This is a genomic window from Pseudomonas sp. 22526 (assembly GCF_052044735.1).
Classification (GTDB): Bacteria; Pseudomonadota; Gammaproteobacteria; order Pseudomonadales; family Pseudomonadaceae; genus Aquipseudomonas; species Aquipseudomonas piscium.
This window is the reverse complement of record NZ_JBQENK010000007.1, coordinates 112,599-209,559: the sequence shown is the minus strand read 5'-3', so window position 1 is coordinate 209,559 and position 96,961 is coordinate 112,599. Positions and strand designations below refer to the sequence as shown.

Sequence of the window (96,961 nt, the reverse complement as noted above, 5' to 3'; positions counted from 1 at the left end):
CGCTATCGCGGGCAAGCCTCGCTCCTACGGGGGTAGTGTCGGAACGGTCAACGCCGCTTAGAAGCTGTACTCCAGGGTCGTTGCCAACGACGTCTGCATCCGCCGCTCGACAATCGGGCTGTCCGCCGCCTCCCGTCCCAAGTACTGCACCGCCAGCACCGTCGATACGTTCATCTGTTCACTGACCGGCACAGTCCAGGTCAGGTCGCCGCCACGGCTGAGAAAACCGCCCTTGGGGCGATAGGCGCCGAAGCGGGTCCTGCCGGCCTGGGCCGCGCTGACGCCATACCAGGTGCGCAGGTAATCGCCGTCGCCGAACTGGCTGTTGAGGCTGCCCTCGAAGCGCCCGTAGCGGCCTTCATACAGCGTGCTGCCGATGCTCAGTTGCAAGTGGTTGTAGGCCGAGCCGGTGTCCGGGTCGTCGTTCTTCTTCAGCGCATGCTGCAACGTGGCTCCGAGCTCCACGGCGCCCAGGGTGTAGCCCAGGTAGGCGCCGAACTGCGCGCGGGACTTGATCGAGCCCATGCCGGCCAGATGGTCCGACCCCTTGTAGCCGCTCTTGCGGTCCTTGCGTGCCTCGCTGGGGCCGACCCAGGCGCTGAACGCCAGGTCGCCCCATTCATTGCCCCAGCCAAGGCCCTGTTCGGTGTTGAGAAACACCCCGTAGGGGCTGACGATTGCGCCGCCCAGGATCGGGGCGACGGTGCGTTCGTCGCTGCCGCTGTAGCGCGGCAGGCTGGCGGCGCCGGCTTGCAGCTGGTACTGCCAGTCCGCGGCGTAGAGCGGGCCGCAGGGCGTCAGCAGGCACAGCGAAGCCAGAGGCAGGGCAGCAAGGGACAGGCACAGGGTTTTCGGTCGGATCGAGGTCTTCATCGGCGGCTAGAAACTCAGCAGGGTGTGGGAGTGGTCGTTGGCTGTGGAATAGGAACTGCCCAGGCCATCGCGCGGCCGCCGGGCGACCTTGCGCGCAGGAGCGGCGGTAGCCGGTTCGGCGCGAATGATGGTTTCAGGTGGCGTGGCGATTTCAGGCAGCGCTTCGCTGCTGGGCGTCGGGGCCGCGGGCGGCGTGCCCTGGCAGCTGAGGCCACCGAGCAGCACACCAATGAAGAGCGTGGAGAACCGACCGTACATGACGCACCCGTGGGGAAATGGATGCGCTCATGCTAGGGACGCGGGCGCGGGCAATCTTTGACAGCTTTGTCGCAAAACTGTCAAAGATTGTGAATGCCCGGCGCTTAGCGTTGCAGGTCCAGGCGCTCATGCCATTGAGCGATGGATTCCTCGGGGTAGTGGGCGAATTGCAGGTCGTGGGGATGCCAGTCGATCTCCACCCAGGGCGCCCTGGAGTCGAGCATCAGGTGGGTGTGTTCCGGCGGTATCGGCAACGGCGTGTCGATGGCCGAGGCGAAGGGATGGATCAGCTCCGGCCACTCCGGGCTGAACAGCCACAACCCGGAGCCGCAGCGGCTGCAGAAATGCCGCTCGGCGCTGCTGCGCCGGGCGCGTTTGCCGGGTTCCCTGAGCAACGCGTGGTAGATCGAGATGTTTTGGCGGCCGCGGACTTTCAGGCTGGCGGCATCGCCGCCGAGGTTGATCGCATACCCGCCACCGCCCTGGGTCTTGCGGCAGATCGAGCAGTAGCAGCGTTGATAAGGGTAGGGGTGGGCGCTGTTCAGGCTGAAGTGCACGGCGCCGCAATGGCAGGAACCTTCGAGTTGCATGATGGCCTCCGACGATTCATGGACTATGACCGTCAGCCTAGCCGTTGTCGGCTGGAGCGTTCTCCATGGGCGCTGGTCGGTACTGAGTTGACCCTGTAGCTACTTCAGGCTTTTTACTGTCGATTCCCTTTATCAGGAGTCATCGACATGAGCTTTTTCGAACGTTTGCTGGGTGGTCATCGTGGCCGTGGGCATGGCGGTTATCAGGGCGGGCGCCATGGTGACGGGCATGGTAGCGGGCATGGCCAGCGCTCGGGCGCCGGAGCGCCGCCAGCGGGCGGTCCGCTGTGCCCGGACTGCGGGGCAAGCAACGCAGCCAAGGCGCGGTTTTGCCAGCAGTGCGGGACCTCGCTGCAACCCGCCGCGTGCCGCCAGTGCGGCAGCACGCTGGCCGCCGGCGCGCGGTTTTGCGCCCAGTGTGGCGGGGCGGCGGGCTGAGGCTGGCTTACAGCGCCAGGTGGTAGCGGACCTGGGTCGCATCGTCTGGATCGATGGCGCGATTGAAACCCAGGGTCGCGGCCAGTTCACGCATGCGGTGATTGGCCGGGCAATCCAGCGAGTACATCTGTTTGAAGCCCTGGTCTTTGGCCCGGGCGACCAGATGGCGCATCAGCAAGGCGTCCAGGCCCTTGTACTGCCACTCGTCGGCCACGGTGACGGCGAACTCGCAGGTGTCCGTGTCCGCGCCGAGGGTGGCGTAGCGGCTGATGCCGATTTCCCGCAGCGAGCCGTTGTCGTGGACCAGGGCCACATAAGCCACGCGCTCGCAGCCATCGACGTCCATCAGCTGGCTGAGCAGGGCCTCGCCGACTTCCTTCACTTCACCGAGGAACCGGTGGTGCCGGGTGGTCGGCGAGAGGTTCTCGATAAAGGCCTTTTCCCGCTCGCGGTCTTCGGCGCGCAACGGGCGGATCAGCACCGGGCTGCCGTCGTTGAGGGCGTCTATCCAGTGTTCGCCCTTGTGCTGGGCGAAGGCGGCCAGGGCAGGCGTGTGGATGGCGGTACTGGTCATGGGCAAGTCTCCGTGAAGGTGCAGAGGATTGCCTGAACATTCACACCTGTCAGGCGCCAGGCCCTTGATTCAGGTCAACGCGCCGCAGTGTCGGCGAAGGTTTTGCGCCAGGGGGTAGATGACCCCTGATCAATCAGGCCTCGGGCATCAGGGTGGCGATCAGCGCCCGTACGCTGCCGGGCAGGGCCTCCAGTTCGCGGACGATGATGCTGCGTTCGCGCATGGCCCAGGCTTCGTCGAGTTTCACCGTCACCAGCTGCATGGTGCGGCTGTGCCGGATGGCGGCCGACTCGGGAATGATGCCGATCCCGACGCCAGCCTCGACCATGCGGCACACCGCTTCGAAGCTCGACACCTGGATCCGCAGCGACAACTGCTTGCCGGTGCGCTCCACGTGTTCGCGCAGGAAGGTCAGCAAGGTACTGCCTTCGTGCAGGCCGATGTGTTGGTAGGCCAGGGTCTGCTCCAGGGTCACCGCCTGCTGCGTCGCCAGCGGGTGGTCGACCGGCAGGATCAGCACCAGGTGGTCGGTGCTGAAATGCAGGACCTGCAGGCCGCTGGCTTCCACCGGGCCGGCGATGATGCCCATGTCGGCGGTGCCGTCGAGCACGCCGCGGACGATGTCCCGGGACAGGCGCTCCTGCAGGTCCACCGTGACCCCCGGGCGTTTCGACAGAAAGCCGGCGAGGATTTCCGGGAGGAATTCGGTCACCGCCGTGGTGTTGGCGAAGATGCGCATATGCCCGGTGGAGTCGCCGCCGTATTGGGTGAACTCGCTTTTCAGGTAATCCACCTGGCGCATGATCAGCCGCGCATGCTGCAACAGGCGCTCGCCCGCCGGGGTGACTTCGACGCCGCGGCTGTCGCGGTACAGCAGGCGGGTTTCCAGCTGGCTTTCCAGGGCCTTGATCCGCGCGCTGGCCGCCGCCGGCGAGAGAAAGGCGCGCTTGGCGCCCTGGGTCAGGCTCGGCGATTCGGCGATATGGATAAACAGGCGCAGGTCGGCCAGATCGAAATGCATGGGCGGGCTCCTGGGAGGAAGAGGGGCAAAGCGGCGTTCAGCATAACCGAACGCCGGTTTATAGAAATGCAAATTCTCAGAACGCATAGCGGCTTGCATGATCGGGCTCACCACCACTGCAACACAGGACCCGACCTGATGAGCCTGACCGACCCCAGTGCCTGGATAGGCCGTAGCCAGCAAGCCCACGACCAGCTCAGCCGTAACCTGCTCAAGCGCATTGCCGCGACCTTCGGTGAACCCGCGCCAGCCTATGGCGAGGCTTTGCCGCCGCTGTGGCAATGGTGCTTTTTCCAGGAGCCCTTGGCCGAAAGCGCCCTGGGCGGCGACGGCCATCCGGCCCGTGGCGGCTTCCTGCCGCCGGCGGCCAATCGCAATCGCATGTGGGCCGGTGGCCGGCTGGAGTTCTTCGAGCCGTTGCGCGCCGGTTTCGACGCGGACTGCCTGTCGACCATCAGCCATGTCGAGGAAAAGACCGGGCGCAGCGGCGCGCTGCTGTTCGTCACGCTTTGCCATGAGTATTCCCAGGACGGTCGCCTGGCGATTCGCGAGGAACAGGACATCGTCTACCGCGAGCCGAGCCCGCCCAAGCAGGGCAGCGGCGAGGCGCTGATCCGGGGTGACTGGCGTGAAGCCGTCGAACCCAGCCCGACCCTGCTGTTCCGCTACAGCGCCGTGACTTTCAACGGCCATCGCATCCATTACGACTTTCCCTACGTCACCGAGGCCGAAGGGTATCCGGGGCTGGTGGTGCACGGTCCGCTGATCGCCACCCTCAGCCTGCGGGCGTTCTGCCGCGCCCATCCCGGGGCCCGGTTGCGGCGCTTCTCTTATCGCGGCCTGCGGCCGTTGATCGCGCCGCAGCCGTTCGAGGTCGGCGGGCGCATCGTCCGCCCTGGCGTTGCCGAGCTCTGGGCTGGCAACGACGCCGGCCTGGCCCAGCGCGGCGAAGTGCTGTTCGACCCGATCCCACAACAATAACCACAGGCGGAGCGCCGTTCGATGAACCCCAACAGCAACGAAGAGTTGAATGCCATCCGTGAAGGCGTGCGGGCCCTGTGCGCTGAATTCGATGCCGCCTACTGGCGCCGGATCGATGAAGAAAAAGGTTTCCCGGAAAGCTTCGTCAAGGCCCTGACCGACGCCGGCTGGCTGGCGGCGATGATCCCGGCCGAATACGGCGGCTCGGGCCTGGGTCTGGCCGAAGCTTCCGTAATTCTTGAAGAGGTGAACCGCTGCGGCGGCAACTCCGGCACCGTGCACGGGCAGATGTACAACATGTTCACCCTGCTGCGGCACGGCAGCGAAGCGCAGAAGCGTTTCTACCTGCCGAAACTCGCCAGCGGCGAACTGCGCCTGCAATCGATGGGCGTCACCGAGCCCACCACCGGCACCGACACCACCAAGATCAAGACCACCGCCATCAAGCGCGGCGACAAGTATGTGATCAACGGGCAGAAGGTGTGGATCTCGCGCATCCAGCATTCCGACCTGATGATCCTGCTGGCGCGCACCACGGCGCTGGCCGAGGTCAAGAAGAAGTCCGAAGGCATGTCGATCTTCCTGGTCGACCTGCGCGAGGCCATTGGCAACGGCCTGACCGTGCAGCCGATCGCCAACATGGTCAACCACGAGACCAACGAGCTGTTCTTCGACAACCTGGAAATCCCCGCCGACAGCCTGATCGGCGAGGAGGGCAAGGGCTTCAAGTACATCCTCGACGGCCTTAACGCCGAGCGCACCCTGATTGCCGCCGAGTGCATCGGCGACGGCCGCTGGTTTATCGAAAAGGCCAGCCAGTATGCCCGCGACCGCGTGGTGTTCGGCCGGCCCATCGGGCAGAACCAGGGCGTGCAGTTCCCCATCGCCGAAGCCCATGTCGAGATCGAGGCCGCCGACCTGATGCGCTGGCGCGCCTGCGAGGAATACGACAGCGGCGGCAACGCCGGGGCCAGCGCCAATATGGCCAAGTACCTGGCGGCCAAGGCCTCCTGGGAGGCGGCCAACGCCTGCCTGCAGACCCACGGTGGCTTCGGTTTCGCCTGCGAATACGACGTCGAGCGCAAGTTCCGCGAGACCCGCCTGTACCAGGTGGCGCCGATCTCCACCAACCTGATCCTGTCCTACGTCGCCGAGCACCTGCTCGAACTGCCGCGCAGCTTCTGAGGAACCGAGCATGAGCCATACCCAAGCCTTGGCCGGGTTCCTTGCCGGCCTGAGTTACCAGCAGCTGCCCGACAGCCTGCTGGCGCGCACCGAAGAGCTGTTCCTCGACTGGCTCGGTTCCGCCCTGGCCAGCCAGGGCGCGCATCCGATTCCGTTGTTCGAACGTTACGCACAACATATGGGCCCGGCCGATGGCCCGGCGCGGATCCTGGTCAACGGCCGCGGCAGCTCGGCCTATTTCGCCGCCCTGGTGAACGCCGCGTCCTCCCATCTGGTGGAGCAGGACGACCTGCACAACAGTGCAGTATTGCACCCGGCCACCGTGGTGTTCCCGGCGGCCCTGGCGGCGGCCCAGGACCTGGGCAAGTCCGGCCGCGAGCTGCTGCTGGCGGCGGTGGCCGGCTATGAAGCGGGGATTCGCATCGGCGAGTTCATGGGCCGTTCCCATTACCGGATCTTCCACACCACGGCCACCGTCGGCACCCTCGCCGCGGCGGTGGCGGTGGGCAAGCTGATGGACTTCGACCAGGCGCAGTTCATCGACCTGCTGGGCAGCGCCGGGACCCAGGCCGCCGGGCTCTGGGAGTTCCTGCGCGACGCCGCGGACTCCAAGCAGCTACACACGGCCAAGGCCGCCGCCGATGGCTTGCTCGCCGCTTACCTGACTCGGGATGGGCTGACTGGCGCGCGCAATATTCTCGAAGGCGAGCAGGGCATGGCCGCGGGCATGTCCTGGGATGCCGAGCCGGCACGCCTGTCCGATCGCCTGGGCAGTCGCTGGGCACTGCTGGAAACCTCGTTCAAGTTCCACGCCTCCTGCCGCCACACCCATCCGGCCGCCGATGCCTTGCTGGCGCTGATGCAGCGCGAAGGCCTCAGCCATGAGCAGATCGCCCAGGTGGAAACCCGTGTGCACCAGGGCGCCATCGATGTGCTGGGGCGGGTGAGCGTGCCGCAGACCGTGCACCAGGCCAAGTTCTCCATGGGCACCGTGCTCGGCCTGATCGCCGTGCATGGCAAGGCCGGGCTGCCGGAGTTCCATGAGCTGGCGCTGAAGGATCCGGCGGTGGCAGCGTTTCGCGACAAGGTGTCGATGCTCCTCGACCCCGAGGTGGACCGCGCCTACCCGCAGCGCTGGCTCGGGCGGGTGCGGGTCACCACTGTCGATGGCCGCATCTTGCATGGGGCCATCGATGAGCCCAAGGGCGATCCGGGCAATGGCCTGTCGCGGGCGGAGCTGGAAGACAAGTTCCAGCGCCTGCTGCGCTTCTCCGGCGCGCGCACGCCGGAGCAGGGCGCGGCGCTGATCCGCCAGGTGTGGCACCTGCGCGATACCGCGCAACTGAACGAATTGCTCTGAGCCAGCCCCGAGGACGCCTTATGACAAGCACTACCGCACAACCCCGGCCGCTGGACGGCATCACCGTGGTCAGCCTGGAACACGCCATCGCCGCGCCGTTCTGTACCCGCCAACTGGCCGACCTGGGCGCCCGGGTGATCAAGGTCGAGCGCCCCGGCAGCGGCGATTTTGCTCGGGGCTACGACGAGCGCGTGCGCGGCCTGGCCTCGCATTTCGTCTGGACCAACCGTTCCAAGGAAAGCCTGACCCTGGACCTCAAGCAGGACGCCGCCGGCGACATTCTGCAAAGCCTGCTGGCCCAGGCCGACGTGCTGGTGCAGAACCTCGCGCCGGGCGCGGCAGCGCGCATGGGCCTGTCGTTCGAGGCGCTGCATGAGCGTTTTCCGCGGCTGATCGTCTGCGACATTTCCGGTTATGGCGAGGGTGGCCCCTATGAGAAGAAAAAGGCCTACGACCTGCTGATCCAGAGCGAGGGCGGGTTCCTGTCGGTGACCGGCGGCCCAGGCGAGGAACAACTGGCCAAGGCCGGCTGCTCGATCGCCGACATCGCCGCCGGTATGTACGCCTACAGCGGCATCCTCTCGGCGCTGTTGCTGCGCGGCAGGACCGGGCAGGGCAGCCGCATCGACGTGAGCATGCTGGAGAGCCTGGTGGAGTGGATGGGCTACCCGATGTACTACGCCTTCGACGGCGCGCCGCCACCGCCCCGGGCCGGCGCGGCGCACTCGACCATCTACCCCTATGGGCCGTTTCCGGCGGGAGACGGCGGCACGGTGATGCTTGGCTTGCAGAACGAGCGCGAATGGGCGGCGTTCTGTGACAAGGTGCTGTTACTGCCGGAGCTGGCCGGCGACGAGCGCTTCTCGGCCAACTTCAAGCGCTCGGCCAATCGCCAGGCGCTGCGCCAGATCATTGTCGACAGCTTCGCCCGGCTGACGCTGGAGGAGGTGATCGCCCGGCTGGAACAGGCGCAGATCGCCAGCGCCCGGGTCAACGACATGCAGGGCGTGTGGCAGCACCCGCAGCTCAAGGCCCGCGATAGCTGGCGCGAGGTGGACAGCCCGGCCGGCAAGCTGCCGTCGCTGCTGCCGCCAGCGCGCAATGCCGCGTTCGCACCACGCATGGACAGCGTCCCGGGGCTGGGCCAGCACAGCAATGCGATCCTCGCTGGACTGGGCTTGTCTGCCGAGGTCATCGAACAGTTGCGGGCCAATGGTGTGATCTGAGGTCTGCTGGCTTACACAGCCTCTGTAGGAGCCAAGCTTGCTGGCGATGGGGCCCTTGAGGTTTGCATCGGATTCGCGGGCTTATCGCGGGCAAGCCTCGCTCCTACGGAAGCGGGTACGCATAGGCCCGCGGGCTTGCGTGGCTTCTGTAGGAGCAGCCGGTCGACGCTCGATTGCTGGCGATGAGGCCCTTGAGGTTTGCATCGATCTTGCGGGCCTTATCGCGGGCAAGCCTCTGCCAACGCACAGATATCACGGTCCATGGACCTTGCATCACATACAAGGAATTCAACATGTCCAACCCTATTGTCCGCTCTGCCTTGTTCGTGCCGGGCAGCCGGCCCGAGCGTTTCGCCAAGGCCCTGGCCTGTGGCGCCGATGCGGTGATCGTCGATTTCGAGGACGCCGTGGAAGAGCCGCTCAAGCGCCAGGCCCGGGACAACCTCGGCCAGTTCCTCAACAGCCAACCTCAGGTGCGGCTGTGGGTGCGGATCAATGCCCCGGAGCATGCCGAACATGCCGCCGACCTGGCGTTCTGCAAAGGTCAGGTCGGGGTCGTCGGCATCCTGCTGCCCAAGGTCGAAAGCGCCGCCCAGGTGGCGACCGTGGCGGCCACTGGCAAGCAGATCTGGCCGATCATCGAAAGCGCCCGCGGGCTCTTGGCCCTGGCGGAGATCGCCCGGGCTCCTGCGGTGCAGCGCCTGTCTTTCGGCGGCCTGGACCTGGCGCTGGACCTCAACCTCAGCAGCGGTTCGGCGGCGGCGCAGTTCGCCCTGGACCAGGCGCGGCTGGCGCTGATCCTGCATTCGCGCGCCGCCGGGTTGGTAGCGCCGCTGGATGGCGTGCACCCGGCCATCGACGATCCCGAAGGTTTGCGCGGTTCCATTCGTCACGCCTACGAAATGGGCTTCGGCGGCGCCCTGTGCATCCACCCGAAACAGGTGCCGGTGATCCACCAGGCCCTGGCCCCCAGCGCCGAAGACCTGGCCTGGGCGCAACGGGTGGTGGACGCCGGCAGTCACGGCGCCGGCGCCTACCAGATCGATGGCCAGATGGTCGACGCCCCGGTGCTGCTGCGGGCCCAGCGCTTGCTGGCCCTTAACCCTGCGCAACCTCTGTAGGAGCCAGGCTTGCCGGCGATGAGGTCCTTGAGGTTTGCATCGGTCTTGAGGGCTGATCGCGGGCAAGCCTCGCTCCTACAGATGAAGCTGTGGCGTTCGGTAGGGGTGAACGCAGGTATCAAAAATTCGAAATTCTCAATACGCGTGCCCTTAGGCACTCTGCGATCAACCACAACAATAAGAAGGTGAAGTCCATGTTCAAGCTCTCCCGGGCGTTGTTCTGTGCCGCCGCATTGCTGGGCGCCGGTCTCGCGCAGGCCGCCGACCCCATCGTGATCAAGTTCGCCCACGTGGTGGCGGAAAACACCCCCAAGGGCCAGGGCGCCCTGCTGTTCAAGAAGCTCGCCGAGGAGCGCCTGCCGGGCCGGGTCAAGGTCGAGGTGTACCCGAACTCCTCGCTGTTCGGCGACGGCAAGGAAATGGAGGCGCTGCTGCTGGGCGACGTGCAGTTGCTCGCGCCGTCCCTGGCCAAGTTCGAGCAGTACACCAAGAAGATCCAGATCTACGACCTGCCATTCCTCTTCGACAACCTCGCCGCCGTCGACCGCTTCCAGCAGGCCGAGGGCAAGCAGCTGCTGACCGCCATGCAGGACAAGGGCATCCTCGGCCTGGCCTATTGGCACAACGGCCTCAAGCAGCTGTCGGCCAACAAGAAACTGGTGGAACCCAAGGACGCCCGCGGCCTGAAGTTCCGCGTGCAGGCCTCCAGCGTGCTGGAGGAACAGTTCAAGGCGGTGCGCGCCAACCCGCGCAAGATGAGCTTCGCCGAGGTCTACCAGGGCCTGCAGACCGGCGTGGTCAATGGCACCGAGAACACCTGGTCGAACTATGAAAGCCAGAAGGTCCACGAGGTGCAGAAGTACTTCACCGAGACCGACCACGGCCTGATCGACTACATGGTGATCACCAACGCCAAGTTCTGGACCGGGCTGCCGCCGGATGTGCGCGGCGAGTTGGAAAAAATCATGGCCGAGGTCTCGGTGGAAGTGAACAAGCAGGCCGAAGCCCTGAACCAGACGTCCCGGCAGAAGATCATCGATGCCAAGACCAGCGAAATCCTCGCCCTGACTCCCGAGCAGCGCAGCGAGTGGCGCGAAGCCATGCGCCCGGTGTGGAAGAAGTTCGAGGGCGATATCGGCGTCGACCTGATCCAGGCCGCCGAAGCCGCCAACCAGGCGCAGTAAGCACGCCCTGGCCGCTGCGCTCGCAGCGGCCCATCGGCAGCCGTTATCGGGCTGTACTCCACTGGCACTTTCGCGGAGAACCTCAATGCACAGGCTGAGGCGGTTCTGGGAACATTTTGAAGAGGCGTTCATCGCCTTCCTGCTGGCGGCCATGACGCTGGTGACTTTCGTCTACGTGGTGCTCAACAACCTGTACCCGCTGTTCTATTCCATCGGCGATGCCTGGGAAGGGGGCAGCGCGCTGTTCCTGGGGATCGGCGACTTCCTCATGGAGCTGGCCCAGGACATGGTCTGGAGCGTGGCGCTGACCAAGATGCTGTTTGGCTGGCTGATCTTCTTCGGCATTTCCTACGGCGTGCGCACCGCCGGGCACCTGGGGGTGGACGCGCTGGTCAAGCTGGCCTCGCGCCCGGCCCAGCGCCTGCTGGCGGTGCTCGCCTGCCTGTGTTGCATGGTCTACGCCGGGCTGTTCATGGTCGCCAGCTTCAAGTGGCTGATGGCGCTGATCCAGGCCGGCATCGAAGCCGAGGACCTGGACCGGTTCGGCATTCACCTGTCGCATATCGCGATGATCGTGCCCTTCGGTTTTGCCCTGGTGCTGATCCGCTACCTGGAAATCATGTGGCGCATCCTCATGCGCGGGCAGATCAACCTGGGCCTGGCCGATGAGGCGGCCGAGGCCAGCAAGCTTGCCAGTCACCAGGAGGATCAGCACTGATGGCCATTCTCTGCCTGTTTCTGATGCTGTTCGTCTTCATGTTCCTCGGCGTGCCGATCGCCATTTCCCTGGGGCTGGCCGGCGCCACTTCGATCCTGCTGTTCAGCCCGGATTCCCTGAGTTCCCTGGCGATCAAGCTGTTCGAAACCTCCGAGGCCTATACCTTGCTGGCGATCCCGTTCTTCCTGCTGTCCGGGGCCTTCATGACCACCGGCGGCGTGGCGCAGCGCCTGATCGATTTCGCCAACGCCTGCGTCGGGCACATCCGCGGCGGCCTGGCGATTGCCGCGGTGCTGGCGTGCATGTTGTTCGCCGCGTTGTCCGGTTCGTCGCCGGCAACGGTGGCGGCGGTGGGTTCGATTGCGGTGGCCGGCATGGTGCGTTCCGGTTACCCGCGGGAGTTCGGCGCCGGGATCATTTGCAACGCCGGGACCCTGGGCATCCTGATCCCGCCGTCGATCGTGATGGTGGTGTACTCGGCGGCCACCGAAACCTCGGTGGGCAAGCTGTTCATGGCCGGGGTCGTCCCGGGGCTGCTGCTGGGCGTGATCCTGATGGTGGTGATCTACATCGTCGCGCGGATCAAGAAGCTGCCGGCGCAACCGCGGGTGTCCTTCCGCGAATGGCTGAGCACCGCGCGTCGGGCCTTCTGGGGCCTGCTGTTGCTGGTGATCATCCTCGGCGGCATCTACAGCGGCCTGTTCACCCCCACCGAAGCGGCGGCGGTGGCGGCGGTGTATTCGGCCTTTGTCGCGCTGTTCGTGTACAAGGACATGCGCCTGCGCGACTGCCCGAAAGTGCTGGTGGAGTCGGGGCGGCTGTCGATTATGCTGATGTTCATCATCGCCAACGCCATGCTCTTCGCCCATGTGCTGACCACCGAGCAGATCCCGCAGCAGATCACCACCTTCGTCATGGACGCCGGGCTGTCGCCCATCGGCTTCCTGCTGATGGTCAACGTGGTGCTGCTGGTGGCGGGCAGCTTCATGGAGCCCTCGGCCATCGTGCTGATCCTGGCGCCGATCTTCTTCCCGATCGCCATGAAACTGGGCATCGACCCGATCCACCTGGGGATCGTCATGGTGGTCAACATGGAGATCGGCCTAGTGCATCCGCCGGTGGGCCTGAACCTGTTCGTCACCTCGGCGGTGACCGGCCTGAGCCTGGGCCAGACCATCCGCGCGGCCTTGCCGTGGCTGATGATCCTGCTGGCGTTCCTGATCCTGGTGACCTACGTGCCGTTCATTTCCCTGGCGCTGCCGAACTGGCTGGGGATGAACTGAAACGCTGGTGCGCTGACTGGGTTTGAATGGTCTCTGTAGGAGCCAAGCTTGCTGGCGATGAGGGCCTTGAGGGCGATGCCGTTCTCGAGGTTGTCATCGCGGGCAAGCCTCGCTCCTACGGAAGCGGGTGCATGGCACAAAATCCGCCGGATTTTATGGTTTCTGTAGGAGCCAAGCTTGCTGGCGATGGGGCCTTGAGGGCGATGCTGTGCTTGAGATTGTCATTGCGGGCAAGCCTCGCTCCTACGGAGGCGGGTACATGGCACAAAATCCGTTGGATTTTATGGCTTTTGTAGGAGCCAAGCTTGCTGGCGATAGGGCCCTTGAGAGCGATGCTGTGCTTGAGATTGTCATCGCGGGCAAGCCTCGCTCCTACAGAGGCGGGTGCATGGCACAAAATCCGTTGGATTTTATGGCTTCTGTAGGAGCCAAGCTTGCTGGCGATGAGGTTGGGGAGGGCGCTATTACTTGTTGGCCAGGGTGATCTGCGCCTTGTCGAAGGAGAACCAGCATTCTTCGCCGTCGGCCCATTTCGAGGCCGAGGTGCCCAGCACGCCGGTGACGTTGATGCGGTCGCCTTTCTTCAGGTTGCTGATTTTCTTCTCGTTGACCATCAGGTCGTCACGGGTGAGGCCCTGGCCCTTGCATTTGGGGTTGGTGGGGTCGCTGAAGATCACCGCGATCTGATTCTGATAGATGACATCGTCGGTCTTGGTGATGCGGGTAACGATGCCGGGGATGACCAGGGTCTGTCGGTCCCATTTGTCCTTGGCGGTCACTTCGTTCTGTTGCCAGTCATTCCAGATCTGCGTGAGGGTTGCATGCTTGCTTTCGCCCAGGCCACGCAGGTCGCCGCTGAGGATATCGCCGGTCTGATCCAGCACGCTGCTGGTGGTCGACATCGCCGAGTCCAGATGTTCGCAGCCCGCCAGCAAGAAGGTTGCGGCGCATGCAATTAGAGCTTTTTTCATGACGGTGTACTCCTTGACTTGTTTTTTGGTATTCCATTTTGGCCGACTGCGTTTGTTGCGGTGTTGATACACGGCCGAGCCAGAATATCCGAGGGTTTTATAGCTGCCAAGATGGGCTCCGAGGGCGCGCGCCAGGCGGCGTAGGCCCGGGGCAGGCAGCGGGCGCAGGGCCGATAACCGGCGCTGCGGGCGCTGGCTTCGTCGGCAAAGAACACCCGCTGGCGCACATAACCGCCGCGGGCGATGGCGCGCAGGGCGGCCGGGCAATCCAGCCGACCGTAGATCCGGCTGCCACGGTGCCCGCCGAGGGTTCCCGGCTGTTCGCTGAGAAAGGTGTTGCCCTGGGCATCGAGCAATACCCAGCGCTTTTCAGCGTTCATCCGCACCTCCTGCCTGATTTCTGTAGCCGCTGCCGAGCCAGGGCGAGGCTGCGATCGACCGCGTAGCGGTCGTCGGACGCTACGGCGTTGACCGTCAGGCACACCGCAGTGTTGGGTTTGCGGGGCTGCGCCCCGATCGCAGCCTCGCGGGCTCGGCAGCGGCTACAGGGGCCGAGCGGCGATCCATCAACGCGCCGGCACTCGCCACAGATACCAGGCCGCCACCGTGCGATAGGGGCGCAAGGACAGGCCGATTTCGATCATCTGCTTGCGCGTCGGCTGCTGCTCCAGGCCCTTCAGGCGCCGGTAGCCTTCGCGCACGCCGAAGTCGTCGGCGGGCAGGATGTCCAGGCGTTCCAGGCTGTAGATCAGCAGCATCTCCACGGTCCAGCGACCGATGCCGCGCAGGCTGGTCAGACGCTCGATCAGCGCCTCATCGTCCATGCCCCGGGCTGCCTCGTAGTCCGGCACCACACCGCTCAGGGTCGCCTCGGCAATGCCACGGATCGTGGCGATTTTGCCGGCGGAAAAACCGCAGGCGCGCAATGGCTCGAAATCAGTGGCGAGAATCTGTTCGGGGGAGGGGAAGGCCGCCGGGTCATACAAGCCAAGAAAACGCCCGAGAATCGCATCGCCAGCGCGGGCGTGCAGCTGCTGATAGGCAATCGCCCGCACCAGCGCCTCACAGGGCTCGCGGGCCGGCTTGGCCTGGTGCAGGCACGGGCCGACCGCCTCGACGTGACGAGCCCAGTCAGGGTCGAGCCCGGCCAGAAAGGCACGGGCCTCAAGAAACGGATCGGGCATGGAGAGTCCTGGGCGAAGGGCGTCGCCAGAGATTAGCCAGCAATGCCCGACGCTGCACTCGGTCTCTTGCGCTGGAATTCCCTGAGCTAGATTGAACGCTGATTGACCCGGTTGGACAGCGCCGCGGCGCTTTCCTTGCGTTCCGAATAACGGTCCACCAGCAGGTCGGCGCGGCCGCGCAGGAGCAGGGTGAACTTCATCAGTTCCTCCATCACATCCACCACCCGGTCGTAGTAGGGCGAGGCCTTCATGCGATCGTCGTCATCGAACTCGAGAAAGGCCTTGGGCACCGAGGACTGGTTGGGGATGGTGAACATGCGCATCCAACGGCCCAGCACGCGCAGTTGATTGACTGTGTTGAACGACTGCGAGCCGCCGCAGACCTGCATCACCGCCAGGGTCTTGCCCTGGGTCGGGCGTAGCGCGCCGAGGGTCAGGGGGATCCAGTCGATCTGCGCCTTGAACACCGCTGACATCGAGCCGTGGCGTTCCGGCGAGCACCAGACCTGGCCCTCGGACCACAGCACCCGTTCGCGCAGTTCCCGGACCTTGGGGTGATCCACCGGCGCATCGTCCGGCAGGGGCAGGCCGCTGGGGTCGAAGATATAGGTTTCGGCGCCGAGGAATTCGAGAATGCGCGCCGCTTCCCGGGTCAGCAGGCGGCTGAACGAGCGCTCGCGGGTGGAGCCGTAGAGCAGCAGGATGCGCGGTTTGTGCGCGGCTGTTGCCGGGGCCTCCAGATGCTCCGGCGCCAAGGTTTGCAGCAGTTCGAGATCGAGGGCGGACAGCTGTTCTTCGCTGTGTTTCAGGTCGTCGTTCATCACAGCGCTCCGATGCGGTCGAGGGCGTTTTTCAGCTCGGTGGGCGAGAGCTGGTCGAGGTCCAGGGCGAAGAAGGCGGCGAAGCGCTGGCGGATCTTCTGCACGGTTTGCTCGAAGGCGGCCTGGATCGCCTGCTCATCGCCCTGGACCTCCGAAGGATCTTCCAGCCCCCAGTGGCTTTTCAGCGCCGGGCCGAAATACACCGGGCAGGGCTCGCCACCGGCCTTGTCGCAGACGGTGATGACGATATCGGGCGGGCTGTCGGCGAAGACCTCCAAGCCTTTGCTGTACAGGCCTGCGGTGCTGACGCCGGCCTGCTCCAGGGTGGCCAGGGCGCGGGCGTTGAGCGTGCCGCTGGGGAAGCTGCCCGAACTCACCGCCTGATGAGCGGCCGGTGCCAGGTGGTTGAACAGGGCTTCGGAAAGAACGCTACGGCAGCTGTTGGCGGTGCACATGAAGAGGATTTTCATCGGGGCTTCCGGGCAGAGAGGCTGGGTCAGGTCGTGAAACGAGTGTCGTCGATCATGATATATGGATATCCGAATATACGTATGAGGTGGGAAATTGCCAAGCCTCCGGCACGCTGAGCAGCCGAATGGATGCCCGGTGAGAGAGGTGCTACGGCTGGAAGATGTTGCAAGTCAGTGGCGCGCGCAGGCTCGAAACCGACTCAACCGGTGAGCGCCGCGGCCTGGCTCTGCGGTGATGGCGGCCTTCGCCTTGCAAGCGACGCTCTCCCGCGGGAGTCGGGAAAGCGGATTCTTACTGCCGCACGCCTGCCTCGGTGGAGCACCGATAGCGGGCGGTGCGGGCGCCTCTACAGCAGTTGGTCGATCAACACCGCATTGCTATAGATCAGGCTGCCATCGCTGGCTCGATGCCCCACCAGGTGGAACTGGCCGCGGCCGTGTTGCAGGTAGACGCGCATCTGGCAGTCGGACAGGGGGCTGTACCCTTCGGGCATGATCAGCTCCATGGTGTCCATGTCGACGTCGACCATGGCTTCCGATTCATGGGTTTTCTGCAGGCGTTCCTCGGCTTCTTCCAGGCGCAGGTGCAGGGGGCCATCGACGTTGAAATGGATCTCTCCCAGCGGCATGGATTTTTGCGCATTGCCGGCCTTGCACCAGCCTTCGATCGTCAGGGCGCTCATGATGAGACCTCCATTGTGAATGGCGGGACGTTGTGGCGTTGTCCCATTCTCAATGCCATCACTGTTCAGACCGCTGCGGGGGGCGGTTCGTTTCCTTGGCGGGGGCCTGGCGGGCTACCGCGGGTCGCGTCAGGTCTTCGCGGGCCGACAGCTCCAGACGCCAGGCTTTTGCCAGCTTGCGCGCCACCTTGCCCGGCAGCACCGTGGAGCCGCTGTGCCGCACGGCCTTGGCGTGCTCGGCAAGCCCTTCGACCAGTGCGGCCCATTCCGGCCGCGGGTCGTTGACATAGTCCCAGCCCAGCCCCAGCCAGGGGCAACGCCCACCGATCCAGGCCTGCGCCGCGGGTGTCGCACGCCGGATGTAGTCAGGGGCCTTGGCCGCCTTGGGTCGGAGCGCGCGCGCCTTGACGGCCGGTATTTGTAGCTGTGGGGTGCCGTCTGGCTCCAGAGTCACCCGCATGGCCCCGAGCAAGGCAATGTCGAAAGGCACCGGCTGACCCTGGGCGGCATAAAAATACGCCAGGCGCCGGATGCTGTCGTAGTCGGCAACGGCGCGGTACAGGTAGGCGCAGATCACCCCCAGCATGGGGTCGGCATGCTTTTTATGGCACACGCCGGCGGCGAACTGGTCGATGTCTTCGGCCTGTAGCCGGCCAGCGGCGAAATCGTCGATCGCGCCGAGCATCGCCAGGTATCTGTCGGGGGCCTTGGGCATTCCATAGGCCTGGAAAATATCGCCGAGGGGGCTGGGCATCACCACGGCGTACTGACCGGCATAAGGCACCACCGGCGTGAAGGTGCCATCGGTCAGCGCCACCAGGACCGGCATCCCCTGGGGATCGCTGGGGGCGCGGAACGTCTCGAACAGCGAGGTGCTGTCCAGTCGCTCGATCGGGGCCCGGGACAGGAGCTTCGCGCCCTCGCCGTAGACGATCAGGTTGGCCTCGCCGGGGTCGCCGATCTGTTTCATCCGGCGGCGAACCTCGGTGGCCGCGGACTTGCGCATATCGGCGGCGGCATCCGCTTCCAACTGCTGGACCAGTGCCTTGACCTTCTGCTTCTTCTCGGGAAAACGCGGGCTCTGCTGGCGGAGCACCACCAGGTCCTGCAGCAGCTCCTTGCTGGAGTCGGGAATGGTGATCATCTGGTCGGCGGGAACCGCCAGGTCATGCTGCTTGAGCCCGAAATCGGCGCCGAGCATGCGCTCGCGAAAGGCCGCGTCGCTGTGGACCCGCTCAAGGTTGTGCTCGGCGGAATCCACCGGGCCGGCCGCCGGGGACGGGCCCATGGTGGCGGCATTGCCCGCGGCTGGCCAGGGCTGCAACCCGGCGGGGCCAGGCAACGGCTGGGCGGTGTTGTAGAGCACGGCCGGTTCCGGATCGACCAGGCACTGCGGATTGAGCTTGAGGCGATACTCTTTCGCCCGCTCGGTGGTGCGCGAGCGCACGCACATGCCGAGGGTCGCGGTGGTGATCAGGCCATTGCTGATGGCGGTCGGCTCGATGCCCCACAGCGCATCGGCGATCACCCCGGAGAACACGCATTTGCCCGGAGCGCCAGACATCGGCTCGGAGACCATGTAACCCAGCTGCCCGTCCTGGCAGGCGGCCAGGCGATCGAACTTGGGGTTTTCCACTTGGGTGCCTTGCACCACTATCCCGCGCACCGGATCCAGTCGCGTGAGGTCGAGACTCTTCGGCGCTTCGCGGCAGGCATCGGTAATCAGGGTGATGCGCTGCACGCCGTGCAGTAGCAACTCGGTGTAGAACGAGTCGGCCAGGACGCGGTATTTCTGGCGCAGCGAATCGCTGAACAGCCAGGAGATCGAGCCGATATTCGCGTCGGTCAGGCCGTGGCCGCAGAACGCCAGGATCAATTGCTCGACCACTTCGGCGCCCGAGGGGAACAGCTCGTCCACCGCTTGTTGCACCCGCTCGCGGGTGACCGGATTACCCTGGCCGTCTATGGGGCCGTCGTCGACGATCCTGACGTTGTCGGCGCCGAAGCCCGAGCGCAACGCCCAGTCGCCGATCGAACGGGCGGCGAGCACGGCGCCGTCCAGGTAGGCGAAACGCAGGGTCTGGTTGGGTAGCGGCGTCAGTGTGCTCACGCCGATCGTCAGGCAGGTCCGTCTAGTCATGGGAGTGCGCCACCTTGCGCGTAATAAGGAGCCAGAGATCGAATCGAGGGAGAATCGCTGGCCAGTGCCAGCGTGGCCGATCGCCCGGTGCCAGGCGTTCGACCAGCATGATGGCCCCGGCCACCAGCATCAGCGGAATGTGCCAGGCCCCGCCCAGCAGCGGCACCAGCATCCAGGCCCAGCACGAAGCGATGCACCAGGCCCCATGGGTTGCGCCGAACACCAGGCAATCGCGGTCGGCGGCCCAGCCGAACAGACCGATCCGGCGCATGCGGTGGCCACGGTTGAGCGCCGCGCGTTGCCACGGGCTGGCACTCCACAGCAGGGCAGCCAGCAGGGCCGTGGCCAGCGCCGCGCCGACGACGCTCAGTTGCAGCAGCAAGGCGAGCACCATCAGCAGCGGTCCGGCGGCCAGCCATAAGGCGGTGTAACCGAGCAGGAAACCGAGCGCCGCACGGACGCGCCGACGAGGCAGGCTGGAGTGCCAGACATGCAGGAGCGGCATCGCCAGCAGCGGCGGCATCATCGCCAGCAGCATCAGGGCCCAGTCTGCGAGCATGTGCTGCGCCGGGTTCAGGGCCAGCTCCGCTTTAAGCGCAGTGGACCAACTGGTGACAATGGACAGTCCGCCCACGGAACTGCAGAAGGCGGGAAGGCTGCTGTGCCCGCTGGTGTAGAGGCACAGGGCCAGGCCCAGCCCGGCCGTCGCGAACAGCAACGGCCAGGGCGCCCGGGTGAAGCTGAACAAGAGCGGTCCGGGTTGCATGAGGCGTTACTCAGCTGACGACACCACTGCGCTTGAGCACGCTGATCCGCTCCACGGTCACCGGTTTATCCGCCGATACCTGCTCGCCCGGGACCAGGGTCACCCGCAGATAGTCCGGATCGAAGTCGCCGGCATCGGTCAGGCGCTGGGCCAGGTCGGTGATGTCGATGGTATAGCCGAGCCCGTGGCCGCCGTGGCCACCGTCCGGGCGCGAGGCAACGTTCAGCCCGAACAGCGTCAGGCTGCCGGCATGGCACTCGGGATGCTGCTGCGGATCGCTGTCTTTCGGCAGGTTGATGTAGACCGCAAGCTGCGGCGAGGGCGCGGAGCCGCGCACCGATTCCAGCGCCAGGTACAGCCGGGTCACCGGCTGGCCCAGGTCGGTGGCGCCCATCGCGGCGATGCCGGTGCTGGTGGCCTGGCGGTCGAGGTCGACCTGGGTGCGCACCGGCGCGCCGCCGACCGTGACCACCGAACGGTTGGCACCGATAGGTTCGATGTTCTGTTGTTCCGGCGCACCCATCTTGACCCGTGTCACGGCCTCTACTCCTGGTTTCACGCCTGTGCCGATGCTCAAGTCGGCATAACTCGGGTGCAATTTTCCACCCTTCAAGGTGTCACGGCCGGTGAATTTCATGCCAGGGTCACTGCCACCGACCGTCGGCATGATGAAACGGCGGTCGGCCGGACCGTCGAGCCAGCGCGGATCGCGGACCATGGTCTTGCCCGCGGTGTTCATCCAGGCCTCCCAGAGCCGGTCGACGTTGCAATGGTGCAACCAGAAGATCGGGTCCAGGGCGGCGAGGTACGGGTCGGCCATGAAGCCTTCGCCACCGCCGATCAGACGATGCACGGTGTTGTGCGGGTTGTTCTCCAGGTCGCCGGTCCAGCGGGCGAACTGGGCGAAATTGCCGGTGACCCCGCCACCGAAGCCGATGCTGCCGTCATTGCCGACCTGGAAATCGTTCTCCTGCATCGCCGCCAGGCTGAAGGCATCGAGGGAGTTCGGCCGCAGTGTGGTAAAGCCCTGCCGGCGAGGGTATTTCTTCAGCGGGTTGGGGCTGCCGTCGGGCAGGGTGTTTGCCAGGAACGCCTCCGGGGCTCGCCGCGCTTCCGGGTTTTTGTCATTGAGGTAGTTCCAGTACGGCAGCGCCCAGTCGTCGCCCGTCAGTTCCTTCACCTTGGCCGCGACAATCGCCTCGAAGGCCGCCAGATAACCGCGGTGCCAGGACAGGAAGTACCAGCTGCCGTGCTGGCACTGGCTGCCGTAGGTGAAGTTGGTCAGGTCCTTGGGAACCTGATCGGAATCGCCCAGGACATTCACCTCGACCCATAACTGCCGATCGAAGCCGTGCATGGCGCCGAGGAACTTCCAGCTGTTGCGGTTGGTGATCGGTAGTTTGTCCAGTTCGCGCATGGCCAGCGCGTAGTTGAGCAAGACCTTGTTGTTCCATCCGGAGCCGAGTGTTGCCACATCCTGTCGAATCGCGTTCATGAATGCACCTCCCTTGCAGCATCAGGCTGGGTGGCGCGTGTGGCGCCACACCCCTCGCAATCCTTTGCCGCTGGCGACTTCATGTTCACGGCGGAACTGCGCTCATGAGGCGCGCAGTGCTGGTGCGCGCCTCTTCGGAACTGAGTATAGAAGCCCGGCAAAAACGCCATGGCCGATTCCGATTATCCCGATGAACGACATGGGTTTTGCTTGCTTGTGCGGACGGGCGGGGGATTGGCCTGGGTGTAATGGAGGGCCTTGGCTTCACAACGCCTGCAGCAGGCGCTGCAACTGCTGGTGTTCCCAGATGCTCAGGAGTTTGACCGGGTCGGTGCCGTAGCGTTGCCAGGCGTCGAGTGTCTCGACCCGGCCATCCGGCGAACGGCATTGCTCGCAGTGGCTCAGGGTCTGGCCATGGCTGAGCAGGGTCAGGGTCCAGCCTTCGATGTCGAGTCGCACCTGCCAGCTGTCGTCCGCCAGCAAAACACGCTGGCTCGATGGGCCCAGGGTGCGGGTGCCGAGGGCCAGCTCTCTGAGTACCTGGCAGATTTCCCGGGCGGTGAGGGCGGGGGTGGTTGGCATGGGGACGATCTCGGGCATGGACGGCGGCCATTTTGCCATTGTTGCCGGCCAGTATCAGGCGGGATGACTGATTCCTTGAGCTGAAAAAAAATGCCCGTATCGCGAGAGACGGGCATTTTTTATGGGCTTCCACCAGGCCCAGGCGGGGCTGACCGGAAGGTCACCAGCGCTATTCAGGGGCGGGGGCAAGGCTTACTTGGCGGACTTTCGCGCGCTGGACGAGCGCCAGGCCTTTTCTTCCCCGGGATGCTGCACGGTCAGGTAGGCCCTCACGCCCAGTCCTGCCAGACAAAAGACCATGCCTGCGATGAATTGAAATGTAGTCATGACATGCCTCCAAAACAATCAACAGGGGACCATCTCATTTAAGCCGGGCTGGGGCCAGCCGGAGTTGTTACAGGTTGTCTAAGGAGGAGGTCATCCCGCTGAGGCCGGGGGGCGTAATGGCAACGGTGCTGGTTGGTGGTTCAGCTGGTCGGCACGCGGGCTGGCATTGCTGCGGCGACCTTGGCCGGCCGGGCGTGCAGCAGGGTATTCAGGGCCTGGCGATAGCGCTCGCCGGCCAGGCACATGCTGTTGTTGTGGGTGGCTCCGGGGACCAGCAGCAGTTGCTTGGGCTGCTGCGCGGCGTCGAACAGTTGCTGGCTGAAGCGCGCGGGCACGTAACGGTCGTCCAGGCCGTGGACGATCAGCAGCGGCATGCCGATGTGGGCGATCTTGTCGAGGGAGTCGAATTTCTGCGACAGCAGCCAGCGCACTGGCAGCGAGGTGTTGCCCAGCTCGGCGGCGATAGCGGCCAGGGAGGTGAACGAGGATTCGACGATCAACCCACGGGCCGGAATCGGCGTGCCGTCGCTGGCCGCCTGCTGCCCCAGTTGCGCGGCCAGTTCCACCGCCACCGCGCCGCCCAGGGAATGGCCGTAGATCAGGCGTTTGCCGGCGTCGGGTTGCAGCCTTTGCAACTGCTCCCAGGCAATCCGCGCATCCTCGTAGACGCTGGTTTCCGACGGCGGCTCGCCAAGGCTCTGGCCGAAGCCGCGATAGTCGATGGCCAGGACCGAGTACCCCAGGGCGTGCAGTTGCTCGATGCGGAACAGCTGCCCGGTGAGGTTCCAGCGCACCCCATGCAGATAGAGGATGGCCGGTGCATCGGCGCGCTGGGCCGGCCACCACCAGGCATGAATGTTCTGTTCGGGCTTGAGGCTGTCGCCCTTGAACTCCAGTTCGCGCACCCCGGCCGGCAAGCCGCGATACCAACTGGCATTGCCCGGTTCGACGCGAAACACCAGTTCGCGCTCCTTGTGCTCCAGCACCTGGCAGCCCACCGGCAGCCCGACCAGCAGGGCGGCCATGCCGAGCAGCGACCGCCAGCGAGGTCGCCAGCGCGAAAGGATCGAGGAGGACATGGGCTGTGGCACCGCGCAGGGATAAAAAAACGCGTTTTAACAGATGCACCCACCAGCCCAATAATCATTTCGCCAATCCGCGGCCGGGGAAGCTTTACAAAATGTGGCGGCTGACCCGGGGCCAGGGCGCTGAAAGATGAGGTCACAGCCCTTGAGGCGGACTGTCGGTCCATGGATGAAAAGCCGGGCGTTTGCCTTGAGAGTTTTGATTTATTGGATCCATTAAGGTTGGGTTCTGTAGCCATTCACAGCCATAGAATCCTCAATAGCCTGTGTCTTCCAAGTCTGGTCGATAATCGCCCGAAAATATCAGCCAACCACTGCTTGATTAAGTCATTGATTTTTATATTTTAAATAAAAATGCCTCAGCATTTCTCCAGAGAATTAAGCGATTTTTCCAGGACTTCACCCGATCTCGCCTCTTGTTAATGGATCCACTGAATGATTGATTAGCCACCTGGTGATGGCGGGTCCCTCCCGACCGTCCCCCGATAAAAACTACAAGAAGGGTCTCGTCATGAATGGCTTATCAAGGGCGCGGAACTGCCTGGGTTCCGTCCGCCGTCTGTCTGTGTGCACGCTGCTGTTTTCCTTCTCGCTGTCGCCGCTATGCGCTGGGGAGGTGCGGTCATGACGTTCGACCTGAAGAGCCGCGTGGACAGCGGCCCGATGAGTTCCTTCCAGTGCCTGGCCATTGGCATCTGCATTGTCTTGAACATGATCGACGGCTTCGACGTGCTGGTGATGGCCTTCACCGCGGCCTCGGTATCGGCCGAGTGGGGCTTGAACGGGGCGCAGGTCGGCCTGTTGCTCAGCGCCGGATTGTTCGGCATGGCGGCAGGCTCGTTGTTTATCGCGCCCTGGGCCGATCGGTTCGGCAGGCGCCCGCTGATCCTGTTCTGCCTGGCGCTGTCCGGGCTGGGCATGCTGCTCTCGGCCTTGAGCCAGACCCCTGTGCAACTGGCGCTGCTGCGCGGCCTGACCGGTCTTGGCATCGGCGGCATCCTGGCCAGCAGCAACGTGATCGCCAGCGAGTATTCCAGCAAGCGCTGGCGCGGTCTCGCGGTCAGCCTGCAATCCACCGGTTATGCCCTGGGCGCGACTCTGGGCGGGTTGCTGGCGGTGTGGTTGCTGGGCCATTGGGGCTGGCGCTCGGTGTTCCTGTTTGGCGGTGCGGTGACCTGGCTGGTGATTCCCCTGGTGCTGCTGTGGCTGCCCGAGTCCCTGGACTTCCTGCTTGCCCGCCGCCCGGCCAATGCCCTGGTGCGGGTCAATCGCCTGGCCCGGCGCCTGGAGCAGCCTGAGCTTGAACAGTTGCCGCCAGAGCTGCCCAGGCAACCCGGTGCGCCCAGCGGTTTCGGCCAGTTGCTGGCGCCGGCCATGCGCCGCACCACCTTGCTGATCTGGCTGCTGTTTTTCCTGGTGATGTTCGGCTTCTACTTCGTCATGAGCTGGACCCCGAAACTGCTGGTGGCCGCCGGGCTGTCGGCGCAGCAGGGGATCACCGGCGGGGTGCTGCTGAGTGTCGGCGGGATCTTCGGCGCGGCGCTGATCGGCGGCCTGGCCTCGCGCTGGCCGCTGGGCCGGGTGCTGGCGCTGTTCATGCTGATCACCGCCGGCCTGCTGGTGCTGTTTGTCGGCTCGGCCTCGTCGATTGCCGCGGCGCTCGGCCTGGGTCTGCTGATCGGGCTGTTTTCCAATGGCTGCGTGGCCGGCCTCTATGCGCTGTCGCCAGTGGTCTACGACGCCTCGGTGCGTGCCACGGGCGTTGGCTGGGGCATCGGCATTGGCCGCATCGGCGCGATCCTTTCGCCGACCGTGGCCGGCTTCCTGCTGGATGGCGGCTGGCAGCCGCTGCACCTGTACGGGGTGTTTGCCAGCGTGTTCGTGATTGCCGCCGGCTGCCTGTTGCTGCTCAAGCCGACTCGGGCCCGGGCACAGCCAGCGATGGCCGGCGTCTAGTTCTGGCCCTGGCCGCTGATGATGGCGTCGGCGATGGTGTCGCAGAACCAGCGTAGGGCGGCGGAACTGTCGCTGTTGGGGTGCCAGTTCAGGGACACGGCGAACTCGGCCACCGGGAACGGCAGTTCGAGCATCTTCAGCTCGCCTTCGTGGATGAACAACCGGGCGATCTGCGCCGGCAGCACCGCCAGCAGGTCGGTGCCGGGAATGATTTTCGGCAGCACCGAAAAATGCGGCACATGCAGGCTGATACGCCGTTCCACGTTCATGTTTTTCAGCACGTCTTCGACATTGCCGTGGCCGGTGGTGCGGGTCACGGCGACGTGCCGTTCGGCGAGGAACTGTTCGAGGCTCAGTTGCTGGTCGATGCGCGGGTGGCCGGTGCTGAGCAGGCACACATAACGCTCGTGCATCAGCACCCGGCTGCGGACGCCGGGGACCGGCTGGCGGCAGATCGCGGCATCGACCTTGCCGCTGGCCAGCCACTCGCCGACCTGGTCCACCTGCAGCGGCAGGACCTCGACTTCGGCCAGCGGCGCGTCCTGATTCAGGCGCGCCAGGATCAGCGGCAAAAAGCCGATTTCGCCGAGGTCGGAGAGGGCGATGCGAAAGCGCCGCTCGGTGCTCGCCGGGTCGAACTGGCGGCAGCCTTGCACGGCGCTTTCGATGCGGGTCAGGGATTCGCGCAAGGGGCCGTACAGCTGCTCGGCGACAAAGGTTGGCTGGATGCCGTCGCGGGTGCGGCTGAACAGGGCGTCGTCGAACAGCTCGCGCAGGCGCGCCAGGCCATAGCTGACCGAGGGCTGGGTGACGAACAGGCGCTCGGCGGCCAGGGTCACGCTGCGGGCTTCGTAGAGGGTGACGAAGGTGCGGATCAGGTTCAGATCGATGTGGCTCATGTCGCCCCTTGCTGCCGTTATGAATATAGATGGGTCTTATTTTTGATAGAGATAGTATCGATTTGATCAATTTTGTAGCGGCTGCAAGAGTAACCCGAAATCCAATAACAAGGGTCCTTATGAAAACCGTTCACTCTGCGTCCTACGAGATTCTTCGCGAGCAAGGCCTGACCACCATCTTCGGCAACCCTGGCTCCAACGAGCTGCCGTTCCTCAAGGGTTTTCCCGAGGACTTCCGCTACATCCTCGGCCTGCACGAAGGCGCGGTGGTGAGCATGGCCGACGGTTACGCCCTGGCCACCGGCAAGCCGACCTTCGTCAACCTGCATGCCGCCGCCGGTACCGGCAACGGCATGGGCGCGCTGACCAATGCCTGGTACTCCCACAGTCCGCTGGTGATCACCGCCGGCCAGCAGGTGCGCTCGATGGTCGGCGTGGAAGCGATGCTGGCCAATGTCGATGCGGCGCAACTGCCCAAGCCCCTGGTCAAGTGGAGCCACGAACCGGCCTCGGCCCAGGACGTGCCGCGCACCCTGAGCCAGGCGATCCATATGGCCAACCTGGCGCCACGCGGGCCGGTGTATGTGTCGATTCCTTATGACGACTGGGCCTGCGCGGCGCCGGCCGGAGTCGAGCACTTGGCGCGGCGCCAGGTGGCCAGCGCCGGCCTGCCTTCGGCGGCGCAGCTGCAAGTGCTGGCCGAGCGCCTGGCGGCGGCGCGCAGCCCGGTGCTGGTGCTTGGTCCGGATGTCGACGGCAGTGGCAGCAACGGCCTGGCGGTGCAGCTGGCGGAAAAACTGCGCATGCCGGCCTGGGTCGCGCCTTCCGCTTCGCGCTGCCCGTTCCCCACTCGTCATCCGTGTTTCCGTGGCGTGCTGCCGGCGGCCATCGCCGGGATCAGCCGCTGCCTGGCCGAGCACGATCTGATCCTGGTGGTGGGCGCGCCGGTGTTCCGCTACCACCAATACGCCCCGGGCGATTACCTGCCGGCGGACTGTGAGCTGGTGCACCTGACCTGCGACCCGGGCGAGGCAGCGCGGGCGCCCATGGGCGATGCGCTGGTGGGCGATATCGCCCTGACCCTCGAAGCCCTGGTCGAGGTGCTGCCACAGAGCGAGCGGCCGCTGCCGAGCGCCTTGCCGCTGCCGGCGCCGGTGCGCGAGGAGGGCGGTTTGCTGCGCCCGGAAACGGTGTTCGACCTGATCAACCAGCTGGCGCCGCGGGACGCGATCTACGTCAAGGAGTCCACCTCCACCGTCGGCGCGTTCTGGCAGCGGGTGGCGATGAGCGAGCCCGGCAGCTACTTCTTTCCCGCCGCCGGCGGTCTCGGCTTTGGCTTGCCGGCCGCGGTCGGCGTGCAACTGGCGACGCCCGGGCGGCGGGTGGTGGCGATCATCGGCGACGGCTCAGCCAACTACGGCATCACCGCGCTGTGGACCGCTGCTCAGTACGGCATCCCGGTGGTGTTCATCATCCTCAAGAACGGCACCTACGGCGCGCTGCGCTGGTTCGCCGATGTGCTGCAGGTCAGCGATGCGCCGGGGCTGGACGTGCCGGGGCTGGACTTCTGCGCCATCGCCCAGGGCTACGGCGTGCAGGCTGTGCATGCCGCCACCGGCGCCGAGTTCGCCGCCGCCTTCAGCGCGGCCCTGGCCGGCAATCGCCCGGTATTGATCGAGGTGCCGACCCTGACTATCGAGCCCTGATTATCAAGGACTGAGTTCCTATTGCCGGGCGAAGACCCGGCAATGCCAACCGCGCCTTGCGCACACTCACCACAACAATAAAAAGAGGTGGCTATGAACACGACTTCGGTCAGTGAAGTGATGGAGGCTAGGCCCCAGCGGTCGAGCCCGGTTTCCGGCAGCGCCGACATCGGCACCCTGCTCGATGACGGGCCCTACACCAGGATGCAGAAGATCGTGGTGTTGCTGGCCGCGCTGTCCATCGTGATGGACGGTTTCGACGGTCAGCTCATCGGTTTCGCCATACCGCTGATGATCAAGGAGTGGGGGATCACCCGCGAGGCCTTTGCCCCCGCGGTGGCCGCCGGGCTGATCGGCATGGGCATCGGCAGCGCCTGCGCCGGTCTGTTCGCCGATCGTTTCGGCCGGCGCATGGCGGTCATCGCCAGCGTGATCCTGTTCGGCACCGCGACCTGCGCCATCGGCTTCTCGCCGGATGCACTGACCGTGGCGGCGCTGCGCTTTATCGCCGGGCTGGGCATCGGCGGTGCCTTGCCCAGCGCCACCACCATGACCGCCGAATTCACCCCGGCGCGCCGCCGCACCCTGGCGGTCACGGCGACCATCGTCTGTGTGCCCCTGGGCGGGATGCTGGCGGGGTTGTTCGCCTCCCACGTACTGCCGCTGTATGGCTGGCGCACCTTGTTCTTTATCGGCGGCAGCCTGCCCATCGTCCTGGGCCTGTTGCTGTTGGCGACCCTGCCGGAGTCGCCGCGCTTCCTGGCGCGCCGGCCGCAACGCTGGGGCGAGCTGACCGCGCTACTGGGGCGCATGGGCCGGCCCATGCCCGAGGGCGTGCGCTACACCGATGCGCTGGAGCAGAAGAGCGAGCAGCAGGGCGGCTTCCGTGCCTTGTTCGCCCCCGGCTACGGGCGCGATACCCTGGCGGTCTGGGTGGCGTTCTTCATGTGCCTGACCGCCGTCTACAGCGCCTTCAGCTGGCTGCCGACCATGCTCCTGGCCGAAGGCTTGCCGCTGGCGCTGGCCAGCTCCGGCCTGACCGCCTACAACCTGGGCGGGGTGATAGGCGCACTGGCCTGCGCGGTGGCCATGACCCGCTGGGGCTCGTTCTGGCCGCTGCTGATCTGTTGCGCCGGCGGCGCGGCCAGCGCCTTCGCCATGCAAACCCTGGATGTCGACCAGAACAGCCGCCTGCTGATCTTCGGCTTTGGCGTGCATGGCTTGTTCGTCAACGCGGTGCAGTCCACCCTCTATGCGCTGTGCGCCTTTATCTATCCCACCGCCGTGCGCGCCACCGGCACCGCATCGGCCCTGGCCTTCGGCCGCATGGGCGCGATCCTCAGCGCCTTCGTTGGCGCCACGGTGATCACCCAGGGCGGCGCCCATGGCTATCTGACGCTGCTGGGAACTGTGATGGTGCTGGCGCTGATCGCCCTGGTGCTGGTGCGCCGACATATTCCCCGGCGGGTGCCTGGATCAACCCGGGTCCACAAGGAGCTCCTTGCCGATGAACCCTCACAGCCATAAGGAGGTTCGATGAACATCAGCATTCTCGGAGCGGGCGCCATGGGCTCGCTGTTTGGCGGCCTGCTGGCGGAAAGCGGGCAGCAGGTCACATTGCTGGACATCAACGACACGCACCTGGAGGCGATCCGCCGCCAGGGTTTGCGCCTGGAGACCGACAGCGGCGACCGGCGCATCGGCGGCCTGACCGCCTGCCGGCCGGAGCAGGTGACGGGGCAGCCTGACCTGTTGCTGGTGTTCACCAAGGCCCAGCACACCGACAATGCGCTGCGCGGTATTGCTGGCCATATCGGCGAGCACAGTCTGGTGCTGACCTTGCAGAACGGCCTGGGCAACGCCGAAGCGCTGTGCCGCCACGTCGCCCCGGAGCGGGTGATGATCGGCATGACCACCTGGCCCGCGGACATGGCCGGGCCTGGCCATGTCCGCTCCCATGGCCAGGGCGTGGTTCGGGTACTGTCGCTGGATGGCGTCGAACGCCAGGGCAGCAACCAGGTTGCCGCGGTGCTGGAGGCGGCGGGGCTGCAATGCGCGGTGGACCCGCGGGTCTGGACCTCGATCTGGGAGAAGGTGGCGTTCAACGCGGCCTTGAACAGCCTGTGCGCCGTCACCGGCTGTACGGTGGGGCAACTGGATGCCGCGCCGCAAGGCGTGGCGCTGGCCCGGGCCATCGTGCTGGAGGTGCTCAGCGTCGCGCAGTCGGTGGGGGTGGCAACGGATGCGCAGCACTGCCTGGAGACTGTGGCTTATGCCATCGCCCACCACCGGACGCACAAGCCGTCCATGTTGCAAGACGTGCTGGCCGGCCGACCCACGGAAATCGGCGCGATCAACGGCGAGGTCCTGGCCAGGGCGCGCCAGGCCGGCATCGCCGTGCCGCACACCGAAACCCTGCTGGGGCTGCTGCGCCTGATCGAGGCGCGGGCGGCCACCGGAGGTGGTCATGAATAGCCATGTAAACCTGGTTCGATGCCCTGAGTCGCGAGCCCATTTTTCCTGTGAGTCCTGCCTTCGAGGAGTTTTGTCATGAGTGAGTCCCCAGCTGTCTACAGCGATCTGCACCTGCAACCCATCGCCGGGGAGTGGCGCGCCGGCGCTGCCGGTAAAACCCTGGCGGTGAGCAACCCGTTCGACGGCGCGCTGTTGCTGGAAGTGGCCCAGGCCAACCGCGCGGACCTGGATGCCGCCTATGCCAAGGCCGCCGCGGTGCAGCCGCAATGGGCGGCGCTCGGGCCGTCGGCGCGGGCGGCGGTGCTGCATCAGGTGGTGGCGGTGTTCGACCGGCGCCGCGAGGAAATCGTCGACTGGATCATTCGCGAGTCCGGCAGCACCCGGCTCAAGGCGCAGCTGGAGTGGGGCGCGGCGCGGGCCATCGCCCTGGAGTCGGCGTCGTTCCCGGCGCGGGTCCACGGGCGCATTCTCGAGTCCGATGTGCCGGGCAAGGAAAGCCGGGTCTATCGCAGCGCCCTGGGGGTAGTCGGGGTCATCAGCCCGTGGAACTTCCCGCTGCACCTGACCCAGCGCTCCATCGCTCCGGCGCTGGCCCTGGGCAACGCGGTGGTGGTCAAGCCGGCCAGCGATACGCCGGTGTGCGGCGGCCTGCTGTTGGCGAAGATTTTCGAAGAGGCCGGCCTGCCGGCGGGCGTGCTCAGCGTGGTGGTGGGGGCGGGCAGCGAGATCGGCGATGCCTTTGTCGAGCACCCGGTGCCTTCGCTGATCACCTTCACCGGTTCGACCCCGGTGGGGCGCGGCATCGGCCGTATCGCCAGCGGCGGCGCGCACCTCAAGCACGTGGCCCTGGAGCTGGGCGGCAACAGCCCGTTCGTGGTCCTGGCCGACGCTGACCTTGAACAGGCGGTGAGCGCGGCGGTGTTCGGCAAGTTCCTGCACCAGGGGCAGATCTGCATGGCGGTCAACCGGATCATTGTCGACGACAGCCTCTACGACGCCTTCGCCCAGCGCTTCGTCGAACGGGTCAAGGGCCTCAAGGTCGGCGATCCGCAATCGATCGAGACGGTCATCGGCCCGGTGATCAATGCGCGGCAGTTGCAAGGCCTGCGGGAGAAGATCGAACTGGCCCGCCGCGAAGGCGTCGAGCCGCTCTACGAGGGCGGGGCCCAGGGCAATCTGCTGGCGCCCCATGTCTACGGCGAGGTCACAGTCGACATGGACCTGGCGCGCAATGAAATCTTCGGCCCGCTGGTGGGGCTGCTGCGCGCGCGGGACGAGGCCCATGCTCTGGAACTGGCCAACGCCAGCGAATTCGGCCTGTCCAGCGCGGTGTTCAGCCGCAACCTGGAGCGCGGGGTGAACTTCGCCCGGCAGATTCGCGCGGGCATGACCCATATCAACGACATCCCGGTGAACGACGAGGCCAACGCGCCCTTCGGTGGGGAAAAGAACTCGGGGCTCGGACGCTTCAATGGCGACTGGGCGATCGACGAATTCACCCGTGATCACTGGATCAGCGTGCAGCACTCGGCGCGTCGTTATCCCTTCTGATGCGTTGAGCTGACGATATCGCCCGGTCTTTGCCAAAAGAACGACCGGGCATTTTTGCAGCCGATAGGAGGCGGGCCTGGAGCGGCCTGTCGGGGAACGGCTGCGCCTATGCAAAGCGGAGAACAATAATAATGAACACCCCTCACTGCATCCTCGCGCGCTCGCTGGCCGCGGCTTCATTGGCACTGGGCACGGGCCTGCCGGCCTGGGCCGAAGACGGCGGTTTCTTTGCAGACGCCAAGACCGATTTGGTGCTGCGTAACTACTACTTCAATCGGGATTTTCGCGATCCGGGGGCGGCCAAGAGCAAGGTCGAGGAATGGGCCCAGGGTTTTATCCTCAAGTTCAATTCCGGCTACACCCCGGGCGTTGTCGGGTTCGGCCTGGACGGCATCGCCATGTTCGGCGTCAAGCTCGACAGCGGGCGTGGCACCAGTGGTTCCGAACTGCTGCCGGTGCATGGCGACGGGCGCGCGGCGGACAACTACGGCCGCGCCGGCGTGGCGGCAAAAATGCGCATTTCCGCCACTGAGCTGAAGGTCGGCGAGTTGCTGCCGGACATCCCGCTGCTGCGCTACGACGACGGCCGGCTGCTGCCGCAGACCTTCCGTGGGGCGATGCTCGACTCGCGGGAAATCGCCGGGCTGGGGTTGCAGGCCGGGCAGTACCGCTCGGTGAGCCTGCGCAACTCCTCGGACATGCAGGACCTCTCGGCCTGGGCCGCGCCCGGGGTGACCTCCGATGGCTTCACCTACGCCGGCGCCGAGTACCGCTTCAACCAGCAGCGCACCTTGATCGGTGCCTGGCATGCGCAGCTGGAAGACATCTATCAGCAGAGCTACTTCAACCTGTTGCACAAGCAGCCGGTCGGCGACTGGATGCTGGGGGCGAACCTCGGCTACTTCATCGACAAGGATGACGGCCAGGCGCGCATCGGCGAGATCCAGAGCCGCACCGCCTATGCCTTGCTCTCGGCCTCAACCGCTGGCCATACCCTGTACCTGGGTTTGCAGAAGGTCAGTGGCGACAGCCCGTGGATGTCGGTGTATGGCAGCAGCGGCCGGACCCTGGGCAACGATATGTTCAACGGCAACTTCAGCAACACCGACGAGCGTTCCTGGCAGGTGCGTTATGACTACAACTTTGCCGCCATGGGCGTGCCGGGGTTGTTGGCCATGGTGCGTTATGGGCATGGCGAGAATGCCACGACCAAGGTTGGGAGCAATGGCAAGGAGTGGGAGCGGGATACGGAGCTGGGGTATACCTTTCAGAGTGGGAGTCTGAAGAACCTCAGTGTGCGGGTGAATAACGCTACCAATCGGCGCAGCTTCAACAGCGACTTTGACCAAACCCGGCTGATCGTCAGCTATCCGCTGTCGTTCTGAACCTTCTAGCGTCGTCGCGGGCAAACCCGCTTGCCCGCGATGGCGTCTATTCGGACTGGGTGGTGTACATATCCGTATTTGTGGTGACGGCGGAGCACGTTTGCAGGCTTCTGTAGGAGCGAAGCTTGCTCGCGATGGCGTCTGTTCTGACGCTGCATTTTTTGGATGGTGTACATATCCATTTCTGCGGTTACGGCCACTTATGGTTCCGCTCTTACAGCGGGTCACTTTGGAAAGCCCGGAAGCCGGCCCAGTCCAAAGTAACCAAAGCGCTTTGCCCCACCACTCGGTGCCTCGCTAAGGCTCGGCATGCCCTCACTCCGGCATTGAGCCGTGGGCCGCCGCCACAGGCCATCCCTGGCCTGGGGCGGCTAACCCGGCATCCCTGCCGGGTTACCCACGGCTCAATACCTGCGTTCGGCCATCGTGGTTAACGGGGCCTTCAGATCAAAAGCCAAAGCCAAAGCAAGACGGCGGCCTACCGGCCGGCCTGGGGGGCGTGCGCTTCTCTGTAGCCGCTGCCGCAGGCTGCGATCGACTGCGCAGCAGGCGCATGGTTTTGAGATCGCTGAAGGCCTTCGGCCTTATCGCAGCCTTCGGCAGCGGCTACAGGGGAGGTGTGCTGGGAAGGATGGTGGTGTTGCAGGCACTAGGTTACGCATTCTCTGTAGGAGCGAGGCTTGCCCGCGATGAGGTCCGTGAGGTCGCCATCTTCCGCGCGCCGGTATCCGCATGCCGTCAACGCAAGGCTTGCGGTACTATGGCCGCCCACGTTTTCTGGAAGTTGCCTGGATGAGTAAGCCCGGTCAATTGGTGCTGGTCGCGCTGCGCAAGATGATCGCCTCGGGCGAGCTGGCGGCGGGGGAGCGGTTGATGGAGATTCCGACGGCGGAGCTGTTCGGGGTGTCGCGGATGCCGGTGCGCATGGCGTTTCGCACTCTGGAGCAGGAAGGTCTGCTGGTGCGTTTTGGCGGGCGTGGGTTCCAGGTGCGTTCGGTGAGTGCCGAGGACATCGCCGGCGCGGTCGAGGTGCGGGGTGTGCTCGAGGGGTTGGCGGCGCGCCAGACCGCCGAGCGCGGTTTGTCGGAGGAGGCGCGGGCGGCCCTTGAGTTGTGCCTGGCCCAGGGCGACCAGTTGTTCGCCAAGGGTTATGTGACCGAGGACGACCTGGAGGTCTATCACGACCTCAACATGCGTTTTCACCAGGTGATTGTCGAAGGCAGCCACAACCCGGCGATCGCCGATGCCCTGGCGCGCAACGATCATCTGCCGTTCGCCTCGGTGACCGCGCTGGCGGTGGATCGCCAGGACATGGCCCGCGAATACCGGCGTTTCAACTACGCCCATATGCAGCACCATTCGGTGTTCGATGCCCTGGTCAATCGCCAGGGCGCGCGGGCCGAGGCGATCATGCGCGAGCACGCCAACGCCACCCTGCGTTATGCCGAGATCTTCAGCAGCGCGGCGGCGGACGAGCGGATGAAGGTCATTCTCCGCCCCGTGTGACTCCCCTCAGATATCCAGCACCAGCAGCGGCGTTTTCGAGCGCGAGCAGCAGGGGGTGAACTGGTCGTTGCGCGCCTGTTCGTCCTCGGTGAGGAACAGGTCGCGGTGCTCCGGCACCCCCTCCAGCACCCGGGTCAGGCAGGTGCCGCAAATCCCTTGCTCGCAGGACATGGCAATCTCGATGCCATGGCTCTCCAGGACCTGCACCACGCTCTTGTCCACGGGCACCTCGAAGACCTGGCCGCTGCTGGCGACCTTGACCGAGAAGCTGCCATCGGCGCGGGTGTCGACGGGGGGGGCGGCGAAGTACTCGCGATGCAGGCAGGGCTCCTGCCAGCCCGCGGCCTTGGCCGTGTCCAGCACGTGCTGCATAAAGCCGCCGGGGCCACACACATAGACATGAATGTCGTTGCGCGGCGTGGCCAGGACCTTGGCCGCGTCCAGCGCCGTCTCGGGTTCCTGGTCGAAATGCAGGAACACCCGGTCGGCAAAAGACGAGCTGCATAGACGCTGGACAAAGGCCGCGCGCTCCCGCGAACGGGCGCAGTAGTGCAGCTCGAAATCCGCGCCGCTGTGGGCCAGGCGTTCGGCCATGCACAGGATCGGGGTGATGCCGATGCCGCCGGCGAACAGCAGGCTGCGCCGGGCTTCATGGGCCAACGGAAACAGATTGCGCGGCTCGCTGATAGGCAGTCGCGTGCCGGGGTGGATCTGCTCGTGCATGGCCAGCGAGCCGCCCCGTGAGGTCGGGTCCTTGAGCACGCCGATCAGGTAGCGATGGCGTTCTTCGGGGTGGTTGCACAGGGAGTATTGGCGGATCAAGCCGCCGGGCAGGTGCACATCGATATGCGCGCCGGCGCTGAAGGCCGGCAGCGGACTGTCGTCGGCGCTGGCCAGTTCGTAGCTGCAGATGTCCTGGGCTTCGTCGTTACGGGATACCACCACCACATCGATCATCGTCGGTCCTCCGAGTGCTGCCGCCGATGGCGGTCACTTCTGTTTCTTTTGTTGGGTAAAGGCTGGGTAAAGGGCAGGGCGCGGCACCGGTGCACTGCCGGCGTAGCGCCGCGCAGGGTTCAGGCCGTGGCCGTGGCAATCAGTTGCGCTTCACCGGCGCGCTCCTGGGCGATCAGGCGTTCCAGCACCCGTCGCGACTGCACGCCGCCGGCGTCGATATTCAGCTTGAGCAGGTTGCGCGTGGGGTGGGCCAGCAGGTTCTGTTGCTGGCGTTCGAGCATCTCCAGGTCTTCGCTGAAAATCTTGCCCTGGCCTTCGCGAATGCTCGCGGTCAGCGCCTCGTCCTTTGGGTTGAAGTTGCGCGCCATGCCCCAGAAGTACCAGATCGAGGTGTCGCTCTCCGGGGTGATGAAATCCACCACTATGCTCGACGCCTTGAACTGCGCCGGCGCGGCATAACCGCCTTGGCCAGCATGGGCCACACCGACTTCGATCAGCACATGGCTGGGCGGGGTGAAGCGGCAGATCTGCCAGCGGTCCACCGGCACGTCGTCGGCCAGGCCGTTGCCGCGCAGGGCCATGCGCCAGAACGGCGGGGCCATGATGTTTTCCATGTGCCGCGCGGTGACCACTTCATCGCCTTCGACCCTGGTGGTCGGCGGCGCCTCGTCGATTTCCTTCTGGCCGATGCTGGAGGCGTGGACGTAGGTTTCGTGGGTCAGGTCCATCAGGTTGTCGATCATCAAGCGGTAGTCGCACTGGATGTGGAACAGCCCGCCACCGTAGTCCCACTCATCGCTGACCGCCCACTCCAGATGATGGATCAGCGCCGGATCGGCCAACGCCTGATCGCCAGGCCAGACCCAGATAAAGCCATAGCGCTCGACCACGGCGAAGGTCTTGTTGCAGGGAAAGCCGCGCACCCGTTGCCCGGGCATTTCCACGGTCTTGCCATCGCAACCCATCACCAGCCCGTGATAACCGCACACCAGGTTGCCGTTTTCCACATAACCCAACGACAGCGGTGCGCCGCGATGGGGACAGAAGTCCTCGACCGCTGCGACCTTGCCTTCATGTCCACGGTAAAAAACCATCTTTTCACCACAGATCTGCCGCCCCAGGGGCTTGTCGGCGATTTCATCGGGGGTGCAGGCAACGTACCAAGTGTTCTTGGGGTACATGGAGGCTCTCCAGGCGGGTGATTGTTTTTATTTAATGGATCCATTAGATGAGCGGCGGCGTTTGAGTGTCAACGATTTAGGTAGGTTTTTCGGTTGTTTATGGGCGATTATCGGACTGTCAGCTACTGTTAAGGTTTTAATGGATCCATTTTCTGGTTTGAAAAAGGACTCCAACTGCCGATAGAGGAGCAGAAGGCCTTGCCGAAGGAGAGGTTCGTCGACGCTGATTGGGGAGCCCCTCGCGTACTGGCGAGTCATGAATAGGTCATGGGGCCTTACGTCGATCAGTCCAGCAGGTACTGGAGATCGCGCCACGGCTTGCATCAAATCTGCCTGGCTATGGAGATATTTCGTGTGGTGGGGAGGCTTGCAAACGGGGTATTGGCATCAGTGGACACAGGACCAGCAGCGTCAATTATTGATCTTCTTGGACTGATCCGAGAGCAAGAGAAACCGTAGTAACCAGCGGTACGGTTGTCTTTTGCGCGATGCAGAGTCTGCTTTATGGAAAGGTTAGCTATCAGCTTCAGTGTGTGCGGAATGTGTTCCAGACATCTGTGTCTAGCTTCATGGCCGCAAGTACTTCGAAGGCGTACAACTCAAGATCATTGTTGACTTCGATAAAGGCCACCGTCGTTTGGCGGAGGCGCCCCTGAGCTGAAAGAAAGACTTCCTTGAATTGTTCGTCTTTCATCGCCTGATCACGCTTCATTTCGTGCGGATAGTCTTCTGCAGCCATTTTGTAGACGAGGCTTGCGGTGTTGTGCGACTCGAAATTTAAATGCTGGACGAGCCTCTTTACTACCCCTCTCGAGATACCTACATAGACCGGCTTACCTTGATCGCTGAAGACGTAGCACCCTGGGAAGTCTGTGGTTCTACCCACCTTGGACAGAGCTTCTTTTGATGCGCTCTTGAAGCCAACAAAGGTTGCAGCAGGCATTGGAGTCTCTAGAGCAACCTTTAGCCTTGCAAAATGGCTAGGCAACACCGTTGAGGCAAGCTCTTCAAATGTATGAAGACAATTGTCGATGGGCATAAGTTTTCCTTTGTGATCCCTCATGAGGCATGGGTTCTAACCTCTATTGTTCGTTTCGGCCAGCACCAGGAGGTCAGCCAATGTGATGCGTGTTGAGTTGCCCCCATTGCACCGCAAAACCCTGCTTCTGGCCGGGAGCTACCTTCGGCTAGGGGCGACTCCCGACCCAAAACGATCATTCCCAGCCAGTCGATACGACAGATTACGCGGATGCGCAAACGGCTCCGACGGGGTTCTTGCCAAACCCCGGCAACCCTAATACTGATGGTCTACAAAATGTCCTCTCTGTCGCCAGATGACTGCGCCAGAAACTCGGTGATCAGCGATGTAATCTGCTGTTGGATCAACTCACGTGAGCGGCCGTTGTCGCCATCTCGGCAGATGATGCCATCGCCTGGTACTGCTTCTTCGAGCAATGCCACCGCGCCAGGTTTGCACACTGACATGAAGCTGAAGTGGCTTGCGTCGCTGATTTCGACGTAACGGCTTGACGCTTGGGGCAGGCGTTTGGCCAAGTCGGCTGACTCCAACTGGGCGGGAAGCTCTTGCGAGGGTACGCCGGCAGCGATCACTAGCGCTGGTATCGGCAGCGCCGCAAGGCTTTCATCGGTCAGCCCGCGTGAAAGGGCCAGGTCCAGTGTAACCACCGCGGTGATGCGTTTATCGCGCAAATCGGCGGCTAACCCGGCCTTCAATGCCGAGGTGCTTGCGGGGTTCATCTGTTGATAAACGGTGCAACTGGCCAACTTCGGGTGGGCTTTGCAGTCACGGGCGAACTGGTCTGGATCGAAACGAGCACCGGCCATCTCCATGACGGTCCAGCCGCCCAGTGAATGGCCCACTACAGCAATTCGGCGTTTCGCGACCAGGCCAAATTTTTCAGGTTGAGTCGTGACCGCTTCAATGGCTCGGCTCAGATCGACGGGCCGTTGCCACAACTGCGCCGCTGCCTGAGGGCTACGGTCACGGCTAGTGGTGCCGGGGTGGTTGACCGCGGCGACGATGTAACCCTTATGGGCCAGAGCACTGGCAAGCCAAGTCTGGTTGCTCCAGTTGCCCCCGAAACCGTGGGAAAGCACCACCAATGGGTGTTCGCCGGCAGCCGGTGGCGTGTTACGAACGGCAGAAGCACCGACAAACGCCACATTATCGGCGATCAACTGCGTGGTGGCGGTAGTTGCACTGGGGTACCAGACGACCATCTCCAGCGTGCGGTCATTGTGCGTGTCCTGCAGTGTGGAGGACTGGAAGCCGACAGGGTTATCGTCAGCGAGTGCGCTGGCAGTCAGGCAGATCAGAAGCAGGGCGCCGAAAGCTGTTTTCAATGTCGTTATCTTCCTTGATCAGACAAGCCCATAGCGATCTGCAGCAGGTTGTTGGGCCCATCTCGTATGCGGTCGAAACCCAATGTTGGGTACAGGTGAGTTGCCTGGACATTAAAGCCCACATTCGTGCCGACGCGCATGACTTTCATCGCTGGCTCAAGCGTTCGCTGAGCGGCGCTCTGGTGCCAAGGCGAAACGCCCGCTTCTGGTCGTTCTCTGCCGGTCATGACTACGAAGCATGCTGGTCGGATTCGATGCAATCAGTCGTCAGAACGAATGCAAATGACTGGTCAGGTCGCACGCAAACGGAGGGGCAAGTGGCGTGCAATTGCGCAGCTTGTGGCGAGAGTCCCTATCAGCCTGGTCAGGCTATATGGCCCCGAGGGCAAAGTCCGAGGGATCGAAGCGCTCGCTTGTGTCCATCCGGATATTTCGCAGGCCCACTGTTTCCAGGTGCGAGGCGTAGAGCGACTCGGAAAAATAGCTGATCAGCAGCGAGCGGCGGCGCGCGCCGATCGAGTTCAGGCTACCGGCATGCACCAGGTCGACATCGAACACCAGGATGTCGCCGGCGGCGCCTGAAAGCTGCACGGACCGGGACTCGTCGGTGAAGTCGAATGGCGCCTCTCCCGGCCCGGGACGATGGCTGCCAGGGACGATGCGGGTGGCGCCGTTCTCGGGGCCATAGTCGTCGAAAAAAGCCAGGGCGTTGGCGATGTCGCCTGGCCGTTGGGCCGACAGGTCGCGGTGCAGCTGTTGATGACCGCCACCGGCAAGGGGCTCGCGACCCTCCACCTGGGAGAGGAAGAAGCGTTCGCCGATCAACTCGCCCACCACCGCCAGCACCTGCGGCAGGCGACACACCGCCTGAACCTTCGAATCGGCGTCCAGCAGCGAATGGCGCCAGTCCATGCCACGGGGCACGGGCCATTGGCTCGACGGCATCACGCCCGCGTCGAACGCGGCACGCAGGTCATCCAGCCACTTGGCCGGGATCGCTTGGCGCAGCAGCACATAACCCTCTCGGTGGAGTTGCTCGCGGTCAGTCATGGTTTTCTCGATTTCCTTATCGGCAACACGTCTTGCGGAACGGCCCGGGGCAATAGCCGGCCAATGATCAAGCGTAGCTTTTGCGAGTTCAGCGAGCGGGGTCGAGTGCCGTGCCCAACCAGGTTTTGTTGGAGAGGTTGTCATCTTGCTCGCCCCAGACACCTGTTCCCTACGCCTGGAAGAAGCGCCTGGGGCGGCAGGGGGCAAGGGCAGGGGATGTCGTGTCGTCGATGATCTCCTCGCTGGCCAGGCGGCCGACTATCGCCGCCAGCGTGACGCCAGGGTGCATCGTACACACGTACACACCGCCGATATCGGGCAGATAGCCGATGATGGGCATGCCATCGGCCGGCATGGGCCTGAGCCCGACACAGGCCGATTCCGGCTCTATGGAGGCAACCCCGTGGAGTTCGTTCTGGATGGCCTGGGCGGTTCTTAGCGCTATCGCGGCTGGCTGGTTTTCCAGCGCGTCGTCCAGGTAATCTTCCGCCGCCAGTAGCCTGCCGTCCGTGCCTTGCCGCACTTCCATTTCCGGGCTGGAAATTATGCTGCGCACGAGATCGGGTTGTGAGGCGTAGCGGATGAATATGGCTGGAGAGGCCACTATTGGAAGGGGCAGGTTCAGCAGCTCGGTCAGCTGGGTGATGCCCGTCCCGGCGGCCAGCACCACAATGTCGGCCTCGAGGCTGCCCCTTGCGGTTTCGACGCCCGTCACCTGTGCACCCTGGGTGGTAAAGCCGAGCACCCGAGTCTGGGTGAGCACCTGCGCGCCATGAGCCTGGGCACCGGCAAGCAACGCATGGGTTGCTTGCACGGCGTCCAGCGCGCCTTCTTCGGCGGCATACCAGGCCTGCTGCGGGGGATGCTTGAGGTTGGGCTCGAGGTCGAGAATCTGCGAGCGCGACACCAGGTTTGGCGAAGGCGGGTTGCCTGAGGCTTGCTCCACTTCACACGGATCTGCGCTGTAGGACAGGGCGCCGGTCCAGCGCACCTTCAGGCCAGGCAGCTCGGTCTCGAGCCGCCGGTACTCCTGGATCGCCGCGCCGCGCAATGGCGCGATGGGATCGGGCCCGCTGTGGGAGGTGTTGATCCAGGCGAATGAGCGTCCCGTCACTCCAGACGCTATGTCTTCAGCCTCCACCAGAGTGACCTGCGCGCCTTTGCCCGCCAGGTGATACGCCAGGGACGCGCCCACTATGCCCGCGCCAATGACCACGACTCGCTTGTTTACCGCGTTGCCCATATCAACCTCCATGTTGTCGACCTGATGAGGGTAGGGCATGACCCTTTTGTGCACCCGCTCCGTACCTGGACCTCAGAAAACTAGCAGCTGTGAAGCCCGGTTCGATCCCTCCAGTACATCAGGGATTCGTACTGGAATGACACCAGGAAATGAGCGTCGGACTCGGCGGCAATGGCCTCGACGAATACCTTCAGATCGTCGAGTGGAGAGCTGTCTTCGGGGGCCGGGCCCTTGATCCTGAAATCGCAACGAACCACGACCGGGAATGACAACCCTTGGGTGTCTTCCGCATAAATGGCCTGCTCGTCGAATGAGCGTTTGGCGCTGACTGACAGGCCAGATGGGAAATAGGTAAACACCGAGCTGTCATCGCAGACCAGATCCTGTCCATCCAGGCTACGCGCGACGCTGGTGAGTACTGTCAGTGAGAGGCGCTCGTCCGCTTCGAGATGAATATCGAGTCCCATTTTTTAAGGTGAACCTCTGATTGTGAGTGTTTCGAGAAGCGCAGTGAGGTGCTGGTCAGTGGGGCTGGCCAACAGCAGTTATCGAGTCGAGTGACGCCAGTAGATCACGAGGCGCGACGGTGATCGGCGCAACTTCTATTTCTTGCACTCCGCCAACACCACTTTGCAGGTGCTGGGCGTGCCGCCGGAGCGGCCGGCATAACGGATGCAGTTATTCAGGGATTTCTGGCGCGCCACGCCCAGGGTGGAGCCCCAGGCCAGGCCGCCCTCGCCGGAAGTGGGTAGCGCTTTGGCGTAACAGTTTGAGCCGACGCTGGCGGTCGAATAACGGTACTTGGCGGCTTTGCTTGAACATCCCGCTAGCAGCGCCAGGTTGATGGCGAGCAGGGAAAACAGGATCCATGACGAGTAGTGGCGTGCGGCTGTTCTGGTCATTCCGGTTCCCCTGTATCAAGGCGGTAGAAGCCTGTTTGCAGTGCTGCTCTATTCAGCTTAGAGGGGATCGCGCCTGGCCTTGGAGCCGTCTGGCGGAGTGGAGGCGCTTGGGTATGCCTTGCATCGGTTGCCATCGGTTTTTACCTGGTTGCAGTCATGGTTCTTGCGGCCAATGATCCTGGATTTCGTACCAGGTTGCCTTGAACGCCACCTGAATGTGTTTCTGTTTATTCGAGGTGAAGGGCGTATCCAGGGTGCCCAGGGCGATCGAGATCCAGTCGGCATGTTCGCCCAGGTCTCTGGACCAGAACAGCGACGAACCGCACTGCCCGCAAAACTGGCGCTGCACCGACTCGGAGGATCGATAGGACTGGAGGCTCTCGGCACCCTGGACGATGTGCAGATCACTGCGCAACACACTGCCATAACTGGCGAACGCCGCCCCATGGCTTTTACGGCACTGGCTGCAATGGCAGTGGGAAAGCGCTTTGGGGCGCGACGAGAGCTGGTATTTGACGGCGCCGCACAGGCAGCTGCCCTGGAAGGTGTCAGGCATTTAAGGGCGCCCCTTGAAACGAAAGGGCGCCCATTTAAGCAGTCGCTGTTGAGGATGTCGAACGGCTGATAAAGCTCAAGGCGCTCGGGCAAGCAGGGTTAACCACAGTGCAATACCGAAGTCGCCCCTGATCGTATTGCGACTGCCCGCGGCACTGGCATAACCGTAATCCTTGGCCAGGGCATAAAGTGCTTCCGGACTTACCTTGCCGCCAAACACAGAAATTGCATTTGAAAATGCTTGCGCAGGGAAGAAGATTCTTCCAAACCAGGATGCTCTCACTCCTGCAACTTCTAGAATTACATCCTCGTTTACTGCGACAAGTTCGTTGATACTGCGATCAGAGACCGACTCCAGGCCTGTATCGAGGCTTTTCCCTCTTAGTGCGAGTACGGATGCACCGTATATATGATTTGTGAGCTGACCAAACTTTCTGCCAGGAACCTTGAAGGTGGAAAAGTTCTTGCTTTTCTTATAGATCAGCTGCGCAACTTTGTAATCCAGTTCGAATGCTTCTGAAACCGCTGAAAGATCGGCGCGATTTATCGGGAAGATGAATCCGAAATAAGCATCTCTGGTCGCATCAATCTTCTCATGAAGATGCCTCTCCTTTTCCTTGTATAGCAATTCAACGTCTTCGCACGTCACGCTATTCAAGTGAACAACATCCGATGATCCGTTCATGGCAATTCCCTTCGACTATCCCGAGAGATGATAAGCGTTGAGTTGCGGGGAATCTCAACACCCTACCTGACGATTAAGCTCAGGGGCGGGCTTTGGCTCGTCCCTGCAAACGAAGCGAGCGATTCAAGCGCATTGTTATGTTTTTTATTAAAGATAAAGTTCCTCCGTGAAAGTGGCCGTGAATGTATTACATATAGTTCGAAAATCGCGCTTCATAATATCGATGTGCGTTTATTTATATAGCCAATCCCTCCAAGGGTTCAGCCAGGGATATTCCCTCCTTTGGCAAGTAAGGAAGGCTAAATCAAACTTTGAATCGCCCCTGACTTCCTGGGCGCCCTCGAACGACCGCAAAGGGTCTAAGCAGTCAGGCGTGACGGGTCGCTATCGGCCCAAAGCGGTTGTGCCGGATGGCGACCCTGCATTCATTCAAGGCAGGCTTCAGGCGTCGCCGGCAAGCTATCGAGGAACGCGGCAATCTGCCGGGGGCCGCGCAAGTGCAGCGTGGGAATCTGCGGGCCTATGGCCAGGCGCACCGCCTCGATACCCGGGCGGTAGCCAGGGTCGAAATTCCACACGAAGTTCAGGAAGGTCAGGAATGCCCGGTCGAGCTTTTCCGTGCAGCCTGCGGCAAGGTCAGGCCGGGGACGGTTCATCAGGCTGCGGATGATCACCCGGGTGAAACAGGTGAGCCGCGGCGTGTCGAGCCAGATGATCAGGTCGGCACGGGGCAGGCGAAGGTCGAAGGTCCGCCGGGCATAGTTGCCTTCGCACACCCAGGCAGCCGGTGCGATCGCTGCGCGGACCCGTTCGCGGAACTGCTCGGCGTCGGGTTCGACCCAGCCCGGCTCCCAGAACAGCCTGTCCAGGTGGACCACAGGCAGGTTCCGGCGCTTGCCGAGGGCGCGGGCGAGGGTGGATTTGCCGCTCCCGGCATTACCCAGAATTACAATCCGTTGCATGGGAACTTCCTGTCGCAAAAAAGCCGGCGATTGTGCAGGTTCCGGATCGCCAGTTAAAGGTTGATAGCGGGGGCGACCGCACCGGGAATGAAATTTGAGTGGCGAGTGTGGTTCCCGAAGCCGGGAGCAGGATATCGATCCATCCTTGTCCGCATCGAACGCGCGTTCCGGCCGATTCCTTCCTGTCCTGAAAAGCTGATTCCGACCCTTTGTCGCCTGTCGGCAGCTCTCGCCTTTCAGGGGTGTCTACTGCTAGTGAGGCTCTGTAGGTACAGAGAGGAGAGCGCCATGAGCAATGAACAGGTGGCACCTGAAACCAAAGGCGTTGCAGTGCAGGTACTGGCAACCATTGACCTGGGGCCCGAGATCGAGGGCATGACCGGGCACCAACTCAGAATGCGTCTGGTGACCATCGAGCCTGGAGGCGTATTCGGGCCGATTCATAACCATAAAGACCGGCCAGGCGTCGTCTACATACTGGAAGGAACCATCACTGACCATCGTAATGGCGGCGACACCGACTATGGCCCCGGAGTGGGGTGGCCCGAGGACAGGGACACCACGCACTGGCTTGAGAACAGAGGAACGGTTCCGGCGCGGGAGATCTCGGTCGACATCGTCATGCCAGAGTAAGCCCAGGCCGAACATCGATAGGGGCGAATCCGAGGCGCGCTTCACTCAATACTCGTCATTCCCCCGCGCCATTTGTAGGGTCGCCCTCGGCCAGCATGCGGGCCAGGATTTCCCGTTCCTTCACCCCTGGCACCAGGCCGCTGGTCTGGCCTTCCAGCACGGTGAGGCCGTCTTCGTTGGTCATGCTGATGGCCGCCGTGGCCCGGCCTTGTGCGTCCAGCGCCTGGATGACCCAGTGGCAGGTGATGGTGTCGCCGGCATACACGGGTTTCTTGAACTGGAAGGTCATGGCCGAGGCCAGCCAGCCGATCTGCCCGCCGATTTCGGTGAGCAGGCTGGCGGTCAGCAGGCCGTGGGAAACCGGGGCCCTGAAGCGCCGGGCGGTGGCGAACTCGGCATCGAAATGCACCGGGTTGTAGTCGCGGGAAAGCCTGGCGAAGCCCTGGATGTCCGCTTGCGAAAAGCAGCGGGAGAGGGTGAAGCGATCGCCTGCCTGAAGCCCTTCGGCGGCGCGCTGTCTGAAGCTTTTCATTGGGGTTCCTCGTCCTTGTGTTTATTCGGCGGGGGCACTGTATTCGAGCCCTTTGGATACTCGTGGAACATACAGGCTCAGCGCAGGACCTGCTCGATCAACAGCAGCACGGCGATGACGATCATCAGTGCTCCCGAGAGGCGGCTGACGGCTTGCGCGGCCACCGGGCGGGTGCGCAATACGGCGCGCGAACCAAAACCCACCAGCAGGTAGATCACCCCGCAACTGAAGGCGTGCAGCAGCCCCAGCGCGAGGATCTGCAGCGGCACCGGCCAGGCGGCCAGCGGGTCGGTGAATTGCGGCAGCAAGGCCAGGAACAGCAGGAACACCTTGGGGTTGAGGCCGCTGACGCAGGCGCCCTTGAGTGTCCAGCGGGCCCAGGACGCAGAAGCCTGGGCGTCCCCGGCGCGTGGCACGGACGGGTGCCGGAGCATATTGATACCCAGCCAGAGCAGATAGCCGGCGCCGCCCAGGGTCAGCAGCGAAAGGGCCAGTGGATTGCTGGCGATCAACCCGCCGACACCGGCGGCCACTATCAGCGTCGCCAACAGATGCCCGATCAACAGGCCGGCCACCGCGGGTATCACCACCCGCCCGAACATCCCCGCCGATATCGCGTAGGCCCAATCCGCCCCGGGGGTAATCACGAACAGCAACGACACCGCCCAGAACGCCGCGAAAATACTCAGGCTCATGGTCGTCCTGCCTTGTGCGGCTGGGGGAATGCTGTTTCTGGCCGGTCGAGGGTGGTTTTAATCGGGGAGGGCATGGTTCTTTCTCGCGAATATCAGGTTCGCGGAAAGATTAATGGAGTGCGGTTAGAATATTTTCTCTATTATTCCAGTCTGAATATGGTTTTAGGGTAGATCCTTCCACGTGGACAGAATTGATCAGAAGATTCTTGCCGAGCTGCAGGCGGACGGGCGTTTGTCGGTGACCGAGCTGGCGGAACGGGTCGGCCTCAGCCTGTCGCCCTGCCATCGTCGCGTGCGGGCCCTGGAGGAGTCAGGAGTGATCCAGGGCTATCGCGCCCAGCTTTCACCCAGCGCCCTGGGCCTGACGTTCTCGGCGATGGTCTTTGCCACGCTGCGCGAAGGCGATCACCAGGCGGTTGCCGCCTTCGAAGCGGCGCTGGTGCCCATCCCGCAGATCGTCGAGGCGCAACGGCTGTTTGGCGAACCGGACTATCTGCTGCACGTGATCACCCGCGACCTGCCGGCCTTCCAGCAGCTTTACGATGACCGCCTGTCCAAACTGCCCAACGTCCAGCGTCTGACCTCGACGCTGGTGATGAAACGGGTGATTCAGGACCGTTCACTGCCGCTGTGAGGCGGGCACTCATGCCTGGACTTGTCAGGTTGTTTTTCCGCTCGATAATCCTGGCTTAATCCGGCTGCGTTGATATCGCGCCGAGTCGGGAGCGGCTGTCTGTTTATGTCCCCGGCTCGATTGTAAGAGTCGTTCTCCACCACTAGACTCCATTCCCATGAAAGGCTACCTGCGGTTTTGTCTTGTCTTCCTGATCAGCCTGGCGCTTCCCCTCAGCGGGATGGCGGGCGTCCAGGCGCCGACCGAACCCTGCCCGATGAAGAGCATGGGCATGGCGATGATGGACGACATGGGCATGGACTGCTGCAACGACATGAAAAGCCCGGTCGAGCACGGCAAACCCTGCAAGCCGGGCCAGGAATGCAAGACCGGCGGCATGCTGCAAGTCTCGATCCTCAAGCCTGCCGTGACCCCGACCCACCCCGTTGTCCTGTCCTTCTCCAGCGATTTCTTGCCCGCGCAAAAACCTTCCGGGGTGTGGCGACCGCCCCGGGCCTGATTCCTGTACCACACTGAGTCCCATCGCCTATTGAGGCGATGGCATAGCTGCGCGCATGTCTGAAGAGTCGCGCAGGGATTCATCACAGGAATCGTCAACATGAACCCCAAGTGCTATTGCACCGGCTGGTCCCTCGTGGCCGGCCTGGCGGCAGGCGTGCTGGTCTGGCCGAGCCTCGCTGGCGCCTTGACCCTCGATGAGGCGTTGCGGCTGGCCGAGAACAACGCGCCGTCGCTGAGCGCCCAAGACGCGAAAATCCAGGCCGCCAGCAGCGCGGCCATCCCCGCCGGCGAACTGCCCGACCCCAAGTTGTTGCTGGGGGTGCAGAACTACCCCATTGGCGGCCCGGATCGCTGGCGCCTCGACCAGGACTTCATGACCATGCAGATGGTCGGGATCCGCCAGGAAATGCCCAACAGCGACAAGCGCAAGGCCCGCGTCGAGGTCGCCGCCGGGGCGGTGGAGCGGGCCGCCGCCGAGCGTCGGGTGGAGTTGCTGAACGTGCGCCAGGCCACGGCCCTGGCCTGGATCGGCAGCTATTCGGTGGAGCGCAAGACGGCGCTGCTCCAGGACTTCTACAAGGAAAACCGCCTGCTGGGCGACACCGTGCGCGCGCAGATCGCCGGCGGCCGGGCGCTGCCGGCGGATGCGGTGACACCCCGCCAGGAAGAGGCACAGCTGGCCGAGCGCGAGGACGAGCTGATCAGCCAGCGGGCCCAGGCCCGGGCCGCGCTCAAGCGCTGGATCGGCGCCGCCGCCAACGACCGGCCCGAGGGGCGCCTGCCCGAGTGGCCGGTGGACAGCGCAGGCTACTCCCACCAGCTGCAACACCACCCCGAACTGGCGGCGTTCGCGCCCATGACCCGCGAGGCGCAAGCCAGGGTGCATGAGGCCGAGGCCGACAAGCAGTCGGACTGGAGCTGGGAGCTGGACTACCAGCGCCGAGGCCGTGAGTTCGGCGACATGGTCAGCGTGCAGTTCTCCTGGGACTTGCCGCTGTTTCCCGGCTCGCGGCAGAACCCCAAAATCGCCGCCCGGCAGGCCGAGCTGAGCCAGCTGGAAGCCGAGCGCGAAGCCCTGTCCCGGGAGCACGCCCAGCAGCTGGAAGCGCAGTTGGCCGACTACGAGCGCCTGGATCGCGCGGTGCGCCGTAACCAGCAAAGCCTGGTGCCGCTGGCCCGGGAAAAGGTCGAGCTGAGCCTGGCCAGTTATCGCGCCGGCAAGGGCGACCTGGCGGCGGTGGTCGCCGCCCGCCGCGAACTGATCGAAGCCCGCCTCAAGCAGATCGACGTCGAGGAGCAGCGCGCCCTGACCAACGCTCGGCTGTATTTCGCCTATGGGGAGACTGCGCAATGAATGCATCGATATGGAAAGTCGCTGCGGTGGTCGGCGTCTCGATTGCCGTAGGTATCGCGGCCGGTTATTGGCTGGCCCGACCGCGCCTCAGTGAAGTACCCGCTGCCGCCGTCGGACAGGGAGCCGCGGCCGAACCCAAGGCGCTGTATTGGTACGACCCGATGTACCCGCAGCAGAAGTTCGACAAGCCGGGCAAGTCGCCCTTTATGGATATGCAGCTGGTTCCACGTTACGCCGAGGGCGAGGGAGCACAGGGGGAGAACGCGGCAGTGCGCATCGACCCGAGCCTGACCCAGAACCTCGGCCTGCGCCTGGCCAGCGTCACGCGCGGGGTGTTGGCCAGCAGCGTCGATGCCGTCGGGGTGCTGGCGTTCAATGAGCGCGAGGTGGCGGTGGTTCAGCCGCGCACCGCAGGTTTTGTCGAACGGGTGTATGCCCGCGCTCCCGGGGATCTGCTCAAGGCCAATGCGGCCCTGGCGGATATCCTGGTGCCAGAATGGGCGGCGGCCCAGGAGGAATTCCTCGCCCTCAAGGCCAGTGGCGATGCTGCTCTGCTGGCGGCCGCACGCCAGCGACTGCGCCTCAGCGGGATGCCGGCGGCCTTGATCGCCCAGGTCGAGCGCAGTGGCAAGGTCCAGCCGAACCTGACCCTGACCAGCCCCATCGGCGGTGTGCTGCAAGAGCTGAATGTCCGCCAGGGCATGACTGTGGCCGCCGGCGAGACCCTGGCCCGGGTCAACGGCTTGAACAGCGTCTGGCTGGCCGTGGCGGTTCCGGAATCGCAGGCCGGCTCGCTGGTCGCGGGGCAGGTGGCCGAGGCTCGTTTGCCGGCGTTTCCGGGAGAGGTCTTCGCGGGCAAGGTCGACGCGATCCTTCCCGAAGCCAATGCCGATAGCCGCACGCTGCGGGTGCGGGTCGAGTTGCCTAACCCGCAAGGCCGACTGCGGCCGGGCATGAGTGCCCAGGTCAGCCTCAAGCATTCGACCCAGCAATCTCTGTTGTGGGTGCCCAGCGAGGCGGTGATTCGCACCGGCCGCCGGACCCTAGTGATGCTCGCCGAAGACGCGGGGCGCTACCGCCCGGTGGAGGTGCAGACAGGGCCGGACAACGCTGGCCAGACGGCGATCTTCAAAGGCCTGGAGGAGGGGCAGCAGGTGGTGGCTTCCGGGCAGTTCTTGCTGGATTCGGAAGCCAGCCTCAAGGGCATAGTCGCCGCTTCGTTGGCGGCACCCGCAGCCGTCCTGCATGAAGCCGAAGGGCAGATCCTGGCCATCGACAGCCAGGAAGTCACGCTGGCCCATGGTCCCTTCAAGACCCTGGGCATGCCGGCCATGACCATGACCTTTCCTCTGGCCAATCCCGGCCTGATGCAGGGCCTCAAGGTGGGCGACAAGGTACGGGTGACGCTGAGCCAGAGCGGCAATGAGCTGCGGGTCCAACGCCTGGATAAAGCGGGGAGCCAGCCATGATCGCGGCCGTGATTCGTTGGTCGGTGGCCAACCGTTTTCTGGTGTTGCTGGCGACCCTGTTCGTCAGCGCCTGGGGTGTCTGGTCGGTGCAGAGCACGCCGGTCGATGCGCTGCCGGACTTGTCGGATGTGCAGGTGATCATCCGCACGCCCTATGCGGGGCAGGCGCCGCAGATCGTCGAGAACCAGGTGACCTATCCGCTGGCCACCACCATGCTCTCGGTGCCTGGGGCCAAGACCGTGCGCGGCTATTCGTTCTTCGGCGACAGCTTTGTCTACGTGCTGTTCGAAGACGGCACCGACCTGTACTGGGCCCGCTCGCGGGTGCTGGAGTACCTGAGCCAGGTGCAGAGCCGCTTGCCGGCCAGCGCCAAGCCGGCGCTGGGGCCGGATGCCACCGGGGTCGGCTGGATTTTCCAGTACGCCCTGGTGGACCGCAGTGGCGGGCATGACCTGGCGCAACTGCGCGCCCTGCAGGACTGGTTCCTCAAGTTCGAGCTCAAGACCCTGCCCAATGTAGCGGAAGTCGCCACGGTGGGCGGCATGGTCAAGCAGTACCAGGTGCTGCTCGATCCGCTGAAGCTCGCCAGCCTCGGCATCACCCAGGCCGAGGTCGGCGCTGCGATCGGCAAGGCCAACCAGGAAACCGGTGGCGCGGTATTGGAGATGGCGGAGACGGAGTTCATGGTGCGGGCTTCCGGCTACCTGAAGAGCCTCGCTGACTTTCGTGCGATCCCGCTCAAGCTAGGGGCGGGAGGGGTGCCGGTGACCCTGGGCGAGGTTGCGACTGTCCAGCTCGGCCCGGAAATGCGCCGCGGCATCGGCGAGCTCGACGGCGAGGGCGAGGCGGTCGGCGGCGTGGTGATTCTGCGCAGCGGCAAGAACGCCCGGGAAACCATCGCCGCGGTGAAGACCCGCCTCGAAGAGCTGAAACACAGCCTGCCGGCCGGCGTGGAAATCGTCACCACCTACGACCGCAGCCAGCTGATCGACCGCGCGGTGAACAACCTCGGCCACAAGCTGCTGGAGGAGTTCATCGTCGTCGCCCTGGTGTGCGGGATCTTTCTCTGGCACCTGCGTTCCTCCCTGGTGGCGATCATCTCCTTGCCGATCGGCGTGTTGATCGCCTTTGTGGTGATGCGCCAGCAGGGGCTCAACGCCAACATCATGTCCCTGGGCGGCATCGCCATCGCGATCGGGGCCATGGTCGACGCGGCGGTGGTGATGATCGAGAACGCCCACAAGAAACTCGAGGCCTGGCACCAGGCCCATCCCGGGCACAGCCTGCAAGGCGAACAGCGCTGGCAGGTGATCACCGAGGCGGCGACCGAGGTCGGGCCGGCGCTGTTCTTCTGCCTGCTGATCATCACCCTGTCGTTTATCCCGGTGTTCACCCTGGAGGCCCAGGAAGGGCGGCTGTTCGGTCCGCTGGCGTTCACCAAGACCTATGCCATGGCCGCGGCGGCGGGGCTGGCGGTGACCCTGGTGCCGGTGTTGATGGGCTACTGGATTCGCGGGCGGATTCCCAACGAGCAGCAGAACCCGTTGAACCGTTGGCTGATCCGCCTCTATCAACCGGCCCTGGACGCGGTACTGCAAAGGCCCAGGGCGACCTTGCTGGTGGCCTTGCTGGTGTTTCTCAGTGCGCTGTGGCCGATCTCGCGCCTGGGCGGCGAGTTCCTGCCGCCGCTGGACGAAGGCGACCTGCTGTACATGCCTTCGGCGCTGCCGGGGCTGTCGGCGCAGAAGGCGGCGCAACTGCTGCAACAGACCGACCGGCTGATCAAGAGCGTGCCTGAGGTCGAGCATGTGTTCGGCAAGGCCGGCCGCGCGGAAACCGCCACCGACCCGGCGCCCCTGGAGATGTTCGAAACCACCATCCGCTTCAAGCCCCATGAACAGTGGCGCCCCGGCATGACCGCGGAAAAACTGGTGGCCGAGCTGGACCGGGTGGTGCGGGTGCCGGGGTTGACCAACATCTGGATTCCGCCGATCCGCAACCGCGTGGACATGCTCGCCACCGGCATCAAGAGCCCGATCGGGGTCAAGGTGGCCGGCAGCGATCTGCGGCAGATCGATGCGGTGACCCAGGCCGTCGAGCGGGTGGCCAGGGAGGTGCCCGGGGTCAGTTCGGCGCTGGCCGAACGCCTGACCGGTGGCCGCTACATCGACGTGGACATCGACCGCCAGGCGGCCGCGCGCTACGGCCTGAATATCGCCGACGTGCAGTCGATCGTCAGTGGCGCCATCGGCGGGGAAAACATCGGCGAGACCATCGAAGGCCTGGCCCGCTTCCCGATCAGCCTGCGCTACCCCCGGGATTGGCGGGACTCGCTGGGGGGCCTGGAGCAGCTGCCGATCTACACCCCGTTGGGCAGCCAGATCACCCTCGGTACTGTAGCCAGGGTCAAGGTCAGCGATGGTCCGCCGATGCTCAAGAGCGAAAACGCCCGGCCTTCGGGCTGGGTGTATGTCGATGTGCGCGGGCGGGATATCGCCTCGGTGGTCGCCGACCTGCGCCGCGCGGTCAGCGAGCAGGTGCGCTTGCAGCCGGGCATGAGCCTGAGCTACTCCGGGCAGTTCGAGTTCCTCGAACGGGCCAACGCCCGGCTCACCTGGCTGGTGCCGGCCACCTTGCTGATCATCTTCGTGCTGCTGTACCTGACCTTCGCCCGCTTCGACGAGGCTCTGCTGATCATGGCCACGCTGCCGTTCGCCCTGACGGGCGGGGTGTGGTTCCTCTACTGGCTGGGGTTCAACCTGTCGGTGGCCACCGGCGTCGGTTTTATCGCCCTGGCCGGGGTGTCCGCCGAATTCGGCGTGATCATGCTGCTGTACCTGAAGAACGCCTGGGCCGAACGCCAGGAGTCCGGTGAGGGCAGCGAGCGCGGGCTGCTGGCGGCGATTCGTGAAGGCGCGGTGCAGCGCGTGCGCCCCAAGGCCATGACCGTGGCGGTGATCATCGCTGGCCTGCTGCCGATCCTGCTGGACAGCGGCACCGGCAGCGAAGTGATGAGCCGCATCGCCGCGCCCATGGTCGGCGGCATGCTCACCGCGCCCCTGTTGTCCCTGTTCGTGATACCGGCGGCCTATCGCCTGATGCGTCGCCGGCACCTTCCCCTTGCCTCCAACACTCAAGGAAAAAACCCATGAAACCGATCCGGATCGTTGTTGCTGGCGCCCTAGCCGCGCTGTCCCTTGCCGCCCACGCGCAGGAGATGCCCGGCATGAAAATGGACGACATGAACATGAATGGCATGCCGATGAAGCAGGAAACCCAACAGGCTCAACAGGCCACTGCCGAGGGCAGGATCAAGGCCATCGATACCGCCAAGCACAAAGTGACCATCGCTCACGGTGCCGTTCCCTCGGTGCAATGGCCGCCGATGACCATGGCCTTTGCCGCGACCGCAGAGCAGTTGGCAGGGCTGGCGGTTGGCGACCAGGTGACCTTCGCGTTCCGCCTGGAAGGCGGTGCGGCCACTATCCTTTCCATCAAGAAATAAAACCGCGAGGCCGGCATNCCTCGCGCTGATTATTCACAACGGCGCCGGCGGTTCGTTCCTCTCTCTACCATCCATTAGAGGGAACGCCCGATGAAAAACACCGAACTCAGCCACATCATCCTCAGTGACCACTCGCGCATCGAAGCCGCCATCAGTACCGGCGCGGCCTGGGAAGTCTGGTTCCAGGTCGAGTTTCTTCTGCTGCTGCGTGCAGCGCATCTGTCGACCGCTCGCGAAATACCCTATCCGCCGCCGAACCAGGCCTTGCACCTCGACCTACTCGCCCAACAGGGCGTCGAGAGCTATGCCATCGAGGTGAAAGTCGAGAGCGCCACCAACGCCGGCAACAAACTGTTGACGGAAACCTGCAAGGACATCGAGAAAATCGCCAAATACACCGAGCCGGTCGAGGCCCGCTGGGTGGTTTCCCTGGCCTATAGCGACGTGGCCAAGCGCACGTTGCACGGTTTCACGGTGGAGAACAGCGGCCACGCCATCTACCACGAGGCCGGTGCGATCGGCTGCATGATCTTCTCGGTTTGACCCGCACAGGCGCCAGCCGGGCATGAGGCCTTGCTGGCGCCTGGCGGCTTTCGACAGTTCGCCTCCTTAGTGAGAGAACAACTGTCGGTCGCCCTGTTTCTGCGAGCCTTCGGCGTAGTAAGCCTCGAACCAGGCAGGCTGGCCCGAGATCGCCGTGGGTTTTTTCAGCAACAGTGGCGGTGGCTGCTTCCCCTGGGTCTCATCAGCGCCCGTGAAGGCCTTCTGCATCAGGCTGCGAAAATGCAGGTGGTCGAATATCAGCAGGGCCTGGATGGCATAGACCACGGCGATTTTCTGGTCCTCGATCAGGATCAGGTGATCGCCGTTTTTTTCTTCCCCCGAAATAGACAGGTTCGAGGAACCGGTGAAAACCTTGGCGCTCGGCAGGTTGAAGTCGGTGACGACAAATTTGTTGTGCACGGAAATACCGGTGCCGCCCGACCACTCGCTGCGAAAAGGCTCCGGCGCGTACTTGGCCAGGTAGGCGAAATCCACCTCGGCCGAGGTGCCATCGGGCTTGATCACATCCATGCCCGAGGCCTTGTCGGTCACGCCATAGTTGAACACCGGGCGCTTGTAGAGGCGGCTGATCGACTCGTACAGGGGGCCGCTGGTGATCTGGTTGAGGAAGGCGATGTTGAACAGCACCGAGCGGCTCGCCTGGTCGATCGCGCCGCCGATCGGGCTGAGCGACAGCTCGCTGTGGTCATGCGGCGAGAAACAGAAATGCAGGCGTGGGCCTGGCGCGGTCGCGGTGCTGGTTTCGATCACGTGCCATTTCTGCGCCAGGTCGCTGGCCTCGAAGTTTTTCGGATCGTTGAAGCCGGCCTCGAAGACCCGGCCGAACAGCTCCGCCACCTCGGGGTGCTTGAACAGCAGCGCATTGTTGTTCTGCAATAGCAGCCGCGGAAGCTGAAGTTGGTGGAGCCGCACAGCACCTGGTAGGGCTTGCCGTTGCGCCGGGCGATCAGCACCTTGTGGTGTTGCAGGCCATCGAAATGGCTGCGTCGCACCCGCTCTGCGCCGGCCGAGGCCACCAGGCGCCTGGCGGCCCGGGTCTCGCAGCTGTCGGCGGCGGCGTGGTCGCCGGCGTCATCGATGATGATGCGCAGACGGTCGCCGAGGGCTTCCAGCTTGGCGAGGATCTCCGGTTCGTTGAGGTCGTAGGCGAAGACATCGAGGCTGGTGTCCGGCTGCTGCAGCACTTCATCCAGCACCGCGAAAATCATCGACACCGCCTCGAAGCCGAGCCACTGGTACATGGCTGTCTCGGTCTTCGGGTGGTCGAGCCCGTCCTTGGTTTTCGATGGAATCAGGCTCTTGCCGTAGTCATTGACCTTGACGCCCGCGGGCACCCGGTCGCGAAAGGCCTGGGAGGAAGTGAAGCCCCGGGTGAAACCAATGTCGAGGATGCCTTCATAGCTGATGGGGTCGAGGTCGATCGCCAGCTCGATGGCCGTACCGGGCACCAGCTGGCCGTCGTTGGCCATGTGCATCATCCGGCCACGGTAGGTGAAGGCGCCTTGGTCGACCTCATGGGGAACGTGGACCCAGCGAAACTTCTGGAAGGGCGCTTCCAGCGAGGAATACTTGCGCTGGCCATCGACCACGCTGTGGGTGGGCTGGTCGTAGGCAAAGGCGATGCGGTTGGGCAGGGGCTTGAACTCGTCGGTGCCGGGAAACCTGCATTCGATGGCAAAGCCCACCAGGTCCGCGGGAGGACTCTCGACGTCGAAACCGATCAGGCACATGCGTTCGCCGCGCCACAGTTTCATGGTGAAACCATCGATAGTCCTGGCGTTCTGGAAATCGGACATGAGCAGCGCTCCTTGCTATGGCATGCAGGTCGAGAGGGTATCCAGCTTTCTGTAGCCTAGAGCAAAACGCCAGCCCCCTCATGGCGGGGGCTGGCATCGGAGCCCTGGTCAAAGACGATCCGCATCGATCACCGCCTGGGCGAACGCCCGCGGGTCTTCCTGCGGCAGGTTGTGGCCGATGCCGCCGCTGATCAGGCGGAACTGGTATTTGCCGGTGAAGCGTTTGGCGTAGTCCTCAGGGTTCGGGTGCGGCGCGCCGTTGGCATCGCCTTCGAGGGTGATGGTTGGCACACTGATGGCAGGCGCCTTGGCCAGTTTCTGCTCCAGGGCGGCGTAGCGGCTCTCGCCTTGAACCAGCCCCAGGCGCCAGCGGTAGTTGAACACTGTGATGTCGACATGGTCGGGGTTGTCCAGGGCCTTGGCGCTGCGCTCGAAGGTGCTGTCGTCGAACTTCCATTGCGGCGAGGCCAGTTGCCAGATCAGCTTGGCGAAATCATGGGTGTTTTTCTCATAGCCGGCACGACCGCGATCAGTGGCGAAATAGAACTGGTACCACCACTGCAATTCCGCCTTGGGCGGCAGCGGGTTCTGCCCGGCGGCCTGGTTGCCGATCAGGTAGCCGCTGACCGACACCAGCGCCTTGACCCGCTCCGGCCACAGTGCCGAGACGATATCCGCCGAACGCGCGCCCCAGTCATAACCGCCGAGCACCGCCTGCTTGATCTTCAGCGCATCCATGAAGTCGATGACGTCGCTGGCCAGCGCGGCCGGCTGGCCGTTACGCAGGGTTTTCGCCGACAGGAAACGGGTATCCCCATAGCCCCGCGCATAGGGCATCAGCACCCGATAACCCTTGGCGGCCAGCAGGGGCGCGACCTCGTCATAGCTGTGAATGTCGTACGGCCAGCCGTGCAGCAGAATCACCACCGGCCCATCGGCGGGGCCGGTTTCGGCGTAGGCCACATTCAGCAGCCCGGCATCGACATGCTTCAACGGGCCGAAAGGAGAGGGCGCCGCGTAGGTGGCGCCGGCATTGCTCGTCTCCGGCTGTGCCGCTGTGGCCGTTTGTGCGTGGGCTGCGCCGAGGACGCCGAACAGGGTGAGGGCCAGGATCGACGCGCCGGTTCTGTGGTTACGCAGTGTCATCTTCATGCTGATCTCTCCATTGAATGCAAGCCGTGGGGGCGGGGGATCGGGCTGATCCCCTTCAACCTGGAGTGCATTTGAAGGCAGCGACGTATCTGGCCTGTGTCCGAATCTTGGGCCGGATGCAAGCTTATGTAGCGGGAGGTTGTGTAGATACACTGCGATACACAGTGGCTGGGCAGAAACAGTGGATGACTGTTTCTGGTCGATTGCTGCCGCTCACGAACGACCGATTTCGACTGAAGCAGTCATTGGCCACTTGAGTAGATGCCTGAACGCATACAACGTCCCCAGGGAGGCGGACGAACCAGTACGCGTACGCCTCGCCCATTACCATCGCCGCTATTGACCGTGAGATAGTTGATTTGCGCTGGCATTGGCCGATGCCTTGAACTGGACAGCACTTTTCCAGCTGGCCTGGATTCCTTGCTGAGTAGAGGAGAAGGCCACAGGGTTCAATGCAAAAATGTAGGCCCGCTCGCCAGCCCCTCCAGGCAGCTTAAACGTACCTTCATTGGTGATCAGCAAAGGGAAGACTCCAGAGGCAATGGGCGTCTTGGGTAGGTCGAAAGACATCGGATGCCCGATTGTCCCTATCGGACCCAGTCCGATTTGGGCTGTAACGCTGATCGAATCTGGCCGCGTGAAAGCAGCTGTGTAGGAAAGCGATCGACCGTCAGGCGCTTGTTTGAAGGCTACAGCAAGGCCAAGGTCTACAACCTTGTCAAAGTTCACTCCTATCGAGCTGCCCACACCTCCGCCAGGCGGACAGACGTTGCCGATCCCTAATGGCCCGGGGACCCTTTTGCCCATGAACTGAAACTTGACTTGTACTTTCCCGTCCACAGTCGCTCTGTTGGAAAGGAGCAAACTCCCATCCGGGGCTATGGAACCCTTCATCTCGCTCAGAACAGCTGTTGCCCGCATGCTATCCGAGTGGTCGAGCTGGACGTAACTATGGCACCAGGAACCACTCGACCAGAATGTTCCTTTTCGTTCGGTTGATTGCATCCGAATTGTCCGCTGCTCCTCCGGCTGACTGGATAGCTCCGCTACTGCATCGGCCAGAGGGCTCAGCGACGTGAACACCCGGACATCTGTGTTTTTGACCAAAAGGGGTTGAATCAACGGCTCAACAGCCTTACGCAACTCTGCTACCGCCGCTTCTTTTGCTGCGATGTCTTCAGGGAGAGCAGCCTGAAGATAGGTTGTTGCGCTCGAGACCATGAGAAAAGTGAGTAGCCGTTTCATCAGATGCCCCTCCCTTTGGCAGTGACCTTTCCGTATATGTGGAGCCCGTCTGGAAGCGTGAGCACCCGCGTTACCGCCGCTTTTCCGATAATAGACATTGCGGGCGTGGCCACATAGCCCTTCACACCTTGGAATTCAACTGGAGACTGCTTGGCAGGGATATTAAGGGGAATTTCAGTTTCAACCGGAATATTGATCTCCCCGATTTTCTTCAATTCCTCCGTGATCTTGACCTGCATAAGGTCCCGAACGAACCCGCCAACCTTGAAGTCGAAGATGTTCCACTGTGCCCGCGGCACCAGGCTATCTAGGTGCATGCGCAGTTTGAGCTGCTGTGGGGAGCCTTCCACCACTTGGGTTTCGATCTGTGCGACGCCTATCAATTCAAGCGACGCATTAAGTCCCTTCTTGGAGGCGACGGCCTCTACATTCACCAGGGGGAGGCCCACCCGAAAATCGGTCCTCATCGAAAGGACTTTGACTGTTGCCCCCTCTACGCCTGGCACTGGGATGACAAGATTGTCAGCGCCGGCCAGCACGGAGTTGAGTAGGTCCTCGGATAAGAAAATGCTGACAGAGCCTGGGCCTTCAAGCCCTTGTATGTTCTGCAGGGTTTGCTGTATGCCTTTGAGTGCACGTTCTTCTGCCTCAACCACCCTGAGCTTCTGTTTGAGCAGTTCCTCTTCGGTGTTGCATGCACTGAGCAAAGCACTTGCGAGAATGATAGCTACAGCCATCGTGTGGCGCCGATCCATAACATGCCTCCTGGCTTGATCGATCCTGCATAGATGCTAGCTGCCGAAAGAAGGATGTCAATTTGATATTAGGTGACGGCTCTAGCTCTGCCGAATGTCCGCTTTGGGTTGTGGACTCAACCGGTGACAACCTCACCTGCTGACCATACCCCGATTGTGCTGGAGTATTTCGGTCGTTAAGCCCCATCCCCATATGTTTACAGAGGTTCAGCGCATATTACCGCTGCATGCACAAACGCAGCATTGAATGGCATGGATTGGCGTACGGGTTGCCCCATTTTTCCCATCCTCGCCCGCCGTGCTGCCCTAGTTCACGGTGACGCCAGGTAACCCTAACGATTGCCAATATGAACTTTCTCGAGAGTCCTCTTTCAGCTGTGGATTCAACCGGCCCTGGCTGTGTGAAAACGCCGGTCTCGCCTGGAATTGCTGAAGCAACGTCAGCAGGGGCGGCGTATGGAGCGATTCATCGAGGAGACAAGCCGGATGCAGGTCAGATTGCTGCCCGAGTGCTAGGAGGATTTCGTCGCCGAGGACAACCTGACCCACGTGGTCGAAACCTTCATCGAGCAACTCGACCTGCCGCCCCTGGAACTGGATGGGGTGGCGCCAGGGTAACCGGACAGCCGTCCTACCCCCCCACGATATTGCTGAATATCTACATCTACGGTTGCCTCAGCCGCATCCTGTTCAGCCGATGCTTGGGGCGTGAACGTTAGCGCAGCTTCAAAGTGATGTGGCTCACCGGACAACTCGCGCCAAGCTTCAAAACTATCCCCGACTACCACCGTGAAAATGGTAAAGCCATCCGCAATGTCTGCCGGCAGTTCGTCGTGCTGTCGTCAACTCGACCTGTTGCCCTGCGAGTGCAGGAAACTGAGTGCACACAGACCTTCGCAGTGAGTAAGTTTGATGGCGCTCTGCTATACCAATCAGCAGTGCCAAAGCTTTGTTACGTACGCATCAATACGCTGCCTTATCACTGGAGGGATCCACTATGGAGTTCTTTCGTCGTCACTTTCAGTTCGGCGTTGGGCGCACAGTGCTTTTCTTGCATATTTTTCTTCGCATTCCTCACTTTTTGAGGCCAACCTTAAGATACTTGCCGCCATTGCATCAGTTGGCGGGAATTATGCTGATCGCCGCCGTTAATAACGCCTTCAGCGCATCCGAGCCTCTACAAACCTTCAACGGCACACCCATTCGAACCGCTGCAGTAAACGAGAGCGGTAAGCGTCATGATCTAACCAATGAAGAATGCATCAATGCGCCCACAGGCCGACTGTTCGAGCAGGGGACCTTTGTCACGCGTGTGGTTCATGTACATGATGCAGACGATCACAGCTGCACCCCACGCTTTGAAAGTTATCAGGATTTCGTGCCGGGTATCAAAGAGCCCTCAAGGGCCTGCTTGGTTTCCTATGTCAAAAGCAAAGGCGGCATCATCAGCATTGGAAAGCGTGGGCACGTGACCTGTGCGATGGATTACAAACTTCGACCCGCCGATGAGGGTGTTTTGCCCGGCCAGCCCATTCCGGGTGGCCACGATATCACCAGCCCAGTGCCAAGTTTGCCAGCAGACATTCGTCTTGAGCGTGATACTCGCTCCTTCGCGCGCGTGAGCGTTCCTCTAAAAGCACTGCAGTTCGGTATCGACGAGTCAATCCGCCAGAGCAATGGTGGCCTGCCGCTTGGGTTTTCGATCAAGATCATGAGCAGCGGTTTCACCGACTACGTCAATGACAGTACAACTATGAAGTATTTCGTTGACGTAGATATTTCCGGCCCTGTCGGGGCGCGCTGCTCTGTATGGGTTCCGTTCGCCATTCCTGCGTCTGCGCCGGATGGGCTCATTGTCCAGGATGTGGGGACGCGAGCAGATTGCAAGACAGGCAGCCTTGCAGGGCAATTGGCTAATCTCCCACAGCAGCTCAGCGATGCCATTCGTAAGGCAATTACAGACGGTTTAGGCAAGCCCCTTTCCGAGAGCAATGACACTTTCGAGGGTTGGAAAAAGCAAGATCCCGAGTGGGCAGCCATGGTGATGAAGTCGTTGGTTCAGGGCTCTTACTGTAGTTGGCGCGCAGAGCCGGGACTGTGCATTTCAATTGGCTGGCGTCGTCGGGCAGAACTCAATGAGTTCGAACAGACCATGCTTGCTAAGGTTCCTGCAGCAGAAGGATCTATTGACAAACTTCAAGTCAAAGCCAAGCTCGACAGGTATGAGGCTGAAGCTCGGCAAGCGCGCCGCCTTGAACACAACGGCATCAAATTTCCATCTGGTGGCACGCAGGCGGCCCCGGAAGACGGCGACATGGGCATCTTTGGTGGCCTGCTATGTCGCTCGGGCTCGGAGGATGGTTGCCGTCTGCTACAGGATGCGCGTACAGCAGACGGTCGCTTCTGGCGCTCGCCGAGGCGTGTGAATGAAGTGGATACTAAGGACCATGCCTCATTCTCAGGCGATCAACTACGCGGTGTACTGCATTACTTCACCAGGGTTGGTCACGACCCTGCGACGCAGAATCAGGCAAAGGATCACCTACGTGACTTCCTCCACTATCTCAGAAGCCAACCTACGCAGGTGCCGGATGCTACGGTGCAGTTCTTCACTGGCTATTCGTCTTGTCCAACCCGATATCCGAATTTCACCTGCCTACTAGGCGGGGATGACTGGTACGCGCTGAAGCTGCTGGCCAAGAAGCACGGATTGGAGAACGAACTTCCTCCAGAACTGGCAGAGATTGAGCTGTCCTACGGGTTTGATTACGAACAGATGTTATGGCAGTCGATTGTGACCAATGCAGGCTATCGCCTACATCTGATTGCCAATACCGCTTGGATCATGAGATCGCTGGGTGAAACTGACCCGCGCATTGAGAAGACTATTATGATTCTCAATGCCCGTCAGCCAGAGAATCCGTTCTTCGCTTACTTGCTTCATGGCTCCGATAAGCGGGTTGAGCGTTTAGCCGACAACAAGTGCCTTGCTCCGGATGCGGCGCGAGATGCCTATGTAGATTGGGCATGGCAACGCGCTGATGTGGAGGATCGCTGGAAGGTTGGAATGGTCTGGGATTGCGTTTTTATCTACGGTCTACTGGCACGTGACCCAATGCCTAACTAATAGCGGATCGTCTGCGCGTCTCAATAGCACCGAACAACAATCGTTTGACGGTGCTTTGCAATGATAAGAGTCCTATTGATGGACATTTGCGAAAGGCTGCAATTGGCCAATTACCGCCTGTTGAAATAAGAGGCGAAACATGTCTTCTACGACCCGCTAACGAACGATTGACGCAAGGCAAATGTTACGGCTTCTGATCCAGGGTGACCTCCTGCCAGCTGTCATCGGGATCGAACCGCTTCATCGACTGCGCCAATTTATAACCCTCGGGTCCCAGGTCTTTCTCGAACACTTGGCCCTCATGGCTGATCATGAAACTCATCACCCCGGTGTCCTCGTATTTCGCCGGCCAGGCGATGAGGGCGAAGCCACGGCTCATCTTGTCACCGATGAGGTAGCTGTAGGCGCCACCCGGTGCCGAGGGACCTTGTCCCGCGAGGATGCGGAAGTGGTAGCCATGCCAGTCTTCGTCGGCGATGGCATTGCCGAACAGCGGCCCCAAGGGGCTGAGTTGACCGCTATCGTCATCCGCCCAATAGAGTCCGTCGTGCTTGCCGGGAGTGCTGAAGATTTTCTGCGCATATTCGAGGGCGCCGTCACCGTTACGATCCACTGATGCATAGTCCATCTGGGCGTCGTGATAGGTCAGCACCGATTGCACCGCGGCCAGTTCGTTGCTGCCGATGCGCCGCGTACGGACTTCGGCGCTACCGGCCTTGATGTCGAAGCGCCAACCTTTTTCGGCTTTTACCAGGGGTATCGGCAGTGTCCAGTGGTCACTGCCGACCGACAGGACAGCTTTGCGGTCGCTGGTTTTTTCGATGGAATGTTGCTCGCGGTAGAGCTGCAAAAAGGCATCCACGTCGCTGCGCTGGACGCCACCTCGCGGGATGAAACTGCGCCAGTCTTCACCCAGCAGCTGGATCAGGCGTGCCTGATCGGCCTGTTGTGTACCCAGGGCTTCGACGAACGCCTGAGCGGCCTGTTCCGGGGTTGGAAATGCCTGCTGTGCCATAGCCGTGCATGACCATGCCAGGCTGGCGCTGATCATCAGGATGCGAGGGAGCGAGCCCATGATTGCTTTCACTCGAGGAAGTTTGTTCAACGCCGGCCCCCCCCTCTTTGTCGCATGGGAGCACTGGACGGCCTGCTGATCTGATGGCCGGCGGATCGCGCAGCACTGGGGCGCGTGGCGGATGCCTGGCTGGTTCGGCCACGGAGGGCCTGGGCGTTCGACTGGGACGGCGAGCGCGCGCCGGCAAAAGCGTTATTGCGGGCACTGCCGGGGCTGGCAGTCGGGCGCGTTTGCGTTCCCTGGCGCGTTTGGGAGAGTTCCTGGCGGCGCTGATTCGTCTGAGCCTTCTGTTGTCTGGGCTGCTGATTTTCCCGGAGGTTTCCGCCAGTGCCTTGGTTCCTGTCAGAGGCTCTCGGTCTGTCTGCCCCGGCTTGCATGCGATTATCGACCTGCGCTCTGCGCGCTTGATCGCGGGCCTGGAGGTTAGTGGTGGCCGGTCGTTCGATACCGTGCCTGTCCATCGAACTGCGGGCTTTTTCACGCGCCTGGGCGCGTTGGGCATCATCCCCTCGAAAGGCCCCACGCTGATTGGCACCGTCCAGTTGTCGACCGTAGTGTTCACGGCTCCTGCTGTCTCTATAGGGAACACCATCGCGATGAAGGGAGTTGTGTTGCCATTTGTTCTGGTTCCTGTTGATCTGGGTGTTGCGATTGATGTTGTTGTAGCGGTCGACGTCGATGTCGATGTCGTTGTTGTCCCAGTCGCAGTCGCCCCACAGCGAGGCGACGATCGCCACGCCGGTCCCGAACGCCAGCCCGGCCATCAAGGCTGAGCCGGGGTAATAGGCGGGGGGCGGTGGATAGTAGACGGGCGGCGAAGCCGGGTAGGCCCAGGTGCCATAGGTAGTGGTCGGATTGTAGGTGGGGACGTAGACCACTTGCGGGTCGGCAGGCTCGATGACGATGGTGGTGGAGCTGCTGGCAGGGGCAGGGGCAGGGGCCGCCGGTGCTGGTGCTGGTGCCGCCGCCTGAACCGTCACGTTCTGATATTGGTTGCTCTGCAGGTTGCCTGCTGCTTTGGCCTGATGCCGCAAGCGTTGCACGCCGTCCATGACATCGTCGGGTTGCGCCAGAAAGGCATCGCCCAGGCGCTGTACCCAGACCGGGTCCTGTCCCAGCGTTGCCAGGACCTGCGGGAAGGCAACCAGCGCCTGTACGCTCGGGTCCCAGGTCTGGTTCGACACTTGTTTGACCGCATCATCGCCCTTGGCGTCCGGATGCGCTTTGGACCAGGTGACTGCCTCGGCGATTTCCCCGGGGTAGGTGCTGGCCATCAATACCTGGGCCAACAGTGGGTCCGGGTATAGCGCAATGGGAGCCAGCATCTGATCCAGCTGCTCTTGGGTAAACACGGCATCTTTGGCCGGTGCCGTCAGGGGCGCTGTAGCCGCAGCCTTTGCAGGCGCATTCTGGGTCTGCGCCAGGCAAGAAAATCCACTTAGAACCAGTGCAGCCGACACCGCGTAAAGTAATGAAATGCGCATCGCCCCACCTCATGTGGTCAGGCAGGCTTGAGAGGACTGGATCAATGTCAGGGAGTGAGAACGGCCGACCTCGATGACTCCGCTAAAGGGTAGCAGACACCCATGTTTTAGCCTCCCGCAGCCTGGAGATTGAATTATTGAGGGCGGGGTGGATGAAAATTATTGTCAGTGATGCTTTGTACTCTTTCTATCGACCCATTTATGGCGAACTGAGCACCTATACCTACGAGTAGAAAGGGCTGGAAGCATTCCCACTGTCCAGCCCAGCCTGGTGCAGGTCAGACGGTGACCACGACCTTGCCGATCTGCTGATTGGCTTCGAGGTAGCGGTGGGCTTCCTGGATCTCGTCCAGGGTGAAGGTCCTGGCGACGATCGGGCGAAGCGCTCCAGACTCCAGTCCCTGCAGAATGAATGCCTTGGCCCGCGCCAGGGCTTCTGGGTCGGCAACGATTTCGGCGTAGAGGTAGCCTTTGAGGGTCAGGCTCTTGCCCAGCACGGTAAACAGCGGGAACGGGCTCGGCTCGGGGCTGAGTGCACCATATTCCAGCAGGATGCCGCCTCGGGCCATGCTCTGGGTGAGAGGCTCCAGGGATGGTCCGCCCACGGGGTCGAGCACCACACGGGCGCCTTGGCCATCAGTCAGGGCCATGACGCGTTCGACTATGTCTTCTTCATCGCTGACGATCACATGGGCCGCCCCGGCATCGAGCAGTGCCTGTGCCTTCGCGCGGGTTCGAGTGATCGCGATGGCAGTGGCACCGACCATACGGGCCACCTGGAAGGCGGCCAGGCCGACGCTGCTTGAAGCGGCGGTGACCAGGACGAAGTCGCCTTGGCGCAATTTCGCCTGTTCGATCAGCGCCCCCCAGGCGGTGACGTACTGCATCCAGGCTGCGGCAGCCTCGACGAACGACAGGTTCTCGGGGCTCTTGACCGCCAGATGGGCCGGCACATTGGCAAGCTCGCCGTAGGTTCCCCAGCGGGCGATATCCAGCGGCGGAATCAGCGCGACTGCATCGCCAATCCTGATCCCGCTGACTGCGCTACCAGTCGCCACCACGACACCTGCGGCCTCGTAGCCCAGGCGGCTGGGGAACCTGGCTTCCTGCAAGTAGGCGTGATTGCGGAACATCACTTCGGCTCGGTTCAGGCCAATGGCCTTGACCTCGATCTGCACCTCGTCGGCCGCCGGTGCTGGCACATCCAGTTCTTCCAGCTTCAAGACGTCGGCGTCACCGTATTGGTGGATTCTGACAATGCGTGCCATCGTGGATACCTCTTCTTGGGTGGGGGCTGGGCGCGGAGAGACCAGCCGGAAACGGGTGAGGAGCTGTTCCGAAGCGCATTCGGGCGAGCCGGCGTGCATTCGGGGTGTGGGCGAAAATTTAGCCATTGGTTGCAGGCGGATAAAGGCATAGGATGGCCCAACACTAGAAACAAAGAGTTTGTAATGGATCGCCTGACTCAGATGGCTACTTTCGTCAAAGCGGTGGAGTTGGGCTCGTTCAGCGCCGCGGGGGACGACCTCAACCTGTCCCCTCAACTGGTAGGCAAGCAGGTGAAGATGCTTGAACAGCATCTGGGTGTTTCCCTGTTGAACCGGACCACGCGACGCCAGAGCCTGACCGATTTCGGCCGTGCGTTCTATCAACGGGCGAAGATGATCCTGGCCGACATGCAAGCGGCCGAGAGCCTCGCCGCGGAGACGCGCGGCACCCCAAGCGGTCGCCTGCGAATCAATGCGCCGGTCACCTTTGGCGTTCGCACGCTCTCGCCGCGTCTGCTGGAGTACATGGTCAAGTACCCGCAGGTTGCGGTGGACCTGACGCTGTCGAACGAACTGGTGGACATCGTCGATGACGGCTACGACGTGGTGTTCCGCATTGGGGAACTGGCGAGCAGCGGCTTGAAGGCGCTGCCGCTGGCGCCCTACCAACTGGTCCTGTGTGCCGCGCCGTTGTACCTGGCCCGCCGCCCGACGATCACCAGCCCTTGGGATCTGCAACAGCACGAGTGCCTGGGCTTTTCGTTCTCTGACGGTCGTTCCCACTGGAGCTTCGACGGTCCGGAGGGACGTGTGGATGTGCCCATTACAAGTAAATTGACGATTAATCAGGGTGATCCACTACTCGCGGCGGCCGTGGCGGGTCTCGGGATAGTGTTGCAGCCGATGGAGTTGGTGGGCGCCGCGCTACGGGATGGAACCTTGGTGCGCCTGCTGCCGCAGTACCTTGTTCCAGCCTCTGCGATGAATATGCTCTACGCGCCCGACCGTCGCATGACTCCCAAACTGCGCAGCTTCCTGGATTTTGCTAGCGAAGCCCTTGGGCAGAGGCATCCAGTCTGACGGGGGGCGGCAGATCATCGACGTCCGCTTCTGGCCGCTAGCTAGCCTTCACGACAGCGAAGCCCATTGGCGAAAGACCACGTGCATGTCATGCATATCGCCACCGGGTGCGATGCGATCGCCAAAGCGCGCCTTTTCACGTGCGCCCAGGCCTTCTCTAAAGTTATGCGCTAGCGCTCTAGCGCCTGTGAAAAAACGTGCTAGACAATAATCTTGCTTGTCGTTGGCTAGCCACTAGCCTCGACAACAGTGTGTTCGCTTCACCCCGTCTGGCAGGAGGAGAGTGCTCATGAGCGAGCGAATCAATGTAGTGATACTGAGCTTTGCCCCAGCGTTTGCAGCGTTGCGCGATGGCCTTTCGGTCGCTCAGCGGATTGGCGACACACTGTGGGTGGCCAACGACGAAGCCACCAGCCTGGAGCGTCTGAAAATCCAGGGCGCTGCACCAGGCGGTGCGGTGATTTGTGCTGAGCACCAATCGTTCTCGCTCATGGAGTACCTGGACCTGCCCATACCGGAGCCAGACGCCGAGATCGATATCGAGGGGTTGGCCTATGACGATGGTTACCTCTGGGTGGTGGGCTCCCATAGCCTCAAGCGCAGGAAGGCCGAGCCCGACAAGCCTGCGCAAAAGAACATCAAGCGGCTATCGACGGTAGAGGCAGACGGCAATCGCTTTTTGTTGGCCCGCATTCCGGTAGTACGGCAGGGCGACAGCTATGGACTCGCCAGGGATGCCGATGGACGTACGGCGGCACAGCTGCGTGGCAACGCGCTTGGCAACGACCTGACCTGGGAAATTGCCAAAGACGATCAGTTACGGGACTTCCTGCCCATCCCGGGTAAAGACAACGGTTTCGATATCGAAGGGATAGCGGTCATTGGCTCGCGGCTGTTGTTGGGGTTGCGTGGGCCGGTCCTGCGCGGCTGGGCCGTGCTGCTGGAGATCGAGCCTGAACTCAATGACGACTCCAGCGAAACCTTGGTGCTCAAGAAGGTCGGGCCGCAGGGGCGCCGCTACCGCAAGCACTTCTTCGCGCTCAATGGCCTGGGGGTGCGAGACCTGTGCGTCAGCGGCGACGATCTGTTGATTCTGGCGGGGCCGACCATGGACCTGGACGGACCGGTAACGGTGTTCCGTTGGCGTGGCGGTTTCGCATCCGATGAGGAGCTTGTGGTCTTTGCGGAGCAATTGGAGAGGGTTCTGGAGGTGCCTTTCGGGCAAGGCGACGATCATGCCGAGGGTATGTGTCTGTTTGACGTGGGTGAGGAGGCTGGGGAAGGTCTGCTAGTCGTTTACGACGCTGTCGCGCCGCGTCGTAAACAGGGCGATCTGAGTGTGGAAGGGGACCTGTTTATCCTGAAGTAGCCGCGCATCTGGCCTGATCGGGCACTTCAATGGCAACCCAGGCCAGCTTATGGTTGCGGGCGCTGTCACCGGCGGTTTGGTCGGCCGGCGCAAGGTGATCTCGAATAGCACTTACAAAAAGTTATTGCTGATGGGAGCCCAGGGACTCCAAGGTCATGCACTCAGTGCGCACCATGGGAGTCTGGCCCGATACCCTTAGCTGATATCATTCGAACACTTACCGGCCGAGCAGAAAAACATGAATCGTCGTAAAAAAATAAACCAGCTATTGAAGGCTCACGCGAAAAAGGCCAGTGCCAAGCTGGCCCCGCGCAGCAAGCCCAAGTACATCAGCAAGGCCGACCGATTGAAGCTGGCTGCTGAAGCCAGCCCCGAGCCAATCATTTCCCCTGAGAGCTGATCGATATTGCTCCTTTTCTGCAGGGCTTCATGCTGGTAGACGCGCGGGATCGCGTGTCCACTGCTGGCCCTTAACGCAGACTCCACGACACCCCGACATACATCGCCATGCCTTCCCCCGGCGTGGATCGCGCCGCGTCCATTCCCTTGTCGTCATATCCCGGAGTGACGGTGGCGGCGTAGCGCTGGTCGGTCAGGTTGCGCAGGTCGAGCCAGGTCTGCCAGTCACCCTTGGGCGCGTTGTAGCCCAGGGTGGCGCCGAACAGCGCATAGGGATCGGCGTAGTAGCTGTTGGCGTAGTCCACCGCCACCTTGGACACCAGTTGCGTGTTGAGCGCAGCGAAGAAACCCTGGGGCCAGTCGTAGCGCAGTTCGCCCTGGTAGTAGTGCATCGGCAGGCCCGGCAGGCGGTTGTCGCCGAAGCGCTCATCGTCGCGGTAGTGGAAGTCGCTGAAGCTGTAGCTCTGACGCAGGCTCAGCTGGCCGCCGTCGTTTCCTGACCATAGGTTGCTTTGCAGGCTGGCTTCCACGCCCTGGTGCACCGTGGGGCTGGCGTTGAGCTCGTAGGGCGTGGTGGCGTTGGCATCCGGCAACACCGAGAGCAGCTCGTGGCGCACCTGGGCGTAGTACCAGGCCAGGCTCCATTGGCCCAGGGCGCTGTCGCCACGGCCGCCGAGTTCCAGGGTGGTGGCGGTCTGGTTTTGCAGCTTGATCGGGTCGCGCTGGGTGCCGGTGGCGGCGCCGCTGCCGGCCGGGAAGCGAAGGTTGGAGCTGTAGATCAGCGACCAGGGGTGTGGCGCCTCGACCGAGCGGCTGAGGTTGCCGAACAGTTGCAGGTCGGGGGTCAGCTGGTAGCGCAGGCCCAGGCGCGGTGCGTAGTCCCAGTCGCCGAGGCTGGTCTTGCCGCCGCCGTCGGGGTAGGTCACGGCGCTTTCGCGGCGGGTGTAGATGGCGGCCAGGCCGGTGGTCAGCCACAGGTCGTCGGCGATCTCCAGGTCATTGCCGACATGCAGGACGCTGTCCGAACCCTGGTAGGTGAAGTTGCGCATATGGGTGCCCGGCGCATAACCCGCGGTGTTGCCGCTGGGAATACGCACCAGTTCGCTGGCCCCTGAATTGGGCAGGTGCTTGGTCACCCGTAGGCCCAGGGTGCTGTGGCTTTCCAGGCCCCAGAGGGTGTCGCGGCGCTTGTAGTCGAAGGTGCCGCTGACGTCGGTGTAGGCCACCTTGAGGCGGTTGGGGCCCTCGCGCAGGTCCATGGGGTAGTCGTGGTAGACCAGGCCGGTCTGGAGGCTCGAATCGTCGTCGATGTACCAGGTGGTCTTGTTGCCGATAAAGGTGCTGCCTGGCTGGTCGCGGCTGTCGTTGCGCGTCACGTAGGCCGGGTTGGCCGCCCGTGGGTCGTGCTCGATGGAACGCTTGGTGACCCGCCCGGCGAGGTCGTTGTCGGTCTGGCGGTGGCGGATGTAGAAGCGGGTTTCCAGGTTCGGGTTGAAGCGATAGCCGAAGTTGGCGATCACCCCCTGGCTCTCGCTGGCCGTGTGGTCCTGGTAGCCATCGGAGCGTGCGTCGGTCAGCGCCAGGTAGTAGTCGAAGTCGCCCAGCACCTGCCCGGAGCTGACCTGGCGCTGCTGATAACCCTGGCTGCCGGTGGCGTAGCGCACCTGCAACTTTGGGGCGTCGTAGCCGGTGTGGCTGATGTAGTCGATGGCGCCACCCAGGGCCAGGGCGCCGCGGTCGAAGCCGTTGGCGCCGCGCAGCACTTCCACACGGTCCAGCCACAGCGGCTCCAGCAACTCATAGGGCGTGCCGCCCGGGCCGGTCAGCGGCAGGCCGTCGAGCATCGCGTACAGCCCCGAGGCATGGGCGCCCGGCGCGCGATTGATGCCCGAGCCGCGGATCGAGATCTTCACCCCTTCGTTGCCCGCGGACTGGGCATAGACCCCCGGCTGATACGCCAGCACATCCTGGTTGCTGGCCACCCGGCCCTGCAGCGGGCGGCGCAGGTCGACCAGGTTGGTGCCGCCGGGCACCTGGGCCAGCCGCGCCTCGGCCTCCTCGATCGATGCATCTTCGCCGCTGCGTTCCTCGGCGCCGATCAGCACTTGCCCCAGTTCCAGGCCCTGGGCTTCGGCCATGGCCGGACAGACAAGGGCCAGGCCCAGCAAGGCAGAGGGCAGGGGATGGGGCGACGGCATCGGGGGGAACTCCAGGCAGGGGGGAACGGGCAGTGAGAACTGCGACGTATGAAAGAACGAAGGAAACACATGGCAATTTGGGTTCTTTATGCCAGGTCGACGGGCGTCGGGTTTTATCAGCACCGAGGGTGGCCGTTTGCGAGGTTGCGCCAACGCGGCACTTGGGAAGATGGCCTTGCCGAGCTGCAACGGATGCTCGATTCCGGAGGGGACGCGATTCGCCGACGGTTGCCTGTGCGGCAATACCCCTGCGCTATCAAGGCTGTTCGCAATGGATATATCCGCACATCGGCGTTCGGCTATCGTCACCCTATATGACTCGATCGCGCAGCCGCTGTGCTTTTGCGTTGACGCTATGTTGTCCGCTGCTGCGATTTACACAGAGCTCTCAAACGCGAGGACATCACGATGGGCGCCCACAAAGCTGTCGCTGTTTCACTGGCCTTGCTCAGCGCGGCCTTCCTGGCCTCTGCCGCTCTGGCCGAGGGCACAGGGTTGATTGCCGCCACCCCGGCCGAACTGAAATGGACACCCGCGCCCTCGGTAGGGCCCGGGGTGATGATTTCGGTGATCGAAGGCGACCTGAAAAAACCAGAGCCCTTCACGATGCGCCTGATGCTGCCGGCCAACACGAAAGTCGGGGTGCATACCCACCCTGTGACCGAGCGTGTCACCGTGATCTCGGGCACCTTCTACTTCGCCACCGGCGACAGCTTCGATGCGGCCAAGGCCAAGGCCTATCACCCGGGGGACACCCTGATCATTCCCGTCGGTATGCCGATGTACGCCACCACCGGCAAACAGGAAGCCGTGCTCCAGCTCCACGGCACGGGGCCCTGGGGGATCACCTATCTGAACCCGGCGGACGATCCCAGGAACAGCAAAAAATAGGCAATGGCTGGAATAAACATCAGGCTGGGTTTGCTCCGATATGTGTCAGGTCAGGACCTGACACATATCCCTCTTGATTGTTAACAGGCTACGGATTTTGCACCCTGGATATACTCTTCAACGAAGTTGTTGGCCGAGTGAACCCTTACGCCTTTGAGCTTCTTGAGTGGTGGGTTTTCCCAGTTCTCGGATGCGCTGATGGGATAGACGGGGAGTATGGAAACGCCCTGAGGCGGGTCAGCAACGAAGTCGAAGTCCTGAATCCCGTCTTTCGGGAAGTCGATGTAAAACCGCGGTTGCAATCTTGGGTTGGTCCAGCCCGGAGAGCCCACCAGGCCATGGGCCAATATATGCAACTGGGGTGGGTTGGACTTGAGCAGCGACAAGTGGATGTCCAAAACTTTCATTATGCTAGCCATCTTCGATCTCCTTTCGACGAGTGCGCCTCTTTTCACCTCGGCGCTCGGGTGTAAAACCCTCTAGCTGAAAGCCTGATGCGTTTCAGAATGTCCCTTGGCAGGCAAGAAGTGCCACTTGCACTTCCTGGATGGTTCTCTCCTTGAGTACCGGGGGGAACGAGTAGATGAGCAGGCTACTGTTCGAGAAGGAGTACGGCATGGACAGTGAACTCAGGCCAGTTAAAACCGGTTCGGCTGTTGTTGGATAGACCCTAGTAAAGGAGCCTGCCGGCTGCCAGGCCCGATCATCGGATACCGCAGATGGCAGGGCGCCCGCTCTCGCAAGCGTTTCGCCAGGAGGCAACCGCAGTGCTTGTTAAATCAGGGAGGCTCGATCCGCCGCTATTTTGTTGAAAAGAAAACCGACTCTGCTTATCTCTCATCCAGGGCACGAGGTTTCGTGCTCGGCCTCAACCCTCGTCAAAGCCCCTCGAAGGTGTCTCCATGCTGCTCTCCCGCTGGCTGCCAGGTCTGGCCAATCTCCTGCAATACCGCCGCGAATGGTTCAGGTACGACCTGCAGGCCGGGTTGTCGGTGGCGGCCGTGCAGATCCCGATTGCCATCGCCTACGCCCAGATCGTCGGGCTGCCGCCTCAGTACGGCTTGTATGCCTGTGTGTTGCCGATGATGGTCTATGCCCTGGTGGGCAGTTCGCGGCAGTTGATGGTCGGGCCGGATGCGGCCACCTGCGCCATGGTCGCCGGCGCGATCGCTCCCCTGGCGCTGGGCGATCCCGAGCGCCTGGCGCAGTTGGCCGTGATCGTCACGGTGCTGGTCGGCCTGATGCTGATCGGCGCCGGTATTGCCCGGGCGGGGTTCATTGCCAGCTTTTTCTCGCGGCCGATCCTGATCGGCTATCTGAACGGCATCGGCTTGAGCCTGTTGGCCGGGCAACTGGGCAAGGTGCTGGGTTACACAATCGAAGGCGAGGGTTTCATTCTCAGCCTGCTGAACATGCTGCAGCGGCTGGGCGAAACCCATTTGCCGACCCTGGCCGTCGGGGCGGGCGCCCTGGCGCTGCTGATCTGGTTGCCGCGGCGCTTCGCCAGGTTGCCGGCGGCGCTGGTGACGGTGGCCATCGCTACCTTGTGCGTCGGGGTGCTGGGCCTGGATAGCCGCGGGGTGTCCGTACTGGGCCCGATCCCTTCGGGCATGCCGCAGTTGAGCTGGCCCCAGACCAACCTGGCCGAACTGAAAAGCCTGCTGCGCGACGCGCTGGGTATCGCCACGGTGAGTTTTTGCAGTGCAATGCTGACGGCCCGCAGCTTCGCCGCCCGCAACGGCTACACGATCAACGCCAACCATGAGTTCCTGGCGCTGGGCGTGTCCAACATCGCCGCCGGGGTCTCCAGCGGTTTCGCCATCAGCGGCGCCGATTCGCGCACGGCGGTCAACAGCATGGTGGGGGGCAAGAGTCAGTTGGTGGGGATTATCGCCGCCCTGGTGATTGCCCTGATCCTGCTGTTCTTCACCGCGCCCATGGCCTGGATCCCCCAGGCGGCGCTGGGGGCGGTGCTGTTGATGGCGGGCTGGGGGCTGATCGACATCCAGGCGATGCGGGTCATCCGCAAGCTCAGCCGTTTCGAGTTCTGGCTGTGTGTGCTAACCACCCTGGGGGTGATTGGCGTGGGGGTGCTGCCGGGCATCATCGTCGCGGTGCTGCTGGCGATCCTGCGGCTGCTCAAAAGCATCTATCAGCCCACCGATGCGGTGCTGGGCTGGGTGCGCGGGATCGAAGGCCAGGTCGATATCAGTCAATACCCGCAGGCGCGCACGCTGGCGGGGCTGGTGGTGTATCGCTTCGATGACGCGATCCTGTTTTTCAACGCCGACTACTTCAAGGCGCGCCTGCTGGAAGCGGTCGAGCGCGAGCCCGAGCCCCGTGCCGTGCTGTTCGTCGCCGAGGCGGTGACCTCGATCGACGTCAGCGGCATCGTGGCCTTGAGGGAGGTGCGCGACACCCTGCTGGCCCGGGGTATAGTCCTGGCCATTGCCCGGCCGCACGGGACATTCCTGCGGATGCTGGTGCGTTCGGGCCTGGCGCGCGAGCTGGAGCAGAGATTGTTGTTCGCCTCGGTGCGCGCCGGCATTCGTGCTTATCGGGTCTGGCGCAATCAGTTGCAGCGTGAGGCGCTGAAAGAACCAGGCCGGGCCGGCGCAGGGCAGCCGTCCGCCAAGCCATCTCATGACTGACCAACACCAACGCTTGACCCAAGAGGAGGTGCGGCATGGAGCGATTCACTGGCGGTTGCCTGTGCGGCAAGGTGCGGATCGTCGCGGCGGGGCGCCCGTATCGGGTTGGCCTGTGTCACTGCCTCGACTGCCGCAAGCACCATGGCGCGCTGTTCCATGCCTCGGCGATATTCCCCGAGAGCGCGGTGACCATCGAGGGCGAAACCCGCGACTACGCCGGGCGGTTTTTCTGCCCGCACTGCGGCTCGTCGGTGTTTGCCCGCAGCGCCGACGAAATCGAAGTCAACCTGGGCGCCCTGGACGCTCCCGATCAACTCAAGCCCACCTACGAAAGCTGGACTATTCGGCGCGAGTCCTGGTTGCCGGCGTTTCCACTCGCCAGGCGCTACGAGCGCGATCGTGATGCGACGAGTCGCTTCGAGGAGTAGGTGACCGAAGGCGCCGTTACCGGTGCTCTTCTCGTCCCGGTTATGGTCTCGGGCGCCACCCCGCGCGGGCGTTTCGCCAGGAGCTTGCGGGCGGTGTCGACGAAGGGCGTGACAATCAGGCTGTAGACCGTCAGGTAACGCTGCGAGTCCTGCTCCCCGGTGCCGAAGCGCAGCGGCTCGGGTGTAGAGCGGGTGACGTAGAGCGTGCCGAACATCCAGTCCCACAGGGACAGGTTGGTGCCGAAGTTGCGGTTGAAGTGGCGGGGCGCGTCACTGTGATGGATCTGGTGCTGGGCCGGGCTGTTCAACACATGCTCCAGCAGCGGGCCGAACGACAGCCAGACATGGCTGTGCCGCAGGTTGGCCGCCAGGCTGTTGAAGATGAACACCAGGTAGGTTACGCCGAACAGGGTGTAGCGGCTGATCTCGCCGCCGCAGGCGTACCAGAAGCCACCGGCGTAGAGGCCCAGGCACAGGCTGACACTCAGTTTCTCGACGATCTTTTCCACGAAGTGCACCCGGCTCGCCGTCGCCGGTACCAGTACCGGCGCCGAGTGATGGACCTTGTGGAATTCCCACAGCCAGCGCGAGTGAAAGGCCCGGTGCGCCCAGTAATGAATGAAGTCCTTGAGCAGGAACACCCCCAGCCCGTAGAGCAGCGCCAGCCCCAGGTTTTGCCCCAGGCGCGGGCGCTCGCCCCAGAGATTGCTGAAAAACGCCAGGTAATCTCCGGAGCGCAGGATATAAGGGTCGACCAGATGGACGATGGGCAGCACCAGCGCGACCTTGAGGATGGCGCGCACGAAGTAGTAGCGGTAATCCAGCAGCGCCGAGGGATGCAGGTGCACCCGGCCGCCGCCGATGAATTGCCAGAACGAGCGGGCGTCGCTCAGGCCGCGGCGCTTCCTGAAACGGAACAGGCCATAAGCGACGCCGTAGGAGACGCACAGGAACAACAGCCCGAGGCGGCCGTTCAGATTGAAAATGCCGAGAAACTGCTGGGTAACGGGGGCGATCACCCACTCGGTCAGGTGCTGATAGACAAGCGACAGAGGATCCACGGAACGCCAGCCTCAGGCAAAGGAACCGCATTGTAAATCAGTTCGGTTTGGCCGGGGATCGCCCCAGGCTGCTTCTTTTTCGCTTGGAAGTTGTCACTGATCCTGGGGTAGGCTGGCCGCTCGCTGTATCCCATGGGGAGGAGCCTGGCTTATGAGCGTATCAAGGGAATCCGCAAACCTGTCACTGGAGCCTCGGGTCGGGGCGGGCTGCATCCGTGCGCGGGGTGCCGAGGGTGCGGTGCTGCAATCGGCGTCGCTGTTCGATGGCCTGGTGACCATCGATCACCGCCGCTGGGCTTGCCGCGAAGCCGAGATCAGCTGGAGCGCGCCGCAGCACGTGGTGATCCTCACCGAGCGCGGGGCCACGGCCAGGACCCATATCCGCAGCAGTTCGACGCTCAATTACGAGGGCTGCGACCGCCCCGGGTCGATCAGCTTCGTGCCGGCCGGCGTCGAGCGTCAGGGCTATTTTCGCGATGCCGACCTGATCTACACCGCCCTGTGGATCGACACGGCCCTGGATTTCCCAGGCTGCCCGCAATTGGCCGAGCTGCCCATGCGCCTCAACAGCGGCGATGGGGTGATCCACTCGCTGCTCGCCGCCCTCAGTGCCGAGATGGTCAGCGGGCAGGTCCTGGAAGCCAGCTACATAGAACATCTGGTGGCGCTGGTGGGGCTGCGTTTGGGGCGGGTCGATACCGGCAGCGCCGGCAACGGACGTCTGGGGCCGCAGTTGCTCAAGCGCNTGCGCGCATCGACGGCAGCCTCTCGCTGACCGAACTGGCGCGGATCGCTGGCATGCCTGTCGACACCTTCGCCCGTCACTTCAAGGCGGAAACCGGCATGGCGCCCTATGCCTATGTGATCGAGCGCCGGGTGCGCCGCGCCGAAAGCCTGCTGCGGGCGGGCAGCATGCCGATCAGCGCCATGGCGCTGGAGCTGGGGTTCTCCAGCCAGAGCCACTTCACCTCGACCTTCAGGCGGATCACCGGGACCACCCCGAATACCTACCGCCAACAAGCTTCCAGAATCCTGACAAGCTCATCCTGATACCTGAAAGAACGGCGCCACGCCCTTGGCGATACTCGCGTCCAGCCGTTCATTTCAGGAGAGCACCATGGAAGACCTGGATTCACCGCGTCCGTCGCGCCGCGCGCTGCTGCAAGCCGGGGCTGCCGCCAGCCTGTTGTGGGTGGGCGGCGGCAGGGCCCAGCTCCAGTCTCAGCCCCCATCCGCTCCAGCGCTATCCAGCCCAGCGAGCCCATTGCCCTCCCAGGCGGTCACCTTGCGCATCAACGCCAGCGATCAACTGCTGGACCTCGACCCACGCACCACGCTGCTCGACGCGCTGCGCCATCAACTGGGCATGACCGGCTCGAAGAAGGGCTGCGACCACGGCCAGTGCGGTGCCTGCACGGTGCTGGTGAATGGCCGCCGGATCAACGCCTGCCTGAGCCTGGCGGTCATGCATGACGGCGACGAGATCACCACCATCGAGGGGCTGGCCAATGGCGACCTGCTGCACCCTCTGCAAGCCGCCTTTATCGCCCGCGATGCCTTCCAGTGCGGCTACTGCACGCCGGGGCAGATCTGCTCGGCGGTGGGCATGCTCCAGGAGGTGCGCGCCGGCTGGCCCAGCCATGTCACCGATGACCTGCAGACCCAGCCCGTCGCCCTGAGCGACGCGGAGATCCGCGAACGCATGAGCGGCAACCTGTGCCGCTGCGCTGCCTATCCGAACATCGTCGCCGCCATCCGTGACGCCGCCGAGGAGGCCTGAACCCATGCTGCCTTTCAGCTATGAGCGTGCGAGTGATGTGCAGCAGGCGGTCAGCCTGATGGCCGCGCAACCGCGGGCGCGCTTCGTCGCCGGCGGTACCAACCTGATCGACCTGATGAAACTGGGCATCGAACAGCCCAGCCATCTGATCGATATCAGCCGCTTGCCCCTGGCGGCGATCGAGGACAGCGCCGACGGAGGACTGCGCATCGGCGCCCAGGTGCGCAACAGCGACCTGGCCGCTGACAGCCGTGTTCGCCAGCGCTACCCGTTGCTGTCCCAGGCCTTGCTGGCCGGGGCCTCGGGACAGATCCGCAACAAGGCCTCGGCCGCGGGCAACCTGCTGCAACGCACGCGCTGCCCGTACTTTTACGACCCGGGCATGGCCTGCAACAAGCGCGTGCCCGGCAGCGGTTGTTCGGCCTTGCAGGGGCACAACCGTATGCACGGGATTCTTGGCACCAGCGAAGCCTGCATCGCGGTGCATTCCTCGGACATGGCGGTGGCCATGGTCGCCCTGGAGGCGCGGGTGGAGACGGTCTTGCCCGACGGCCAGCGCCGCTCCCTGGCCCTGGATCAGTTGTACCGCCTGCCCGGGACCACGCCCGAGGTTGAAACCCAACTGGCCCATGGCGAGATGATCGAGGCCATCACGCTGCCGCCACCGCCGCCGGGGCGACAGCTGTATCGCAAGGTGCGGGATCGCTCTTCCTATGCCTTCGCCCTGGTCGCCGTGGCGCTGGTAATTGAAGTCCGCGCGGGGCAGGTCCGCACGGCCCGTATCGCCCTGGGCGGCGTCGCTCCGAAACCCTGGCGGGCCACGGCGGCGGAGCAGGCGTTGCTCGGCCAACCGTCCACTATGAGGGTTTATCAGCGCGCCGCCGACGCCGCCCTGACCGATGCGCGCGGGCAGGGCGGCAACGATTTCAAGATCCCCCTGGCCAAACGCACCCTGCGCCAGCTGCTGGCCAGCGCGACCCAAGAGCGAGCATCGGCATGAGCACATCAGGACCCACCCCATCTGCCGCCAACAGCCCCATCGGCCAACCGCTGGACCGGGTCGACGGTCGGCTGAAGGTCACCGGCCGTGCGACCTACGCTTACGAGCAGCGGGAAATGGGCGACACCGCCTATGGCTACATCCTCGGGGCGACCATCGCCCGGGGCCGCATCAGCGCGATCGACACCCGCGAGGCCGAACGGACGCCGGGCGTGCTCTATGTCATGACCCACCGCAACGCGCCGGCCCAGGTGGCATTCGGCCCCGCGGTGACGCCGACCACGGCCGAGGTGTTCAGCCGATCGCGCCCGGTGTTGGCGACCGATGCTGTGCGTTACTACGACGAACCAGTGGCGCTGGTGGTCGCTGCATCCTTCGAGGCCGCGCGAGCGGCGGCGCGCCTGATTCGCGTGAGCTACACCCCCGAGCAGGGCGACTTCGAGCTCGCTTCACGCCTGGCCCAGGCCTACATCCCGCCGCGGACCAACGCCGGTCTCCAGACCGACAGCGCCGTCGGCGATTTCGAATTGGGCTTCGCCAATGCGCCGGTCAAGCTCGACAGCACCTACAGCACCCCATACCAGAGCCACGTGTCGATGGAGCCCCATGCGTCCATCGCGGTCTGGTCCGGGGACGACCTGACCCTCTATACCTCGGCGCAAACCCTGGCGAACTTCCGCGCCGGCCTGGCCAGTACCCTGGGCATCGAGCCGGCGCGGGTGCGCATCGTCAGCCCCTATATCGGCGGCGGCTTCGGCTCCAAGCTGATCATTCATCCCGACGCGGTGCTGGCGGCGCTTTCCGCCCGGGTACTCAAGCGCCCGGTGAAGGTGGCCCTGACCCGCCAGCAGATGTTCGCCAACGCCGGTTATCGCCCGGCCATGCAGCATCGGGTGCGACTGGCGGCGGACAGCAGCGGCAAGCTGACAGCCCTGGGGCATGACGTCTGGTCGAGCACCTCGCGCTTCGAAGAGTACTGCGAGCAGACCGCGGTGTTTGCCCGCTCGCTGTATGCCGCGCCGAACCGCCTGACCCGCCATCGGCTGGTGCCGGTCGACCTCAATCGCGGCGAGTGGATGCGCTCGCCGGGCGAGGCGCCGGGCATGCTCGCCTTCGAAAGCGCCATGGACGAGCTGGCCGAACGCCTGGGCCTGGACCCCATCGAACTGCGGGTGCGCAATGAGCCGGAGCTGGACCCCGAACTCGGCGTGCCCTTCGCCTCGCGCAATCTGCTGGCCTGCATGCAGACCGGCGCCGAGCGCTTCGGCTGGAGCCGCCGCAAGCCCAAGCCCGGCAGCCTGCGCGAGGGCCGCAAGCTGATCGGCATGGGCATGGCCGCGGCGATCAGACCCAACTACCTGGGGCTGTCCAGGGCCCTGGTGAGCCTGGGCCCGACCGGGCGGGTGCTGGTGCGCCTGGACATGACCGATATCGGCACCGGCACCTACACCATCCTGACCCAGGTCGCCGCCCACAGCCTGGGGGTGCCGATGTCGGCGGTGCAGGTGCAACTGGGCGACAGCCGCTTTCCGCAGACCTCGGGCTCTGGCGGTTCCTGGGGCGCGGCCAGTTCCAGCTCGGCGGTGGAGGCCGCCTGCCAGGCCCTGAAGCAGCGGATCATCCAGGCTGCCGGCGCGCCTTACAACCAAGCGGAGGTGCGCTTCGCCGACGGCCGTATCCGCATCGGTGAGCGCTCGGAACGCCTCAGCGACCTGCTGCTGCGGGTGGCTCCCGCGGGGTTGCAGGCCGAAGGCAACGTCGGGCCGATGGGGGAGGACTATAAGAAGTTTTCCCAGATTTCCAATGGCGCGCATTTCGCCGAAGTCGCGGTGGACATCGACACTGGCGAAGTCCGTCTGCGGCGCATGCTCGCGGTGATCGGCGCCGGACGCATCCTCAACCCCAAGACCGCGCGCTCGCAGATCCTCGGCGGCATGACCTGGGGCGTCGGCGCGGCGTTGATGGAACAGACCCTGCTCGACACCCGCCACGGGCATTTCGTCAACCATGACCTGGCCGAGTACCTGGTGCCGGTCAACGGCGATATCGCGGCGATGGACGTGGTGTTTCTCGAAGAACCCGACACCAAGGCCAACCCCCTGGGCATCAAGGGCCTGGGCGAGCTGGGCGTGTGCGGGGCCGGGGCGGCACTGGCCAATGCGGTCTACAACGCCACCGGCATCCGCGTGCGCGAGTTTCCGTTGACCCTGGACAAGCTGCTGCCGGGGCTGGCCGCGATCGAGGACTGAGCGAGGCCAGCCTCGACAAAAAATCTCGACGATCTGCGCTGGATTGGGCAGGCTTGTGGGTCTGCGGCAGCCTGGTGGGTTGCTGTGGAACTCAAGCCATCAGCCGACGGACGCCTCCATGAACCTTGCCACCCTGATGCTCTTCCTCCCGGCCTGTTTCGCCCTGAACATGGCGCCAGGGCCGAACAACCTGCTGTCGATCCGCAATGCCACCACCTATGGCTTCCGCGCCTCCTGCCTGGCGGGAGTAGGGCGGCTGGCGGCCTTCGCGGTGATGATCGCCCTGGCGGCGGCCGGGCTGGCGGTGGTGCTGCAAGCCTCGGAACTGCTGTTCCACGGAATCAAGATTCTCGGGGCTGGCTACCTGCTGTACCTGGCGTACCAACTGTGGACCGCGGATACCCAGGTCGAGTCCGAGAAAAAGACCGCGCCACTGGGCCTGCTGGCCTTGGCCCGGCAAGAGTTCCTGGTGGCCATCGGCAATCCCAAGGCCATCCTTATCTTCACCGCCTTCCTGCCGCAGTTCGTCGACCCTCAAGCACCGGTGTCCGCCCAGTTCCTGGTGCTGGGCGTGCTGTTCCTGATCCTGGAATGGATCGCCATCAGCGCCTACGCCTACATGGGCCTGCACATGCGCCGCTGGTTCGCCGAGCCGCGGGGCAAGAAGATCTTCAACCGCTGCTGCGCGGTGTTGTTGTCGGGGGCAGCTTCGGTGCTGTTGTTGGCGCGGCGGGCGTGAGTCGTTGATAGGCTGCGCCAAGATTATGGACACTCGGTAGCCAAGGGCTGTTTTGCGGCCAGAAGCAGTCGGTGGACAGACCAGTGGAAAATAGGTGGTGTCCTGCTAGCCTCTTTACCGTAGTCAGTCTTGCTGTCACCCCAGTCGCGTTTCCCTCTATAGATCTCGCGTTTACCTCGACAAGATCGCGACATGGCATGTCACCTAATAGTGGATAGCGCCATGAAATTTCGGTGCCCTAGCTGTGGTTTTATCGCAGACAACCTTCCGCCAAGTCATAAGTGTCCTAAATGCGACGAATTTTCCCACGATTGGCTGATTTATGATTGGGAAAGCTTTGCTTTAGCCAAACGCCGACATATTAGATATAACTTTTTAATAATTGGCTTGGTTTTGATTAATTTACTTGTCGCGATCATTTTGAAATCAACAGATGCATTTCAATGGTTGTTCAACTTGTTGTTTATCCCAGCAATGATCAGTTTGTTCTATTGCCGAAAGCAGCTTAGAAGGAAGTCGGAGTATGAAGGGCATAGAGGCGGGGCTATGCTTCCTTGGTTTATCGGTTTCGGGGGGCTCTAACGCGGCTAACAAGTCGTATATGGACTCTCCCCACAAGTGGTGAGTAATGCCTTCCAACCCTGTCGTCAGGGCGATTGCATTCGTATATCTGGCCGGTGTTGGACTTGCTCGCCCTAGCCACTCCGTAGTTCGCGTAACGGGGCCAGTCGTTCATGGACGATGGAAGGTAGCTTCCAGCAGTGAACGACCGTAAAGGGTTGAATCCACAGTTGAAAACTGCCTTTCTGACAGGCTGCTTTCGGCTAGGAGCAGACCTACGGAATAATGTGCTGAACTCTGCACCACCCAGGCTACAAATGCGAGAAAGCCATGGAACCTAATTCAACGCCTGACCCGGACGAAACGGCTGGACAACTGATGGCACGTCGAGAGGCGATGCAAGCTGAGGCTGCATCGTTACTTGGACAGATGCTCTTCGCGTTCTCGTCCGTCGATGTGAGTTTAGGGCTCTGCTTGGCGTGGTTGGACAACGGCACAAAGTTGGAAACCTTATCGAAATCGATCGAAGGGCAGAACATCCATACGAAGCTCGAAACGCTTTCGACCCGAGTCGCAGAGAGGTTACCGGCTGGCTCCAAACACCGTGCGGCCTATGAACGCTGGATTGAGCGTGTGCATGCCGCTCGGTTTCGGCGCAATGAGATGGTCCACGGTCGATGGGGCGTCGATACGCACCGTCACAAGGTCGTCAATGTCATTGGACTTCCCTCCGGTACGCAGCGATGCGTTGAATACAGCCTTGCGGAGTTGGCCGCGTTCAACAAAGAGTTGTGTGCATTAGAGCGAGAGCTAGCCAGACTACGAGCACACTGGCCCCTCTAGGCGGCTCGTCTGAAAGAGGCGGAATCACCGAGTTCAATGTCTAGCGAAAACAGAGGATCCGGCACCAGCACGGACACGTTAGCCACCGCCGAGTCGACAGGCTTTCTCAACGTCTGCTATCGGGATACAGCTACTTCCGCTTTGGGTCGACTGTTGCCTGATGCAACCGGCAGTCATTGGCTGATTACTGTCTTTCGTGGATGCCCCCTTGGGGCCAGAGCTTGTAAGAAACTCCTGAGAGTTAATCTTGAAGGCCGGACGTGCTGTCCACGCAGATGAATCAGGCAGGTGCCAAAGTAAACATGGGACATCGAGTGGTTACATCAACGGGCGAGCTGGCGATACGTCAGATCTCAGCGCTTCCTCCGGAAATCCTGGTACTGGAAGCGGAGGCTGTTGCAGAAGGTTTCAGGTTTCTCACGCGCTTGGTTGCGGATTGGGAAAACGGGTCCAATCGATTCGATCAACCAGGTGAATGCCTTTTGGGAGCCTTGCGCGACGGGCAACTGATTGCCATCGGTGGTCTTTCATATGATCCATATGCCGGGCCGGACATCGGCAGGCTACGGAGGGTATACGTCGCGCGTGCAGCAAGGGGGCAGAATGTGGGCAAGGCCCTGGTGCAGCAGCTTTTGGCCTATGCGGCTCAGCGATTCCGTGTCGTGCGCCTATCCACGGATACCCCGGAGGGCGCCGCATTCTACCTGCGCTGCGGGTTCCAACCGATACAAGATGATTTTGCTACTCATGTGAAGTCATTAGCCGATGCCACGTAGCCAGCTCATTGAAGGGCAGATGCTTGGCATAGCCGGTCAACGGCGAAGAGTGAAGGCTTTGCAGACTTGCAAAGCCTTGCTGCAGAGGCCATCAGCGCGAAACGGCCATCCAGCCCGCACACCCTGTCATTACCCCAGCTGAGGTTCTGTTCAGACGCTTCATTGCCTTCGGAGATCGTATGGCGTTCTTGATACGTGATGCAGTAACGAGGTACGCCAATTGGACGGTGAGATCGATGCCAATTCCGAGCGCGGTAATAAGGATGACTTCTGGCCAGGACAGCGCCGTCAGATCGAATGCATGAGGCAACACCGCGCCGAAAAAAACCACGGCCTTTGGATTGCTCAGCGTCAGCACAGCGCCTGCAAGCAGACCCCGGCCTGCCGAGCGCTTTGGAGGGGCTTGAAGGTGCTCGGTGTTCTTCGACCACAAGTTCCATGCGATGAACAGGATAAAGGCGACACCCAGCCATTTCACGGCAATGAACACCTGCTCGAACTGCAGCGCCAGTGCCGCAAGACCGAGGGTGGCGACCACCAGCCAGACAGCATTGCCCAGCACCATGCCTGCGATGAAGGGCAGCGTAGCCCTTGCGCCGCGTGACACCACTTGCCCTAGCAGGGCTCCCTGAGCGGGGCCGGGGATTGCTGCCGCAATCGCGAATGGCACGACAAAAAACCAGAGCGAAGAAGTAGCGCTCATGGGTGAAGCCTCCCTGTTGTCTTGGTATATCGAACGACATGTTCGCACTGGGTGAGCAGGGAAAACACTAAGGTCGTTTGCTTCCCATGCAGGGGCAAGGCACGCCGTTGTGGATGCCTGCTTTGAGTCCAGAGTGGGTAAGAACCTAAGTCGAGGTGCATGACATCCCGCTAGCAAGCTGGGCCAACCGCCGGAACGCACGGACGAACATAGTAATTGTCGAATTCACCGCTTTCGATGAATTGGAAACCATGGCGGGTATAAAAACGATTCGAAGCGCTTTCTTTGAGAGCACCCACTCTAATAGGGAGCCCAGCCACATCCGCCTCTTTGAAAATCTGAGCGAGAACAGCAGAGCCTATCCCTGATCCTTGCGCGCTCGGTCTCACATACAAGTGGTCGAGCAAGAGTTCATTGTGCTGATGCTTGACCACGACAAAACCAACCCTCTCTCCAGATACCTCGATGTAGCGGGTATTGCGGGCTTCAAAGCCGCTAAGAAAGCGTTCGCGTGCGCGTACTGGATCAAATCGTCTAACCCGCTCGAGGCTTTCGCGCATGGCCTCGATTCGAATGGCTACAAGATTGTCCAAGTCGCTTTGTTGAGCCGGGACCAAAATGACCTGGGAACTTTTATCCGGTGTGACGGGCATCATTTGCGCTCTGACTCTCATCCTGGGCAGCGAGTATAGAGAGAATAGAAACAAGCGGCCCACCCGCTTTTTCTGTCGAGGCCAACAGGCGAAAGCAGCCACCCGACCGATAGTGAAATCAAACCGGGCTTGCAACGCACCGAGCATCGCCCGATCCCAGTCCATCAATGGAACGGAAAGATGTAGTTCATCCAGGCTGCCATGCGCAGGAGGATCTTGCGCATGATCGCCACATGGTGGAAGTGCTGGCTATAGAGCGCCGCCTGGCCATAGGCGCCGCCGGGCATGAGTTTGGCATAGGGCAGGTAGTCCGGGTCGGTGATTTCAATGACCACCGGCACTCGCCCCGGCGGCGGTGAGCCGGTGTAGCTGATCAGGGTGCCGGAAGGCTGTATCTGTCCTTCGCCGATCACCGTGATGACATTCTTGACCCGGCCCTTGAATACCTTGCCGGGGATACCGTCGAACGCCACTTCCGCCTCGTCCCCAGGGACCAGGCGCAGCAGGCTGTTCTGGCGCATCCAGGCCGCGAAATACTGGCCTTCGTCCGGAACGAACACCATCGACGGCCGCAGCGGCAGCTTGCTTGCCATCATCCCCGGGCGCAGCGACACATGGGTGACGAAACCTTTGCTCGGGGCGCGGACCACGGTGTTGTCCAGTTCGAACTGGGCGTTGTCGATCTGTGCCTGCAGGTCGTCCACCTTGGCAATCGCGGCTTCCTGCTCGCGGCGGGTGCCGAAGTTGCGCTTGATCAACTCGTTGATCCGGTACAGGTCGCCCCGCGCCGCCACCTGCTGGGCCTTGAGGGACTTGAGCCGGTTCTCGAACGGCTCGGGGTCGATGCGAAACAGCACATCGCCGGGCTCCAGCATCTTGTTGCCTTGCACCGGCACCTCGATCACCTTGCCGGTGACCACCGGGATCACCGGCACCGAGACGAAGTAGGAGCGCGCCACTTCCGAATAGGGGTGGTTGTAGTTCATCAGGAAAATCAGCGCGCCGATCAACACCACGCCGCCCAGCACGGCGGTGGGCACCGTCCATTTGTTCAGCGGGATACGGAAGATCTTGAAGATGGCCACGCAGATGGCGCTGTAGGTCAGGATCAGTAACAGGTCCATGGGTCACATCTTCCTTTCCGGGTGGGCCCCGGCCTGGGATTGTCCCTCCAGTCGCTCGACCCGCTGGCGCAGCTCGGCCAGCTCTTGCGCCAGGCTCTGTTCGCCATGCGGCTGCGGCTTGCCGGTGGCAAACCCCCAACCCCGATCCTCGCGGTACAACATGGCCCAGATCCACAGGAACGGCCACAGCGCATGGAGGGTGAACAGGCTGACCCAGCCGGCCGCGTGAATCGCGTCCTGGTGTGGATGGTTCCGATGGACGGCAATTTCGTAGGGAATATCGTGCAGGACGATGATTCCGTAGAACAGGACTATCCCGGCGAAGATAAGAATGCCCAGCGCAATCTGATCGAGCATGATTCGCCTCCCGGAAGCCTTCAGCTCGCACGCAACCGCTTATGAAGCACCTTGATCGGCCACGGCCATCCGACTGTCCGATGGCACGGGCCTTACGCAATCCATACTAGTTCAAGTTCATTCATCTGCCTGGCTGCCCTCCAGGGCGCGCGCGGCCTTGAACCTGGAAAGCTGCGCTCGTGCGGGCAGCGGTTTATGATCCCTGCCTGTCGTCCATCGTTGCGAGCCCGATCATGCCTTTTGAACTGGACCTTCCCGAAATCCGCGCTGGCATCCTTGAGTTTCCGGTCTGGCATGCGCGCGGTGGTACGTCCACCGGCCTGATCCTGGCTCGTGAGACCCTGCCCGAGGACCAGGCACTGGTCGAGGAACTGCTGCGGCACTTGATGGGTGTGCCGCTGAGTGGCGACCTGCCGGGCAATAACCAGATCACCGGGCTGGGCCGTGGCGGGCCTACCAGCAACAAGGTGTTCATTGCCGAGCGGCGGCCGGGCGAGTCGCGTCTGGTCAGCACCCTGGCGCAGCTGGCGGCGGGTAAAAGCACGATCGACTGGAGCGTCAATTGCGGCAACATGTCGGCGGCCTTGCCCTTGTACGCCCTGGAGCGTGGCTGGCTGAGCCCGGACCAGGACAGCGCGCAGATCGAGATCTTCAACAGCAACACCCAGACCACCATGCTTGCGCGCCTGGCGTTCCGCGACGGTCGCCTGCTGAGCGATACGCGGATTCCCGGGGTCAATGGCGTGTTCCCCGGGGTCGACCTGTTTCTCAGCGACCCGGTGGGGGCCAAGACTGGCCAGCTGTTTCCCACCGGGCAGCGTATCGACCTGCTCGACGGCGTGCGCGCCACCTGCCTCGATGTGGCGGTGCCGATGGTCATTGTCCAGGCTGCGGACCTGGGCAAGACCGGCCTGGAAACTCCGGCGCAGCTGGACGCCGATGGCGAATTCAAGGCGCGGCTGATCGGCCTGATGGTGCAGGGCGGCCTGCGCATGCAATTGCGCAACCGCAGCGGCGCCCTGATGAGCGCCGAGGAACTGCAGCGCAGCGAAACCCTGCCGAAGATCTGCATCGTCAGCCCGGCCCAGGGCACGGGCGATATCAATACCCGTTATTTCACCCCGCAGAATGCCCATCCTTCATTGGCCGTCTCCGGTGGCTGCTGCCTGGCCGCCGCCTGCCTGGCGCAAGGCACCGTGGCCCATGAGTTGCTCAAGACGCCCAAGCCGCTGAGCGCCACCACGGCGGAATACCCGGTGTCGATCGAAAATCCGGCAGGGGTGCTGGACACCTTGATCACCGCGCGCGAGGAGGGCGGTTCGATGCGCATCGACGCGGCCGCCTACCGACGCAGCGCGCAGATCCTGCTCAAGGGCCGGGTGCCGCTGTACAACGCCTCGGCGGCGTTGTTCGAGGCGTTGAAAGGGCGGGGCTGAATCCCGTATCCGGCAATCGCAGACGTGCGGCTCAACCCACTGAACGGTATTCGCTGGGAGCGACCCCGAACTCACGGCGAAAGGCCCGGCTGAAGGCCGCTTCCGATTCATAACCCAGTTGTTCGGCGATCTGCGAAATGCGCAGGCTGGAGGTCTGCAGGCGTTGACCGGCCAGTTGCATGCGCCAGTGCATCAGGTAGCGCATCGGCGATTGGCCCACCAGCTGGGTGAAACGTTGCGCCAGGTTGGAGCGCGACTGGTTGACCAGGCCGGCCAGGCGCTCGACGCTCCACGCCGCGCCCGGTTCGGCGTGCAGCAGCGCCAGCGCCTGGCCGATCAGCGGGTCGCGCAGGGCGGCGATCCAGCCGCCGATGCCTTGCGGGGCGTGGGCCAGCCAATGGCGCACGGCCCAGATAAACATCAGGTCGATGATCCGCGACAGCATGATGCGGCTGCCGATCGAGGGGTTCTGCACTTCCTTCTGCATCGCCGCCACCGTCAGCGACAGCCATTCACGGGAGCCGATCAGGTCGTTCGGGTCCTCGCCCTGGCAGCTGACTTGCAGCACCCCGGGCAAGCCCTGGATCAAGGCCTGGCCGCATCCGCCCTCGAACTGAAAGACCCCGCTGGTGATGCGCGCCGGCAGGTCCGGGCTGGCATCCGCAGCGCTGTGCAGTTGATGAGCCTGGCCGTGGGGCACGAACAGGATGTCCCCGGGCACCAGCCGGGTGGTTTCGTTAGTGCCGTTGAGCCTGAGCTGGCAGCCGGCGTCCTGGATCACATGGAAACAGGCGCCGCCCGCCGCTCGCTGCAGCACCTGGCCGGGTTGCAGGAGCGTCTCGCCCAGCAGTTCGCCACGCATCCGGGCCAGGCTGAACACTTCGAAAAACACATCGGCGGCCGGGTGCCTGAGGTCGGATGGCGAAGCGGGTGGGGTCAGGTGTCTCTGCACAGTCTTCGGCTTCTCGGTCATGGTCGGTCGGCACCGTCCCCTTCGATAATGAGCGCGCCCGAGCATAAGCCAGCACGGGGGAGGGCGTCTCCTGCCTTGTTGCCCGACGAGCGACCTTCCTGCAGTGCCCCGGGCCGGCAGTACCGCCGCCAGCGGCGAGCGGTCTTTATCCAGACAGAGGATTCAAGCTCATGAGTGATCAGCCTACGATTGTGTTGGTGCACGGTTTTTGGGGCGATGCGGCCCATTGGAGCAAGGTGATCATCGAGTTGGCGCGCAAGGGCTACAGCGCAATCCGCGCGGTGGAAATGCCCTTGACGTCGCTGGCCGATGACGTCGAGCGTACCCGCAGGATGATTGCCCAGGTCGATGGCCCGGTGTTGCTGGTGGGGCACTCCTACGGCGGCGCGGTGATTACCGAAGTGGGCGACCAGCCCAACGTGGTCGGGCTGGTGTACATCGCGGCCTTCGCCCCGGATGCCGGCGAAAGCCCGGGCGCGATTACCCAGCAGCAACTGCCCGCGGCGGCGGCCAACCTCGAGCCGGACAGCGATGGCTACCTGTGGCTCAAGCCGCAGGCCTTCCATGAAAGCTTCTGCCAGGACCTGGGCGCCGACGAAGCGCTGGTCATGGCGGTGACCCAGAAGGCGCCGCTGGCCAGCACCTTCGGCGATACCATCAGCGCGCCGGCCTGGAAGAACAAGCCGTCCTGGTACCAGATATCCAGCGACGACCGCATGATCCATCCGCGCAACCAGCAAATGATGGCCGCCCGGCTCAACCCCCGAAAGACCCTCACCCTGGCCAGCTCCCATGCCTCGCTGGCCTCGCGGGCGGCAGAGGTCGCGGCCTTTATCGACGAGGCGGCCAGCGCCACCGCCAAGGGCTGACAAGACTGCGCCTCAGGCCCCGCTCAGGAGCGGGGCCTGTTCGGCTCACAGATCCAGGTCGACCCACACCGCCGCGTGATCCGAGCCGGCGTTTTCCTTCTTGTCCAGCTGCGGGTAGACCTCCCAGCGCTTGGGCTTGCTGCCCGGCCACATGCCCTTGCGCCATACGCCGCCGGCGGTGACGGTGGCGAACAGCGCGGGCGACAGCAGCAGGTAGTCGATCTTGTTCGCCGCCTTGCAGGTGTCGAAGGTGCCGGGGTAACCGCCATCATCGAAGGCCGGATGGACAAAGGCATCCTTCAGGTCGGTGCCCTTGAGCAAGGGCTCCAGCGGCGCGCTGTCCGGGGTGTCGTTGAAGTCGCCGACCACCGCGATATAGGCCTCGCCCTGGGCCACCAGCTCCTGGTAGATAAGCTTGATCCGCTCGGCCTGGGCCAGGCGCTTTTTCGCCGAAGCGGCGAGGCTGCCGAAGCCTTTGCTCTTCAGATGGTTGACCAGCACGATCAGCCGTTTACCGTTGGGCAATGGGATCTGGAACTGCGCGCAATCGCGGGAAAAGATCAGCTCGCCGTTGGCCGCGGTGTCGTCGACATGGCTGCGCAGCTGGCCGATGGGGTAGCCCTCGGCGGTCATCAGGCCGACGTCGATGCCCCGCGTATCGTTGCCGTCGATCAGCATCACATGCCGGTACAGCGGGCCGCCCAGGGCGCCGATGATTTCCGTATTGAAGTCGCGCAGGGCCGGGCGGCTTTCCGCCTCGACCACCGCCAGCACATCGGCTTGCAGGTCGATCATCACCCGCGCGGTATTGCGCATGGCTTCCAGGTCCACCGGGGCCTCGATCAGCTCCAGCGAGCCGACCCACTCGGTGCGGCCGTTGGCGACAATCTCCAGGCCCCCGGCCTTGGGCCGCTTGACCAGGCTGCCGCGGTTCTGCCGCAGGATCACAAAGGGGCCCTTGTCCGACTTGCTCAGCCCCAGCTCGGTCAGCAGCTTGACCATCTGCGCCTTGTCCTGGTCCGTGTAGAGGGGCTCGCCCAGCAGCTGGTTGAGCCGGGCGAAACTCTCCAGCACCGGCTTGCCCTCGGCCCAGCCTTCCAGGTTCATGGCCTTGGCGCGGTTGAACAGGTTTTCAACGTTGTAGGACGCGAGTCTCATCGTGCTCCTCCTGTGAGTGGGGCGGACGTCAAAGAGCATTACAACCGATAAAAATGACCGAATGCCGACAGGCTGGGCAGCGCCTTGGCGAGCCTGGGTCTGGCGCCGGGATTTGCCGGAGGCGCCGCGCAGCTGCCAGACTTGCCGCTCTTGTCACCTTCCGCGGAGCGCTTGCATGGCTGGCCCTTTCCTTCAGTCGCCCTTCCTGTCTACAACGCATCTGGGCGTTGCGCTCAGGCGCTGGCGCCTGTTGCATCGGGTCAAGCAGCAACACGCGGCGCAGCTGTTCAATGTCGCCCAGTCGACCATTTCCCGTTGGGAAAGCGGGGCGCAGGCCATGGAGCCGGCCGAACAGGCGCGGCTCGAGCAACTGTTGGCGGCGCGCCTGCAGCCAGGGGCCGACCAGGCCCTGGCGCGGCTGGTCAACGACAGCCCGCGGCCGGTGCACCTGGTGTGCGACCTGACCCACCGCCTGCTGGCCTGTTCCCCGGCGCGGGCGGCGCAGTTCTCGGTGCCGGTCAGCGAGTTGCTGGGAGAGTCGCTGTGGGGCTTTTCCACGGCCGAGATCGTCAGCCAGGAGGCGGCGCTGGACGATCTGGGCTGGCGCAGCATGCTGGCGCCACCGTCCCTGGAGTTCGTCAGCGGGGCCAACGATTCCGCCATCGTGCCGATCCGCCAGAGCCTCTGCCGCTGGACCCGCCTGACCCTGTCCGACGGCACGGCGGCGCGCCTGGTGGAAACCCTCTGAGGGCGATCCAGGGCAGGGCGCGGATATTTTATCCGTGGACCGACGGCGATCCGCTGCCTAACCTTGTGCTTCCGAAAATCACTGGCCGGGCTGTCGTGCCTGTGCCCAGCAGCAGGAAGCGGCGTGATGACTGACCAAACCCTCAAAGGCAAACTGGCGTTCCTGCGCGAAGCGGGGCGACTCAAGGATGTGCTGCGCAGTGCCCATACCTCCGGCGGCCGCCAGGAAAGCACCGCCGAACACAGCTGGCGCCTGTGCCTGATGGTGCTGACCTTCGAGCAGGAACTGGCCGGCCTGGACCTGCTGAAACTGCTCAAGCTGTGTGTGATCCATGACCTGGGCGAGGCGATCCATGGCGATATCCCGGCGGTCAGCCAGGCGGCCCATCCGCACAAGAGCGAGCAGGAGCGCGCGGACCTGTTGCAGCTGACCCGTAGCCTGGAACCCTCGCTGCGCGAGAGCTTGCTTGGGCTGTGGGAAGAATATGAAGCCGCCAGCACGCAAGAGGCGCGGGCGGTCAAGGCGCTGGACAAGCTGGAAACCCTGCTGCAACACAATCAGGGCCAGAACCCGGACGATTTCGACTACGGTTTCAACCTGGGTTACGGTCGCCGCTACACCAGCGCCAGCCCCTTGTTCCAGACGCTGCGCGAGCTGGTCGACGAGGACACCCGGCGCCACCTTCGGCAACAGGCAGCGACCGATGCCTGAGGCAGGCGGGCGCCAAACATCTTTGTATATTTCAACGAGGCAAAATGACTATTCAGATCCGCAATGAACGACCCGCCGACATCCCGGCCATCGCCGCCGTGACCCGCGAAGCTTTCCTCACCGAGGAACACTCGAGCCATACCGAGCACTACATCGTCAACGCCCTGCGCGAGGCGGGAGTCCTCACCCTATCGCTGGTCGCCGAGCGCGAGGGCGTGGTGATCGGCCATGCCTCCATATCGCCGGTGACCCTGAGCCAGGGCGAAAGCGCCTGGTACGGCCTGGCACCGGTCTCGGTGCTGCCGGCGTATCAGGGGCAGGGCATCGGCTCGCGACTGATCCGCCAACTGCTGGAGCAACTCCAGGCCCTGGGCGCCGCGGGGTGCGTGGTGCTGGGTGACCCCGGCTACTACGGCCGCTTCGGCTTCAAGGCCCGGGACGAGCTGGTGCTGCCGGGTGTGCCAGCCGAATATTTCCAGGCGTTGTCCTTCGACGGCAGCAGCCCGCGGGGCGAAGTCCGCTTCCATGATGGGTTTGACGCCCAAGGCTAAAGGCTGGGGCTTAGAAGGTCGGCGGGGTAATCACCCAGATCACCAGCGCATCGACCTCGCCGGGATTGCCATAACGGTGGGGTTCCTGGCTGGAGAAGCTGAAGCTGTCGCCTTCGTTGAGCTGGAAGTAGCGCTCGCCGACCCACAGCTCGAAGCTCCCGGACAGCAGATAACCGGCTTCCTCGCCCTCATGGCTGTAGCTTTGCTGGCTGTAGGTGCCGGGCGGAAAACGCGAGTGGAGGATTTCCAGCTGGCGGTTGGGCTGCGGGCTCAGCAACTGGTCGACGATACCGTCTTCGTAATGCACGCTCAGGCGGCTGTTCTTGCGCACCACATAGCCGCTGTCTTCAGGCGCGGTGCTGGCTTCGCTGGCGAAGAACCACTGGATGGTCACGCCCAGGCTGCGGGCGATATTGAACAGCGCGGGAATGGACGGGTAGGCCAGGTTGCGTTCCAGCTGGCTGATATAACCGGCGGTCAGTTCGCTCATCTGGGCCAGGGTGGCCAGGGTCATGCCGCGGCGCTTGCGCAGGCCGCGAATCCGCGTCCCGAGAAAGTGTGGCGCTGCCGCGCCGCTCGCTGGCGTGGGCGCGCTGCTGGCAGGCGGCGTCGTGCTGCTGTTGCTCATGGCGTGTTCCGAACCGGGAAGAGGGGGCACGTCGCTGCGCCCGCCTGAAGGCCTCGGAGTATAAACAGGCTCAAAGCTGCCAGGCGACCTTCAAGCCTTCATAAATCGCTTCCTCGACGGTGCGCGGCGCCAGGCAGTCGCCGATGCGCTGGAATTCCACCAGCCCTTGCAGCTCGGTGGCCAGGCTATCCACTGGCTGATGGCCCTGGCAGAGCACCAGGCTATCGACGTTCTCCAGCAGCATCGGCTCGCCGCTGGCGGTGTGTTGCAGGTAGAGGGTGTTGTCGTCGCAACCGTAGAGCCGGGCATAGGGCGTGATGGCGATGCCCAGTCGATGCAGTTCCCCCGCCAGTTGATCGCGCACGTAGAGCGGCAGGTTTTCCCCGCAGTGGGTGCCGTTGACCGCCAGCTGCACCTGATGCCCGGCGCGTGTCAGGCGTTCGGCGATGCCGGGGCCGATCCAGTCGCAGCGCCAATCGACCACCACCACCGAGCGCCCGAGTTGCACCTCGTCGCGCAGCACCTGCCAGGCGTCCACCACCTGCAATTCACCGCCGCGCTCGAAGGCTGGCCAATAAGGTTCGGCCCCGGTGGCGATGATCACCACATCCGGCCGCTCGCGCTCCACCAGGGCGCGGTCGACGCGGGTGTTGCGCACCACGCGCACGCCGGCCAGTTCCATCTCCCGCTGCAGGTTGGTGCTGGCGCCGCCGAACTCGCTGCGGCGCGGCAGCAGTTGCGCCAGCAGCACCTGGCCACCCAATTGCGCGCTGGCCTCATACAGGGTCACCTCATGCCCACGCTGCGCGGCCACCGCCGCGGCTTTCATCCCGGCCGGGCCGCCGCCGGCGATCATCACCCGACGCGGCTTGAGGGTCGGTTGCAGGCGGCCGAACTGCAGCTCACGCCCGGTTTCCGGATGCTGGATGCAGGAGATCGGCAGCCCCTTGTGAAAGTGCCCGATGCACGCCTGGTTGCAGGCGATACAGGCGCGCACGTCTTCGGCGCGCCCGGTCTCGGTCTTGTTCGGCATCTGTGGATCGCAGATCAGCGCGCGGGTCATGCCGCACACATCCGCCTGGCCGCGGGCGAGGATCAGTTCGGCTTCCTGGGGCTGGTTGATGCGTCCGGTGACGAACAGCGGAATCTTCAGGCTGGCCTTGAAGGTCCCGGCTTCCCTGGCCAGGTAGGCGGCCTCGATGGCCATCGGCGGCACGATGTGCACGGCGCCGCCGAGGGACGCCGAGGTGCCCGCGACTATATGCACGTAGTCCAGTTGCGCTTGCATGGCTTGCACGGCCGCCAGGGACTCGTCCTCGGTCAGGCCCTCGGGGTCGCGCTCGTCGGCGCTGATGCGCAGGCCGATGATGAACTGTTCGTCGGTACTGGCCCGGACCGCCGCGATGACTTCGCGCAGAAAGCGCAGGCGCTGCTGCAGGTCGCCGTTGTATTCGTCGCTGCGCCGGTTGACCCGCGGGTTGAGGAACTGCACCGGCAGATAACCATGGCTGGCGACCACTTCCACGCCATCCAGCCCTGCCTGGTGCAGGCGCCGCGCAGCCGCTGCGTAACCCTCGACTATCTCGTCGATCATGCCCTGGTCCAGGGCGCGGGGCATGACCCTGAAGCGTTCGTTGGGCACCGCCGAAGGGGCATAGGCGACCGCCAGCAGGCCGTCGCTGGACTCCATGATTTCCCGCCCGGGGTGAAAGATCTGCGACAGCACCAGGGTGCCGTGGGCGTGACAGGTCTGCGCGAGCTGCCGATAGCCGTCGATGCAGGCGTCGTCGGTGGCCATCAGCACATGGGAGGTGTAGCGCGCACTGTCGTGGACCCCGGCCACCTGCAGCACGATCAGCCCGACACCGCCTTCGGCCCGGGCCCGGTGATAGGCGATCAGTTGTTCATTGACCAGATTGTCGGTAGGCATCGAGGTGTCGTGACCACTGGACATGATGCGGTTCTTCAGGCGCTTGCCACGCAGCTGCAATGGCTCGAAAAGATGGGCGAAAGCAGGGCTTGAGATCGACATGCAGGTGCTCCAGCGGGGCCGCGGCCAAGAGGTGTGGCGTTATTGTTTTGCCCTATAGAAATTTACCCAAAGTAAAAAATCAACTTGTTTTTTTACTTGGCGTTGCAGTAGCTTCGACCTGCGCCCACCCCTGGGGCGAACCTCACAACAATAAAAAAGGGCTGCGCCGGCACCTTGCCCGCGCGGTACCTGCACGAGGATCCAGCGATGAAATCCAATAGGCTCAAGCACGTTTTCTCCCCCTTGTTGCTGTCCCTGGCCGCAGGCCTGGGCTGCGCCCAGGCGGCACCGCAGATGGTGGTGGTCGGTTACGGCGGCGCCGCTCAAAAAGCCCAGGATGTGGCGTTCTTCCAGCCGTTCAGCGCCATTGACCGGAGCCAGTTGATCCAGAGCGAGTACAACGGCGAAATGGCCCGGATCAAGGTCATGGTCGACACCGGCAATGTCGATTGGGACCTGGTGCAGATCGAAGGTCCGGACCTGATGCGCGG

Annotated in this window: 94 protein-coding genes and 2 pseudogenes (1 of these 96 running past the window's edge); 45 read left to right on the top strand and 51 right to left on the bottom strand. The window is 63.4% G+C overall.

Annotated elements, in window-relative coordinates; all coding sequences use genetic code 11:
* Positions 1-57: 57 nt before the first annotated feature.
* The 3 genes from ACTJKT_RS13080 to ACTJKT_RS13070 all read right to left on the bottom strand — a co-directional run bounded on the left by ACTJKT_RS13080 (position 58) and on the right by ACTJKT_RS13070 (position 1,721).
* Positions 58-873: a MipA/OmpV family protein gene (locus ACTJKT_RS13080; protein ID WP_440787392.1), complete on the bottom strand. Its 816-nt coding sequence runs from the start codon at positions 871-873 to the stop codon at positions 58-60.
* A 6-nt stretch (positions 874-879) separates the two neighbouring features.
* A complete protein-coding gene (locus ACTJKT_RS13075; protein WP_440787391.1) occupies positions 880-1,131 on the bottom strand; it encodes a hypothetical protein in 252 nt (83 codons plus the stop codon).
* A 104-nt stretch (positions 1,132-1,235) separates the two neighbouring features.
* On the bottom strand, positions 1,236-1,721 hold the full coding sequence (locus ACTJKT_RS13070; protein WP_440787390.1) for a GFA family protein: 486 nt from the start codon (positions 1,719-1,721) through the stop codon (positions 1,236-1,238).
* A 147-nt stretch (positions 1,722-1,868) separates the two neighbouring features.
* Here ACTJKT_RS13070 and ACTJKT_RS13065 point away from each other — a divergent pair, with 147 nt between their 5' ends.
* Positions 1,869-2,159, top strand: a complete 291-nt coding sequence (locus ACTJKT_RS13065; protein ID WP_440787389.1) for a double zinc ribbon domain-containing protein — start codon at positions 1,869-1,871, stop codon at positions 2,157-2,159.
* 7 nt (positions 2,160-2,166) lie between these two features.
* On the opposite strand, the gene ACTJKT_RS13060 is transcribed toward ACTJKT_RS13065, so the two are convergent.
* Positions 2,167-2,733, bottom strand: coding sequence for an N-acetyltransferase family protein (locus ACTJKT_RS13060; RefSeq protein WP_440787388.1), 567 nt, complete (start codon positions 2,731-2,733; stop codon positions 2,167-2,169).
* Positions 2,734-2,866: 133 nt separating this feature from the next.
* A complete protein-coding gene (locus ACTJKT_RS13055) occupies positions 2,867-3,754 on the bottom strand; it encodes a LysR family transcriptional regulator (RefSeq protein WP_097303070.1) in 888 nt (295 codons plus the stop codon).
* Positions 3,755-3,892: 138 nt separating this feature from the next.
* Here ACTJKT_RS13055 and ACTJKT_RS13050 point away from each other — a divergent pair, with 138 nt between their 5' ends.
* From ACTJKT_RS13050 to dctM, 8 genes are all read left to right on the top strand, one after another.
* Positions 3,893-4,735 carry an FAS1-like dehydratase domain-containing protein gene (locus tag ACTJKT_RS13050; protein WP_440787387.1) on the top strand — a complete coding sequence of 281 codons (843 nt, stop codon included), beginning with the start codon at positions 3,893-3,895 and terminating at the stop codon, positions 4,733-4,735.
* A gap of 21 nt (positions 4,736-4,756) precedes the next feature.
* On the top strand, positions 4,757-5,920 hold the full coding sequence (locus ACTJKT_RS13045; RefSeq protein ID WP_440787386.1) for an acyl-CoA dehydrogenase family protein: 1,164 nt from the start codon (positions 4,757-4,759) through the stop codon (positions 5,918-5,920).
* 10 nt (positions 5,921-5,930) lie between these two features.
* A complete protein-coding gene (locus tag ACTJKT_RS13040; RefSeq protein WP_440787385.1) occupies positions 5,931-7,280 on the top strand; it encodes an MmgE/PrpD family protein in 1,350 nt (449 codons plus the stop codon).
* 20 nt (positions 7,281-7,300) lie between these two features.
* Positions 7,301-8,506: a CaiB/BaiF CoA transferase family protein gene (locus ACTJKT_RS13035; RefSeq protein WP_440787384.1), complete on the top strand. Its 1,206-nt coding sequence runs from the start codon at positions 7,301-7,303 to the stop codon at positions 8,504-8,506.
* 293 nt (positions 8,507-8,799) lie between these two features.
* Positions 8,800-9,627, top strand: coding sequence for an HpcH/HpaI aldolase/citrate lyase family protein (locus tag ACTJKT_RS13030; RefSeq protein WP_440787383.1), 828 nt, complete (start codon positions 8,800-8,802; stop codon positions 9,625-9,627).
* A gap of 194 nt (positions 9,628-9,821) precedes the next feature.
* Positions 9,822-10,811 (top strand): C4-dicarboxylate TRAP substrate-binding protein DctP, encoded by a 990-nt coding sequence (gene dctP / locus ACTJKT_RS13025; protein ID WP_440787382.1) that lies wholly within the window; start codon positions 9,822-9,824, stop codon positions 10,809-10,811.
* A gap of 85 nt (positions 10,812-10,896) precedes the next feature.
* Entirely contained in the window at positions 10,897-11,529 is a 633-nt protein-coding gene (locus ACTJKT_RS13020; RefSeq protein WP_440787381.1) for a TRAP transporter small permease, read from the top strand.
* On the top strand, positions 11,529-12,812 hold the full coding sequence (dctM, locus tag ACTJKT_RS13015; RefSeq protein WP_025809386.1) for a C4-dicarboxylate TRAP transporter large permease protein DctM: 1,284 nt from the start codon (positions 11,529-11,531) through the stop codon (positions 12,810-12,812). The genes ACTJKT_RS13020 and dctM overlap by 1 nt, the downstream gene beginning before the upstream one ends.
* A gap of 464 nt (positions 12,813-13,276) precedes the next feature.
* Here the strand turns inward: dctM and ACTJKT_RS13010 are convergent, their stop codons facing one another.
* From ACTJKT_RS13010 to ACTJKT_RS12955, 12 genes are all read right to left on the bottom strand, one after another.
* A complete protein-coding gene (locus ACTJKT_RS13010) occupies positions 13,277-13,783 on the bottom strand; it encodes a hypothetical protein (protein WP_440787380.1) in 507 nt (168 codons plus the stop codon).
* Positions 13,780-14,163 (bottom strand): Ada metal-binding domain-containing protein, encoded by a 384-nt coding sequence (locus tag ACTJKT_RS13005; protein WP_440787379.1) that lies wholly within the window; start codon positions 14,161-14,163, stop codon positions 13,780-13,782. The genes ACTJKT_RS13010 and ACTJKT_RS13005 overlap by 4 nt, the downstream gene beginning before the upstream one ends.
* A 186-nt stretch (positions 14,164-14,349) precedes the next feature.
* Entirely contained in the window at positions 14,350-14,967 is a 618-nt protein-coding gene (locus ACTJKT_RS13000) for a DNA-3-methyladenine glycosylase family protein (protein ID WP_440787378.1), read from the bottom strand.
* 86 nt (positions 14,968-15,053) lie between these two features.
* Complete coding sequence (arsH, locus tag ACTJKT_RS12995) at positions 15,054-15,788, bottom strand: arsenical resistance protein ArsH (protein WP_440787377.1); 735 nt, start codon at positions 15,786-15,788, stop codon at positions 15,054-15,056.
* The gene (locus ACTJKT_RS12990; RefSeq protein WP_440787376.1) at positions 15,788-16,258 is read right to left on the bottom strand and encodes an arsenate reductase ArsC; all 471 of its coding nucleotides are present in this window, start codon (positions 16,256-16,258) and stop codon (positions 15,788-15,790) included. The genes arsH and ACTJKT_RS12990 overlap by 1 nt, the downstream gene beginning before the upstream one ends.
* A 347-nt stretch (positions 16,259-16,605) precedes the next feature.
* Positions 16,606-16,941: a hypothetical protein gene (locus tag ACTJKT_RS12985; RefSeq protein WP_440787375.1), complete on the bottom strand. Its 336-nt coding sequence runs from the start codon at positions 16,939-16,941 to the stop codon at positions 16,606-16,608.
* Between the two features lie 58 nt (positions 16,942-16,999).
* Complete coding sequence (locus tag ACTJKT_RS12980; protein ID WP_440787374.1) at positions 17,000-19,081, bottom strand: hypothetical protein; 2,082 nt, start codon at positions 19,079-19,081, stop codon at positions 17,000-17,002.
* Positions 19,074-19,847, bottom strand: coding sequence for a copper chaperone (locus tag ACTJKT_RS12975; protein WP_440787373.1), 774 nt, complete (start codon positions 19,845-19,847; stop codon positions 19,074-19,076). The genes ACTJKT_RS12980 and ACTJKT_RS12975 overlap by 8 nt, the downstream gene beginning before the upstream one ends.
* Before the next feature lie 10 nt (positions 19,848-19,857).
* The gene (locus ACTJKT_RS12970) at positions 19,858-21,342 is read right to left on the bottom strand and encodes a tyrosinase family protein (protein ID WP_097303086.1); all 1,485 of its coding nucleotides are present in this window, start codon (positions 21,340-21,342) and stop codon (positions 19,858-19,860) included.
* Between the two features lie 264 nt (positions 21,343-21,606).
* On the bottom strand, positions 21,607-21,924 hold the full coding sequence (locus tag ACTJKT_RS12965) for a DUF7693 family protein (RefSeq protein ID WP_440787372.1): 318 nt from the start codon (positions 21,922-21,924) through the stop codon (positions 21,607-21,609).
* A 192-nt stretch (positions 21,925-22,116) separates the two neighbouring features.
* Positions 22,117-22,251: a hypothetical protein gene (locus ACTJKT_RS12960; protein WP_440787371.1), complete on the bottom strand. Its 135-nt coding sequence runs from the start codon at positions 22,249-22,251 to the stop codon at positions 22,117-22,119.
* Between the two features lie 140 nt (positions 22,252-22,391).
* Positions 22,392-23,330 (bottom strand): alpha/beta hydrolase, encoded by a 939-nt coding sequence (locus tag ACTJKT_RS12955; RefSeq protein WP_440787370.1) that lies wholly within the window; start codon positions 23,328-23,330, stop codon positions 22,392-22,394.
* A 630-nt stretch (positions 23,331-23,960) separates the two neighbouring features.
* Between ACTJKT_RS12955 and ACTJKT_RS12950 the strand changes: the two genes are divergently transcribed.
* A complete protein-coding gene (locus ACTJKT_RS12950) occupies positions 23,961-25,292 on the top strand; it encodes an MFS transporter (RefSeq protein WP_440787369.1) in 1,332 nt (443 codons plus the stop codon).
* Here ACTJKT_RS12950 and ACTJKT_RS12945 read toward each other — a convergent pair.
* On the bottom strand, positions 25,289-26,191 hold the full coding sequence (locus ACTJKT_RS12945; RefSeq protein WP_440787368.1) for a LysR family transcriptional regulator: 903 nt from the start codon (positions 26,189-26,191) through the stop codon (positions 25,289-25,291). The two genes, ACTJKT_RS12950 and ACTJKT_RS12945, sit on opposite strands and share 4 nt — an antisense overlap.
* 119 nt (positions 26,192-26,310) lie before the next feature.
* Between ACTJKT_RS12945 and mdlC the strand changes: the two genes are divergently transcribed.
* The 6 genes from mdlC (at position 26,311) to ACTJKT_RS12915 (ending at position 34,814) form a co-directional block, all read left to right on the top strand.
* The gene (mdlC, locus tag ACTJKT_RS12940; RefSeq protein ID WP_440787367.1) at positions 26,311-27,897 is read left to right on the top strand and encodes a benzoylformate decarboxylase; all 1,587 of its coding nucleotides are present in this window, start codon (positions 26,311-26,313) and stop codon (positions 27,895-27,897) included.
* Positions 27,898-27,990: 93 nt separating this feature from the next.
* Positions 27,991-29,424: an MFS transporter gene (locus tag ACTJKT_RS12935; RefSeq protein ID WP_440787366.1), complete on the top strand. Its 1,434-nt coding sequence runs from the start codon at positions 27,991-27,993 to the stop codon at positions 29,422-29,424.
* 9 nt (positions 29,425-29,433) lie between these two features.
* Positions 29,434-30,372, top strand: coding sequence for a ketopantoate reductase family protein (locus ACTJKT_RS12930; protein ID WP_440787365.1), 939 nt, complete (start codon positions 29,434-29,436; stop codon positions 30,370-30,372).
* Between the two features lie 75 nt (positions 30,373-30,447).
* Positions 30,448-31,923 (top strand): aldehyde dehydrogenase family protein, encoded by a 1,476-nt coding sequence (locus tag ACTJKT_RS12925; protein ID WP_440787364.1) that lies wholly within the window; start codon positions 30,448-30,450, stop codon positions 31,921-31,923.
* A gap of 131 nt (positions 31,924-32,054) precedes the next feature.
* On the top strand, positions 32,055-33,308 hold the full coding sequence (locus tag ACTJKT_RS12920) for an OprD family porin (RefSeq protein ID WP_440787363.1): 1,254 nt from the start codon (positions 32,055-32,057) through the stop codon (positions 33,306-33,308).
* A 792-nt stretch (positions 33,309-34,100) separates the two neighbouring features.
* Complete coding sequence (locus ACTJKT_RS12915) at positions 34,101-34,814, top strand: GntR family transcriptional regulator (protein ID WP_440787362.1); 714 nt, start codon at positions 34,101-34,103, stop codon at positions 34,812-34,814.
* A gap of 6 nt (positions 34,815-34,820) precedes the next feature.
* Here the strand turns inward: ACTJKT_RS12915 and ACTJKT_RS12910 are convergent, their stop codons facing one another.
* The 11 genes from ACTJKT_RS12910 to ACTJKT_RS12860 form a co-directional block, all read right to left on the bottom strand.
* Complete coding sequence (locus ACTJKT_RS12910; protein ID WP_440787361.1) at positions 34,821-35,771, bottom strand: PDR/VanB family oxidoreductase; 951 nt, start codon at positions 35,769-35,771, stop codon at positions 34,821-34,823.
* A 119-nt stretch (positions 35,772-35,890) separates the two neighbouring features.
* Entirely contained in the window at positions 35,891-36,952 is a 1,062-nt protein-coding gene (locus ACTJKT_RS12905) for a Rieske 2Fe-2S domain-containing protein (RefSeq protein ID WP_440787360.1), read from the bottom strand.
* A 526-nt stretch (positions 36,953-37,478) separates the two neighbouring features.
* Positions 37,479-37,991, bottom strand: coding sequence for a hypothetical protein (locus tag ACTJKT_RS12900; protein ID WP_028682209.1), 513 nt, complete (start codon positions 37,989-37,991; stop codon positions 37,479-37,481).
* A gap of 269 nt (positions 37,992-38,260) precedes the next feature.
* Complete coding sequence (locus ACTJKT_RS12895; RefSeq protein WP_440787359.1) at positions 38,261-39,316, bottom strand: alpha/beta hydrolase family protein; 1,056 nt, start codon at positions 39,314-39,316, stop codon at positions 38,261-38,263.
* Between the two features lie 369 nt (positions 39,317-39,685).
* Entirely contained in the window at positions 39,686-40,366 is a 681-nt protein-coding gene (locus ACTJKT_RS12890; RefSeq protein ID WP_440787358.1) for a phytanoyl-CoA dioxygenase family protein, read from the bottom strand.
* A 169-nt stretch (positions 40,367-40,535) separates the two neighbouring features.
* On the bottom strand, positions 40,536-41,621 hold the full coding sequence (locus ACTJKT_RS12885) for an NAD(P)/FAD-dependent oxidoreductase (protein ID WP_440787476.1): 1,086 nt from the start codon (positions 41,619-41,621) through the stop codon (positions 40,536-40,538).
* 68 nt (positions 41,622-41,689) lie between these two features.
* Entirely contained in the window at positions 41,690-42,076 is a 387-nt protein-coding gene (locus ACTJKT_RS12880) for a hypothetical protein (protein WP_440787357.1), read from the bottom strand.
* 135 nt (positions 42,077-42,211) lie between these two features.
* Positions 42,212-42,511, bottom strand: coding sequence for a hypothetical protein (locus ACTJKT_RS12875; protein ID WP_440787356.1), 300 nt, complete (start codon positions 42,509-42,511; stop codon positions 42,212-42,214).
* A gap of 154 nt (positions 42,512-42,665) precedes the next feature.
* Positions 42,666-43,067 carry a GFA family protein gene (locus tag ACTJKT_RS12870; protein ID WP_440787355.1) on the bottom strand — a complete coding sequence of 134 codons (402 nt, stop codon included), beginning with the start codon at positions 43,065-43,067 and terminating at the stop codon, positions 42,666-42,668.
* Positions 43,068-43,142: 75 nt separating this feature from the next.
* Positions 43,143-43,751 carry a hypothetical protein gene (locus tag ACTJKT_RS12865; RefSeq protein WP_440787354.1) on the bottom strand — a complete coding sequence of 203 codons (609 nt, stop codon included), beginning with the start codon at positions 43,749-43,751 and terminating at the stop codon, positions 43,143-43,145.
* Between the two features lie 425 nt (positions 43,752-44,176).
* On the bottom strand, positions 44,177-44,713 hold the full coding sequence (locus tag ACTJKT_RS12860) for an AAA family ATPase (RefSeq protein WP_440787353.1): 537 nt from the start codon (positions 44,711-44,713) through the stop codon (positions 44,177-44,179).
* Between the two features lie 288 nt (positions 44,714-45,001).
* Here ACTJKT_RS12860 and ACTJKT_RS12855 point away from each other — a divergent pair, with 288 nt between their 5' ends.
* Positions 45,002-45,346, top strand: a complete 345-nt coding sequence (locus tag ACTJKT_RS12855) for a cupin domain-containing protein (RefSeq protein ID WP_440787352.1) — start codon at positions 45,002-45,004, stop codon at positions 45,344-45,346.
* 55 nt (positions 45,347-45,401) lie between these two features.
* Here the strand turns inward: ACTJKT_RS12855 and ACTJKT_RS12850 are convergent, their stop codons facing one another.
* Both ACTJKT_RS12850 and ACTJKT_RS12845 read right to left on the bottom strand, forming a co-directional pair.
* Positions 45,402-45,878 carry a MaoC family dehydratase gene (locus ACTJKT_RS12850; protein ID WP_440787351.1) on the bottom strand — a complete coding sequence of 159 codons (477 nt, stop codon included), beginning with the start codon at positions 45,876-45,878 and terminating at the stop codon, positions 45,402-45,404.
* Between the two features lie 77 nt (positions 45,879-45,955).
* Positions 45,956-46,573 carry a LysE family translocator gene (locus ACTJKT_RS12845; protein WP_440787350.1) on the bottom strand — a complete coding sequence of 206 codons (618 nt, stop codon included), beginning with the start codon at positions 46,571-46,573 and terminating at the stop codon, positions 45,956-45,958.
* 181 nt (positions 46,574-46,754) lie between these two features.
* Here ACTJKT_RS12845 and ACTJKT_RS12840 point away from each other — a divergent pair, with 181 nt between their 5' ends.
* The 7 genes from ACTJKT_RS12840 to ACTJKT_RS12810 all read left to right on the top strand — a co-directional run bounded on the left by ACTJKT_RS12840 (position 46,755) and on the right by ACTJKT_RS12810 (position 54,579).
* Entirely contained in the window at positions 46,755-47,207 is a 453-nt protein-coding gene (locus ACTJKT_RS12840; RefSeq protein ID WP_025809349.1) for an Lrp/AsnC family transcriptional regulator, read from the top strand.
* Positions 47,208-47,364: 157 nt separating this feature from the next.
* Entirely contained in the window at positions 47,365-47,706 is a 342-nt protein-coding gene (locus ACTJKT_RS12835) for a hypothetical protein (protein WP_440787349.1), read from the top strand.
* Between the two features lie 99 nt (positions 47,707-47,805).
* Complete coding sequence (locus tag ACTJKT_RS12830) at positions 47,806-49,062, top strand: TolC family protein (protein WP_440787348.1); 1,257 nt, start codon at positions 47,806-47,808, stop codon at positions 49,060-49,062.
* Positions 49,059-50,531 (top strand): efflux RND transporter periplasmic adaptor subunit, encoded by a 1,473-nt coding sequence (locus ACTJKT_RS12825; RefSeq protein WP_440787347.1) that lies wholly within the window; start codon positions 49,059-49,061, stop codon positions 50,529-50,531. Before ACTJKT_RS12830 ends, ACTJKT_RS12825 begins: the two co-directional genes overlap by 4 nt.
* The gene (locus ACTJKT_RS12820; protein ID WP_440787346.1) at positions 50,528-53,683 is read left to right on the top strand and encodes an efflux RND transporter permease subunit; all 3,156 of its coding nucleotides are present in this window, start codon (positions 50,528-50,530) and stop codon (positions 53,681-53,683) included. The genes ACTJKT_RS12825 and ACTJKT_RS12820 overlap by 4 nt, the downstream gene beginning before the upstream one ends.
* A complete protein-coding gene (locus tag ACTJKT_RS12815; protein ID WP_440787345.1) occupies positions 53,680-54,036 on the top strand; it encodes a copper-binding protein in 357 nt (118 codons plus the stop codon). Before ACTJKT_RS12820 ends, ACTJKT_RS12815 begins: the two co-directional genes overlap by 4 nt.
* Before the next feature lie 90 nt (positions 54,037-54,126).
* Positions 54,127-54,579, top strand: a complete 453-nt coding sequence (locus ACTJKT_RS12810) for a hypothetical protein (protein ID WP_440787344.1) — start codon at positions 54,127-54,129, stop codon at positions 54,577-54,579.
* Positions 54,580-54,645: 66 nt separating this feature from the next.
* Here ACTJKT_RS12810 and ACTJKT_RS12805 read toward each other — a convergent pair whose 3' ends face one another.
* The 5 genes from ACTJKT_RS12805 to ACTJKT_RS12785 form a co-directional block, all read right to left on the bottom strand.
* Positions 54,646-55,437, bottom strand: coding sequence for a phospholipase D-like domain-containing protein (locus ACTJKT_RS12805; protein WP_440787343.1), 792 nt, complete (start codon positions 55,435-55,437; stop codon positions 54,646-54,648).
* Positions 55,347-56,396 carry a phospholipase D-like domain-containing protein gene (locus tag ACTJKT_RS12800; RefSeq protein WP_440787342.1) on the bottom strand — a complete coding sequence of 350 codons (1,050 nt, stop codon included), beginning with the start codon at positions 56,394-56,396 and terminating at the stop codon, positions 55,347-55,349. Before ACTJKT_RS12800 ends, ACTJKT_RS12805 begins: the two co-directional genes overlap by 91 nt.
* A gap of 108 nt (positions 56,397-56,504) precedes the next feature.
* The gene (locus tag ACTJKT_RS12795) at positions 56,505-57,548 is read right to left on the bottom strand and encodes an alpha/beta fold hydrolase (protein ID WP_440787341.1); all 1,044 of its coding nucleotides are present in this window, start codon (positions 57,546-57,548) and stop codon (positions 56,505-56,507) included.
* A gap of 336 nt (positions 57,549-57,884) precedes the next feature.
* Positions 57,885-58,793, bottom strand: a complete 909-nt coding sequence (locus ACTJKT_RS12790; RefSeq protein WP_440787340.1) for a hypothetical protein — start codon at positions 58,791-58,793, stop codon at positions 57,885-57,887.
* Positions 58,793-59,548: a hypothetical protein gene (locus ACTJKT_RS12785; RefSeq protein WP_440787339.1), complete on the bottom strand. Its 756-nt coding sequence runs from the start codon at positions 59,546-59,548 to the stop codon at positions 58,793-58,795. The genes ACTJKT_RS12790 and ACTJKT_RS12785 overlap by 1 nt, the downstream gene beginning before the upstream one ends.
* 456 nt (positions 59,549-60,004) lie before the next feature.
* On the opposite strand from ACTJKT_RS12785, the pseudogene ACTJKT_RS12780 reads away from it, so the two are divergent.
* Together ACTJKT_RS12780 and ACTJKT_RS12775 are read left to right on the top strand one after the other, a co-directional pair.
* Positions 60,005-60,403 (top strand): annotated as a pseudogene (locus tag ACTJKT_RS12780) (transposase); the annotation flags it as partial.
* A 142-nt stretch (positions 60,404-60,545) separates the two neighbouring features.
* The gene (locus ACTJKT_RS12775; RefSeq protein WP_440787338.1) at positions 60,546-62,675 is read left to right on the top strand and encodes a hypothetical protein; all 2,130 of its coding nucleotides are present in this window, start codon (positions 60,546-60,548) and stop codon (positions 62,673-62,675) included.
* A 184-nt stretch (positions 62,676-62,859) separates the two neighbouring features.
* Here ACTJKT_RS12775 and ACTJKT_RS12770 read toward each other — a convergent pair whose 3' ends face one another.
* From ACTJKT_RS12770 to ACTJKT_RS12760, 3 genes are all read right to left on the bottom strand, one after another.
* Positions 62,860-63,750 carry a DUF2950 domain-containing protein gene (locus ACTJKT_RS12770; protein WP_440787337.1) on the bottom strand — a complete coding sequence of 297 codons (891 nt, stop codon included), beginning with the start codon at positions 63,748-63,750 and terminating at the stop codon, positions 62,860-62,862.
* Positions 63,751-63,776: 26 nt separating this feature from the next.
* Complete coding sequence (locus ACTJKT_RS12765) at positions 63,777-65,234, bottom strand: DUF3300 domain-containing protein (protein ID WP_440787336.1); 1,458 nt, start codon at positions 65,232-65,234, stop codon at positions 63,777-63,779.
* Between the two features lie 278 nt (positions 65,235-65,512).
* A complete protein-coding gene (locus ACTJKT_RS12760; protein WP_440787335.1) occupies positions 65,513-66,502 on the bottom strand; it encodes a zinc-dependent alcohol dehydrogenase family protein in 990 nt (329 codons plus the stop codon).
* 183 nt (positions 66,503-66,685) lie between these two features.
* Here ACTJKT_RS12760 and ACTJKT_RS12755 point away from each other — a divergent pair, with 183 nt between their 5' ends.
* Positions 66,686-67,582, top strand: coding sequence for a LysR family transcriptional regulator (locus ACTJKT_RS12755; protein WP_440787334.1), 897 nt, complete (start codon positions 66,686-66,688; stop codon positions 67,580-67,582).
* A 57-nt stretch (positions 67,583-67,639) separates the two neighbouring features.
* Here ACTJKT_RS12755 and ACTJKT_RS12750 read toward each other — a convergent pair.
* Positions 67,640-67,738, bottom strand: a pseudogene (locus ACTJKT_RS12750) (adenylate kinase); the annotation flags it as partial.
* A 133-nt stretch (positions 67,739-67,871) separates the two neighbouring features.
* On the opposite strand from ACTJKT_RS12750, the gene ACTJKT_RS12745 reads away from it, so the two are divergent.
* Together ACTJKT_RS12745 and ACTJKT_RS12740 are read left to right on the top strand one after the other, a co-directional pair.
* Positions 67,872-68,951, top strand: a complete 1,080-nt coding sequence (locus ACTJKT_RS12745) for a DUF3616 domain-containing protein (RefSeq protein WP_440787333.1) — start codon at positions 67,872-67,874, stop codon at positions 68,949-68,951.
* A 238-nt stretch (positions 68,952-69,189) separates the two neighbouring features.
* Positions 69,190-69,351, top strand: a complete 162-nt coding sequence (locus ACTJKT_RS12740; RefSeq protein ID WP_440787332.1) for a DUF2986 domain-containing protein — start codon at positions 69,190-69,192, stop codon at positions 69,349-69,351.
* Positions 69,352-69,421: 70 nt separating this feature from the next.
* On the opposite strand, the gene ACTJKT_RS12735 is transcribed toward ACTJKT_RS12740, so the two are convergent.
* Positions 69,422-71,548: a TonB-dependent receptor family protein gene (locus ACTJKT_RS12735; protein ID WP_440787331.1), complete on the bottom strand. Its 2,127-nt coding sequence runs from the start codon at positions 71,546-71,548 to the stop codon at positions 69,422-69,424.
* Between the two features lie 408 nt (positions 71,549-71,956).
* Between ACTJKT_RS12735 and ACTJKT_RS12730 the strand changes: the two genes are divergently transcribed.
* Complete coding sequence (locus ACTJKT_RS12730) at positions 71,957-72,439, top strand: cupin domain-containing protein (protein ID WP_440787330.1); 483 nt, start codon at positions 71,957-71,959, stop codon at positions 72,437-72,439.
* A gap of 80 nt (positions 72,440-72,519) precedes the next feature.
* Here the strand turns inward: ACTJKT_RS12730 and ACTJKT_RS12725 are convergent, their stop codons facing one another.
* Positions 72,520-72,858 carry a hypothetical protein gene (locus ACTJKT_RS12725; protein ID WP_097303135.1) on the bottom strand — a complete coding sequence of 113 codons (339 nt, stop codon included), beginning with the start codon at positions 72,856-72,858 and terminating at the stop codon, positions 72,520-72,522.
* A 483-nt stretch (positions 72,859-73,341) separates the two neighbouring features.
* On the opposite strand from ACTJKT_RS12725, the gene ACTJKT_RS12720 reads away from it, so the two are divergent.
* Positions 73,342-75,090 carry a SulP family inorganic anion transporter gene (locus tag ACTJKT_RS12720; protein ID WP_440787329.1) on the top strand — a complete coding sequence of 583 codons (1,749 nt, stop codon included), beginning with the start codon at positions 73,342-73,344 and terminating at the stop codon, positions 75,088-75,090.
* 35 nt (positions 75,091-75,125) lie between these two features.
* Positions 75,126-75,518, top strand: coding sequence for a GFA family protein (locus tag ACTJKT_RS12715; RefSeq protein ID WP_440787328.1), 393 nt, complete (start codon positions 75,126-75,128; stop codon positions 75,516-75,518).
* Here the strand turns inward: ACTJKT_RS12715 and ACTJKT_RS12710 are convergent.
* The gene (locus ACTJKT_RS12710) at positions 75,476-76,579 is read right to left on the bottom strand and encodes a sterol desaturase family protein (RefSeq protein ID WP_440787327.1); all 1,104 of its coding nucleotides are present in this window, start codon (positions 76,577-76,579) and stop codon (positions 75,476-75,478) included. The two genes, ACTJKT_RS12715 and ACTJKT_RS12710, sit on opposite strands and share 43 nt — an antisense overlap.
* Positions 76,580-77,377: 798 nt before the next feature.
* Here ACTJKT_RS12710 and ACTJKT_RS12705 point away from each other — a divergent pair.
* The 7 genes from ACTJKT_RS12705 (at position 77,378) to ACTJKT_RS12675 (ending at position 84,527) form a co-directional block, all read left to right on the top strand.
* Complete coding sequence (locus ACTJKT_RS12705; RefSeq protein ID WP_440787326.1) at positions 77,378-77,629, top strand: helix-turn-helix domain-containing protein; 252 nt, start codon at positions 77,378-77,380, stop codon at positions 77,627-77,629.
* Between the two features lie 67 nt (positions 77,630-77,696).
* The gene (locus ACTJKT_RS12700) at positions 77,697-78,359 is read left to right on the top strand and encodes a 2Fe-2S iron-sulfur cluster-binding protein (RefSeq protein ID WP_440787325.1); all 663 of its coding nucleotides are present in this window, start codon (positions 77,697-77,699) and stop codon (positions 78,357-78,359) included.
* 4 nt (positions 78,360-78,363) lie between these two features.
* Entirely contained in the window at positions 78,364-79,359 is a 996-nt protein-coding gene (locus ACTJKT_RS12695; RefSeq protein ID WP_440787324.1) for an FAD binding domain-containing protein, read from the top strand.
* Positions 79,356-81,608, top strand: coding sequence for a xanthine dehydrogenase family protein molybdopterin-binding subunit (locus ACTJKT_RS12690; protein ID WP_440787323.1), 2,253 nt, complete (start codon positions 79,356-79,358; stop codon positions 81,606-81,608). The genes ACTJKT_RS12695 and ACTJKT_RS12690 overlap by 4 nt, the downstream gene beginning before the upstream one ends.
* A gap of 118 nt (positions 81,609-81,726) precedes the next feature.
* The gene (locus tag ACTJKT_RS12685) at positions 81,727-82,347 is read left to right on the top strand and encodes a LysE family translocator (RefSeq protein WP_440787322.1); all 621 of its coding nucleotides are present in this window, start codon (positions 81,727-81,729) and stop codon (positions 82,345-82,347) included.
* A gap of 891 nt (positions 82,348-83,238) precedes the next feature.
* A complete protein-coding gene (locus tag ACTJKT_RS12680; RefSeq protein ID WP_440787321.1) occupies positions 83,239-83,751 on the top strand; it encodes a hypothetical protein in 513 nt (170 codons plus the stop codon).
* A 314-nt stretch (positions 83,752-84,065) separates the two neighbouring features.
* The gene (locus tag ACTJKT_RS12675; protein WP_440787475.1) at positions 84,066-84,527 is read left to right on the top strand and encodes a GNAT family N-acetyltransferase; all 462 of its coding nucleotides are present in this window, start codon (positions 84,066-84,068) and stop codon (positions 84,525-84,527) included.
* 91 nt (positions 84,528-84,618) lie between these two features.
* Here ACTJKT_RS12675 and ACTJKT_RS12670 read toward each other — a convergent pair whose 3' ends face one another.
* The 4 genes from ACTJKT_RS12670 to ACTJKT_RS12655 all read right to left on the bottom strand — a co-directional run bounded on the left by ACTJKT_RS12670 (position 84,619) and on the right by ACTJKT_RS12655 (position 87,364).
* Entirely contained in the window at positions 84,619-85,230 is a 612-nt protein-coding gene (locus tag ACTJKT_RS12670) for a LysE family translocator (RefSeq protein WP_097303145.1), read from the bottom strand.
* 170 nt (positions 85,231-85,400) lie between these two features.
* Positions 85,401-85,883: a GNAT family N-acetyltransferase gene (locus ACTJKT_RS12665; RefSeq protein WP_440787474.1), complete on the bottom strand. Its 483-nt coding sequence runs from the start codon at positions 85,881-85,883 to the stop codon at positions 85,401-85,403.
* 164 nt (positions 85,884-86,047) lie between these two features.
* A complete protein-coding gene (locus ACTJKT_RS12660; RefSeq protein WP_025809307.1) occupies positions 86,048-87,007 on the bottom strand; it encodes an HlyD family secretion protein in 960 nt (319 codons plus the stop codon).
* Between the two features lie 3 nt (positions 87,008-87,010).
* Complete coding sequence (locus tag ACTJKT_RS12655) at positions 87,011-87,364, bottom strand: DUF3302 domain-containing protein (RefSeq protein WP_440787320.1); 354 nt, start codon at positions 87,362-87,364, stop codon at positions 87,011-87,013.
* A 233-nt stretch (positions 87,365-87,597) separates the two neighbouring features.
* Between ACTJKT_RS12655 and ACTJKT_RS12650 the strand changes: the two genes are divergently transcribed.
* Positions 87,598-88,800, top strand: coding sequence for a PrpF domain-containing protein (locus tag ACTJKT_RS12650; RefSeq protein WP_440787319.1), 1,203 nt, complete (start codon positions 87,598-87,600; stop codon positions 88,798-88,800).
* 31 nt (positions 88,801-88,831) lie between these two features.
* On the opposite strand, the gene ACTJKT_RS12645 is transcribed toward ACTJKT_RS12650, so the two are convergent.
* Positions 88,832-89,773, bottom strand: a complete 942-nt coding sequence (locus ACTJKT_RS12645) for an AraC family transcriptional regulator (RefSeq protein ID WP_440787318.1) — start codon at positions 89,771-89,773, stop codon at positions 88,832-88,834.
* A 170-nt stretch (positions 89,774-89,943) separates the two neighbouring features.
* On the opposite strand from ACTJKT_RS12645, the gene ACTJKT_RS12640 reads away from it, so the two are divergent.
* The gene (locus tag ACTJKT_RS12640; RefSeq protein ID WP_440787317.1) at positions 89,944-90,642 is read left to right on the top strand and encodes an alpha/beta hydrolase; all 699 of its coding nucleotides are present in this window, start codon (positions 89,944-89,946) and stop codon (positions 90,640-90,642) included.
* 45 nt (positions 90,643-90,687) lie between these two features.
* On the opposite strand, the gene ACTJKT_RS12635 is transcribed toward ACTJKT_RS12640, so the two are convergent.
* Positions 90,688-91,800 (bottom strand): endonuclease/exonuclease/phosphatase family protein, encoded by a 1,113-nt coding sequence (locus tag ACTJKT_RS12635; protein WP_440787316.1) that lies wholly within the window; start codon positions 91,798-91,800, stop codon positions 90,688-90,690.
* Between the two features lie 175 nt (positions 91,801-91,975).
* Here ACTJKT_RS12635 and ACTJKT_RS12630 point away from each other — a divergent pair, with 175 nt between their 5' ends.
* From ACTJKT_RS12630 to ACTJKT_RS12620, 3 genes are all read left to right on the top strand, one after another.
* On the top strand, positions 91,976-92,548 hold the full coding sequence (locus tag ACTJKT_RS12630; RefSeq protein ID WP_440787315.1) for a helix-turn-helix domain-containing protein: 573 nt from the start codon (positions 91,976-91,978) through the stop codon (positions 92,546-92,548).
* 126 nt (positions 92,549-92,674) lie between these two features.
* Complete coding sequence (locus ACTJKT_RS12625) at positions 92,675-93,259, top strand: HD domain-containing protein (protein ID WP_440787314.1); 585 nt, start codon at positions 92,675-92,677, stop codon at positions 93,257-93,259.
* A 44-nt stretch (positions 93,260-93,303) separates the two neighbouring features.
* Positions 93,304-93,810 (top strand): GNAT family N-acetyltransferase, encoded by a 507-nt coding sequence (locus tag ACTJKT_RS12620; RefSeq protein ID WP_440787313.1) that lies wholly within the window; start codon positions 93,304-93,306, stop codon positions 93,808-93,810.
* Between the two features lie 10 nt (positions 93,811-93,820).
* On the opposite strand, the gene ACTJKT_RS12615 is transcribed toward ACTJKT_RS12620, so the two are convergent.
* Together ACTJKT_RS12615 and ACTJKT_RS12610 are read right to left on the bottom strand one after the other, a co-directional pair.
* On the bottom strand, positions 93,821-94,438 hold the full coding sequence (locus tag ACTJKT_RS12615; protein WP_025809300.1) for a cupin domain-containing protein: 618 nt from the start codon (positions 94,436-94,438) through the stop codon (positions 93,821-93,823).
* A gap of 70 nt (positions 94,439-94,508) precedes the next feature.
* Positions 94,509-96,470 (bottom strand): oxidoreductase, encoded by a 1,962-nt coding sequence (locus ACTJKT_RS12610; RefSeq protein WP_440787312.1) that lies wholly within the window; start codon positions 96,468-96,470, stop codon positions 94,509-94,511.
* A gap of 207 nt (positions 96,471-96,677) precedes the next feature.
* Between ACTJKT_RS12610 and ACTJKT_RS12605 the strand changes: the two genes are divergently transcribed.
* A protein-coding gene (locus tag ACTJKT_RS12605) for an ABC transporter substrate-binding protein (protein ID WP_440787311.1) crosses the window boundary here: on the top strand, positions 96,678-96,961 show its 5' portion. The gene runs 766 nt beyond the window's last position; only the first 284 of its 1,050 coding nucleotides appear in the window; its start codon is at positions 96,678-96,680; its stop codon lies beyond the right edge, outside the window.

Bases quoted from the DNA above. Each gene is read 5' to 3' on its own strand.
- ACTJKT_RS13080 (WP_440787392.1), bottom strand. From the start codon at position 873: ATGAAGACCTCGATCCGACCGAAAACCCTGTGCCTGTCCCTTGCTGCC.
- ACTJKT_RS13075 (WP_440787391.1), bottom strand. From the start codon at position 1,131: ATGTACGGTCGGTTCTCCACGCTCTTCATTGGTGTGCTGCTCGGTGGC.
- ACTJKT_RS13070 (WP_440787390.1), bottom strand. From the start codon at position 1,721: ATGCAACTCGAAGGTTCCTGCCATTGCGGCGCCGTGCACTTCAGCCTG.
- ACTJKT_RS13065 (WP_440787389.1), top strand. From the start codon at position 1,869: ATGAGCTTTTTCGAACGTTTGCTGGGTGGTCATCGTGGCCGTGGGCAT.
- ACTJKT_RS13060 (WP_440787388.1), bottom strand. From the start codon at position 2,733: ATGACCAGTACCGCCATCCACACGCCTGCCCTGGCCGCCTTCGCCCAG.
- ACTJKT_RS13055 (WP_097303070.1), bottom strand. From the start codon at position 3,754: ATGCATTTCGATCTGGCCGACCTGCGCCTGTTTATCCATATCGCCGAA.
- ACTJKT_RS13050 (WP_440787387.1), top strand. From the start codon at position 3,893: ATGAGCCTGACCGACCCCAGTGCCTGGATAGGCCGTAGCCAGCAAGCC.
- ACTJKT_RS13045 (WP_440787386.1), top strand. From the start codon at position 4,757: ATGAACCCCAACAGCAACGAAGAGTTGAATGCCATCCGTGAAGGCGTG.
- ACTJKT_RS13040 (WP_440787385.1), top strand. From the start codon at position 5,931: ATGAGCCATACCCAAGCCTTGGCCGGGTTCCTTGCCGGCCTGAGTTAC.
- ACTJKT_RS13035 (WP_440787384.1), top strand. From the start codon at position 7,301: ATGACAAGCACTACCGCACAACCCCGGCCGCTGGACGGCATCACCGTG.
- ACTJKT_RS13030 (WP_440787383.1), top strand. From the start codon at position 8,800: ATGTCCAACCCTATTGTCCGCTCTGCCTTGTTCGTGCCGGGCAGCCGG.
- dctP (WP_440787382.1), top strand. From the start codon at position 9,822: ATGTTCAAGCTCTCCCGGGCGTTGTTCTGTGCCGCCGCATTGCTGGGC.
- ACTJKT_RS13020 (WP_440787381.1), top strand. From the start codon at position 10,897: ATGCACAGGCTGAGGCGGTTCTGGGAACATTTTGAAGAGGCGTTCATC.
- dctM (WP_025809386.1), top strand. From the start codon at position 11,529: ATGGCCATTCTCTGCCTGTTTCTGATGCTGTTCGTCTTCATGTTCCTC.
- ACTJKT_RS13010 (WP_440787380.1), bottom strand. From the start codon at position 13,783: ATGAAAAAAGCTCTAATTGCATGCGCCGCAACCTTCTTGCTGGCGGGC.
- ACTJKT_RS13005 (WP_440787379.1), bottom strand. From the start codon at position 14,163: ATGAACGCTGAAAAGCGCTGGGTATTGCTCGATGCCCAGGGCAACACC.
- ACTJKT_RS13000 (WP_440787378.1), bottom strand. From the start codon at position 14,967: ATGCCCGATCCGTTTCTTGAGGCCCGTGCCTTTCTGGCCGGGCTCGAC.
- arsH (WP_440787377.1), bottom strand. From the start codon at position 15,788: ATGAACGACGACCTGAAACACAGCGAAGAACAGCTGTCCGCCCTCGAT.
- ACTJKT_RS12990 (WP_440787376.1), bottom strand. From the start codon at position 16,258: ATGAAAATCCTCTTCATGTGCACCGCCAACAGCTGCCGTAGCGTTCTT.
- ACTJKT_RS12985 (WP_440787375.1), bottom strand. From the start codon at position 16,941: ATGAGCGCCCTGACGATCGAAGGCTGGTGCAAGGCCGGCAATGCGCAA.
- ACTJKT_RS12980 (WP_440787374.1), bottom strand. From the start codon at position 19,081: ATGACTAGACGGACCTGCCTGACGATCGGCGTGAGCACACTGACGCCG.
- ACTJKT_RS12975 (WP_440787373.1), bottom strand. From the start codon at position 19,847: ATGCAACCCGGACCGCTCTTGTTCAGCTTCACCCGGGCGCCCTGGCCG.
- ACTJKT_RS12970 (WP_097303086.1), bottom strand. From the start codon at position 21,342: ATGAACGCGATTCGACAGGATGTGGCAACACTCGGCTCCGGATGGAAC.
- ACTJKT_RS12965 (WP_440787372.1), bottom strand. From the start codon at position 21,924: ATGCCAACCACCCCCGCCCTCACCGCCCGGGAAATCTGCCAGGTACTC.
- ACTJKT_RS12960 (WP_440787371.1), bottom strand. From the start codon at position 22,251: ATGACTACATTTCAATTCATCGCAGGCATGGTCTTTTGTCTGGCAGGA.
- ACTJKT_RS12955 (WP_440787370.1), bottom strand. From the start codon at position 23,330: ATGTCCTCCTCGATCCTTTCGCGCTGGCGACCTCGCTGGCGGTCGCTG.
- ACTJKT_RS12950 (WP_440787369.1), top strand. From the start codon at position 23,961: ATGACGTTCGACCTGAAGAGCCGCGTGGACAGCGGCCCGATGAGTTCC.
- ACTJKT_RS12945 (WP_440787368.1), bottom strand. From the start codon at position 26,191: ATGAGCCACATCGATCTGAACCTGATCCGCACCTTCGTCACCCTCTAC.
- mdlC (WP_440787367.1), top strand. From the start codon at position 26,311: ATGAAAACCGTTCACTCTGCGTCCTACGAGATTCTTCGCGAGCAAGGC.
- ACTJKT_RS12935 (WP_440787366.1), top strand. From the start codon at position 27,991: ATGAACACGACTTCGGTCAGTGAAGTGATGGAGGCTAGGCCCCAGCGG.
- ACTJKT_RS12930 (WP_440787365.1), top strand. From the start codon at position 29,434: ATGAACATCAGCATTCTCGGAGCGGGCGCCATGGGCTCGCTGTTTGGC.
- ACTJKT_RS12925 (WP_440787364.1), top strand. From the start codon at position 30,448: ATGAGTGAGTCCCCAGCTGTCTACAGCGATCTGCACCTGCAACCCATC.
- ACTJKT_RS12920 (WP_440787363.1), top strand. From the start codon at position 32,055: ATGAACACCCCTCACTGCATCCTCGCGCGCTCGCTGGCCGCGGCTTCA.
- ACTJKT_RS12915 (WP_440787362.1), top strand. From the start codon at position 34,101: ATGAGTAAGCCCGGTCAATTGGTGCTGGTCGCGCTGCGCAAGATGATC.
- ACTJKT_RS12910 (WP_440787361.1), bottom strand. From the start codon at position 35,771: ATGATCGATGTGGTGGTGGTATCCCGTAACGACGAAGCCCAGGACATC.
- ACTJKT_RS12905 (WP_440787360.1), bottom strand. From the start codon at position 36,952: ATGTACCCCAAGAACACTTGGTACGTTGCCTGCACCCCCGATGAAATC.
- ACTJKT_RS12900 (WP_028682209.1), bottom strand. From the start codon at position 37,991: ATGCCCATCGACAATTGTCTTCATACATTTGAAGAGCTTGCCTCAACG.
- ACTJKT_RS12890 (WP_440787358.1), bottom strand. From the start codon at position 40,366: ATGACTGACCGCGAGCAACTCCACCGAGAGGGTTATGTGCTGCTGCGC.
- ACTJKT_RS12885 (WP_440787476.1), bottom strand. From the start codon at position 41,621: ATGGAGGTTGATATGGGCAACGCGGTAAACAAGCGAGTCGTGGTCATT.
- ACTJKT_RS12880 (WP_440787357.1), bottom strand. From the start codon at position 42,076: ATGGGACTCGATATTCATCTCGAAGCGGACGAGCGCCTCTCACTGACA.
- ACTJKT_RS12875 (WP_440787356.1), bottom strand. From the start codon at position 42,511: ATGACCAGAACAGCCGCACGCCACTACTCGTCATGGATCCTGTTTTCC.
- ACTJKT_RS12870 (WP_440787355.1), bottom strand. From the start codon at position 43,067: ATGCCTGACACCTTCCAGGGCAGCTGCCTGTGCGGCGCCGTCAAATAC.
- ACTJKT_RS12865 (WP_440787354.1), bottom strand. From the start codon at position 43,751: ATGAACGGATCATCGGATGTTGTTCACTTGAATAGCGTGACGTGCGAA.
- ACTJKT_RS12860 (WP_440787353.1), bottom strand. From the start codon at position 44,713: ATGCAACGGATTGTAATTCTGGGTAATGCCGGGAGCGGCAAATCCACC.
- ACTJKT_RS12855 (WP_440787352.1), top strand. From the start codon at position 45,002: ATGAGCAATGAACAGGTGGCACCTGAAACCAAAGGCGTTGCAGTGCAG.
- ACTJKT_RS12850 (WP_440787351.1), bottom strand. From the start codon at position 45,878: ATGAAAAGCTTCAGACAGCGCGCCGCCGAAGGGCTTCAGGCAGGCGAT.
- ACTJKT_RS12845 (WP_440787350.1), bottom strand. From the start codon at position 46,573: ATGAGCCTGAGTATTTTCGCGGCGTTCTGGGCGGTGTCGTTGCTGTTC.
- ACTJKT_RS12835 (WP_440787349.1), top strand. From the start codon at position 47,365: ATGAAAGGCTACCTGCGGTTTTGTCTTGTCTTCCTGATCAGCCTGGCG.
- ACTJKT_RS12830 (WP_440787348.1), top strand. From the start codon at position 47,806: ATGAACCCCAAGTGCTATTGCACCGGCTGGTCCCTCGTGGCCGGCCTG.
- ACTJKT_RS12825 (WP_440787347.1), top strand. From the start codon at position 49,059: ATGAATGCATCGATATGGAAAGTCGCTGCGGTGGTCGGCGTCTCGATT.
- ACTJKT_RS12820 (WP_440787346.1), top strand. From the start codon at position 50,528: ATGATCGCGGCCGTGATTCGTTGGTCGGTGGCCAACCGTTTTCTGGTG.
- ACTJKT_RS12815 (WP_440787345.1), top strand. From the start codon at position 53,680: ATGAAACCGATCCGGATCGTTGTTGCTGGCGCCCTAGCCGCGCTGTCC.
- ACTJKT_RS12810 (WP_440787344.1), top strand. From the start codon at position 54,127: ATGAAAAACACCGAACTCAGCCACATCATCCTCAGTGACCACTCGCGC.
- ACTJKT_RS12800 (WP_440787342.1), bottom strand. From the start codon at position 56,396: ATGTCCGATTTCCAGAACGCCAGGACTATCGATGGTTTCACCATGAAA.
- ACTJKT_RS12795 (WP_440787341.1), bottom strand. From the start codon at position 57,548: ATGAAGATGACACTGCGTAACCACAGAACCGGCGCGTCGATCCTGGCC.
- ACTJKT_RS12790 (WP_440787340.1), bottom strand. From the start codon at position 58,793: ATGAAACGGCTACTCACTTTTCTCATGGTCTCGAGCGCAACAACCTAT.
- ACTJKT_RS12785 (WP_440787339.1), bottom strand. From the start codon at position 59,548: ATGGATCGGCGCCACACGATGGCTGTAGCTATCATTCTCGCAAGTGCT.
- ACTJKT_RS12775 (WP_440787338.1), top strand. From the start codon at position 60,546: ATGGAGTTCTTTCGTCGTCACTTTCAGTTCGGCGTTGGGCGCACAGTG.
- ACTJKT_RS12770 (WP_440787337.1), bottom strand. From the start codon at position 63,750: ATGGGCTCGCTCCCTCGCATCCTGATGATCAGCGCCAGCCTGGCATGG.
- ACTJKT_RS12765 (WP_440787336.1), bottom strand. From the start codon at position 65,234: ATGCGCATTTCATTACTTTACGCGGTGTCGGCTGCACTGGTTCTAAGT.
- ACTJKT_RS12760 (WP_440787335.1), bottom strand. From the start codon at position 66,502: ATGGCACGCATTGTCAGAATCCACCAATACGGTGACGCCGACGTCTTG.
- ACTJKT_RS12755 (WP_440787334.1), top strand. From the start codon at position 66,686: ATGGATCGCCTGACTCAGATGGCTACTTTCGTCAAAGCGGTGGAGTTG.
- ACTJKT_RS12745 (WP_440787333.1), top strand. From the start codon at position 67,872: ATGAGCGAGCGAATCAATGTAGTGATACTGAGCTTTGCCCCAGCGTTT.
- ACTJKT_RS12740 (WP_440787332.1), top strand. From the start codon at position 69,190: ATGAATCGTCGTAAAAAAATAAACCAGCTATTGAAGGCTCACGCGAAA.
- ACTJKT_RS12735 (WP_440787331.1), bottom strand. From the start codon at position 71,548: ATGCCGTCGCCCCATCCCCTGCCCTCTGCCTTGCTGGGCCTGGCCCTT.
- ACTJKT_RS12730 (WP_440787330.1), top strand. From the start codon at position 71,957: ATGGGCGCCCACAAAGCTGTCGCTGTTTCACTGGCCTTGCTCAGCGCG.
- ACTJKT_RS12725 (WP_097303135.1), bottom strand. From the start codon at position 72,858: ATGGCTAGCATAATGAAAGTTTTGGACATCCACTTGTCGCTGCTCAAG.
- ACTJKT_RS12720 (WP_440787329.1), top strand. From the start codon at position 73,342: ATGCTGCTCTCCCGCTGGCTGCCAGGTCTGGCCAATCTCCTGCAATAC.
- ACTJKT_RS12715 (WP_440787328.1), top strand. From the start codon at position 75,126: ATGGAGCGATTCACTGGCGGTTGCCTGTGCGGCAAGGTGCGGATCGTC.
- ACTJKT_RS12705 (WP_440787326.1), top strand. From the start codon at position 77,378: ATGCCTGTCGACACCTTCGCCCGTCACTTCAAGGCGGAAACCGGCATG.
- ACTJKT_RS12700 (WP_440787325.1), top strand. From the start codon at position 77,697: ATGGAAGACCTGGATTCACCGCGTCCGTCGCGCCGCGCGCTGCTGCAA.
- ACTJKT_RS12695 (WP_440787324.1), top strand. From the start codon at position 78,364: ATGCTGCCTTTCAGCTATGAGCGTGCGAGTGATGTGCAGCAGGCGGTC.
- ACTJKT_RS12690 (WP_440787323.1), top strand. From the start codon at position 79,356: ATGAGCACATCAGGACCCACCCCATCTGCCGCCAACAGCCCCATCGGC.
- ACTJKT_RS12685 (WP_440787322.1), top strand. From the start codon at position 81,727: ATGAACCTTGCCACCCTGATGCTCTTCCTCCCGGCCTGTTTCGCCCTG.
- ACTJKT_RS12680 (WP_440787321.1), top strand. From the start codon at position 83,239: ATGGAACCTAATTCAACGCCTGACCCGGACGAAACGGCTGGACAACTG.
- ACTJKT_RS12670 (WP_097303145.1), bottom strand. From the start codon at position 85,230: ATGAGCGCTACTTCTTCGCTCTGGTTTTTTGTCGTGCCATTCGCGATT.
- ACTJKT_RS12665 (WP_440787474.1), bottom strand. From the start codon at position 85,883: ATGCCCGTCACACCGGATAAAAGTTCCCAGGTCATTTTGGTCCCGGCT.
- ACTJKT_RS12660 (WP_025809307.1), bottom strand. From the start codon at position 87,007: ATGGACCTGTTACTGATCCTGACCTACAGCGCCATCTGCGTGGCCATC.
- ACTJKT_RS12655 (WP_440787320.1), bottom strand. From the start codon at position 87,364: ATGCTCGATCAGATTGCGCTGGGCATTCTTATCTTCGCCGGGATAGTC.
- ACTJKT_RS12650 (WP_440787319.1), top strand. From the start codon at position 87,598: ATGCCTTTTGAACTGGACCTTCCCGAAATCCGCGCTGGCATCCTTGAG.
- ACTJKT_RS12645 (WP_440787318.1), bottom strand. From the start codon at position 89,773: ATGACCGAGAAGCCGAAGACTGTGCAGAGACACCTGACCCCACCCGCT.
- ACTJKT_RS12640 (WP_440787317.1), top strand. From the start codon at position 89,944: ATGAGTGATCAGCCTACGATTGTGTTGGTGCACGGTTTTTGGGGCGAT.
- ACTJKT_RS12635 (WP_440787316.1), bottom strand. From the start codon at position 91,800: ATGAGACTCGCGTCCTACAACGTTGAAAACCTGTTCAACCGCGCCAAG.
- ACTJKT_RS12630 (WP_440787315.1), top strand. From the start codon at position 91,976: ATGGCTGGCCCTTTCCTTCAGTCGCCCTTCCTGTCTACAACGCATCTG.
- ACTJKT_RS12625 (WP_440787314.1), top strand. From the start codon at position 92,675: ATGACTGACCAAACCCTCAAAGGCAAACTGGCGTTCCTGCGCGAAGCG.
- ACTJKT_RS12620 (WP_440787313.1), top strand. From the start codon at position 93,304: ATGACTATTCAGATCCGCAATGAACGACCCGCCGACATCCCGGCCATC.
- ACTJKT_RS12615 (WP_025809300.1), bottom strand. From the start codon at position 94,438: ATGAGCAACAGCAGCACGACGCCGCCTGCCAGCAGCGCGCCCACGCCA.
- ACTJKT_RS12610 (WP_440787312.1), bottom strand. From the start codon at position 96,470: ATGTCGATCTCAAGCCCTGCTTTCGCCCATCTTTTCGAGCCATTGCAG.